This is a genomic window from Bacteroides sp. 3_1_13, assembly GCF_001185845.1.
Classification (GTDB): Bacteria; Bacteroidota; Bacteroidia; order Bacteroidales; family Bacteroidaceae; genus Bacteroides; species Bacteroides xylanisolvens.
In genome coordinates this window covers 173014-253793 of the sequence record NZ_KQ236957.1, presented here as the reverse complement: position 1 = coordinate 253793, position 80780 = coordinate 173014, and the positions used below count along the sequence as shown (strand labels likewise).

The window sequence follows — 80780 nt, the reverse complement described above, 5'->3', positions numbered from 1 at the left end:
CCTATGACCTCGTTTTTACCACAAAGATAGTCGCGGTCTTGACTTTCTTATTTACCGGGCGTAAAAAATCTGTTTTTTTATATACCTTTCCTCTAAAAAGAAAAATCTCCTGCTCTTATATTCGCATGTAACTTACTTGTATCTAATTAATTATACTTATAGTCCGTAAGTTTTCCCACAAAACGCCTAAGACGACAAGTATTTTGTCGTCTGAACTAGTAAAGTTTGTTACTTTCCTCTTCAGCCTAAAAGGACTACGCTGGTGTCCAATCCCTCTATAGATACAATAATTTTGTAAACGCGCTCATGTGGCAGCACAAAGGTAATTATGTTGTCGATAGAGGTATATCGGAAAGGTCTATCCGACCAATAACGATTCTAATGCTTGAATATCATTTTGCCATTCCGCCTGCTTTTCAAGCCGCTTGAGGTAAACATCTATAAAATCCTCGTCTTTTGTCAGCATATGCCATACTGCGACCAATAGTTTTCGGGCGATGGCTACTTGTATCTTCATCTTGTTCTTATGGCGTTGGGTGCATTGCACGTAGCTGAAATTTGAGAAAAAGCAGTTTCGGGTTCTTGATGCGACCCAGGATATTTCAATCAATATCTGACGCAGGAATCGGTTCCCATGCGTCGTCCTGTTGCTTTTGACTTTATTGTTGCTTATATCATTGCGTGGTTTCAATCCACACCATCCCACTAGGTTTGTTGCTTTTTCAAACGGTTTCATGTCAGCCCCGGTCTCCGCAATTATAGCCGAAGCGGCGCGTTCTTTAACACCGGGGATACTCTGTAGACGTTTGAATTGTTTCGGGAAGTGTTCCTGGCACATGGCAATGAGAGCATTCCTGCATTCTTCGATTTGTCGCTCGATTACCTCTATAAGCTCTGCGTATTGCTTTAACAAACAGATGTCTGCCTGGTGAAAGTCACCCGTTACGGCATCCTTTATGATGTTGCGTCCGTATTTCCGTAGAGTTTTTCCATGAATGAGTTTCACCAGCTCCTCAGGGTCTGTTATCCCGGTTATTATTGCACGGACGCACTTCTGATAGCTTTTTCCATTGACTCGGGATACATAGTTACTTAACCGAAAACCACATCGCTGTAAAGCAGCGTCCTGTTTATTGCTGTTATACGTCAGGTCTTCATTCAGGTCGAAGATGCGACGGTTATACTTGCGCATGTCCTGCACTCTCTTATCTGGCACAAAACTTCCACGAATCAGATTCTTCAACAAGCATTCCGCTATCCATTGGGCATCCTTCACATCACTCTTGCGACCGGGAAGCTGCTTTATAAAATAAGGATTTACCAATTTGAGAGACATGCTCTCGCACAAGGCATTCCACACAGGGACCCAATAGGTCGAAGTGCTTTCCATTGCTGCCTCTGTCACCCCATGAGAAACCATCTCGGAACACATAAGTTCTAAATCAGGAGTCAATGTACCATAAACTTTTGCAAAAATAACGGCCTCTGTATTATCCATCACACAGAGATAAATTGTATCTTTGTGGACATCAAGGCCGGCCACGATTCTGTCTTTGTCCATATTTGAGATTTTTTAGTTACACTCCTTAAATATAGGACATTCGTAACAATTAAACGAAGTATGAAGCAGAGTTTGAGGGTTGGCCTCGGTTTTTATTGTGCCGGTGTAGAAAAACTCGATTTTTCTATATAATTTTGTATAGTATTCGCACTAAAACAAAGTACATCATGGAAAATGAAAAGAAACTAACCCGTTCTTCCAACCGAATGATCGCAGGTGTATGCGCCGGAATAGCCGAATATTTCGGATGGGACCCTACCTTATTAAGAATAGTGTATATACTGGCTACATTCTTCACTGCTTTCGCCGGAGTAATCATATATATAATCCTGTGGATTGTCATGCCGGGAAAAAGACCTTCAGACGGATACGAAGACCGTATGAATCAACGTTTACATTAAATTAAAAGTATAGACCATATTTTCATACCAGTATCCGATATAGATAAAAGCCTTCGTTCCTGGAAGATGGTAATCCGATAGAAATAAGTACATTAGTATAGCTCCAGTCCGAACTCATCTTTCAGCTGCATCAACGCTTGATTCTTTTGAGCCATCATCTGGAATTTCTCGACACGTCCCACAGGACGTATTGTTTCCGTTGCCTCACTTACCCGCACTGTCATCACCACTTTGCTGTTTTTCAGCCTACCACGAAGATAACTCTGCAATTCAGGAATCAAAGCTGTAAAATCCTTTGCAGCAAACTCATTATCAACCACCACTTCAAAAGTCGTTGAGTTATTAAGCAATACCGGACGGAGCATCTGCATACGTTTAGTAAGAGCATCCTGTTCTTTCGGCAACTGACCGGCATATTCCTGCCAGTAATAATTCAAATCCCGGTCATTGAAAATAAAATCTTCTTCCGGTTGCTGTACTCTGGGAACATGAGTGGTAACTGTATTCTGCGTTGTCTGATCGCGCTGCGGATTCTTGATAGACACGCCCAAACTAGACATCTTCATCACCGGAATTCTCCGTTCTTCCTTGACAGTTGAGGCAACTCCCGCTCCTTGCGACGGAGCAGACGAAGCCGCACCAGAAGAAGCTGATGCTCCCGGTTGCGTTGCCGCAGATGCTTGCGGATGCCGGACAGTAGTGCCATTAACAGCCTGTGTTGTTACTGAAGACGGAGACGTATGAAGGGAAGCCTGCTGAACCTGGGTTGCAGAAGCGACCTGCGGCTGCTGAGCTGCGGCAGGCTGTGTGAATATGGGTTTTATGGTCTTCGTAGGGCCACGCCCACCACTCACGTCATCCCCCTCGGTGGTAAGCTGTGCAACCTGTATCAAGGTCAGTTCTACCAGCAAACGCTTATTTTTGCTGATGCGGTAATTCAAATCACACTCATTACAAAGCTTCATGGCCCGGTACAAGAAAGGTAACGGACATTTCTGCGCCTGTTCCTGATAGCGTTGGCGTATGCTCGCTCCCACCTCCAGTAGAGGCAATGTCACCGGGTCTTTCCCCACCAACAGGTCACGGAAATGAGACGATAATCCGGTAATAAAATGACTTCCGTCAAAGCCTTTATTCAATATATCATTGAAAAGCAACAAAGCATCACTTACCTTGTTTTCGAGGAAACAATCCGTCAGACGGAAATAATATTCATAATCAAGAACGTTCAGATTATCAATCACACTCTTATAGGTGATATTTCCTCCGGTGAAACTTACAACCTGATCGAAGATAGACAAAGCATCACGCATACCACCGTCTGCCTTCATAGCTATCACGTTCAGTGCTTCCGGCTCCGCCGTGATTCCTTCTTTCGAAGCAACATACGACAGATGATTCACCGTATCTTCCACGCTTATCCGGTTAAAGTCATAAATCTGACAACGGGAAAGAATGGTAGGGAGAATCTTATGCTTCTCCGTCGTAGCCAGGATAAAGATAGCATGACGGGGAGGTTCTTCCAGCGTTTTCAGGAACGCATTGAAAGCAGATGCCGAAAGCATGTGCACCTCGTCGATGATATATACCTTATACTTACCAATCTGCGGCGGGATGCGTACTTGCTCCACCAACTGGCGAATGTCATCTACCGAATTGTTGGAAGCAGCATCGAGTTCGTGAATATTGTATGATCGCTGTTCGTTGAAAGCTACACATGACTCACACTGATTGCAAGCCTCTCCGTCGGCCGTAGGCGTCATACAATTGATGGTTTTGGCAAAGATACGCGCACAAGTGGTCTTTCCTACCCCACGTGGTCCGCAAAACAAATAAGCATGAGCCAGCTTTTGGGTAGCAATTGCATTTTTCAGCGTAGTAGTCAACGCCCGCTGTCCTACCACCGATTCGAACGTGGACGGACGGTACTTACGGGCTGAAACAATATAGTTTTCCATATCCGGGATTCTCTCTGTTTTTTTGAATTTTCGCTTATTCTGCAAATGTACACAAAAAAAGTGAGATGTAATAAGGGATAAAGAGAGAAGTTTTGAAGCTAAAGCGATAAGTTTTTAAGTTATTAGTTTTATCTTTGCGGATATTAAAAGGAGAAATTATGGGTAAACTAATCAATATCTGGAGTTTCATACGCAGACGAAAGTATCTCATTACGGTCGTTGCGTTTGCTGTTATCATTGGCTTTCTGGACGAGAACAGCCTGGTTCGTCGTTTCGGATATGAACGGGAGATTAGCCAGTTGAAAGAAGAGATAGAAAAATATCGGGCAGATTACGAAGAGAACACCAAGCGTCTCAACGAAATAACGACCAATCCGGACGCCATCGAGCAGATCGCCCGTGAAAAGTATCTGATGAAGAAACCCAACGAAGATATTTACGTTTTTGAAGATTAAAGAATGAAACAATTAGTACCCGCCCTTTTTGTCGTAGGCGCCATCATGGCTCTCACCGGAGCTGCTGTATTTATCACCGGATGGATCTATGCTCCTTACATATATACTATCGGAGCCGGACTTTTCGCATTGGCACAAGTGAACACGCCTGTCAAAGGAAAAGGCAAAACACTGAAACGCCTACGCGTTCAGCAGATATTCGGAGCATTGGCGCTGATCCTGACTGGAGCCTTTATGTTTACCACCCGAGGCAATGAATGGATTGCCTGCCTCACGATTGCTGCTATCCTCGAACTTTACACTGCTTTCCGTATTCCGCAGGAAGAAGAAAAAGAAAGGGCATAAAAAAAGCCTGTTCATAGCTTTACAGTCTTGAACAGGCGGAAATCGAAAAAAATATTGAAAACGTTCCGTCCTTTTTATCAGGAAACGGAACGTTTATTTTTTATCCTTCACTATTATTTCTTCACAGGTGAATATCTTGCATTCAACCCGTCAACAATTTCTTTTGTGATATTAAAAGTGCTGTCAGCATAAAGCAGGTTATCAAAACCTGTGTTGCTGAAAATCAGGCTATATCCGTGAGTCTTATTATATTCTTTCAGGAAAGCGTTGATAGAATCGCGGAACTGCAAGCTATTCTTGTTGTTCTCTTCCATCAAACCATTCTGAAGTTTGTTACTCAACTCTTGCAAATCTTGTTCCAACTTCACCAGACGGTTGTATTCTTGCTGCGCTCTATCTTGTGACAGGAAAGCATTGTTTTCTACTTTCTTCTGGAAATCTTGTTTTTCCTTGTTCAAAGAGGTAGCCTTCTGATTCAATGTCATGCGAACGTTCTCGCTCTTCTTTACCATCGCCTCATTCAAGTCAATACAGAAATTGTATTTGGCAAGCAGCGTATCTATTTCAACATAGGCAATTTTCATTCCTGACAGTTCGGCATTAGCCTGTGCCGGAGTACTTGTAGTTTGATTGTCAGTTTTGCCAGCACATTGTGAAAATAAAACGATAAACGCAAGAGCAGCCAAACCGTTCATGAGGTAGTTCATTCTATTCATAATTAATAAGTATTGTTTTTAATAAATTTAATTCATACTATCGTTCAAGGCTTTTTCCAACTCATCAATAGAAAAACGCGGTTTCTTTTGTGCTTCGCGATCCTGCGACTGTGCGCATCCGATTCCTTTCTGACGCAACGTTTTATTCCCGCTCACATGACCATTCGGGAATTTTCCACCCTTCGTAAAGAATACTTTCACCCCTAATAATACCAGGGAAATAGCAACTATTAACAAAGTTATCAGTATAGTCTCAACCATTTCTATTAATTTTGTGAGTGCAAAGATAGGCTTTAATGAGATATGAGTTCAGATAAGTCAATCAAATTAACCATATTTAGCAATAGAAGAAGCGAAAACAGCCCTTCTATTCCTATTATAAAATAAAAACAGCATGGAAAAAAAAGACTTAAAGCCGGCTGGCGTATTCAAGTATTTCGAAGAAATCTGCCAAGTGCCACGCCCTTCGAAGAAGGAAGAGAAAATGATTGCTTACCTAAAGGCATTCGGAGCAAAACATAACCTGGAAACCAAGGTGGACGAAGCCGGCAACGTATTGATTAAAAAACCCGCTACTCCGGGAAAGGAAAATCTTCAAACCGTCGTATTGCAATCACATATCGACATGGTGTGCGAAAAGAACAATGACGTTCAACATGACTTCCTCACCGACCCCATCGAAACGGAAATTGACGGTGAATGGCTGAAAGCCAAAGGCACTACCCTCGGAGCCGACAACGGTATCGGTGTAGCTACCGAACTGGCTATTCTGGCTGACGACAGCATTGAACATGGTCCGTTGGAATGTCTGTTTACCGTAGACGAAGAAACGGGGCTTACCGGAGCTTTCGCCCTGCAGGAAGGCTTTATGAGCGGTGATATTCTTCTGAATCTCGATTCGGAAGATGAAGGGGAAATCTTTATCGGCTGTGCCGGAGGTATTGACTCCGTTGCAGAATTTACTTATAAGGAAGTGAAAGTTCCTGCTGGATATTTCTTCTTCAAGGTGGAAGTGAAAGGTTTGAAAGGCGGTCACTCCGGTGGTGATATTCATTTGGGACGGGGAAATGCCAACAAAATACTGAACCGTTTCCTTTCACGCATGGCTGGCAGGCATGATCTGTATCTTTGTGAAATCAACGGTGGTAACCTGCGTAACGCTATTCCCCGCGAGGCATACGCTATCTGTGCAGTTCCTGAAGATGCCAAACATGATGTCCGCACCGAACTGAATATCTTCACCAGCGAAATGGAAGACGAATTATCCGTTGTAGAGCCCGACTTAAAGTTGGTTCTCGAATCGGAAACTCCCCGCAAGACGGCTATCGACCAGGATACCACTACCCGTTTATTAAAAGCTCTGTATGCAGCTCCTCACGGTGTATACGCCATGAGCCAGGATATTCCCGGACTGGTGGAAACTTCTACCAATCTGGCATCTGTCAAGATGAAGCCGAATCATGTCATCCGCATTGAAACTAGTCAGCGGAGCTCGATACTATCCGCACGCAACGATATGGCGAACACGGTTCGTGCCGTATTCCAACTGGCGGGAGCCAATGTTACGTTTGGCGAGGGTTATCCGGGATGGAAACCGAATCCCCACTCGGCTATCCTCGAAGTGGCTGTTGAATCTTACAAGCGTCTGTTTGGTGTAGACGCGAAAGTTAAAGCCATCCATGCAGGATTGGAATGTGGCCTGTTCCTTGATAAATATCCAACGCTGGATATGATCTCTTTCGGACCGACACTGACAGGCGTTCACTCTCCTGACGAACGGATGCTTATTCCTACCGTTGAGAAATTCTGGAAACATCTATTGGATATCTTGGCACATGTTCCTGCCAAGAAATAACAGACAGATAAGTCAACATAAAGAAGAGTATGGTAACAGTGAAAAGAGAGTAGCTGTTGCCATGCTCTTTTTTGCAATGAATTTAATAGCCGTAAGTTTCTTTGCTCCTTCTTATGTTATCGCACAAGATTCTCACGAAGGACAAGGCTATCACGACACACAAGTCCCCTCTCAACAAGAAAGAATCCCTTTCCGCGTTGTAAGTTGGAACATAGAAAACCTGTTTGATACACACCACGACAGTTTAAAGAACGATCACGAATTTCTTCCCGACGCGATGCGTCATTGGAATTATAGCAGATATAAAAAAAAGCTGGTTGACGTTGCCCGTGTAATTACTGCTATTGGCGAATGGAGTCCGCCTGCATTGGTCGGACTATGTGAAGTAGAAAATGATACGGTGCTTCGTGACCTGACCCGCCGTTCTCCTTTAAAAGAGCTTAGTTATCGTTATGTAATGACCCACTCCCCTGATTTAAGAGGAATTGACGTAGCCTTGCTTTATCAACGGGATTTATTCAAACTATTATCTTCCCGTTCCATTTCTATCCCTCCGTTGAAGCAATACCGCCCGACAAGAGATTTGCTACACGTCAACGGACTTCTACTGACGGGAGATACGCTCGACGTATTTGTCTGCCACCTCCCCAGCCGTTCGGGTGGAGCCAAAGAATCGGAACCCTATCGCTTATATGCAGCTCACATTCTACGTATGGAAGTTGATAGCATTATGAACATTCGTTCTTTTCCGCAAGTCATTATTATGGGGGATTTCAACGATTACCCAACCAATCAATCTATTCAGAAAATACTGGAAGCCGAAGCGCCTCCTGTTATGCCCAATGACCTAGCCTCAACAACCAGCTCCGCCAACTTCTCAACAGTTGCCCCCTGCTCACTTAAACTATATCACCTACTCGCTCGGAAAGCAAAGTCAAAAGACTTCGGTTCTTACAAATATCGTGGTGAATGGGGATTACTCGACCACTTGATTGTATCCGGCACTCTATTAAATCAATCAAATCACTTTTTCACCAGCGAAGAAAAAGTAAATGTGTGCCTTCTCCCCTTTTTACTGAAAGATGACGAAAAATATGGTGATAAAGAACCTTTCCGCACTTATAAGGGTATGAAGTATCAAGGCGGTGTCAGCGACCATCTTCCCATCTATACAGACTTTGAACTGATTCTACATTAATTATAAGAAACGGTAGCAGCTAATAATATCCGGTTATTACAAAGAAAGAAAGTCAACCATTATCAGGGAAGTACAAACGTCGTTACAGTATGCTCTGACAAGGGAGTATTCTCACCATAATGAGAAAAGATTCTCATAGTAACGGGAATATATTCTCATTAGCATGAGTATTTTTTCTCATAGGGATAAGTATCGTTGAGAAATATAACGCCTCATCGTAGCTCCATTAATTAGTCCGAATACTGATAAACTTTCAAATCGAACTTCGGTACCATTGCCAACAAATGATCGAAGATATCCGACTGAATACGCTCGTATTCTTTCCATACCTTATTGCGGGAGAAGAAATAAACCTGAATAGGTACTCCGTACATCGTAGCTTCTTTCTGACTGATAATCAAATCCAACTCCTGATTGACTACGGGCAGGCTACACAAATAGCGTTCAATATATACCCTATACACTTGAGAATTGGTAGGAACCACTCCTTCTTCCGGATGATAATCCGCCATTAATGGAATCTCCTTCCGATAACGGTCCAGCATTTCCGGCGTACAGAATTGAAGTGTAGTCAAGTCCAATGTTATACTCTTCATCACCCGTCGTCCTCCCGACTGTGTCATTCCCCGCCAATTCTGAAAAGGACTGCTCACTAATGTATAAGGAGGAATGGTGGAAATGGTATTATCAAAATTCTGAATCTTGACTGTATTCAGCGTTATCTCCTGTACAATACCGTTTGCGTCACCGGAGGGAAGCGTCACCCAGTCCCCCGGACGAACCATATCGTTGGCAGAAAGCTGGATACCTGCCACAAAACCTAGTATGGAGTCTTTGAACACTAACATCAAAATAGCCGCCGAAGCGCCCAAGCCCGCAAACAAAGTGGCCGGAGACTTATTCACGATAATAGCGATGATTACAATCCCGCCTACAAAGAAAAGAAGCACCTGCAACACTTGGATAAATCCTTTCATCGGGCGGTCTTTCATCGACTCTCTTCCGTCATAGATATCCATTATCATCAACAGAATTCCATTGATAGCCAATAGTAAAGAGAAAATAATATAAATGACGCACGCTTTCTGGGAAATCAGTAACAATTCTTTTCCACGGATAAAAGCCATTGGCAACAACGAATAAACCAGAAAAGCCGGGATGGTATGAATCAAATGATGAAATACCTTGCGTTTCATTAACAACGTGTTCCATTGATGAGGTCTCCGCCTCGTATACTGTTTCATACCTCCGATAAGAATCGCCTGGCAGAGGTAATTCAGCACGATAGCAATCACTATCATCAGTAAAGCCATAATAGTCTCATCAAAACGATCGGCAACTGCCGGATCTATTCCCCAGTCAATAAGGGTTTTATTCATCCATTTTCCTAAATCTACTACTAACATAACTTCTGTCTTTTTTAATAAATAACAGTAAAATATTCATTTGGTTTAGAAAAAAAGAGACCGGTATCTGATTCATCAAGAATCAAGACGCCAGTCTCCACTGCTACTCTCTAAGCATATCTTTCAATGAGGACTCCATCAGGGAGTTACCATCACTCCTATTTCATTCATTTCTATTTTTGCGGTGGTTGCAGTTGGCGTAGTAGCTTCCAGTTTAATAAAACGTGCCTGTATTTTCTGTCCGAGAGTGACCGTCTGCGGCAACGGATTGTGCATAATATTACTAAACTCTCCATTAGTCGGAACTTCTTTCCACGTCCTACCATCCTCACTCACAAAGAATTTGTAACGGAATGCCATCGTCGGTTTTGCCTCTGCCTTTGCAGGAGCATACGTGAAGCTACCCAACGTCACTGTCTTACCTAAATCAATAGTCAACGGAGAGATAGCCACTTGTTTCCATCCGGAGCGCGGCAAGTTATTCCAGTCTTCTTTCTTTGTTTCTTCCTGCAAAGGTTCTGCATAGTAAGCGGCAACCTGACTAACGCAAGCAGTCAACCGACATTCGCCTATTTTCACCCGGAGCTTACTGGCGTTAACCGTGGGAAAACGCAACATACGTTTATATCCTATTGTCGTACCTTTTCCAACTTCTTTCCAGCCCTTATCAGTCAAGGCTTCCACAGTGAAAACCTCTACCCGCTGCCCTTTCGCTATATCTTCCTGCAACATAACCAAATTGATTTCCGATTTGGCCTTCAAGGTATAAACAATCTCACTACCCGAAGTAGCGCACCAGCATTTCCTTCCGTTTTTCACACGGTTGTCAGCAAACGTTTGCTGCCGATAGTCGGCAAACTCTTTTAACCGCTTGATATCAGCTTCATGAATCAGCCCTCTCCGGTCAGGCGGAATATTCAATAGAAGCACTGAATTATATCCTACCGACTGGAAATAAATATCCGATAAATGTTTCAAAGACTTCACTTTACCATCTTCCTCCGCATGATAGAACCATCCCGGACGGATAGATACATCTACTTCAGAAGGATACCAGAATAATTCCGTAGCTTTCTCCAAGATCTTACGACTTCCCAAATCCTCTGCTTTACCGAAAACACCCAAGCGTTTGTTATTCTCTTGCGAACGGGTGTATATACCGGGAGTAAGCACAGTTGCAGTCCATTCCGTTTCACGGCCTATCCCTTTCTCGTTTCCTACCCAGCGGACATCGTCGCCCATGATTGCCATCACAGCTTTCGGTTGAAGGCGTTGGATGGTTTTATAGAAAGCGTCCCAGTCATACACTTGTTTTTTTCCGTTCGGGCCTTCGCCATTCGCCCCGTCGAACCAGACTTCATGCACCTCACCATAATTGGTGAGCAATTCCGTCAATTGACGGACAAAAAATTCATTGTAACGGGGAGAGTCTCCATAACATTCCGCATTCCGATCCCAGGGAGAAAGGTAGACACCGAACTTCATATCATATTTATCGCAGGCTTTCCGAAGTTCTTTTACGACATCCCCCTGTCCGTTCTTCCAAGGAGAAGAGGCTACGGAATGTTTCGTTGTAGCTGTAGGCCACAGGCAGAAACCGTCGTGATGCTTTGCGGTCAGAATAACCATTTTGAAACCTGCATTTTTCAAACTCTTCACCCATTGATCAGCATCGAGTTCTGAAGGATTAAAGAGTGCGGGATCTTCTTTTCCGTCTCCCCATTCACGTCCGGTAAAAGTGTTGATGCCAAAATGAAGGAAAGCGGTCAGTTCCATTTGTTGCCAGGCATATTGTTGCGGAGTGGGTACCAGCCGCGCTGCCATATCGACTTTCTGTTCGAGCGTTGCATCTTGAGGAAATTCAACATGCTTCACGTAGTAGTTTTCTTTTTTCTGTGCCTGCACTCCACCGATGAGGGTAGAAGACAATAAGAGAGAGATTAGTAGTTTATTCATAGCCTATAAATTATTGCAGTTTTACAAAAGTAAAATAAAGGTACGGATTTCACGATTCTCATGGAATACTTTCTTACGATATCCCATTCAATCAGTGTAACCCCCACCTTTATATATAATCTAAATAACCTATTGATTTAGTATCTATTTCACCGGATAAAGGGTAAATTCAAAACTCTGTTTCTTTAATGGAACCAAGTATTGCGGTAACACTCCGGGACCACAAGTAGCCGTTCCCACGCCTGCCTGTTCGGCATCCAGATGCACTGTCAGCAAGCCATCACGTTCCAGTTCATTGATATGGCGGGCCTTCTCTAATAATACATCCGAGAAAGGAATCATACTAAACTGGAAAGCACGATTTGATTCTACAAAGAGGCCTTCGCCGGAAGTATTTGCCAACTTCGCCCAACGTACATCGGTGCGGTTGCCCGTAGATTGCGGAGCAACATAATAATGAAACATCCGTTCCGGTGTGGTCTGATATACACCGATTTTGCCGGACTGATTGCGGTCAATGTATGTTTCATTCTCTCCACGTCCGAGGTAAGAAACCTGATCGTAGGTGTTCGCCACACGGAATGTCAGTCCCAGACGTGCCATTGATTTCACGATGGTCGTGTCGGGCTGGAAAGTAGTAAGAACTTTCAGCGCACCGTTTTTATCCAATGAATAAACAAAGTCGGCAGTTCCTATCTTTTGCGCTTTCGCATTTAGAATTTCTACCCGGGCAGTGGTCGAAGTCTTGCCCTCTTTCAGTGAAACGACCTTTTGGGTCAGATTATCCAATCCTGCATTACGCCACAGACGTGCACCATTCTTATCCCGGTTGTCATTATCCGTTGCCGGGCGGAAAAGGCTCAATGTCAGCGGAGCAGCTAATAAATCTTTGCCGTCCAGGTTCAATGAAGTCAGCGCCCCTGTTTGCTTGTCAACGGTGAAAGTCGTTTCACCTGCTTTTTGCGGACGGTAGCCTGTGTAATTCTTATTACCGGCAAGCACGAACTGATCGTATGCCACTTCCCAGTCCTTATCGATCATTGAAGATGCTTCACGACGCATCCAACTGATATTCAGATAAGCCTCACGAATTGTATTCGGAAGTTTGACAACGCCTAAAATTACATCTACGATAGCGTGCGGTGCACAATCAATCGTTTTCGTACCTTCTGCCAAAATCTTGCCATTGTCTGCCGTCACATTCCAGTTCAGTACATACTCATTCAGATTAGAGAAGTCATACCAGTTCTTGACACGAATAGTCAGATTCTTCTGATCCGCCAAAGTCGCTTTTATATTCTGGTATACTTTCTTTACCTCAAGCAAATGCGGATGCGGTTCACGATTGGCGCCTACCAAACCGTTACAGCAGAAGTTACCAAAACTCGGGATTCCTTCCGGCCCGTAATCACCGCCATACGTCCAATACCATTTACCGTTTTTATCTATTTCGCGGAATGACTGGTCCACCCAGTCCCAAACGCAGCCACCTTGTGCCATCGGATTGTTTTCAAATACATCCCAGTATTCTTTCAGTCCGCCGCAACTGTTGCCCATCGCGTGCAGGTATTCACAAAGAATAAAAGGACGGTAGATGTCTTTCTTCGCAAGATATGCTTTGATGTCGTCCACACTGCGGTACATACGGCAGTAAATATCCGTATTATAGTTCAATTCAGCACGTTCGTATTGCACGGGACGAGTGTTTTCTACCGATTTCAGCCAGTCGTAGGTACGCTCGAAGTTGATTCCGTTGCCGGCTTCATTTCCCAACGACCAGATGACGATAGCGGGATGATTCTTGGAACGTTCGTACATCCGGTGGGTGCGGTCCATGTGTGCGGTCAGCCAGGTAGTGTCTTTGGCAAGAGAAGCAGCCCCATATCCCATGCCGTGGGATTCGATATTTGCTTCATCAATCATGTACAATCCGTAGCGGTCGCAAAGCTGATACCAGTAAGGGTGAGTCGGATAATGCGAGTTACGCACCATGTTGATATTGTGCTGTTTCATCAGTTTGATGTCCAGTTCCATCAGTTCTTTGCTCACGGTACGTCCCAGCTGGGAGTGTTCGTGGCGGTTGGTTCCTTTCACCAATACCGGAACACCGTTGATGCAGAAACGTCCGTCTTTGATTTCCGAGGTACGGAAGCCGACTTCGCAACCGGTCAGTTCGGTGACCTTGCCTTGTTCATCTTTCAGTTCGAGTATCAATGTGTAAAGATGAGGATGCTCTGCGCTCCAAGCCTTTACATCAGGTAGATTCTTTCTATCAAACGTGATAAGATTGCTCAATCCACGGGATTTTATCCGGATAGCATCCTGCAGGACAGCTTTGCCTTCGGCGTCTTTCAGGGTGTAAGCAATAGAAGTGGCTCCAAGTGTAATAGAAGGTCCCTCTACGGTCACTTCAAGTCCGAAAATTCCATCTTTGTATTTCTCTTTGTCCAAAGATGCATTCAGTTTGTAGTCGGCAATGTACTGTTTGGGAGTGCTGTAAAGATACACATCGCGTTCGATACCACTCAAACGCCACATATCCTGACATTCCAAGTAAGCACCCGCACTCCATCGGTACACTTCCAAAGCAACCACATTTTCGCCTTCATTGAGGACGTCAGTAATATCCCATTCGGCAGCTGTCTTTGACCCCTGATTGTATCCAAGCAATTTTCCATTCACCCATACATAATAGAAAGAGATGACCCCTTCACAACAAAGTACTACCCGGCGTCCTTTCCAGTCGGCAGGCACTTTGAAGGTACGGCGGTATGAGCCGACTTCATTCTCCGCATGCGGTACCAGCGGCGGATTCTTCTTGAAGTTGAACATTTTATCGTCAAATTCATACGTTTCGTTGACATAGATAGCTGTGCCATAACCCTGACGTTCCCAGTTGCCAGGCACATTGATGTCCGCCCATCCTCCTGTGTAATAAGAAGGTTGGTAAAAGTCCTTCGGACGGTTATCGGGATTCTTCACCCAATGGAATTTCCACTTTCCGTTCAGGCTCATATAAAAAGGAGACTGTTCATACCCTCCCGGCTTTTCAATGTCGGAAGCGTTGGCATAAGGCCATACGTATGTGTGAGGAGCGAGTTTGTTCAGTCCCACCGCATACTGGCTCTGCCATTCGGGTAACGGTTGTTGCTGCGCTAACGTGAAAGTAGTGGCAGCCAGTACTGCTGATAAGATTAAAGAAGTTCGTTTCTTAAAGCTAATGTTCATAAGCATGTCATCATAATTAGTTTATACAAGATTGTTTTACAAAGCACCTAATTGCTATTTTTAACTACTTGATTACTATTCTATAATCACTTCATCAAAATAGACTCTCGCTTCCTGACCGGGGCGGACATGCTCGTCGGGACATATCCCCGCACCTTCTGCCGTCACCCGGACATAACGAGCAGATACTCCGCCCATGTCTATCGAATAGTCATTTCTGAAAGTTCCTTCCTGATAGATTTCTTCCGGAGAAAAGTTCAATTCTCCTATGGCATGGTAGGTACGATTATCATCAGAAACTTCTACGCGAATCATTTTCGGTTTGTGCGCTCCCATTCCATAATTCGTAATGCAACCAATGGTTAATTTATTCAGTTTTTCCTGACTCTGCAAATCTATTGTGAAAGAGATAGAATCATTCCGGCTCCAGTTACACCATTCAAAATCAGTATATTTCAAGCTTCCCCGCAATCCATTGACTAATAACATTTCGTTCTTCTTATTGTCAAGCAAAGGTTTTGCCGTAGCTTTGTTCCATGTGAGTGGCAACTCTAAGGTTTCTCCCATTTGCTTGCCGTTCATAAAGGTAGCGGCTTTCACCATTTGCGTTTTCGTCACACAGATAGGTCCGTCGTAACGATGAGAAGACATTGCCGGATTACTCCCATTCAGTGTATAATAAATTTCCACATCCGGACGGATACATTCCAAACTCACTTCCAGATGTCCGTCCACTGGTGTCACCGTCTGTTGTATGTTATACATTGAGCGGGCATAAACAATTCCTTTTTCTGCAATATGCGAATTGTATACATCCATTCGTTTCAAAAATCCAGTCCAGTCCTTCGTTCCTGCAGCTGTCCAAGCCACTTCTGCCAAGGCAGCCAGACGAGGGAACAAAAGATAATCCACATCTTCCGGTTTATTACAGAATTCCGTCCACATACAGGCCTGTATACCCATTAGCAATGATTCGTATTCCGGTTTCCAGTCTTTCTGTACAGGTTCGTAATCAAAAACATCTTTTAGGGTATTGTTACCGAAATACGTTACCGGTTCAAACCATTGCGGTCCCTGATAGCGAATCAGGTACATGATACGCGCCGGAGTCATGATGAAACGATGTCCTTTTTCAGCAGCTTTCAGGGCAGCCGTTCCCATTCCCTGCCAACCGAGAATAATGGATTCTTCGGGAAGAAAAGAGCTGTTTGTCAATTCATCCCAGCCAATCACCTCGCGTCCTTTCTTACGCAGATAATCACTAATACGCTTCATGAAATAACCTTGCAAGTCTTCCTCATTGGCTAAATGCTGCTTTCTCATCCGTTTCTGACAAAGCGGACATTTTTCCCAGTTCGTCTTTCGCGCTTCATCTCCTCCGACATGAATATAGCGGGAAGGGAAAAGTGCCAGAATTTCGTCAAAGACATCCTGCAAGAATGTAAATACGCTATCATTTCCCGCACAGTAGATAATCTCGGAATTTCGTCCTCCCAAGCCGGGAAGTACACCGATAAAGTCTTTCACAACCGGACAAGCAAACTGGGGATAAGCAGCCAAAGCAGCGTTACTGTGTGCCGGTACATCTATTTCCGGAATGACTTCTATTTGTCTGTCGGCAGCATAAGCTACAATTTCCCGAATCTCCTCCTGTGTATAGAAACCACCTATTGGAGTAAGCTCTCCACGCTTCGGGTTACGGCGTGAGTGAAAAGGTACATCCGTACGGTCTACTCTCCACGCTCCTACTTCTGTCAAACGAGGATATTTCTTTATTTCAATCCGCCAGCCGTTATCGTCCGTCAGATGAAAATGAAGTTTGTTTATTTTCAACATCGCCATACAGTCGATGATTCGCAGTACGTTCTCTTTGGGAATAAAGCAGCGTACCGGGTCCAAAAGTAATCCTCTGAAACCAAAACGGGGCTCATCCCGAACTGTCATTGCAGGAACGCTCCAAGCGATATTCTGTACCGGTTGCTCTGATTCTATGGTAGCAGGCAGGAGTTGACGGACAGATTGCAGGGCATAGAAGAAGCCCTTTGTATCCGAAGCTTTAATAAGTATCTGTTGCGGTGTAATCTCCAACAGATATGCTTCGGGTTTAAAAGAAGAATCCGTCACGAAACGAATTTGTCCTTCTTTGCTGCCGACATTCAAAGCCGGAGTTATTCCGGCAGCACGGGTAAACAAGTCGATAAAATTGCGGGCAATCGCAGCCTGCTCCTGATTTTCTACCGCAAAGGCCGTTTTTGCAGAAAAGGTGAAGTTACCACTACCCGGCACAATCTGTGTCGGGCGTGGTACTATTGAAATTAAAGGGGATGTTAAGTTATCAGCCTGCAAGAACACTGTCAGTGGCGAAAGCAGTATGAGAATGATTAAGATGTATCTTTTCATGGTGTATATACGTTGGTGTTATTCCTTGTCTCTTTCCGGTGAGAAGCGGACAGGGTCATTGTATTGCTCCTGAAGTTTCAGCATTTCTTCTTTCAGTTCTTTCACTACCGGTTCGTATTCAGGTTGTCCGTAGAGGTTGTGCATTTCCGACGGGTCTGCCTGCAAGTCGTAGAGTTCCCACCAGTTGATATCATTATAGAAATGAATCAATTTATAGCGGTCTGTACGTACCCCGTAATGACGTTTCACCATGTGTTCAGCGGGATATTCATAGAAATGATAGTAGAGAGCTTTCCGCCAGTCTTTCGGATGTTCGCCTTTCAGTAAAGGAACGAGGGATATCCCTTGGATATCAGAAGGGATTTCTGCTCCTGCCAATTCGAGGAAGGTGGGTGCATAGTCGATGTTCTGTACCATTTCTGTGATATCACCCCTGCGGTCGAATCCTTTCGGCAAACGCATGATAAGCGGTGTACGCATGGATTCTTCGTACATGAAGCGTTTATCAAACCAACCGTGTTCACCCATGTAGAATCCTTGGTCGGAAGTATAGACGACAAGTGTGTTATCCAGCAAGCCTTTCTCTTTCAGATAGTCGAGTACACGACCAACATTGTCGTCCAGTGATTTTACGGTCTTCATATAGTCACGCATGTAACGCTGGAATTTCCAATTGGCAAGTTCCTTGCCTTGCAGGTTCTGCCTGTAGAAATCATCTATAACCGGCGTGTAGAATTTGTCCCATGCAGCACGTTGACCTTCGTCCATACGTCCGACATACTTCTCATATAAGGATTTCAGACGGGTGTTTTTATCAGGACGAAGCATTTTGAGGTCATAAATCATGTCCATGTCCTTCACAATGCTCATCTCTTGCGCGGCAGCGGCGGGACGTCCTTCGTAATCGTCAAAGAAATTATCCGGTAGCGGGAAGGTTTTATCTTCGTACAAAGCCAGGTTGCAAGTATCCGCCAACCAGTTACGGTGAATTGCTTTGTGGTGAATCAAAAGGCAGAAAGGTTTTTCCGGATTGCGTTTGTTTTCTATCCAGTCAATGGCGTCATCAGTAATAAGATTCGTGATGTATCCATGTTTTTGGATAGTGTCATTGTTCTGCGTGATGAAATCCGGGTTGTAGTAGTCTCCTTGTCCGGGAACAATCTGCCAGTAATCAAAGCCGGAAGGCAAACTTTCAAGATGCCATTTACCCACCAATGCTGTCTGATAACCGATTTTCTGCAACAGTTTCGGAAAAGTTTGTTGTGAACTGTCGAATACGCAAGTGGTATTATCATAGAATTTATTGGCACAACTATGTTTGCCCGTTATCATGCAGGCACGGCTGGGGCCGCTTAAAGAATTGGCAACAAAGCTTTGAGTAAAACGTACACCGTCAGCAGCAATGCGGTCGAGGTTGGGGGTTTCCATGTAGCGTGTGTCGTAACAGCTCATCATTTGAGCTGTGTGGTCGTCTGTCATAATGTAGACGATATTCAAAGGGAGTTGCTCCGCAGACTTTTGCTTGTTTGAGCAGGAAGCAAGGGAAGCTACGGCAGCTATTCCTGCTAAAGGAAAGAATAAGTTTGATTGCAGTTTTTCCATAAAACAACTTTATATTAGATTGTAGTGACAAAGGTAGAGACCTGTCAACAAAATCCATGTTCACAAATAACCAATTAATTTCCAATATTCTCCATTTTTGTCTGTTTCAGAAGGAAAAATGGCAAAAACACTATTTACAACTCATTTCCAATCCAGCAAATCCAAGAAAATATATACAATGATTTCTATTTATATAAAGAAAACCCGAATGAAAAGCAGAAACACTCCTCCTCTGCATTCGGGAAAAAACAACTTGTTATAACTACTATTTTTAATAGCCGAAGTTATTTTTTGTAATAGCTATATTAGTATTCATTTCATCACGCGGAATAGGGAACAACAAATTCTTTTTCAAGAAAGTCTCATCATTCAAATTTCCATTATTGTAAATACGTTCACCCCAGACTCCCGTTGCATTGGGATTATTCTCCTGCCACTTTTTAGTTATTGAGTGATTATTATTCACAGTAAGTGCTTTTTTCAAATATTCAGTTCCACGCAAGCGCATCATTTGATACATTTCAGTTTCACCGGCACCTTCAAAAAGTCTTTCAAAGAATATCTTTTCACGTACTTGATCTTTTGTTAATGTTGACTCCCATTTGGCTGGTTGTGTCGAAACCTTAGCTCCCGACTTACGTGCACGCGCCAACACGAGATCTACTGTATTAATTGCATCGTCTTTTCTATCCAATTCATTATAGACATCAGCCAACATCAATAATAAATCTGCATAACGATATAAAATTAGATTTTTATGACTGGCAATACCTGCCATATTCATATCAAAAGCTTTTGCAAAATGAGGCCATGCCGCTCTTTCTCCTGTCCTACCCGCCGCAGTACATACATTCAAAAAATCTTTCAATCCTTTACGATATTTCTCATCAAATTTGGTTTCATCATTCGTGATAGCCAAAATTTCATCCGCGCTCGGATTCTCTTTATTAGTCAATAACTCATAAGGAATTCTACCAACTAACAACTTGTTATTTTTCCAACCGGCAGGTTTTATACCGCTATCATAAGTGAAATAAGGATATTCATAGGTAGAGTCACGGGCAGACGGCACAGGCTCTACTTGAGCTACAGGTCCGATATTGTTTGTACATTTTCTCCATTTTGCCATAAATGTAGTCTCAATACGAGGATCTCCCCAATAGGTTCCCGCAAAGAAATCATAAAAAGCTTTCGTACACTTCACTCTATGGAAACTCTTACCATACGATGATGCAGCAGGATTAAAAACCCAAGATCCCCTATTAAAAGAAGACAACTCACCATTCACCTGAAATCCCAGTTGAAATATAGATTCTTTAGAACCTTTAATCTTATCAACAAATAAATTAGAAAATTTCGATTCCAAATCATATTTACCTTTCACTCCTTCAAAATAGGTCTTTGCTTTTTCCCAAGCTGTAGCATCACCCAAACAACCTAAAGTATGATACAACTTACCTAAATATGCTTCTGCAGTCCATTTCGTTGGAAATCCATCAGAATTCGTTTCCGGCAAATATTTTGAAGCAAATTCCAAGTCACTTCGTACAACATCCAACACCTCTAAACGCGAGGAACGAGGTACAGCTACGCCGTCATGAGAAGAAGGAGTTGTCTTCAAGGGTACATCTCCCCAACATATTGCAAGGTTATAATAAGACAAGGCACGCAAGAAATGAGCCTCTGCAGCCATTTCGTCTTTATCCTCCAAAGAAGTACTTTCTACGTTGGCTATAAATGCATTCGTTTCATTAATTACTTTATACATTACATACCATGCATTTGTCAACAGATCATCTGTATAGTCACATTGCAGCCATCCACACATATCATTTGTACCCCCATTAGTCTGTGCCCATCCGAAACCACTATATCGTACCGGAATTTCTTGCCAATGCTGACCATATCCTCCACTAGTCAATGCAAAATAACCATAGCATCCATATAATGCTGCACGTGCCTTTTCAGAAGTAGAAAACTGAATTTGTGTATTCAAAGTATATTGCGGGTCTTCATCTAACCACGATTCACAAGAAGCCAATAATAAGCAGCTTGCTAATAAAAATATATAGGTAAATTTCTTCATTTTCATAATCATTTATTGTAAATTAAAAGGTTACATTCAAGCCAAACACAAAAGAACGCATATTTGGAAAAGCATTCATATCAATACCCCGACGCAGGCCATCAAATGCAAAGCTATTTACCTCCGGATCATATCCACTATAATTGGTTATAACAAATGCATTCTTTACTGAAGCAAAAATACTGGTATTCTGGAACCCAATCTTAGTCATCCACGCTTTAGGCAAAATATAATTCAGCGTAATATCTGAACAACGCAAATAACTTCCATCTTCTACATAACGATCATAAACAACACCTTTTACATTTGAAGTAGACGACGGATATAAATTAGAACGATTCTCCGGAGTCCAGGCATTATAATAAGCATCTTTTCTCAAGTTTCCAGCCTGTCTGGAAGGAGTCTGTTCGTAACGGATATTTGTATTCAGAATATCATTACCATAAACACCTGTAAAAGAAGCAGAGAGAGAGAGATTCTTCCATTCCAAACGTGTCTGGAAACCATAGGTGAAATCAGGATTCGGATCACCTATCACAACCATGTCATTAGGATCTACTATACCATCTTCATTCACATCCACACATTTAATATTACCAGCTGCCATATCATTTCCAACAGATGAAGTGTAATATTTGGTAGAACCATCTGATGAGATATATCCTACTTTGCCATCAACAACATCTTCTTCCTGAATAATTCCCTGTGTCTTATAACCGAAAAATAGTCCCGGAGCCTCACCCTCAATAAAAACATTTGCAGGTCCAAAATGATCGCCAATCGTCTTACCTAAATAACCACGTACTCCTTTCAAGGAACCTATATCAGAAACTTCCAAACCTAAATTCTCAATCGTAGTCTTGTTGAAACCAATATTTCCGCCTACATTCCACTTCCACCCGTTACTGCGAATAATATCAGCATTTAAACTAAACTCAAAACCTTTATTCAACAACGAGCCTTCATTTATCATCACTGTTGCAAATCCACTGGAATATGGCAGAGCACGCTCAACCAACAAATCTTTTGTGTTTTTACGGTAATAATCAAATGCACCATTCAAGCGACCATTAAAGAAACCAAAGTCAAGACCAACATTCCACGAAGAAGTACGTTCCCACTTCAAACCCTCATTTTGCAGACTTTTGATTTGCATAGACGTCAGTTTATTCCCATCTCCATCAGCATAGTCCACCTTATTTTCATAAATAGATAGAGACTGATATGGATCAATACCCTGATTACCTGTCTCACCATAACCAACACGTACCTTCAACTGACTTAGCCAATCAATGCTCTTCATATAAGCTTCCTGTTCCATACGCCATGCTAATGAGAAAGACGGGAAATATGCCCAACGATTACCCTTTTTAAATTTACTGGATCCGTCAGCACGCAATGAAGCCGTCAACAAGTACTTATCATAAGCAGATAAATTAACACGTCCTAAATATGAAAGTAATTGATAATCTTTTTGTATAGGCTGTTTTACATCCACTTTTCCTGCATTAGACAATCCTTTAGTACGTAAGTCATAGATAGAAAAAGTATTGCCTGAAACATTCTCTGTCAGAAAATGATATTCATCATAAGTGATACCCGCTGTTGCCGACAGACGAAAATCCTTAGTCAAGTCCATATTAAAGTTTAACAGGTTTTCCACTGTATAATTAGACTTATTGACATTACTGATTGCCAGTAAACCCTTCACATTTTCTCCCGGAGGTAACTGAATCCCATACCAACGTTTACGGTCATTGACAATTATATTCCCCCCTGCACGCAGACTATACGAGAAATATTTATTAATGTTCCAATTCAGATTCAAGCTTCCATTAAATGTCTTATTATTAGTAATATCATCATAATCATTTACCCAACTAAATACATTCATTTTTGATTCCAAAGCACCCGGATCATCATCAGGAACAATATAAGGAGCTGTATCAAGAACCGTACGAGCCAAAGATCCGGCAACGCCTCCGGTTGTATTACCGCCCGTCATCATATCATTCTGCTTTAATGAACCGCTCAATATCAAATTTAAAGTTACTTTTTTAGATAATTCAGCAGTTAAATTAGCACGTAAGTCACCCTGTTTTATTCCTGTATTTTCTACGATACCATTAATATCCTTAAAGTTACCGGAGATATAATATTTCATACTGGCAGTTCCTCCACTGACAGAAGCCGAGTAGACCTGTGAGAAAGCTGATGTATATGCTTCTTTTTGCCAGTTGCGATAGGTAATAACCTTATATAATTCCGGATTATTCGGATCTGCCTGATAAGCGGATTCATTACCACTAAATACGTAACGCATTTCACCATTAGGTTGCAGATAATATCGCGGTTGGTCTAATTTAGAATTAGTGTAATCGGCATACTCTTCCAAATTTAACATATCGTGCAAGTTACGTGCATTAGCTATCGTAAAGTTCGCTGTGACATTTACTTTTGCCTTTCCGGCCTTTCCCTTTTTAGTTGTAATAAGAATTACGCCATTGGCACCACGAGAACCATAAATCGCAGTAGCAGAAGCATCTTTCAAGACGGTAATATCCTCAATATCATTAGGATTTATTGCACTCAACGGATCTTGAGCTATTTGGAAATCACCACCTCCCACAGCAGACTCGGCAAACTCACCAGTAGATGCTTGCGGCACATTATCAATCACATATAACGGCTGATTATCTCCACGTAATGAGTTAGCACCACGGATAGTGACAGAAGAAGCAGCACCCGGAGTAGACATTGAAGCTGTTACATTTAAACCTGCAATCTTACCTTGCAATAGCCCGTCAATAGATACAGCTTTTGAAGCATCATTCGCATCAGGACGAAGACTAGCTGTAGCACCTGTTAAATCGCTCTTTTTAGCCGTTCCATAACCAACAACAACTACTTCATCCAAATTTTGTGCATCCTCTTTTAATTGAACGTTAATTTTAGTCTGATTTCCAACCACTATTTCTTGTTTGGAATAACCGATAAAAGTAAAGACCAACACTGATTTTGAGTTTGGAACGGAAATGGAGAATTTTCCATCAATGTTGGTAATTGTCCCATTAGTAGTACCTTTTACTTGTACATTGACACCAGGCATACTTTCATTTAGAGCATCCACTACCTGACCGGTAATGTTTTTTCCTTGTCCCATAGATTGCGCTGCAAACGCAAACAATGTGATGAAACATAGCAGAAAAACTTTTGATAGGTTCTTCATAGAAGTCATTTTTATAAATTATTAAATTTAAAGATTAAAAAGCTTATTCCAGATTTTTTGCTGAAATCCATACGCAAATATAGACGTGGTTACTGAATATGCATGTTCTATTTTAGCTACTATTTTTCCAATTTTGTCTAAAATCATCCATTTCATCGATATATCTAACCATCATAGACATTGTTGGACATCTTACGAATCAAAACAAGAAAGCGGAAGTATCCATTCCTGAATATTCCCGCCTACTTTATATTTTATCCTAATATAACTACAACAATTTTCCTATGAAGATATATTATAGATTTTCTATATCAGAAGATTGAAGACCCGTGTATTTGATAATTATATCAATGGATATTCCGTCCTCTCTCATCTTCCGAGCAATTTCAATTTGCTTCTTTTGCTCTCCTTTCTCCAACCCTTTCTCCAACCCTTCCTTCATCCCTTCTTTCATCCCTTCTTTCATCCCTTCTTTTATTCCCTCTAGCCTTCCTTTTTTCACTCCTTTTTCCAACCCGGCCTTCATCCCTTCCTTTAACCCTTCTTCAGCCGCTTTTCTCCGCATCTCTTCGTTTTTACGCCGTTCATCCTCCTCTACAATTTGGTTGACCCTATACCGATCTAATGCCTTATCATAAGCGATACGGTTTTCTTCCGAAAGATCGGCAACTGCTGCCAATCTCGCCAGATGTTCAAACACTTGTTCTTTCAAAGCATCCGGCATTCTATTCCAATTGCTCATATTCTTCAGTGCATAAATTAATTTATCATATAATGTATGGCAGTCCGACAAATCCTTTGTAAAATAAGGAAATTGCAAATAAATCTGCCGGAGATGCGGATTAACAATCTTCCCTGTATCACGGTCGGAAAGAACCGTATCCGTACGGAATTTAGCCTCTAAATTTTCCTCTTTGAAATTCATCAGGAAAATTCCATATATAGTAGGTAGTCTATACTGCTTTCCATAAGAGACAAGTGGTTCTCTTGCAGTCATCGGATCTTCAGGGACAGGGACTTCTTTTGAAGAAGGAGATTCTATCTGCCGACTCACAGCACGACAAACATAATAAAGTGTACGATCTAAAAAATTACTGTGCCAACGATTCTGCATCTCCACGATAATATACTCACCACTTGCTGTACGGCAATAAAGATCATAAATGATACCTTTATCACTCACATTGTCCGCATGATCTTCCTTATCCAGAAAAGTAAGTTCTGTAATATGATGTTCACCTGCAAGTAGTTCGTTCAACAAAGTGATGAGCAAATTCTTACTGGCCGGTTGACCAAAAATAATTTTAAATCCTATATCAGTAAAAGGATTGACGTATTTGGACATGATATTCTATTTTTAGCAAAGGTAACTATTTAAATCCATAAACATAAAAAACAATCCCAAACTTTACGGATTTATAGCCTTTTATAGTAAGCTGTCTCCCTTTCAATTCTTCCAAACAAACAAGAAGATGTTCTATTTTTCAGATTAAGAAAGAAAACAAAACTATTGAAGATGGTAATCCGGAATTAAAAGCATCCATATTATCACATATATATGCATATTACCGCCACAATACAGCATATATTTTCAGATGATATGCGTTTTCTTTAAAGAAATAAATGATTTTCCTCGGTGAGCAATAAGCCATTCCTCGGTGAGGAACACATCCTTGCTCACCGAGAAAGCCTTCCATACTCACCGACCAAGTTATAAAAGCCCTCGGAAAAGCCCGTTTATAGGCTAGTTCATCATCACAAGCGCACAAAAGAAAAATGATAAAGCAAACTACATACGGGCAAACAGTAAGCATATAGATAGCAATACAGAGGAATTATTTATTTTTAGACAGGAATTATCCAGGACAACAAACAACCCTACATTCTTTCATCCAAAATGCAGAGCGTTTTTTCCTTCACCACAAACAAGTGACTGATATATTAAAAACAGAAAGAATAGAATATACCATTTTTCAGATCAGCACATTTTTAATCCCATCCTTTCAACAACCATACTCTTTCAGAGTCTGCATCAACTTCGCGCCATTGATCGGCTTCACCAGATAATCATCACAACCGGCTTTCAACGCAGCTACCCGGTCGGCATCAAAGGCATGAGCAGTCAGGGCGATAATTGGAATTTCAGCATTGAACTTCCGGATCTCCGAGGTTGCAGTACGCCCGTCCATAACAGGCATCTTCATATCCATCAGTACCAAATCCACCGGTTGGGTACGGACAATCTCAACTGCCTCCAGTCCATTCGGTGCGTGTAACAACTGGCATTTATTTTTCAAGATAGAAGATACCAAAAAGAAGTTACTTTGAATATCTTCAACGACCAGTACTCTTTTAGGTACTTTCTTTGTTTCTTCGGAGTCAAGAATGCTTTCATTATCTGCATCCTTCTCATTATTCCGACGTGAAGAAGTCGGCTCGCTGTCAACCGAATCGAACTGGCATGGCAAAACCGCCCAAAATAAAGACCCTTTATCAAATTCCGACTCAAAGCCTATCTCTCCCCTGCAAGCCTCAACGATGGCTTTACAAATAGACAGTCCCAGTCCGGTTCCCTGTGCAAATTCATCCAGTTTCTCAAAACGATGGAACACCTTGTCTTTTTTATCTTCCGGTATACCAATACCTGTATCGCGAACGTAAAGACGAATATCTCCGTCTATCTTTTCATACCCCATTTCAATAGTTCCTTTGGAGGTATATTTGATAGCATTAGTTACAAAGTTAGTGAGAATCTGCGCTAACCGGTTTTTATCCAAACGAACGGTACAGGTTTCATAAGGATTCACGGGAACTAACCGAACCTGCGGATTTACTACACGACGATGCATCGAAGCAGCTAATTCGTTGAAATAAACAGCCAAATCAAAATCTTCGTATTTCAGTTCTACCGAGCCGGCTTCTATTTTCGAAAGATCCAGTATGTCGTTAATCAGTTTCAAAAGCAACTCATTGTTGGCATTGATAATCTGAATAAATTCTTCTTTTTCTTCTTGATCTTCCGTCACCATCAATAAATCGGAAAAACCAACGATAGCATTTAACGGTGTACGGATTTCGTGGCTCATATTTGCCAGAAAGGCGGATTTCAACTTATCGGATTGTTCAGCACGGCTCCTTGCCGTTTCAAGTTCACCTATCATGTGCTGTCGCTCGGTAACATCATCTACGCGAATCACGACACCGTCAACATCTCCCTGTTCATTAAATATGGGAGTAGCAAAAACTTCTATGACATGCTTGTTATCCAAATTAAACAAGATAGACTCTACCTGACCGGATCTCCGGGCACGTTGCATCACACAATTCTCACAAGGAGTGGTGCGATTATGGGCTGTCAGATAGCAAGGCTCCCCTTTTTTGTAAGCCTCATAAGAAAGGCTTTTACTACAAAGCGAGATATTCTCCCATTGTACGATATAGTCGTTCGCAATATATGCCAATCCCGAATTAATATTGTTCAATACCAACTCATTCTGACGGATCAATTGGATCATTCTTTGTTCGCTCTCAAGAAGTTCTTTTTTTGAGCGCACCGCTTCTTCGTAAAGATTATCATATTTGTTTTGCCACAGAACACGTTCAGTGACATCCTGACTAATCACCATATAATTCGTAATTTCCGACTTTTCATTATGTACGAAAGAAACGGTAATCTCGAAGAATTTTATACCGGACAGATTAGTAGGAAAAAGATGACGCACGTCATCAAAATTATATTTTGCCATGAAACGCACTGTTTCTCCTTTTCTGACCTGTTCTTTGATTTCATCAGAGAAACTAGTGTAATTAAATAGATTATAGCCCAGAATATCCTTTTTGTCTTTTATCCCCATTGATCTCAACCGCGAATAATTGACATCTATCATGAGACCGTCCTTATCATACAACTCCAAGCCTACAGACAGGTCATTAAAGATGTTGTGCAATAAGTTGTCAGCTATCCCATTTTCCAAAGTCTGTTCCATGCAGCAAAATTTGTATAGTATTACAATATTGATTGTTTATCCAAGCAAAGTTACTTAAATATTTTGTTACATAGCAAGAAAGAGGCTTTTTAGCCTCTTTCAGTATCTTTATTTGGTATTTTGGTATAAAAAGTCTGTTGCTTTCGCTAATGTTTCCGGTTTGCCTATATCAATCAGATGTAACTTTTCTTTCAAATAACCACCATAGTTTACTTGCCGGCAAGTGGCAAGATAGAAATCCATAATAGAGAATTTACCCTCCCAACGGGGAGAGGTCATCCATTGAAAAATGGCGGGCGAAAGTACATGGATACCACTGAATGCATATTCCTGATAAAGAGAAGGATCATACTGAAAACCTTCCGGTTTCACTTGTTCCGTATCCTTGTTTATCCATCCGCAAAGTCTTTTGTCTGTATCAAAAAGAAGATAGCGGGAGGTTTTACGTTGGCTGGCCAGTAAAGTGGCAACAGCACCGCTTTGTAGATGATAGTCATATAGTTCTTTCAGGTTCACGTCTGAAAGAATATCTACATTGTGTATCAGGAAAGGTTCATCGGAATTTTCAAAGAAAGAACGGGCTTTCTTAACTCCCCCACCGGTGTCGAGCAACAAGTCGCGTTCGTCGGAAATATGTATGATGAGTCCAAAATTTTCATTGGCTTTCAGGAAGTCAAGTATCTGTTCGCCAAAATGGTGGATGTTAATCACTATTTCTGTGAATCCGGCAGCTTTCAGTTTTAAAATCACATGTTCCAACATCGGACGTCCGGCTATGGGAACTAAAGCCTTCGGCATGGTATCGGTGAGTGGCTTCAGCCGGCTACCCAAACCGGCTGCAAATATCATTGCTTTCATTCTTTCGGTTACTTTCTTCTTTACATTTACTCTTCTTAGATTGTTGCCTCAAACGTATGTTCGATATTCTGTTCCCGATGCACCAGTTCGACTTTCACACCAAATTTCTGATTCAGGTGCTCTGCCAGGTGCTGGGCTGAATAAACAGAACGATGCTGTCCGCCGGTGCAACCGAAGCAGACGGACAAATTGCTGAATCCGCGTTCCATATAACGTTTCACGGAGGCATCTACCAAAGCATAGACATGATCGAGGAAACGAAGTATTTCGCCATCTTCTTCCAAGAAAGTGATTACAGGTTCATCCAGTCCGGTGAAAGGTTTGTAACGCTCATACTTGCCGGGATTATTCACGGCACGGCAGTCGAATACATAACCTCCTCCATTGCCGGTAGAGTCATCAGGAATTCCTTTCTTATAGGCAAAGCTCATTACTTTGACGGTTAGCTGCCGCTTTTTCAGGTCGTCCGTAAATTGTTTCAGTCCAGTAAGCTCCCGCAAAACGTTACAGAGATACGGATATTCCGGATATTCTTCTTTCAACAGTTCACGCAGGTTTTCGATGGCATAAGGAACGCTTTGGATAAAATGCGGTTTCTTTTCAAAGTAACCACGGAAACCGTAGGCTCCCAGCACTTGCAGCGTACGGAAAAGGACAAAGTGGCGAAGTTGGCTATAAAAATAGGATTCATCAATCGGTTGGTATTTGCGAAGAGCTTCCATATATTCTTGCAGCAGTTCTTTACGGAGGCTATCGGGATATTTCGCTTTCGCTTGCCACAGGAAAGAGGCTATGTCATAATAGAACGGGCCTTTGCGTCCGCCCTGAAAGTCGATAAACCACGGTTCCCCATCTTTTATCATCACATTACGGCTTTGAAAATCACGATACATGAAAGTAGCGGAAGAACTGCGGAGCAAGACATCGCTCATTTTTTGGAAATCATCTTCCAGTTTGTCTTCCTGAAACTCCATGCCGGTAGCTTTCAGGAAGCAATATTTGAAGTAATTCAAATCCCACAGAATAGAGCGTTGGTTGAACTCCGGTTGAGGATAACAACGGGAAAAATCAAATCCATCCGCCCCGGCAAATTGAATAGCAGGAAGCAGACGGATCGTTTTGCGAAGCAACTCTTTTTCCTCTTCTGAAAAGACACTGGTAGCACGTCCTTTCTCTATGGCATGGAACAACAGAGTATCGCCCAAATCTTCCTGCAAATAATAGGTTTTATCTTCCGAGGCAATGCGCACTTCGGGAACAGGCAGTCCACATTTGCGGAAGTGTCCTGCCATATAAAGAAATGCCTCATTCTCATCAATAGAAGCCCCGTAGACTCCAATCAATATTTCTATACCCGTCAGCCGAAAATAACGGCGGTTGGAACCGGAAGACGGTAATTCTGTTATGTTTTCAGCGGGAACGCCCGTATATGACTGATAAAGTTTCTGTAGTTCTTCGGTAATCATAGTCGTATATTTTCGAGCAAAGATAAGCATAAAAACTAAAAAATAAGAGAGGGGATTTAACTAATATTCATCCGAATAGACTATCTTTGTTTCAGTTTAACTGACCTGATCTCATGAGAACAAAAACCTTTTTACTACTATGCATTGCATTTATCACACTGTTTATCGGCGTTTCCACTCTTCAAGCCGGTCATTATTACTATAAGCAAATCTCCCTAAAAGATGGTCTTCCCTCTACCGTGAGATGTATTTTAACGGACAAACAAGGATTTGTATGGATAGGAACCCGTTCCGGACTTGGGCGATATGACGGACATGAACTTAAAAAGTATATTCATCAGGCAAATAACCCTCATTCCATTCCTCACAATTTAATCTACCAGATGATAGAAGACGCACAAAACAATATCTGGATTCTGACAGACAAAGGAGTGGCACGTTATCAGAGGCAAAGCGATGACTTTTTTATACCGACTGATGAGACAGGAAATAATATCATCGCCTATTCCGCCTGCCTGACTGATGACGGAGTGTTATTCGGTTCAAAAAATAAAATCTTTTTCTATAATTATCAGGATACCTCTTTACGCCTCCTACAAACATTTGACTTAGAACCCAATTATAATGTAACTCTACTAAATCTATGGGATAAACACACATTACTCTGTTGCAGCCGGTGGCAAGGACTACTCCTGCTCGACCTGAATACCGGAAAATGCCGACGTCCTCCTTTCGATTGCGGAAAAGAAATTATGAATGTACTCATAGACTCACAAAAAAGAATCTGGGTAGCTCCCTACAATGGAGGGCTGAACTGTCTGACACGCGACGGTAAACTACTGGCTACATATACTACCCACAACTCCTCTTTAAGCAACAATGTCATACTAAGCCTCGCCGAACGGGAAGGAGAAATCTGGATTGGAACAGACGGAGGAGGCATTAATATTCTCGACCCGGAAACAAGACGTTTTTCGCTGTTGGAGCATATGCCCGGAAGTGACAACTACTCACTCCCCGCTAACTCTATTTTATGTCTGTACAACGACTGCAACAATAATATGTGGGCAGGTAGCATCCGTAACGGACTAATCAGCATCCGGGAAGTTTCCATGAAAACGTATACAGATGTACCTCCCGGCAACGACCGCGGACTAAGCAACAATACCGTTCTAAGTCTTTTCCAAGAATCCCAAGACCAAATTTGGGTCGGTACAGACGGAGGAGGCATCAACAGCTTTAACCCACTCACAGAGAAATTTATCCATTACCCTTCCACCTGGGAAGACAAAGTAGCCTCTATCTGCCAGTTTACTCCCGGCAAATTATTAATTTCTCTTTTCTCACAGGGAGTATTTATTTTCAACCCGGCAACAGGAGAAAAACAGCCTTTCACCATTGTTGACGCTAAAACGACAGCACTCTTGTGCAATCGAGGCAAGGCTGTAAATCTACTTCGGAACACTCATCACAATATTCTGTTCCTTGGAGAACATATCTATATATATGATTTGAATACACGTACTTTCAGTACCGTTATAGAACAAGAAGAGCAGGAAATTATCGGTGCTCTCTTACCGATCGACAATTATAAGAATATCACTTATCTAAATGATACGAAGCACATATATGAACTGGACAACCATACCAACCGACTGAAAGCCCTGTACAGATGTTGGAAAGATACAACGATCAACTCTGTTGCACGAGACGAAGAGGGAAATTTCTGGATTGGAAACAACTACGGATTGGTACACTACAATCCTGCCACCAAAATACAGACACCAATCCCGACCTCTCTATTTAGTGAAATCACATTGATTGTATGCGACCAGCAGGGAAAAGTATGGATAGGAGCCGACAGTATGCTTTTCGCCTGGCTCATCAAAGAGAAAAAATTCGTTCTATTCGGTGAATCAGACGGTGTAATCCAAAACGAATATCTTTCCAAACCTCGTCTATTAAGTATGCGGGGAGACGTCTACATGGGTGGAGTGAAAGGGTTACTGCATATTAACAGCAAAATACCATTAACCACTTCCGAACTTCCCCAACTCCAATTATCAGATGTCATCATTAATGGAGAGTCAGTAAATAACGAATTAACGAATCATCCGGCAGGGATTTCTGCTCCCTGGAATAGTAATATCACTATTCGAATCATGTCGAAAGAGAAAGATATTTTTCGACAGAAAGTGTACAGATACCAGATAGAGGGGCTGAATGACCAGCAAATCGAATCATACAATCCCGAACTGGCCATACGTTCACTTCCTCCGGGAAGTTATAAAATCATGGCGTCCTGTACCGCCAAGGATGGTAATTGGATTCCCAGTCAGGAAGTACTGGAATTGACCATTCTTCCTCCCTGGTATCGGACATGGTGGTTTATTCTTTGTTGCACCGTTTTTATTGCTGCCGCTATTATCGAAGCTTTCCGAAGAGCATGGAAACGCAAAGAAGAGAAGTTAAAGTGGGCCATGAAAGAACATGAGCAACAGGTCTATGAAGAAAAGGTACGTTTTCTTATTAATATCAGTCATGAGTTGCGTACACCTTTAACGTTAATATACGCACCACTTAACCGGATGTTGAAATCCCTTTCTACCGAAGATACACAGTATTTGCCAATAAAAGCGATCTACCGTCAAGCGCAGCGAATGAAAAACCTTATTAATATGGTACTTGATGTACGCAAGATGGAGGTTGGCGAAAGCAAATTACAGATACAACCGTATGCTCTCAATCAATGGATTGAACATGTATCCCAAGATTTCATCAGTGAAGGGGAAGCAAAGAACGTCCGTATCCGTTATCAGCTTGATCCACATATCGATACTGTAAGTTTTGATAAAGATAAGTGTGAGATTATTCTAAGCAATCTACTTATTAATGCCTTGAAACACAGTCCGCAGGATGCAGAAATAACAATTATGTCGGAGTTGCTTTCCGAAAGAAATAGCGTACGTATCTCCATCATTGACCGGGGAAACGGATTGAAACAAGTAAATACACAGAAACTCTTCACCCGTTTCTATCAGGGTACAGGAGAACAGAGCGGCACAGGGATCGGATTGTCTTATTCCAAGATTCTGGTAGAACTGCACGGAGGTTCCATTGGTGCGCAAGATAATCAGGATGCCGGTGCGACATTCTTCTTTGAACTGCCCTTGAGACAACAATCGGAAGAGATTATCTGCCAACCGAAAGCATATTTGAACGAATTGATGAGTGACGATAGTAAAGAACAACAACCGGAGGAAGATAATTTCGACACGAGCCCTTACAGTGTTTTAGTAGTGGATGATAATCCGGACTTGACGGACTTTCTGAAAAAGTCACTGGGAGAATATTTCAAAAGGGTAGTGATTGCTTCAGATGGTGTGGAAGCCCTTCAACTGACCAAAAGCCATGCCCCGGATATTATCATCAGTGACGTGATGATGCCGAGAATGAATGGATATGAATTATGCAAAAATATAAAGGAAGATATTACGATCAGTCACATTCCTATCGTTCTGCTGACAGCAAGAGATGATAAACAAAGTCAGTTGAGTGGTTACAAGAACGGGGCGGATGCTTATCTGACTAAACCTTTTGAGATAGAAATGCTGATGGAAATCATTCGCAACCGGTTGAAGAACCGCGAATCTATCAAGAAGAGATATTTGAATACAGGGTTAGTCCCTGCGCCGGAAGAAAGCACCTTCAGCCAGGCAGATGAAACATTCCTGTTGAAACTGAATAAAATTATCCTGGAGCATTTGGATAGCAGCTATCTGGATGTCACTTTTATCTGCAAAGAGATAGGTATGAGCAGAGCCTCCCTTTACAATAAGTTGAAAGCTCTAACCGATATGGGAGCCAATGATTACATTAATAAATTCCGGATGGAAAAAGCAATCACGTTAATCACCAGTACGGACCTGTCGTTCACGGAAATTGCCGAGAAGGTCGGTTTTACTACTTCACGCTATTTCAGTACGGCTTTCAAACAATATACTGGAGAAACGCCGACTCAATACAAAGAAAAGCAGAAACAGGAAAGGAAAAAAGAGCAATAAGAAGCTACCCGGAAAATAAATATTTTTTAGGCACGGATTACACAGGTTTCACGCTTTTTTATAGTTGTTTTATGATAACTACCATTTTTTAAACCGTGAAATCCGTGTAATTCGTGCCTAACACTTTAATATATTGCAAGTTTCATTGCTTACTCAACCATTGACTTTTTTATAGTCTTCCAGGAACTTCTTCAATCCCGAGTCAGTCAGCGGATGATTGAGCAATCCTTTAATAGCGCTCAGCGGGCAAGTAGCAACGTCGGCTCCTACTTCTACACATTCGATAATATGTTTCGTATTACGGATGGAAGCAGCCAATACCTGTGTTTTATAGTCATACGTACGATACATACGTACGATATCTCCCACAAGCCTTACTCCATCTTCACAAATGTCGTCCAGACGGCCGACAAAAGGTGAAACATACGTAGCTCCCGCTTTAGCTGCCAGCAATGCCTGCCCTACTGAAAAGACTAATGTACAGTTCGTGCGGATTCCCTTTTCCGTGAAATGCTTGATAGCTTTAATGCCATCGGCAATACAGGGAACTTTTACTACGATGTGCGGATTGAGCGCGGCAAGTTCTTCGCCTTCACGAATCATTCCTTCATAATCGGTTGCTATCACTTCGGCACTTACATCTCCGTTGACGATCTCGCATATTTTAATATAATGCTCACGCTGATTCTGCGTTCCTTTGATACCTTCTTTCGCCATCAGCGAAGGGTTGGTAGTCACTCCGTCAAGTACTCCGAGGTCATAAGCCTCCTGGATTTGCTCCAGATTAGCTGTGTCAATAAAAAACTTCATACTCTTAATTTTTAATGGTTAACGATCTAATAGTCAAAGATAAGAATTTATTTTTATTCATCCCTGATTAAGCAATCGTAATTGACGAATCAAGATATACATCCTGAATGGTATTCAATAATTCCACCCCTTCGTTCATTGGTTTCTGGAACGCTTTACGTCCGCTAATCAATCCCATACCACCGGCACGTTTGTTGACAACGGCTGTAATGACAGCATCACGCAAATCTGATTCTCCGTGAGATTCTCCACCGGAGTTAATCAAACCAACGCGTCCCATATAGCCATTGGCAACCTGGTAACGGCAAAGGTCAATCGGGTGTTCGGAAGCCAGTTCGGTATACATACGTTCGTCTACCTTGCCGAAGCCGATGGCTTTAAAACCACCATTGTTAGTAGGAAGTTTCTGTTTTACGATATCAGCTTTAATAGTCACTCCCAGACGGTCGGCCTGTCCTGTTAAATCGGCAGCCGCATGATAATCGACAGCACCTTTCTTGAAATCATTATTACGCAGGTAACACCAAAGAATGGTTGCCATCCCCAGTTCGTGAGCATATTCAAAAGCTTCGGCAATCTCCACGAGCTGACGGCGGCTCTGTTCCGAACCGAAATAGATGGTGGCCCCTACCGCTACCGCTCCCATATTCCAGGCCTCTTTGACTGTACCAAACAGTACTTGGTCGAAAGTGTTGGGATAAGAAAGTAGTTCATTGTGATTCAACTTGACGATGAAAGGTATTTTATGGGCATATTTACGTGCTACGGAACCAAGGATCCCAAAGGTAGAAGCGACTCCATTACAGCCTCCTTCAATAGCCAGTTTCACGATATTCTCCGGATCGAAATAGATCGGATTGGGAGCAAATGATGCTCCGGCAGTATGTTCGATGTCCTGATCGACAGGAAGTATGGACACATAACCGGTATTTGCCAGGCGGCCATGTCCCAACAGCGTTTGCAAACTGTTCAATACTCTGATGTTCCGGTCCGAATCAATCCATACTTTATCTATTGTATCGGGAGACGGAACGTGAATCAGTGATTTATCAATGGTTTCGCAAGTGTGGTCCAGGTAATAACAGGCCTTATCTCTTAATAATTCTACTACTTTACTCATAACTTCATTTTTTAATGTGTAACTTTTCTATTTTTTCTTTCCCTGATTGGCTACTGCTTCCATCAGTTTTTTGATCTCTTCCGGGTTTCCCAGGAAATAGTCGTTGGCCACGTTCAGGTTTTCATCAAACTCAAAAACGTAAGGCACAGCAGTAGGCAGATTCAGTTTTATGATATCTTCATCGGAGATATTTTTCAAATGTTTTATGATACCCCGCAGACTATTACCATGAGCCACAACCAATAAAGTATGGGCCGTTTTCAGGCTGGGGAATATATCACTTTCCCAGTAAGGCATGATACGTTCAATGGTATCTTTCAATGATTCGGTACGAGGTAACTCCGCGTCGGGCACTTCATGATAACGGTAATCAAAACGCGGGTTTCTCAAATCACTCTCCGAAAGCGGATTGGGAGCTATATCATAGCTACGACGCCACACAAGCACTTGTTCTTCTCCATATTTCTCGGCAGTCTCGGCTTTATTCAATCCCTGCAATTCACCATAATGCTTTTCATTCAGGCGCCAGTTTTTCTCTACAGGTATCCAGTCCAGATTCATCTTATCGAGAACACAGTTCAAGGTTTTCACCGCACGCTTCAAATAGGAAGTATAAGCCTTATCGAAATTGAAACCATATTCTTTCAATGTCTCTCCGGCTTTTTCAGCTTCGGCAACTCCCTTTTCTGTCAGATCGACATCTGTCCAGCCCGTGAAGCGGTTTTCTTTATTCCATGCACTCTCTCCGTGACGAAGTAATACTATCTTTTTCATTTCTAAAATTCTCCTTTCTTCTTTTTATATATACAACAGATTGTTTCTTCACAAAGTTCACTAGAAAACAAATAGTTGTCAATACCCAGAAATAATGATTCTTTCTGCAAAGAAGCGGGATGCAGTAATCAGGGACATAAAAAAATACCCTCCTCTAATTCTAAGCTTGCATTATGGATGATAATTCATCAAAGCAAGGTTATCGTTAGAGAAGAGTAAGTCTGTTAAAGTAAAAAAGAGAGAGTTTATATATACAAGAAAATCTGTTCTACTTTTCTGTTCTTTTTAAAAGTTCCACTGTTGAAGTCTACACATCAGCATCTTTTCCATAATAGGTTTCTTTCGTTTTTTTGATGTTCCGCAGCAAAGATGAATAGTGGCGATAGTTCATATCTCCTTCTTTACAAGTCGCCAACTGTTCCTTCACATGCTCTTCAATCTTGTCCAGATGTTTCTCCATAAAGAGTTGAATATCAGAACGGGTGACTGTCATATTCAAACTTGTATTATCTTTCTCATTAGGTTTAATCACACGCCCTACAAACGACAGATAAGTCCGGTGTGTTTGACGACGGAAATTGTTCTCCAACTCATTAGGATCGTTCAACGGTTTCCATACAGCGACAAATACGTCATTTAAATACTCGTCCAGTGAATACGGTTCGGGTACGCTGAAGGAAGTTGAATAGATATTGTGAAGCATTCCCGGCGCAAGCAACAAAGCTAACGCAGAACTCTGACGGTCGCTAATTTCATCTACCGCTTTCAGGCCTACACGACTTACCACTTCGTCCGGATAGAGCCAGAGGGGAGCTACGAACAAGTTACGTCCCAACCATTCAACAACCTCTTTTTGTATACTACGCGGCACATAATCACGTCCTTTGCTATCCGGCACATTTTTGGTATAACGACCTCCGAGGTTTTTCTGTACTTGCAGCGTATACTTCAGGTATTGGACGCGAACTGAATTATAGATAGTATTCAAGTCGTCATACTGACCGTCGGGTTGCGCCGTCCAAGTCAGAATATTCTCCATCACTCTTTTCAGATTCTTGATACCATATTCATTAGCCTTCATATTATTGTCGCCCAAATCTTCGCTTTGGCTGCGCGGGTCAGAGCCTTTTCCTTCATCACCGATAAACAATAAACGATGGTCTCCTTTCAGTTTCTTGGTAACTTCGGCACGTAATGCCGCTTTCTCTTTAAAGGGGTCTTTAAATTCCGGACGATATTGATATCCCCATTTTATAGCCCATTTATCATAATCGCCAATGCGAGGGAAAAGTCCTTTTTCTGAAATCCGGTCTTCAGGCTGTGCCACATAATTGAATCGTGCATAGTCCATGATTGATACCGTATGACCGTTGGCTTCCACCCAGGCTTTATCACGTAACTTCTCTACCGGAGTAGCTGAACTGGCAGCCATATTGTGACGCAAACCGAGTGTGTGTCCTACTTCATGCGAGGAGACAAACTGGATCAGAGTTCCCATTAATTTGTCATCAAAGGTCATTGACTGCGCACGTTTATCCAAAGGTCCGCACTGCACCATATACCATTTCTTAAGTAGGTTCATCACGTTATGATACCAACAGATATGACTTTCCATTATTTCTCCGCTACGCGGGTCTACAATACGCGGTCCGTAGGCATTCTCTGTTTCCGAAGGCAAATAACGCAATACGCTATAACGTGCATCATCCAAGCTCATTGTGGGATCGTCCGGCCACTCTTTGGCGATAATGGCATTTTTAAATCCGGCTGCTTCAAAAGCAACATTCCAATCGTTCACACCGGCTTTAAGATAAGGGATCCATTTCTTGGGTGTCGCCGGGTCTATATAGTATACAATAGGGCGTTTCGGTTCAGTGAGTTGTCCCCGACGATAACGTTCCGGGTCTTTCGGTTCCAACCGATAACGCTGAATGATAGCTCCACGCGATGTGACTTGCTGTTCATCAGAGAATTCTGTCACCGGATTCTGAAAAAAGCCGACCCGTTCATCTGCCAGTCTCGGCTGCATCGGCTCTTTAGGCAACATTACCATACTGGTATTCAGTTTCACAGTCACTGATCCTGTTGCCGCAGCCGGCAGTTTGCCGGAAGTTATGTTGTAAGTACGCAAAGTTACTACTTCCACATTAATAGGATAGGTCTTTATAGTATCCATAAATGTACGATCCTGAACTAAAGAACCAATACCAAGAATAGAACGGTCACTTGATGTAAAGCCACAGGTCTTGTTATCACTTAAAAGGAACTTGGAGACGTTGACAAGCTGTGCCCGGGTCTCCGGATTTCTACCGATAACATCAAACTTACCGATAACCGGATCTACAGTAGACTGCTTCAACGCCTCTGCTATCTTATCACCCGGGCGGGCAAACTGCGACTGTACATATTCACGTAAGAAGAGAGTTTTATCATTATGTTGTTCCCAGTAAACCACACTTCGGTTCACTTCTTCTCCACTAAGCATTTTAAATCCTTGCGGAACAGCTTTAAAGCGGGTAACAACCAATAACAATCGTCCCAATAAAGAATCCGGTACTTCAAAATACCAGTCATCTTTGATGTGACGGATCGTGAACATACCCTCACATTCACTTCCTCCATCTTTCAACAGTTTCTCGTAAGCGGTAGCCTTCTTGACAGTGTCTTTCTTGACCGTATCTTCATGAACTACCAGATTTTTGGTTCCATACTCCAGCGGAAGTTTACCACCGGCATACACTCCAACACATTGGAGTGTAAGGAGTATGTATGCCGCCATCATTAAAATTTTTCGCATCGCTTTTCTATCTATTTTATTCGTTAGTATTTAGTGTCAAATTGGGATTCTTCTCACGGGCAGCTACTGGGAACGGGATGATGTACAAACGTGAATCCGGTTTCAATGTATATATTTTCTGTTCTACGGTCGTAGTTACCAGCGGAAAAGTACGGGTAATCGTCTTTGCATAGTCGGCTTCCGTATTGAACCGTTTCAAATCCCAGAAACGGCTGAATCCGAAGAGCAACTCTTTACGACGCTCGTTAATGATTTCCTGCATCATCTCACGCTGTGTAGCCGGTTCCGGAAGCACAGCTTCACTTCCTTTGATTCGTTTTTCACGTAACTGATTCAACACTTCAACGGATCCGGACAAATCGTTTAAACGTGCCATCGCCTCTGCCAAAATCAAATAAACTTCGGCTGTACGCATACCTACAGCCATGTATTGAAACTTAGAATAGGTAAGGGCAGTGTTCCATAAAGCAGCTCCAGAACCCTCGTCAAAGTTATAGTCAAAATTACCAGTCGTTTTAAAAAACAAATTCATCCGTTCATCATTATCTCCGAAAAGTTGTACTAACTCCGGACTAATCATACCATAAGCAATAGACGGGTTTTCAGAATAACTACCCATATAAGCATAATTCAACACTTCCGGATTGCCACCTTTGGCATAAGTTGAAACCTTAGTCGGTCCCCCGACGGCATCCAAAGCTATATAATCTATCAAGGCATTGTTCCGTTTCAAAGATTCCTCCGCCGCATCCTTAGCCTTTTTCCAGTCACGGTGGAACAAGTAAACGCGTGCCGCCAATGCATAGCCGAATGCTTTCGACGGATGATATACATTCACCGGTTCTTCCTGCAGATAAGGTAACGCATCCTCGATATCCTTGATGATAAAGTCATAGACTTGGGCAACAGTAGCTTTGGTAGGAGTCGCTTCCAAGTCATATTCGCTGACAATAGCAATACCACCGTCAGTGGCTGCTGTCTCCGGATTGTAGGCTTTAGCGAATGTATTCACCAGAATAAAATGATCCCACGCACGCATAATTTTTGCTTCCGCTTTAGCCAGTTCCTTCACATCCTTGTCACCTGTACTATGATCTACCAATGAAATCACGATGTTAGAGCGTAAGATGTATTGATAACAGTTGGCATACAGATTATTATCACTTAATTCTTTACGATCGGCATCCTCATTAAAAGTCATATTGATTCCATCAGAGGAAAGATATTCCTTGCCGATAATATTCGATTCTTTTGACCAGACATTATCACTCAACAAAGCAAAAGACGACGGATAATAACTCCGGTTCGGCAAAGCCACCAATTCATAATAAGTCTCGGTAGAGTCTACAGTCTTCTTTCCTGTAGGGGTAATATCCACGTAATTCTCGCAAGCCGCAAATCCCAAGATAAGCAGAACTGGCAATATATAAAGTAATTTACGCATATCCTATATTCTTTTTAATAATTAGAAACTTGTTGATAATCCGATAGAATAAGTCTTGGGTGAAGCCATGCCGCGTGTGCCGCTGTTCAATCCGTAGCTTTCCGGGTCAATGTCGCTTCCTGCCTTACACCAGGTAAACAGGTTGTTCACTTGCAACTTCAAATTCAATGAATTAAGCCGAATTTGACGGCAGATACCGGACGGCAAACTATACCCCAAACTCAAGCTACGCAATTTCACATAACCAGCATCTTTCACATTGATATCACCATATTGCCACCAATCCTGGAAAGTACTTGCGTAAGTTTTAACCTTTGTAGGCATATCAATATACATACGTACATTTGCATCCGGCGCATCCGCACTCCAACGGTTGGTTATGTCTTTCAACGTCTGGATTCCCACCTGGTCACTCATACTTACCACACTATTACGCAGTTTGTTACCGCCTGCATACACAAAGAAAGCATTCAAGGCAATTCCCTTGTAGCTAAGTCTCAAGGACACTGCTCCATTGAATTTCGGAGTCAGCGAGCCAAAATTTACAAGATTCTCAGTACCTTTCAGTGACGATCCGGTAGTAATATTGGCAACCGTACCATCCTCGTTGAACGTCACCAGGTCATTCCCGTCCTTGTCTACCGCTACCGGATATCCATTTTCAATACGGTCTATGCGGTAAGCCCAAAGCGTATTATGACTGGTTCCTTCCATAAAGTAGTTCTGCGGGCTCACAATAAAACTTGTCGAAGTGTCCGAATCACTATGATCCACCTTTAACATCTTGTTCTTGTTATGGGCAAAGTTGAAATCAACGGCAAAGTTCCAGTCCATCTTCCTGATGAGATTGGCAGTAAGAGAAAATTCGATACCCCGATTACGCATCTCACCGTTGTTCACTACACGTGATTTAGCCCCCAATGTAGGATCCATGTAGCGGCGTACAAGCAAATCAGATGAGTGGCGGTTGTAATACTCCAAGCTACCATTGACTAAATTATTGAAAAGACGGAAATCCAGTCCCACATTATAAGTGGCTGTTTTCTCCCAACGGAGTTTCGGGTTCGGAAGATCATCATCATCATAAGTCAGGTAAGTCGTCTTGATCGGATTGCTCTGGGTCTTCTGCTTTACTACAAAATAGGTAGTCGAACTCTGATCCACATTACCGTTGATACCATAGGTCATACGTGCTTTCAGGAAGTCGAGCCAAACAATATCTTTCATAAATGACTCTTCCGACATAATCCAGGACGCACCGACAGACCACAGGGGATGACGCTGGTTACGGATATCAAGTCCGAACAAGTCCGCCTGATCCCAGCGGATACTTCCGGATACATTATAACGGGACAGATAAGAATAGCTTGCATTGGCATAAAAAGATGCATAACGATGGCGTGATTCTTGCAACGTAGGCGACAGGCCACTCAAAGTAATCGTATTGCCGGAAAGTGCACTGGTTCCTACACCGTCACGGTATGCCTGCCAATCTATAATGTCAGAAGTCAGTGTCTGAGGATCGTATCCATACATTAATTGCCGGGTAGGTTTCGGAATCTTATTTTCCCTGAATTCAAGTCCGGCAATGGCGGTTACTGCATGGTTCTTCCAACTTTTGTCAAAGTCTATCTGATTACGTACAGTATAACGGTTACTGCTCAACTCATTTTGAAAGAACCGTCCGCCTTTCGGCATTGCCGAATTTCCATTCGTATCAATCATAGAGTTGTACGTCATACGCATCAAATAGGAGTCCTCCGCATCAAACACTTCACTCTTGCTATGATTCCATTCATATTGATACATGAAGTTATATTTAAACATCTTCAGGAATCGTGCCTGCAAGCTGACAAACGGGCGGATGCTGACATTGCGTGATTTGGTACCGCCTTCACCCAATGCGTCAAGCACATTGAAACCAAATGTTTTATAAGGTGAAACACCTTCCGCCTTGCTCACGACACTGCCATTGTAAGCTCCACCCGAATATCCGCTTACATTCACATAAGGAGAATTATAACGGTTACCATCGGCATCCATTATTCTTTCATAACGTTGTTGCATAGTGTAACTGGTAAACAGGGTATTCGGTGTATCGCTACTTCCCAGACGGGCGTCCACCCCGGCATTCACATTCAGCCAACTAGTTATGGCATAGTTCGACTTATAATACAAGGAGAATTTATTCCTTTTATCATTTATCGTACGCCCCTTGTCATTTTCATAATTGAACGAAAGGAAGTGATTGTTTTTTCCGACTTTCTGCGATACGGACACATTATAACGCTGAGTTACAGCCGTGCGCCAAGCATTGTCACGATATTCTTTATAATAGTCATTATTACGCCACTGATTCAATGTAGCTTCGACTTCATTATTACTTAGTGTACCATTCTCCCGATCCAGATAAAGTTGGAACAACGGATTATAGTAGCCTGCCTTATAGCTGGACAAAAAACCGGATGCACTGCCTGATTCGGCTACATTCGCATCAAACACAGCTGTTTGATAATCAATAATGTCGCTTGTAGAAGCCAGGTTCAAACTGTTGAAATTCGGTTTGCTGGTGATGAACCAATCAGCATTGATATTCACATGCGCCCCCTCTTCTTTGGCCTGTTTGGTAACTACCACAATAATGCCGTTTGCAGCCAAAGCACCATAAATACTGGCTGCCGCCGCATCCTTCAAGACAGTAATACTCTCTACATTATAAGGATTTATCTCACTCAAAGTCAGGTCGGTCGGCATATCATCTACGACGATCAACGGCATTGTGCCTACCTTATCTGAGAACGTACCTCTACCGCGAAGGATAGGGCTCATATCCCCGTTATTCGGATTGATATCCATACGCAGACCGGCTATTTGCCCTTCCAAGGATGACGCCAGGTCACTGTGCATCTGTCTTGTCAGTTGTTCAGAATCTATAAAACCGAAAGAGGCAGTAGAGCGTTCACGGCTGATACGCTGATAACCCGTCACTACAACATCTCCCAATTGCTGTTTATCTTCATGCATAATCACATTGACATGAGTACGCCCTTTAATAGATACCTTTTCAGTTTGCATACCGACAAAAGAGACTTCCAATGTGTGGGTTTCCTCCATCACTTTACAAGTGAAATTTCCTTTGATATCGGAAATAGCTCCAAACGGGCTGCCGATTCCCCGGATATTCGCACCTGGCAACGGATCCCCTTTTTCATCCACTACCCGCCCTTCGATGTTCCTGACTTTACGAGTAGGCGATGCAGGCTTCACTTTACGGACAGTGATAAAATGTTGTTTCACCTCATATTCAAAAGGTTTCCCTTCCAGTATTTTCTGGAGTGCCGCCAAAGGTGCCAACTGATGTATGCTTACGCTTACCCGGTACGCTCTGACATCTTCACTAGGAAAATTCACCTTATAACCGGACACATTGCTAAACTGCTTCAAAGCCTCTCCCAATGGCGCTTCCTTTAGTTCCAAAGAAATCAATTTGCTGTCCGTATTTTGTGCCCGTCCATGCAGGGCAATTACAAACATCAGCAATAAGAAGGCGGCTTTCATCCATACGACCTTTCTCATTGCCTTTTTGCGAGACAATGTAATTTGTTGCTTTTTCATAAGAGTTGTATTTGTAAAGTTATATATGTTTAATCGTAATAGTTCCGTCCTGATATTCTACACGTACTTTTTCCAGTTTATTCAGCAGTTCCACCGCCTCGTCCAGATGAGCGTTACGGTTCGTCCAAAAGTTCAGGCGGATATTGTATAGTTCCACCTGTTCAAAGTCGACGTTCACATTGTACCATCTGCCCAGAGAACTCATAATTTCTTCCAGTGACGAATCTTCAAAATAGAACATTCCTTCTGTCCATGCCGTATAGGTAGCTATGTTGACACGCGATATTTTCTCTTCTCCGGTTTCCGTATAAGTCAAGTCCTGTCCGGGTTGAAGTACTACGGATGAAAGGCTGTTCGTGTTGGTCACTTGCACTTTTCCCTGCACCAATGTCACGTGGCGGTCTTCTGTTGTGTATGAACGTACATTGAATTTAGTACCCAGCACATGGGTATCCATGCCGTCGGCACTTACTATAAAGGGACATTTTTCATCCTTTGCCACTTCAAAGCAGGCTTCACCTTTCAACTCTACCCGTCGTTCCTTCCCGTTGAATGCGACAGGATAGCGCAGGCTACTTTCAGCATTTATCCACACTTTAGTCCCGTCGGACAGTACCAATAGAAAACTTTTTCCACGTGGTGTAGTCAACGTTTGGCAGCAGGTGGTATCCGGCGTCAATGTTTTCCATTCTTTGATGTCCATCACACTGTCTTCCAACAGTTGTTGTTCATGATGGCCGTCCATCTGCAGCATCACATGTTCTCCACTGACAGTTGCGACAAAGAATCGCACCGGTTCCTCTTTTTTTATAAAGAAAGAAGGAAGTAAAGAAGGTATAAGAAAGGCCAAAGCCAAAACTGCAGCCACAGCAGAAGCCGCTACCCAAATACGTGTTTTCATTTTTGCCTTGCGTCTCCTATCCAAGCTTTCACGCATCACAGCTTCCTTGCAAGCCATCAAGTCGAGAAATAGTTCCTTGTTTTCAGGTACGCTAATCCACTGGTTGAACTCTTCCGTCTCCCTTAGTCTCGGTTCCTGTATCGCACGCAATGCATAATCTGAATTCTGGTCTGGATTTTCCATCATAATAATCAACTGTTTATCTTAATACGTAGAGCCAACCGAAATTAATGACACCTATGAGAGATTTTTTTTCTTGATGGAAATTCAGAAGAACAAAAGATGAAGCCTGTATACCAATGACGATAACACACAAATGCACTATTCCAACGGTTCACAGGTTTCACCATTGAGATGAACAACTATAAATCAGACATATATGGTGAAGAGAAGCAGAAAAAAACAAAGCAAACAACCCTTCACATCCTTCACCTCTTTTTTCATATGCTATGAGCTAAAGTAAATATGCTATAAGCAAAAAAGAATATGCTATAAGCAAAAACAAATTAGCTTATAGCAAATGACCCGTTGGGTATTAACTTTTGAGTTATCAAGTATTAACTCTTGATCTATAAGGTATTAACTCTTGAATTATCAGATATTAATACCTTGTTTACAGGAGATATATGCCGTGCGTATTGGACATATAGATCCAATATGCTAGACATATAGATCCAACACGTCAGACATATATGCCCAACAAATCCATATAAGTGCGTGAAGGGTGTGAAGGGTTATTTACTTTGTTTTTCCTACTTCCATTCACCATAAATATCTGATTTATAACCATTAAGCTAAAGTGTGAAACAAGTGAAGAGCAGGATTCCACATTAAACTGTAATAAGTAAAAAGACACTCAATCGTTTACGGAGTATTTTCAAAGCCCGGGCAATGTGAGTTCTGACTGTATTATCACTGATATTTAATATTTCACTAATTTCCGCACATTTCTTTTCATTCAGAAAAAACTCTTCCACTACTATGCGCATTTGCGGCGCCATCTGGCGGATACTCTCCTGCATCCGGTCTATTTTATCTTCGTAGTCCCGATACTCTTTGGCAGTCCAACCGCTATAAAGTTCTTCCAAGTATCTTTCCGCATTCCGGTTCACTACATTCTGATGACGTATGTGGTCAATGCAACGGTTTTTCACCATGACATAAAATAAAGGCAGCAAATCAGTCTTCCCTTCAAACTGCTCGCTGTTTTCAAGTACTGAGCAAAACACATCACTCAATACATCCTTTGCGCTTTCTCCGTCATTCAGCAGATTATATGCATGAATATAGAGCTTTTGCCAATATTTCCTATACAATACAGCTATGGCATTTTGGCTACTATTCATATCTTTGTGGTTACTTTTTGCATTTAATTAAGCACAAAGACAACCAAATAACACAAAAAGCAATCAATTCATTAAAAAATATTAGAAATCATATTCTAATATATTAACGTATCATTTCTTTTCAAGAAGATGCGGTTTGTAATCGTATCCGGAAGTTCTGATTCATAATGTGTTACCATAATCATCGTCTTATCTTTACGTTTACAGAAAGCTTCGATCACCTTTTTGACCCGACGACGATTGTAAGTATCCAATCCATGAAGCGGTTCGTCCAAAATCAGTAATTCAGGATCTTTGACGAAAGCACGTGCCAACAGAGCCAGACGTTGCTCCCCACTGGAAAGCTGCAAGAAAGGTTTGTCTTTCAAATCGGCAATGCCGAATATATCCATCCACCACTCACATACAGCCATCTGCTCCGGTTGGGGGCGTTTGTACAGTCCGATACTGTCGTGCAGTCCGCTGGCTACGATTTCAATAGCCGGCAAGTTTTTGAGATAAGCACGATGCATCTCGGGACTTACATATCCGATGTGTTTCTTGATTTCCCAAATACTTTCTCCAGTTCCCCGTTTGCGTCCGAAAAGGCTGATGTCGCAAGCGTATGATTGTGGATTATCCGCACAAACCAAACTCAATAATGTAGACTTTCCTGCACCATTCTCCCCGCTCAACGCCCATTTCTCCCCACGATGCACTGTCCAGTCCAGTTCGTTCAGAATAGTGCGGTCGCCATAGCGGATACTTACCTTATTCAGTTTCACCACTTCGTCCGAGTCATAGTTGTTGCCGTCATAAGGCAAATCAATAATCCGTTTCTGCAATTCATCGAAAGAAGTAGTTGTGTCTCTGTTGCGGAAAGCAGTCAGGTAGGCTTCGCGTTCCATCTTGGAAAACACTTCCATTTTATCAACAGGGATAACGTGAGTGATAAAGGAAGGTATATCATCCATCATGGAAAGCACCAGAATAATCTGGACGGACGACATTTTTGTCAGACGTTCAAGCAAAGAGAATAACAATTCGCGGGTAGGCGCATCCAGTCCGATAAACGGATTATCCATTATCAGAACGCGGGGGGCTGTCAACAGTGTCTTTGTGAGCTGGAATTTACGCAGTTCACCACTTGAAAGAAGGATTATCTTTTTATCAAGAAGAGGTTCGATGCGGAAGAGCTCGAACAGTTCATTTTTCAGTTGTTCGTCTTTAATCTCTCCCAACATTTCGCGGACGTCCGGCGTTTCATCCTGGTCGTGCGCATTCCAACGCTGTTGGTAGTAATAATTGGCATCTGCCGCTCCATAAGTATCACGGAACGCGATATATTTCACATTATCATAAACAGTTTGAGTAGCGGAAGGGGAAAAGTCATACTGGAGTGTTCCTTCACGTAGCGGATATTTTCCGATTAATGTATCTACAAAAAGGCTCTTGCCACCCCCATTGGGACCTACAATGGCTATATGTTCGTTCGCTCCGATAGTTGCCGTGATAGGTTTGGCTAAACGCACAAGCGGGTTGCGTGCTACGCCCCCCGCCATGCAGAATGTATTTTGGATCATATTCTTATATTCTGTTTTATTTTTGACCGCAAAGGTAACAATTTTATCACAGAATAAGCACTTTTCTTGTCTATTTAGTAAATCCGTAAGGCGGACATTCAAAATTAGTGATATTCAGTTTGTATTCCATCATATCTTTCAATTCATGCACCGGACGTTCCAGTTCATAAGGTATCGGCTGCTTGCTGAATTGCTGGAAATAGAGCAAGCAGGCATCTTTCCACCACACTGCGTCACGTGTCTGAATCTTCAACCGGTGCTGTACGTCACGGAATCGTTCCGGGTCGATGTATTTCTTCATAGGCGCCCATAACTTCTGGAAGTTTCTGGTTTCTTGCACCCCACGGTCATAAGCATAGCACAACTCCACCCAAAGTGTACGCCCGCTCTTCATCCGATGATTCCAGGGAACATGGTGGAACCAAAGAAGCAGATTTTCGGGACAAGTATCTACATTATCCAGTTGTTCGCATAAAGGAGAGTGATATTGTGCGGTCGCATTGCTCCCTTTGCTGCTGCGGTCGAATCCGATACCGCCGTCATCTGCCCTATGGTAATAAGAAGGCATCCAGTCGGGACGGGCACCGGGAATATCACACCAAGGCTCGGGCCCGTAATGATGTCCCCATGCAAAGATGTGATGCAGTCCTAACGGCATCATATAATCTACTACTGCTTCCCTCGACTTTTGGAGAAGTTGAGAGTTGAGAAGGGAGAGTTGAGAGTGAAGTTGTTGTCTCTCTTTGGGAGATATTTCATTGACGGAATCGTTGTACGTCTGCAAGGCAACCGGAAGAAAAGTTTGCCTCAACCATTCTTCACCGATTTGCTCGGAAGAAAGTGAATGTTTCCATGCCAAACGACCGAAAGCATACCAGTTGGCTTGGGCAAAAGGATGTCCGCACCAATTGATGTCATCACCGATATTGGTGACACCGGCAATAGCCGTCAATGAATGGGAGAACAAGGAGCCATCCGTCACACGGGCGATGGTAGAGCCTGCGCCTTGTACGTAAGTGTCGCTGTCCAGACATTCTTTCCACATGGGAGCGAGAAAAACGAGGTGGTTGGAGAATCCCAGATATTCCTGTGTTATCTGAAATTCCGGCATCACGGGTGTTTTCTTCATGGCTCCGAATAACGGGCTGAACGGTTCGCGGGGCTGGAAATCAATCGGGCCGTTCTTTATCTGTACAATGACATTGTCGCGGAACTTTCCGTCTAAAGGTTCAAATTCAAGATAGGCTTGTTTGGCCCGGTCGCTGTCCGTGGGCGAGTAAACGAAAGCACGCCACATGACGATGCCGCGATAAGGCTTCAATACATCGGCAAGCATGTTCGCCCCTTCGGCATGAGTACGCCCGTAGTCACACGGTCCGGGTTGTCCTTCGGAGTTTGCTTTCACCAAAAAGCCTCCGAAATCGGGTATCAGCGAATAGATATCTTTGGCTTTTTTCTTCCACCAGGCAATCACCTCTTTATCCAACGGATCGGAGGTGGATAAACCACCTAAAGCTGCCGGGGAAGAAAAGTTAATTGAAAGATATATTTTCAAACCATAAGGACGGAAGATGTCTGCCAGAACTTTGACTTTCTGCAAATAATCATCAGATAGTATCTTAGGACTTGCATTGACATTGTTTATCACAGTAGCATTAATACCGATGGAAGCATTGGCGCGTGCATAAGCTTCATAACGGGGAGAAACAACCGACGGGAGTTCGTCCCATTTCCAAAGCGAATGTCCGGCATAGCCACGTTCGATTGTACCGTCCAGATTGTCCCAATGATTCAAGATACGAATCTGGTAATCCGGTTTTTCGGAGATATTTAAAGACTTCAATGTTGATTCGGATAATTGCCCGGTGGCTTGCAAACGAAGCAGATGATAAGTTCCGTAAAGTATTCCTTGCTCACCGGAAGAAGTGATTGTCAGATGGTTACCGTCTTTAGAAGCGCGGATGATGTACCCGTCATTTCCTAATGCACGCAGTTCCTTATTCTTCTGTATTTCCAGCGTTATGGGGATTCCTCCCTGCCAGAAGTTCCGCAATTCGGAAACGGCGATATTTAATGTGGGAGACTGTTTCTTATTCATTATTATTGCTTTTGCTCCCGTTGAATAACGAAGCCACAAAGCACTCCCATCTTCTGCATAAACAGAGAAAAGACTGAAAAACAGGACAAATGTCAATATAGATATAATCCTCATAAGTAATAGTTCAAAATTCGTTTCATAAATGGGAATTTAGCAGTTAGGCTGAAAGCCTTACAATTATATATTTATTGGGGTGCCCTGAAAGGGTTTAATTACATAGCGTAGGGCAACGCCCTACGAAAAAGACACACCAGCCACAAGCCCTGAAAGGGCGGAACCGTATACAAAATTATGCCCTTTCAGGGCGCAAATTCAGATTGTCGTTTTTACGTAGGGCGTTGCCCTACGTTATATAATTAAGCCCTTTCAGGGCACTCCGCAAAATTATCATTTGTCGACTATTCATCCAGTCCTTCAATCGTGATGATTTTTCCATCAGCATCGTATTGCAGTTCACAGACTTTTAAGCTACGAAGCCAGGTTTTCCCTTTGGAAGGTACACAGTCGTGATGGAACAGATACCATTTTCCTTTGAACTCAACAATAGCATGATGAGTAGTCCATCCCACTACCGGAGTCAGGATAACTCCCTGATAAGTAAATGGTCCGTATGGGTTGTCACCTATTGCGTAACAAAGTAGATGGGTATCGCCTGTAGAGTAAGAGAAATAATATTTCCCATTATACTTATGTACCCAGGAAGCTTCGAAGAAACGACGTTCTGTATCTCCTGCTGTCAGAGGTTTACCGTTTTCATCCAGAATGACTAACGGACGCGGTTCTTCCGCAAACTCCATCATATCATCACTCAAACGAACGACACGGGATGGCAAGGCCTCTTCCTTTCCTTCGGGTAAAATGGCTGATTCCAATGCTTTATTATTCCGGTAACGTTGAAGCTGTCCACCCCACAGTCCGCCAAAATACATATAATAATTACCATCTCCATCATTCCAGACAGCCGGATCAATGCTGTAACTTCCTTTCATCGGGTTTGCTTCCGGAACAAAAGGTCCGTATGGTTTATCGCTCACAGCTACTCCGATACGGAATATGTCATTTTGGTCTTTCAATGGAAAATACATATAGTATTTGCCGTCTTTAAAAGCAACATCACAGTCCCAAAGCTGACGGCCCGCCCAAGGAATATCTCCTGTAGAAAGTACAACCCCATGGTCAGTAATCTCTCCATTCATTACATCATCCATAGAATACACATGGTAATCTTTCATATTGAAATGATCTCCATTATCATTTTCGGCAATACCACTCTCCCAATCATGCGAGGGATAAATGTAAAGTTTGCCATCAAACACGTGTACGGCAGGATCAGCCATATAATCACCGGGAACTAAATATCTTTTTTCTGTTTTCATGGTTTTATTCTTATTGCAACAGTTCTAAATTAATTTTATAAATGGGAATTTCTATTTCACCACAGAGGACACGGAGGACACAGAGGTTTAATCTTTTTATTCACTATAGAATAACACAGAGTCTCACGTAATCGTATATTTATCGCTCTGTTTTACTTACGGAAAGAGAGAGAAGAGCTCTGTGTCCTCCGTGTCCTCTGTGGTGAAGTGAACTCCAAATGATCATTTCTGCATAGCCTCTTTTATAATCAAATCAACTACCGGTTTCGGCTGATGATTGCGGTCGAAAAGCAATGGATAATCCGTACGTCCTCTCATCGGCCAGTCGTTACGCCACGAATCCTGATCGGCTACTCCCCAAACAGTAACTCTTGTTATGATATCCTGATGTTTCAGGAACAGACGGAAGAAGTCATTCATTCTCTCTGTCCATGCTTTTGATACTTCTTCCGGTAATCCGTCCGAATAAGGATTCATCTCTTTTTTATATTCAAAAGATGCCGAGACTTCCGCACCAACCTTGGGGTCGGGTGATGGCAATACAGTCAGATCCAATTCTGTTATCATTACCTTCACTCCCGCTCCGGCAAAGGCAAGCATACTTTCTTCAAACTCGCTGATTTTCGGATAGTCCATGCCGATGTGTCCTTGCATCCCCACCGCATCAATACGGATACCACGTTTCTTCAAGTCTTTCACTATCTTCACAACTGCAGCTCTTCTGCCCGGTTGAGCCATTGAATAATCGTTATAATAAAGCTCTGCATCCGGATCGGCCTCGTGTGCATATTGAAAAGCCAATGGAATATATTCTTCACCTAGAATTTCATAAAACTTAGTCTTACGATATGCACCATTATCTTCAATCGCTTCATTCACTACATCCCAACCTTTAATACGGCCTTTGTAGCGCTTCACAATAGTGGTGATATGATCTTTCATCCGTTTCTTCAATACTTCCGGAGACACATTTTTGCCATTCTCATCCACGCAGAACCAGGGAGAAAGCTGCGAATGCCAAATCAACGTATGTCCTGTGATTGCCAAATGATTTTTCTCTCCAAAAGCAACAAATTCATCCGCCTGTGTGAAATTATAACGGTTCTCCTTCGGATGCATTTCCTGACTCTTCATACAATTCTCTGCTACAATAGCATTAAATTGTTCCTGAATTACGCGCACTCCTGCCTTATCCCGACCGGATGCTTGTCGTGTATTCACTGCTGTTCCTATCAAGAATTTATCCTTCAAAGCTTCTTTCAAAGTCTTTGTTTCTTGTGCAAAAGCTACCGAAGTACTAGTTATCAGGGCCACAGCAGCCAACAAAGAAACTACGGTTGTTCTTGTCGAAGTCTTCATATAGTCTATCTATTAGTTATAGTTATTAATCAATTGTTTTCCAGACGGCGTTTTGCCAAATCGTCCTGAATATGCTCATTCAACTTTTTAGAAATAGGATAAAAGAACAAAGCAATTACTCCTACAAAGAAAGTGATGGCAGGAATCACGCTGGATGTCAAACGGATACCGAAAATAGCGCTTTCTGTCTGTACTGTGTTAGATACAAAACCGAACGAATCGACAATCGCACCGCAAATAGCTCCTCCTATACCTAGTCCGGCTTTCAAGGCAAAGACTACACCTGCAAATACAAATCCTGTCGCACGACGATGGTTCACCCATTCTGAATGATCGGCAACATCTCCCATCATTGCCCAAAGCAATGGAATAGTAGGTGCGTATGCCAAACTCTTCAAACAGTTAATAATAAAGATCGTACTTATGCTTGTCGAATCTACCACAAAAAACAGGGCTGTAAAAAAGGCTGTCAGTGCCAGGCAGATCAAAAATACATTCCGCTTGCCAAAGATATTGGAAAGAAATCCGGAAAGCAATATTACACCCGCCAAAGTGATAACCTGCCCAATCATATTGAACAAACTGAAACCTACAGCAAACACATTACTATGATCGGGCTGCGCAATCAGTCCGAAAGCATCAAGGAAAGTGTGCCACATTCCATAAGTTTCTCCTTCTATCCGTACTAATCCAAAATTTTGCAAGAAATCAAAAAGGGCTGTTTTATCTACGAAATAATTAAAGTAGTAAGACATACTGCTGCCCCACATAGCCAATGTCGTAAACAAAAAGAGGGTTAGGATAAACATCGCTTTCCATGGACGGCTGCTTACGATATCTTTAAAATCCTGTTTCACGGAAGTTTTCTGACCTACAGGAGGCGTGATACGCTCTTTGGCAGAGAAGAATGTGATTACTAAAAGAACAACTCCGATAATGGCAAACAGGGTAATTGTCAGGAACCATCCACGTTGATCGTCTCCTTGCCCGAACTTGGAGACTAACGGCAAAGTAAGCCCCTGCACAACAAAAGTGGCGATTGTAGCTGTCACAAAACGGACGGACGAGATACTGGTACGTTCTTTGATGTCACTTGTCATCACACCGCCCAAAGAGGCATACGGGGTATTATTGAAGGAGTAAATAGACATTAATAAGGTATAAGTGATACCTGCATAAATAATCTTCCCACGCTCACTCAAATCGGGTGTCGTAAATGCCAGAATGAAGAATACGGCAAAAGGAATAGCTGTCCACAACAACCAGGGACGGTATTTACCCCAACGGGTATTGGTTCTGTCGGACAGGATACCTACCACCGGATCGACAAACGCATCGAAAATGCGTGCGACCAGCAATATCATACCTGCTGCTGTTGCTTTGATTCCAAACACATCTGTATAGAAGAAGAGTTGGAACATCATCATCATCTGAAAAATCAGGTTCGCCGAACCATCACCCAAGCTATAACCGATTTTCTCGGCCATCGACACTTTTTGAGTCTGTGTTTTCATGGTACTAATCTCTTTTTTAATTTATTTGACTCTTTGTTGAAAGACCGCCTGGGAAACACGTTGTCCCAACGTCTTTTTATCCAATGGATGAATATCATTCCATTCTCCTAAATCACCGTTTTTAATTAGAGTGACATTTTTATTTGTATTGGCTACTTCTGCCTGCACTTTCCGGAATTCTGCCCAGGCAGCACGCCCTCCTTTATCTTCGGGTGAGAGGAAATCCGCCAGTTCAATCACATAGAAAGGCATATCAGGTCGATTCCAATGCTGTCTCCAATCCGCAATCATCGCCGTCAACAGGTCTTTATACTCATTTCTGCGAGACACATTCGATTCACCCTGATACCAGATAACACCAGATACCGTATAATTCAGCAATGGGGCAATCATAGCATTATAAAGTCCTACGGGTTTATAATGGAAAGCAGTCTGTCCCGGAGCAGCAGGCATGGGAGCGCCGAGGCGATATTTCCAATTACCTTCGAGACTAATCTCCGATTCTCCTTTTTCCGGCTGGCCTTTTCCGAAAAGTATCTTATAGGGTTTCTCTTTTACAAAATGAGGGAAACCGCCATAACTGAAAAGACGTATGGTTATCGTGTTTTTTCCAGCTTTCAACAATCCGGCGGGAATGGTATAGATACGTGGTGGATATTGATAAGAAACAGTTCCCACAAACGTACCGTTTACATAGACAGAGTCTGCATCTACGATGCATCCCAGGCGAAGAGTTGCCTTCTCTCCCGCTTGCTGCCCGGACACTTGAAAATCTTTACGGAACCAATGGGAACCATTGATTGTATTCAATCCGTTAGTAGCCCAGCCGGAAGCAAATAAATCAGTCGGTGTCCAATCACTGTCATCATAGCCGGCAGCATACCAAGGGATGGTTTCATGCATTCCTTTATCTCCCTGATACAGTGTTACATTCCAGGCACTGCTTTTCTTGCTCTCTTCTTTTTTCATTGATTCTACCAAGTCATCTGATTCGTAGATACGTTTTTCGTTCAGATAATAAAGAAAAGGTTTCAAACCTTCCTCACTGATCCACGCTTCTACCGGTGAACCTCCGACACTGGAGTTTATGATTCCTACCGGAACCTTTGTTTTCTGAAAGTAATCTTTAGCAAAGAAATAAACCAAAGCAGAGAAAGACATCACATTTTCAGAAGTCATAGCCTTCCAGAAGATTCCCGGAATATCTGTCTGCGGGGCATGAAAGTTATACAATAGAGGAGTTTTTATATAACGTACCATCGGATAATCATTGTCCGCAGATATTTCATCCCGAAAACGGTCTGTAACCCGTGAAACAGGTAATTCCATATTCGACTGGCCAGAACATACCCAAACGTCACCCACAAGAATATCCTTCAACTCTATATCATTAATAATCATCGTGTAAGGTCCACCAGCTTTCAAGGCAGGCAAGATCACTTTCCAGTTGCCTTGCGCATCGGCAACGGTCTTATATTTCTTTCTTTGAAAAGTTATACTAACAGTTTCATCAGGATCAGCCGTCCCCCAAATATTGACAGGCTCCCCGCGTTGAAGCACCATTCCGTCGGAAACAAGAGTGGGAAGTTTAACCTTTGCTTCACCCAACAGAGCGAAGCAAAGGAACACAACTACTAACCCAACCTTATAAAACCAATACTTATTCATTATCTATCTTTTCTTTTATGTCTTTATTTCATAGTAATCCGGAAAGAGAAACAATCCGTTCTGAATTCCACTTTGCAAACTTAGGAAGTTTCTCTCCGCTGACCCAGAATTTTTGATTCAAATCATTACTCGCTTGTTACATCATCGTTTACGTATGTTACAAATACCTGTTGTAATGTTACATCCCAATTAAGATTGCCGATGAATAGGAGGAAAATGAAGGATTTAGAAAGAACGGATTACAGTAGTTATTGTTATTCATTCTATCTATTTAAAGATGATAGAAATGCCGGCAACCAACGTTGAGTTGTTATATATGCCATAAATAAAAAGTGCCGACTAACCAGCCGGCACATGATTTCATTTGTTCCATAAGACTGAAACAGGCAGCCAGTCTACTGCATGAAAAAACTTGAGTATCTCGGAATTGTAGTAAACAGAAAAAAACTACTTGTACATAATCAACGCAGACTGACCGGGAACAATCACCTCCGGTCCGGTTTGCGTACCCAATCCACGCACATCTATCACTCCATCTTTACATACTACCGTATATTTACCAACAGGAATTTCCAATCGTGCAGGAGTCGTACGGGAATTAAAGGCTACGATAATATCTTCCCAGCTATCTCCATTCGCATGCTCTTTGAGGCGAAACGCAATCAGGTTTTGCCCTTCAACCGGAAGGAACTCCAGATGCTTCCGGACCATTTCTGCATTTCCCATACGGAAAGCCGGATGAGACTTACGAAGATCAATGAGTCGTTTATAGTACGTGAAAATATCTCCGTTCGTCGTTTTGCGTCTCCAGTCAATGGCATTGACGGCATCCGGACTCTTATAACTATTGTCTATCCCTTGTTTATCACGCATCACTTCTTCACCTGCATAGATAAAAGGAATTCCCTGTGAAGTAAAGACTACCGTTTGTGCCAGCTTATCAAGTCGAACCAACTGTTCGGGAGTAACTCCCGGCATACTTGCCTTCAATCGGTCTACAAGACACAAACCATCATGACAGGAAACATAGCTAACCATCTGGGTAGGCTGTTCCGCCCACGGCTTCTGACTATAATTTACGGAATCACAGCGTACTTGCGGATGCTTAATAGCTCCAACAATTCCGAATTTTACGCTCATTTCTCCCCCCGGCACTCCGGCAAGAAAAGCTCCTTTGTCCTTCTCCCATACAGGTCCACAAAGTCCATCGCGCAATTCATCCGAGAATACCGCAATTCCAGGCATCTGGGAAATATTCCCTTTCATCGCCAATGAATCTGCCGGATATTGAGGAGCTTCAGCCGCCCAACCTTCTCCATAGATACAAATAGTAGGATCGACTTTGTTGACAGCCTTTCGAATCTCGTTCATTGTTTCAATATCATGCACCCCCATCAAGTCAAAGCGGAAGCCGTCAATATGATATTCTTTTATCCAATAAAGAACAGACTCTATCATGAACTTACGCATCATAGACCGTTCACTTGCTGTTTCATTGCCACACCCTGAACCATTTGCCAATGTGCCATCCTCTTTCTGACGGTAAAAATAGCCGGGAACGGTACGTTCAAAATTACTTTCAAGTGTATTAAAAGTGTGATTGTAAACCACATCCATTATCACGCGTATTCCAGCTCTATGCAACGCTTGTACCATCTGTTTGAACTCTTTCACGCGAACAGCAGGCTGATAAGGATCAGTTGAATAAGAACCATCCGGTACATTATAATTCGCCGGATCATATCCCCAGTTATAGTGATTTTCATCTAATTTTGTTTCGTCGATAGAAGCATAATCAGAAGAAGGAAGAAGATGCACGTGTGTCACTCCCAGCTCTACCAGATGGTCGATACCTGTTGGTTGATTGCCGGAATTCACCGTCCCATGTTCAGTCAGTGCAAGGTATTTACCCTTATTTTTTATTCCCGAAGTAGAGTCGACAGAGAAGTCACGATGATGCATTTCATAGATAATCATATCAGCAGGAGATTTCAGAGAAGGACGTCGGTCATTCTCCCACCCCTCCGGATTGGTTGTCTTCCAGTCGATGATAGCTGCACGCTTTCCGTTCACTCCTACAGCGTGAGCATTAATCCCCGGCGTGTCGCCCTGCCATTTATCGTTGATTTTTACATTGAAAGCATAGTATTTGCCAAGCAGGTCTTTATCTACGGATGTCGTCCAGGTTCCATTCTCACCGAGTTCCATCTTTACTGTTTCGTAAGCATGTCCGCCTTCTCCGGCATCATAGAGCATCAGGCGCACCTCTTCTGCTGTTGGTGACCAAAGGAAAAATTTGGTTGCCAACGGCGTATATTCCATCTCTGTAAGGCTTCCCATACGAACCGGATATAATTCAAAAGAAGTATATTCCTTCTTCGTTGGGGAACAACTCATCACTGTTGTCACTGTAGTCACACCCAATATCGCTAAATAATTATTTCCTATCTTCATTCTAAACCTCCCCCTATGCTACACACCATATCTATCCCCCCATAAAATTAAATGCTTTATTTCACCTTATCCGGATTCTTCGCTATAAAATCCTTCCAACTACTATACCCTTTTTCCATTGCCGGTCGCCCCATTTGCAGGAAATGACAATAAGCCGCTGCCAAACCATCTGTTGCATCCATAAAAGTAGGCATATCATCTTTTGAAAACCGTAGCATCCTTTGCAGCATATCCGCCACTTGTTCTTTTGATGCCTGCCCGTTTCCGGTGATAGCCATTTTTATCTTCAAAGGGGCATATTCGGTGATTGGAATATCCCGGCTCAACGCTACTGCCATTGCTACCCCTTGTGCACGACCTAACTTCAACATCGATTGCACATTTTTTCCGAAGAAAGGTGCTTCAATAGCCAACTCATCCGGTAGATAACTTTCAATAATACTCAATACCCGTTCATGGATATGACGAAGTTTCAGATAGTGATTGGCAAATTTACGTAAGTCGATAATCCCCATCGCAATCATTTCGGGCTTGGTTCCCCTCACCCTTAGAACCCCGTATCCCATGATTGTCGTACCGGGGTCAATCCCCAGGATTATCTTTTCTTTTACCGGTTGAATCACTCTATCACCTCCATCAAGGTCGGAAATCCGATCACTTTATCTTTAAATATTTTTACCAGTTCGTCATTCAGTCGCACCCCCTGTTCCAAATGCCAGCGATGTAATAACCCACTGCTTTCTACCTCCCATTGCAAAGAATACGCACTTCCTTCTTCCCGATGACTCAATATCCGGCAAATACGCGGTGCCTTCAACGCACCGTGTTTCTGTACTTCAGGGATATAACTCTCTTTTATCCAAATCATGAAATTGTCGTGAACGTCATCGTCCACTTGAAAAGTTGTATTATAAATCAGCATATCTTAATTTCATACTATTATTTACCGCAAACATAGCAATTATTTCAGAATAATGCATTATATTTGCGGCAACAAAAAAGGATTCGTTTACAAACGTTATCATATAAGACAAAAAAGGGGCGTTAGCTCATCTGGCTAGAGCGTAACACTGGCAGTGTTAAGGTGATCGGTTCGAGTCCGATACGCTCCACTTTTTTCTCTCCCAACTTTGAACTTTAATAGTGTACTGGACATGAACATCACAAAATTTGCCACTATTCTTCTAATCATCCCATGCTTAATTTCCTGCTACGGAAACAAGTCTTCAAAAACAACACAATCAAACAATGCAGACTATGATATACGCCTCAATGATAGCATAGCAGCAGTAAACGCAATGCTAGAAGAAGAGAACGCTGATGGAGAAAAAATAAATGCTTTTTTAGACGCATATATATCTAGACATCCTAATTGTTTCAACAATGACATCCAAAGAAAAAAAGCAGGAAAAGAATTGCGTTCTTTGTTAGAAAAGGAACTTGAGAATAACCCTGATTTCCTTTCTGATATAGCAGTCAAATTCGCTTCTATGGATAAAGTTAAAAGTACCGATAATAAAGGATATAAATATCTTATATCCTTTACCTGTAGCAGCCTTCAAAAAACCGGAAAGTATAATATTTCTTTCAGAATTATAACGGCTTTAGATGAGGAAGAAGCCTCCAATCTTATTGATAATCAGAAGTATTATATTCAAGGAAAATTCATAAGTCTTTCCGAAAAGGAATCGATAAATATTAGACTAGATGTATTTGATGACAAAACAATTGAGATAGGGAGTATTTTTATCAAAGAACCTATCGTTACTCCGGCAAACTAAAGAAAAAAAGAAAAGGACCTTTACTCAAGGTCCTTTTTTATCACTTCGTCCATTTCTTTTATACGTTTCTCGCGGTCTTTAATAGGACCGTCTTTCTTGTCATTCTTGAATACATCATCGGCACGGTCGGCAACCTCACCGCTCCATTCTTCAAACTGGTCCTTGGCCGGACGGCCATTCGGTTCGATATTTTCTTCGGCTATCGAATCATGCCTGTTAATCATATCATCCATAAGTTCTCGTTTTAAAAGTTTATGGCTATAAGACAATACAAACGAAGAAAAGTTTTCTGTTTTAATGATTTTTGAAGAAATCAATCATGTTATTATACTATCAAATGTACTCCAACATAATCAGGCTATTATAGAGTAAAGGTTGTTTCATCGGCGAGAAACTACAGTTCCATCGGTGAGAAACTATAGTTTCATCAGTAAGAAACTAATAGTTCTAAGCAAGAGAAACAAAAGTTTCAAGCCTACGAAACTATAGTTTCAAGCCGCAGAACAAATAGTTTCAAGGCTTGAAACTATCAGTCACAAGGCAGATCCCACCCCGTAAGTACAAGGGTAATAAATAGAATAGCCTATCTGCCTGTAGTTAATACTATTTAGGCAATGAAACTTCATCTGTGATTTTTACTTGATTCGGGTATGCACCTCTATCACACCTTTGTAGTGCGTTTATTTCTCCTTGGCTTTGCAGTGACAGCACTATTGCCGTCACAGTGCTGTCACCACGTTGCTGTCACGCCATTTACTTTTCATAATCAAACAGTTAAGTTGCAATCTGTGACAGATGACAGCAAATTTATTTTTTTATTTATTAGAGAGAGGCTGCCTAAGTTCAAGTTATAAATGCAATATCTCTTTTTTATTAATCGGACTTTGGATGCAAAGTTGCTTATTTATTCCGATAAAGTTGCGGACGGAAAGGAATATAAAGAGTATAATTACTATCCGCCGGCTTTCCTCCCGCCAATGCAGGGGACCATTTCGGCATCCCTTTAACAATGCGGAGAGCCTCCTCTGCAAATTCCGGATGAGTGGAACGTAGAATATGAGGACGAAGGATAACCCCTTCCTTATCAATAGTAAACTCACATAAAGCATAACCCGAAACATTCTTCTCTAAAAGTCCTGCCGGATAAACCATTTCATTGGCAATATATTCTTCCGGACTCATCGCAGAGAAATGAGCAGGTTCTTCCACCTGCCTTCCGGAAAGCGTCTTTGCACGGGGACCTACCGGATAAATTCCAACATACATCGGTTGTTTATAAGCATCCGGTTCTTCCTTACTACGCTGTTGCAATGCTTTCAATAGAGAAGCAGCCTCTTCCGCCAATGTCTGTTCCAAAATATTCTCTCCCCGGGATAACATATATGCCGACTGACAAACCAATACAAGACGTTCCATCAACGTTCCTTTTTCCGGCGACCATTTTCGTCCCATCCGTTCTTTGCCTTTTGCGTCCGTAGAAGAAAAGTAATAGACAATTCCATCTAAACCAGCCGTAGAACCATCCAGATCCTGCACCTGCTCTGTCACCAAACGAAAGATGGCCCCTAAAGACTGATACAGGGAAGCACTGATGACAACCGATTTAGTATCCACCGTCACTGTCCCCTTCTCCGCTTGCCAATAGGTACGGGATAGTGTATTCGAAATCAGCGTATAACGCCCGTTTTTCCTTTCTACCGACATTGCATACTCCGGCGAAAAGGAAGGAATAGCTGCGAAACGCGCGTATGGCTGTTTCTGGAAGCCTGTATTAAGTAAAGAAAACACACTACGGTAATATTCGCCTAACTCGCCTGTATAAGAAGAAAAAGTTTTCACCGGCTCCAAATAGTCAATCTGGGCCGCCAGGCGAAAAGAAAAGGTTAAAAGCAGAAGACAGAAAACAATCTTTTTCATAAGTTGCCGGATTTTCGGTACATATCGGCAACAAAGATACAAATTATTTCGATGGTTCGTGATAAAATTATATCTTTGCACGGTTTTTACTAAGAAACTGAATAACAATACATCGAAAATATGATAGCTAAGATTGAACAACTTCTGAAAGAGGTGGAAGCCTTACACGCCTCCAATGCCGAAGAACTCGAAGCTCTCCGCATCAAATACCTAAGTAAGAAGGGAGCCATTAACGACTTAATGGCAGATTTCCGTAATGTAGCTGCCGATCAGAAAAAAGAAGTCGGCATGAGACTGAATGAACTGAAAACAAAAGCGCAGGACAAAATCAACGCGCTGAAAGAATTGTTTGAAAGTCAGGACAATGATTGTGACGGATTGGATTTAACGCGTTCGGCTTATCCCGTGGAACTTGGTACACGCCACCCGCTCACCATTGTAAAGAACGAAATCATCGATATCTTTGCCCGCCTGGGATTCAGCATCGCCGAAGGTCCGGAAATTGAAGATGACTGGCATGTATTCTCGGCACTGAACTTTGCCGAAGATCATCCGGCACGCGATATGCAGGACACTTTCTTTATTGAAGCTCACCCGGACGTAGTATTGCGTACGCATACTTCTTCCGTACAGACCCGTGTGATGGAAACTTCACAACCTCCTATCCGCATCATCTGCCCGGGACGTGTGTATCGTAACGAAGCAATCAGCTATCGCGCACACTGTTTCTTCCATCAGGTAGAAGCGTTGTATGTAGACAAAAACGTATCGTTCACCGACTTGAAACAAGTATTGTTGCTTTTCGCTAAAGAAATGTTCGGCGCTGATACAAAGATTCGTCTGCGTCCATCTTACTTCCCGTTCACTGAACCTAGTGCGGAAATGGACATCAGCTGTAATATCTGCGGCGGTAAAGGTTGTCCGTTCTGTAAACACACCGGCTGGGTAGAAATTCTCGGTTGCGGTATGGTAGACCCGAACGTACTTGAATCTAACGGTATAGACAGCAAAATATACAGCGGTTATGCTCTCGGTATGGGTATCGAGCGTATCACAAACCTGAAATATCAGGTGAAAGACCTCCGTATGTTCTCTGAAAATGATACTCGCTTCCTGAAAGAATTCGAGAGCGCTTACTAAATTTAGATTTCACCACAGAGGACGCAGAGGACACAGAGTTTCTATTTCAGCCGTATCAACTACGACTCGTTTTTCATAGAAAGTCATTAGAAAGAAAAAACTCCGTGAGACTCTGCGTCCTCTGCGTCCTCTGTGGTGAAATAAATACATTCATTATGGCAAAGGATAGACTCATTACTCCCAGTTATTGTTTCATCTTGGCAGCCAACTTCCTGCTCTACTTCGGCTTTTGGTTGTTGATTCCTGTTTTGCCGTTCTATTTATCCGAATTCTTCCAAACTGGAAATTCCACTATTGGTATTGTACTTTCCTGCTATACGGTAGCCGCTCTCTGCATCCGTCCATTTTCCGGTTATCTGCTCGACACGTTTGCCCGCAAACCTCTTTATCTGTTTGCTTACTTCATCTTTATGATGATGTTCGGCGGATACCTGATAGCCGGCTCCCTTACCTTATTTATTATATTCCGAATCATTCATGGCATCTCTTTCGGAATGGTTACAGTAGGAGGAAACACGGTAGTGATAGACATTATGCCATCTTCCCGCCGTGGAGAAGGTTTAGGCTATTACGGGCTTACCAACAATACAGCTATGTCCATCGGGCCGATGTTCGGACTGTTTCTGCACGATGCAGGAGTCTCTTTTGCTACGATCTTCTGTTACGCATTCGGTTCCTGCATTTTAGGTTTCCTATGTGCCAGTCTGGTGAAAACGCCCTATAAACCTCCTGTGAAACGGGAACCGATTTCACTCGACCGTTTTATTTTGATGAAAGGACTGCCAGCCGGATTTAGCCTATTGTTACTTTCCATCCCTTACGGAATGACAACCAACTATGTCGCCATGTATGCCCGCCAAATAGGATTGAACACGCAAACCGGATTCTTCTTTACTTTTATGGCTGTCGGCATGGCAATCTCCCGCATCTTTTCGGGAAAACTGGTGGATCGCGGAAAGATAACACAAGTAATAATAGCCGGATTATACCTGGTTGTCTGCAGTTTCTTCCTGCTTTCAGCCTGTGTATATCTGATTCAATGGAATGATACCGTTTGCAATATCCTGTTTTTTGGTATTGCATTGTTGATGGGGGTCGGATTTGGAATCATGTTTCCAGCATTTAATACGTTGTTTGTCAACCTTGCCCCCAATAGCCAGCGGGGAACAGCCACTTCCACTTATCTTACCTCTTGGGACGTAGGAATTGGTATCGGTATGCTGACCGGTGGATATATCGCAGAAATTAGTACATTTGATAAGGCTTATCTTTTCGGAGCCTGCCTGACGGTAGTTTCCGCCCTCTATTTCAAACTAAAAGTGACGCCTCATTACCATAAAAACAAGCTACGATGAGAAAGAAAGAACGTTATGAGAAAGTAATCGCCTGGTTTCAGGACAATGTACCTGTAGCCGAGACCGAACTGCATTACAACAATCCGTATGAGTTGCTGATCGCTGTTATTCTTTCTGCACAATGTACGGACAAACGGGTGAATATGATCACTCCCCCTTTGTATAAAGATTTTCCGACTCCGGAAGCACTGGCAGCCACTACGCCGGAAGTTATTTTCGAATATATACGAAGCGTATCCTATCCGAACAACAAAGCCAAACATCTGGTCGGTATGGCAAAGATGCTGGTGAATGACTTCAATAGTCAGGTGCCCGACAATCTGGAAGACTTAGTAAAGCTACCCGGTGTAGGAAGAAAAACAGCCAATGTCATCCAGTCGGTTGTGTTTAATAAAGCTGCCATGGCAGTAGATACACACGTATTCCGTGTCAGCCACCGCATCGGACTGGTGCCGGATAGTTGCACTACCCCGTTCAGTGTGGAAAAAGAATTGGTGAAGAATATTCCGGAAAAACTAATACCGATTGCCCACCATTGGCTCATTCTGCATGGTCGTTATGTTTGTCAGGCACGCGCTCCCAAATGTGACACCTGTGGTTTGCAAATGATGTGCAAATATTTCTGTAACACCTATAAAGTTACAAAAGAGGAACCAAAAGCCAAGAATAAATAACGATTTAATAGCAAGGAACCGAAATAAATAGTAACTTTGCGGTCGTTCTAAAAGAAGAATTTTAAAAACACTTTTAAATAAAAATAGAGTATTATGCAGACAATTGACAAATTCAATTTTGCCGGTAAAAAGGCATTTGTTCGCGTGGACTTCAATGTACCCCTGGACGAAAACTTCAACATTACAGATGACACTCGTATGCGTGCAGCTCTTCCTACTTTGAAGAAGATCCTGGCAGACGGCGGAAGCATCATCATTGGCTCTCACCTGGGCCGTCCGAAAGGCGTTGCCGATAAATTCTCTTTGAAACATATCATCAAGCATCTGTCTGAATTACTGGGCGTTGAAGTTCAGTTCGCAAACGACTGCATGGGCGAAGAAGCTGCTGTAAAAGCTGCTGCTCTGCAACCGGGAGAAGTGCTGTTGCTCGAAAATCTTCGCTTCTACGCTGAAGAAGAAGGCAAACCAAGAGGTTTGGCTGAAGATGCAACTGACGAAGAAAAAGCTGCTGCCAAGAAAGCAGTAAAAGAAAGCCAGAAAGAATTTACTAAGAAATTGGCTTCTTACGCTGACTGCTACGTAAACGACGCATTTGGTACTGCTCACCGTGCACACGCTTCTACAGCATTGATCGCTAAATATTTCGATGTAAACAACAAGATGTTCGGTTACCTGATGGAAAAAGAAGTGAAAGCCGTTGACAAAGTATTGAACGACATCAAACGTCCGTTCACTGCTATCATGGGTGGTTCTAAAGTTTCTTCTAAAATCGAAATCATCGAAAACCTGTTGAGCAAGGTAGACAACTTAATCATCGCCGGTGGTATGACTTATACATTTACTAAGGCAATGGGTGGTAAAATCGGTATCTCTATCTGTGAGGACGACAAACTTGACCTGGCTTTGGATTTGATGAAGAAAGCAAAAGAAAAAGGTGTAAACCTGGTATTGGCTGTTGACGCTAAGATTGCTGACGCATTCTCTAACGACGCAAATACTAAATTCTGTGCTGTTGACGAAATTCCTGACGGATGGGAAGGTCTTGACATCGGTCCTAAGACTGAAGAAATCTTCGCTAACGTTATCAAAGAATCTAAGACTATTCTTTGGAACGGTCCTACAGGCGTATTCGAATTTGACAACTTCACTCACGGCTCACGTGCAGTAGGTGAAGCAATCGTTGAAGCAACCAAGAACGGCGCATTCTCACTTGTGGGTGGTGGCGACTCTGTAGCTTGTGTTAACAAGTTCGGTTTGGCTAGCGGTGTATCTTACGTTTCAACCGGTGGTGGCGCATTGCTCGAAGCAATCGAAGGAAAAGTTCTTCCGGGTATCGCTGCTATTCAAGAATAATAGAACTAGATAATTAGTTAATTTTTTAAATAGTTAATGATAAGAGGGCAGTTCTTTGTGAAAAGAGTTGCCCTTATTTATAAAAAACGGAGTTCCTCTTATTTACAAAAACGAGGTATGAAAAGACCGATACTACTCTTTTGGTTCATCCTTCTCTTCCTTTACTCCTGTCAGAGTAAAAAAGGAGACGGCTCTTTTTTACCTCTAACCGAACTGCAACCACTCACCCTGGGCATGATGCCTACACTGGACGGACTCCCTTTCCATATAGCTAAAACACAAGGTATCTACGATTCATTAGGGCTGAACCTGACTATTCTTTCATTCAACTCTGCCAACGACCGGGACGCTGCTTTCCAGACCGGGAAAATGGATGGCATGATTACCGACTATCCCAGCGCAGTAGTGCTGCAAGCTATCCATCATGCTGATCTAGGGCTCGTCTTGAAAAATGATGGTTATTTCTGCTTCATTGTCTCTAAAGAAAGTAATATCAACCAACTGGAACAACTTAAAGAAAAGAATATAGCTGTGTCACGCAACACAGTTATCGAATATGCTACCGACCAGTTATTAAGCAAAGCCGGAATCAGTCTTTCAGAAATGAATATGCCGGAAATCGGCCAGCTTCCTCTCCGGCTGCAAATGTTGCAGTACAATCAGATTGACGCCTCTTTCCTGCCCGACCCTGCCGCATCCATCGCCATGAACAGCCAACATCGTTCATTGGTAAGTACACAGGAATTGGGCATTGATTTTACGGCTACCGCTTTTTCACGAAAAGCGCTCAACCAAAAAAGAAAAGAAATCGAACTACTCATCACAGGTTATAATCTGGGAGTAGATTATATAAAAATGCATCCACAGAAAGAATGGGAGCAAGTGCTGATAGAAATAGGTGTACCGGAAAATCTGACAGGACTCGTCGCCCTCCCCAATTATCAAAAAGCAAAACGCCCTTCGGCTGAAGGGATAGATAAAGCTATACACTGGTTGAAAGAAAACCATCGAATCTCCGAAACCTACTCTGAAAAGAATCTGATTGACACAACGTATATCCCCACAGTATCAACCATAATACAGTATCAACCATAATCAAATAACAACTAACTCATGCGAAAAACACTACTCCAACTCTTAACCTTTGTATTATGCATTACAGGTATGCAAAATCCTCTCCTGGCACAGGAGCAGACACCACTAAATCAAGTTGTCAACACACTGAAAGAACGGATTAGTCTCTCCGGATATGCCCAATTGGGATATACTTATGACGATGCAGCGAACCCGGACAATACATTCGACATCAAGCGAATTATTTTCATGGCACACGGAAAGATCACCAAACGGTGGACTTGTGATTTTATGTATGACTTCTACAATGGGGGCATGTTACTCGAAGTGTATACCGATTATCAGTTTCTCCCCGGACTTACGGCACGTATCGGTGAATTCAAGGTTCCTTATACCATAGAAAATGAATTATCTCCTACCACAGTAGAACTCATCAATTGTTATTCACAGTCGGTTTGTTATCTGGCGGGAGTAAGCGGTAGCGATAAGTGTTACGGAATGACGTCCGGACGGGATATCGGTATGATGCTTCACGGAAAATTATTTCGCGACTTCCTGCAATACAAAGTGGCTGTAATGAACGGACAGGGATTGAACACCAAAGACAAAAACAGTCAAAAAGATGTAGTCGGTAACTTGATGGTTAATCCGCTGAAATGGTTATCCGTAGGTGGTTCGTTTATCCGCGGAACAGGACATGCCATAGCAGATTCGGAATATACCGGAATTAAAGCCGGAGAAAATTACGCCAAGAAACGCTGGAGTGCAGGAGGGGTTGTCACCACTTCCACCTTTAATCTGCGCACGGAATATCTTGCCGGAAAAGACCGGAGTGTGAAAAGCGAAGGTTTCTATGCAACAGGCAGTGTACGCTTCGCCCGGAATTTCGATTTCATCGCTTCGTTCGATTATTTCAACCCGAACAAAGCTGCTGATTTCAAACAGAACAACTATATTGCAGGCGTACAATACTGGTTCTATCCCAGATGCCGGTTACAAGCACAATATACCTTTTGCGACAAGAAAGGAGACGGACAAAAAGACTCCAATCTGATACAGGCACAGGTGCAGGTAAGGTTTTAAATTAAGTATCAATTAAGTATTAAGTATCAATTAAGTATTAAGTATCAAGTATTAAGTATTAGCATCCGGTATTAGGGCTGGAGTAGCAGTATTAAAACAGCGGAATCAAATAATTATAGAATATCAACCTTATAAATAACAGAAACGAAGAAATCATGGAACACAAAATCGCGGAAACCAACGCCCGAATAGACGTGGCCGACGTATTAAGAGGATTAGCAGTAATGGGAATTATTCTCTTACATAGTATTGAACATTTTAATTTCTACTCTTTCCCGGAAGAAGTACCTTTTGAATGGATGAAATTTACCGATCAGGCTATTTGGAGAGGATTATTCTTCACATTCAGTAACAAAGCATACGCTGTGTTTGCCCTGCTCTTCGGTTTCAGTTTCTACATTCAAGACAACAACCAACAACGAAGAGGGAAAGATTTCCGCTTGCGTTTTTTATGGAGATTATTCATTCTCTTCATGATAGGACAGTTCAATGCCGCTTTCTTTACCGGTGAAATATTGACTATGTATGCGATTTTAGGAATTATCCTTCCGATATTCTGCCGGATGAGTGACCGCACGGTTGTCATCTTCGCTACTTTATTAATTCTACAACCTATCGACTGGGTGAAATTGATTTATGCTTTGTGTAACCCTGACTATGTGGCAGGAAAAAGTTTGGCAGGTTATTATTTCAGCATTGCTTTCGACGTACAAAAGAACGGAACTTTCCTCGAAACAGTCCGCATGAATATGTGGGAAGGACAACTGGCCAATATGACCTGGGCACTGGAACATGGACGTATCTTACAGACACCGGGATTATTCTTATTCGGAATGCTTGTCGGTCGCCGCAAATATTTCCTGTACAGCGAACAGAACGAACGCTTGTGGTTAAAGGCATTGGCCGTTTCGCTTCTCTGCTTCTTCCCCATCTACGGATTGAACAATATGCTGCCGGAATTCATCGAACGAAGTGCCATCCTTGTTCCCTTGCAATTGATATTAAGTTCATTCAGCAACCTTAGCTTCATGGTATTGCTGGTAACGGGATTACTGCTGACTTTCTACCGTGTGAAAGACCGCAGTTTCTTTATGCGTTTCACATCTTATGGTAAAATGAGTTTAACGAACTACCTCGGGCAATCTATTTTCGGTTCTCTTTTGTTCTATCATTGGGGATTTGAACTTGGACGATATTTAGGAATCACTTACAGTTTCCTTTTTGGCATCCTTTTTGTTCTATTACAAATGGTATTTTGTTCGTGGTGGCTCCGACACCATAAGCACGGTCCTTTTGAGGGTCTCTGGAAACGTTTGACCTGGATTGGAAAAAATAAATAATTAAAGAATGATGAACGAAAAAACGATTAATGAACAATACGCATATATACGTACTTTACTTGAAGAGAAAAGACTCAAAGAAGCCTTAATGCAGTTGGAATCTTTGCTGTGGCAGTGTCCTGACTGGGATTTGCGCACTCGCCTGGAACAATTGCAGACTTCCTACAAATATATGCTAGAATACATGAAACAGGGAGCAAACGACCCTGACCGGTGGAATCTGTATCAAAAAATGGTAGCAGACACCTGGGGAATTGCCGACCAATCACGTTTGCTCATGTTGGACAACGCTTCATCAAGATATTATCATGAGGTACGCCGCACTCCCAGATCGGCGGACTTGTCGAACTATGGTATCAAAACAATATTACACATATTGGAGTCATTTAATGACGACTTGGCAGTCAGCGGACTACTGTCTGACGAAAAGATGGATGAAGTATTAAGACGGCATGAAGATACGCTCAAGTTTATGTTTATAAGAACATGGACAAACAGTGCATGGACTCCCGAGGACGAGGAAGACGCAAAAGCTATGCTTGCCTCGGAATTACTTCCGGGAGATGACTTATGCTTATTTGTCAGTGCCCTCACATTGAGCTTGATGGAATGTTTCGACTTACGAAAAATAATGTGGCTGCTCAATGCTTACGAACACCCTAACGTCAACGTCAGCCAACGGGCATTGGTAGGTACAATGATTATCTTCCACATCTACAGAAGCCGTCTTTCTTTTTATCCGGAACTTATCAAAAGGGTAGATCTCATGGAGGAAATACCTTCATTCAGAGAAGACGTCGCACGTATTTACCGCCAAATGCTATTGTGTCAGGAAACGGAAAAAATTGATAAGAAGATGAGGGAAGAGATTATTCCTGAAATGCTGAAGAATGTTTCCTCCATGAAAAATATGCGATTCGGTTTTGAAGAAAACGATGAAGAAAACAATGATATGAACCCGGATTGGGAAGATGCGTTCGAGAAGTCCGGCCTGGGAGATAAATTGCGTGAAATGAACGAATTGCAATTAGAGGGCGCAGATGTGTATATGAGCACTTTTGCCGCATTGAAAAATTATCCATTCTTCCGCGAGGTGCATAACTGGTTTTATCCATTCAGCAAGCAACAGTCCAATGTACTCAAAGCAATGAAACAAGCGGGAAATCAGGGAGGCAGTCTGCTGGATTTAATTCTTCAATCGGGCTTTTTCAGCAACAGCGATAAGTACTCGCTCTTTTTCACGATTCATCAATTGCCACAGTCGCAACAAGATATGATGTTGAGTCAGTTGAACGAACAGCAGGTGGCAGAATTGGCAGAGAAATCGAATGTTGAAACAATGAAGAGGTTCAATGAACGTCCGGGAACGGTCAGTAACCAATACCTGCACGACTTGTACCGTTTCTTCAAACTTAGTGTACGCAAGAGTGAGTTCAGAGATATTTTTAAAGAGAAGCTCGATCTTCATCACGTTCCTGCACTCGACAATATCTTGTATTGGGAAGATGTATTGTTCCCCATTGCCGATTTTTATCTGGCAAAGGAACGTTGGGACGAGGCTATTGAAATTTATGAAGAACTGGAGTCTATTGGAGGATTCGAAGGAGAAAGTGCAGAATATTATCAGAAGTTTGGCTATGCATTACAGAAAAGAAAGAAATATGCAGAAGCTATTCAGGCTTATCTGAAAGCAGACACGCTGAAGCCGGATAATATTTGGAACAATCGCCACCTGGCTATTTGTTACCGGTTAAACAGAAACTATCAGGCTGCACTCACTTATTATAAAAAGGTAGAAGAAGCTGCTCCGGAAGATACCAATGTGACTTTCTATATCGGTAGTTGCCTAGCTGAACTGGGACAATATGAGGAAGCTCTGAATTATTTCTTCAAGTTGGATTTCATCGAGAACAATTGTATAAAGGCGTGGCGCGGCATCGGTTGGTGCTCGTTCATCAGTCAGAAATATGAACAGGCGATGAAATATTATGAAAAGATTATTAAACAAAAGCCGCTGGCTATTGATTATATGAACGCAGGGCATGTGGCCTGGGTAATGGGAGATATTCAGAAAGCTGCCGTTTTCTACGGAAAAGCCATTACAGCTAGTGGGAACCGGGAAAGATTCCTGGAGATGTTCCACAAAGATGAAGAATCCCTTCTCACACAAGGGATTCGAGAAGAGGACATTCCTCTGATGTTGGATTTATTATAGTCTCCTGCATCCTTCAATTCGGGATATTCAGTAAATATCCCTGCTTAAGAATACAGAAAAAGGCTGCCTCATTTTCTATTTTGAGGCAGCCTTCTCATATTATTGGGGTAAGTAGAAATATTCAGATAGATTCAGGATCCTTACTATAACTTTTTCAACTCTCCATACAACTTCTGTATGGGAAGTCCCATAATATTATAGAAGCTACCTGAAATTGATTTCACACCGATATACCCGATCCATTCCTGGACACCATAGGCTCCTGCCTTATCCATCGGCTGATAGAGGTCGACATAATACTGGATTTCATCTTCTGACAAGACATCAAACAATACTTCGGAAGAAGCGGTAAAGCTTTTTTGCCATTCGGTAGTAGTCAAGCAAACACCTGTGAAAACTTGATGAGACTTTCCCGAAAGAGCACGAAGCATTTCAATGGCTCCTTCCCTACCTTCCGGTTTTCCAAGTACTTTTCCATCCATCCAGACAATGGTATCTGCTGTAATCAATAATTCTCCCGGCTGCATCATGGTACGGTAGGCACCTGCCTTTTCACGAGCAATATATTCGGGTATTTCAGCACCAACCAATGTATCCGGATATGACTCGTCTACATCCGGCAATGTTCTGACTACATAGTCCACTCCCAAGCCTGACATCAATTCTTTCCGACGGGGAGAATTGGAGGCTAGTATAATCTGATATTTCTTTAAATTATCAAGCATGATTTTATTTACAATTTGACGATTTACGATTTACGATTGAAAATACTATTTATTGATGATTGAAGAATGTTTCTGTTGATAATTAAGAGCGATTTCGTTGACGGTCAAGAGTACTTCTATTAACATCACCGGATTAATTTACAGAGATACTCCAATCGTAAATCGTAAATTGTCCAATCGTCTAATTCATTCACCAGCCGAAAGCATCTTCTGCCATCCACAGACCATGAGCTTTTAGAACTTGCTCCACCACATCACGTCCGCAGCCACGTCCGCCGTCTGCATAAGAGATATACTTTGCTACGGATTTCACTTCCGGCACGGCATCTTTCGGACAACATGGAAGTCCACATTCACGCATCACTTCAATATCCGGAACATCATCGCCCATATAGAGAATTTCATCATCGGTCAGTCCGTATTTATCACGAAAATCACGATAATCGTGTATCTTGACGGCAGATCCCATATACAGATCCTTCACACCCAGTCCTTCAAAACGGATACGCACTGCTTCTGTACGGCCACCGGTGATGATGGCTATGTGAAGTCCTTTTTTCACAGCCAACTGGATGGCGTACCCATCTTTGATATTCACGGTACGCATCGGCTCTCCGGAAGGATGCAAAGGTACGGTTGTCGAACTCAATACTCCGTCTACGTCAAAAGCTAAAGCCTTGATACGAGATAAATCATAGTTGATGGTGCTCATGGATACTTTTGCTCATTAGTTTATATATATCCTGCAATGCCGGAGAATCTACCAACATGGCAAGATGATTGTTCATCACATTCTCATCGTAACGAACAGCGGGTCCGGTCTGTGCATCACGTGGTGCCAGTTCGTGTACTTTACGTGCCGTTTCGTCTATCAGCGGAAGCATAACATCGAAAGGCAAATTATATTTTTCAAGCAAATCAGCAGCTAATGCATACATGTGATTTGTGAAGTTGCAGATAAAAACAGCAGCCAAATGAAGGCTTTTACGTTGCTCGGAAGAAGCTTCGTAAACTTTCTCTGAAAGAGTGGCGGCAACAGCTTTCAAGAACTCTACATCTTCCGGTCGTTTCGCTTCAACAAAGAAAGGCACTTCCTGAAAACTGACCTCACGTTGTTTGCTGAATGTCTGCATCGGATAAAATACTCCATACCGTTCTGCATGCCCTTCCCAAATACTCATCGGGATACTTCCCGCGGTATGCACCAACAAAGAATTCTGTTTCCCTTCTGTTATCTGCGACAACAAATCTACTAAAGCGGCATCTTTCAAAGATACAATATACAATTTGGCATCTTTGGAGATTTCCTGTAAATCTGTAGTATATTCAGCTTCAACTTTCTCGGCTAAAGTACGGGCAGATTCCATGGTCCGGCTATATACCTGCACAATACGGAAGCCTTTATGATAGAGAGCCTTCGCCAGATTAGTAGCCAGATTACCTGCGCCGATAAACACAATCGGTGTATCTTCTATACTTCTCTTCATTATTTCTTTACCGTTTTGCAAACCAGAATAAAATGATTCCGATAATGAGCAGAGTCAATGGCAGCAGATACCCGGATAACGAACCCAGCAATGACATAACCAAGCCGATATTCATCACTAGCCAAAGACCAAGTAACACAAAACCAATTGATTTGTCGCGTTTAAAAATAAGAAAACAGATCGAAGCATACAATAACATATTGTCCTTATTCATCACCCAAGGTAGCCCGAGGGTAGAGAAATGAATCAGTTTATCAATCAGATAAAGTGCTCCGATAACGATAAAGGTAACAGCGGTAGCCAAATAAGTATCTTTGCTGTTACTCGCTTTAGCAGCTCCCATATTTATTTTCCTCCGAATTTATTTATGTGAATTTTCTCCCATTGAAGATGTTCTTCGTTGAAAGGTTTACGTTCCATCCCTTTATGTCCGATAGCAATAACGGAAAGAATTTGAAGTTGCAGAGGAATACCCAGGATTCCATGAACAAATTCATCGGAAGGCATTCCAGTAGCAGTGAAACGTTCACGGACCTGCACCCAGCAGCTTCCCAAGCCGAGATCTTCGGCCTGCAACTGTATCATGATAGAAGCAATAGAAGCATCTTCAATCCAAACATCACTGGCCAACGGATCGGCCATTACCACAATTGCCAAAGCAGCCTCGGCAATGAATGAAGAAGCCTGTTCCTTACAATGAGACAAATCTTTCAATACCTCTTTATCATCAATCACTACAAACTGCCAACTATTACTACGTTTGGAAGAAGGAGACATCAAAGCTGCTTTCATCAACGTAACTACCTGATCTTGTGTCAACTCTTCATCGGTGAACTTCCGCATACTACGACGGTTCTTTATTAATTCACTGAAATTTTCCATATTATTTCCGGTTTCATTTGATTAATGTATGCAAAGATAATGCAAACCGAGCGTAATAGGAAATAAAAGTATCTTTTTCATTTCTATTGTCGGAAGGGAATCTATGACATGAAAAGAGTGCCAAATACTCCACTAAATGAAGAATATATTGTATCTTTGCACAGATAAATAATTTCATTATGAAAAAGCGAATTACACAAGACGATTACATTAAAGCGAATCGTAAAGCCAGCCGTGAGGCAGAAATTGAGATGTACGGGCACCCTATTTGTCACAAACGAGTGCACCAGTCAAAGAAAGTATATAACCGCAGAAAGATAAAGGCAGCCGATAAAAAGCTGCCTTATTTTTTTGCCTTCAAAATAGCGTCACTATCCTCCAGACATAGCGACACTATACAATAGGAATAGCGTCACTATCATGATAGGATAGCGTCACTATATTTAGGGGATTAAAAAAGAAGTTTATCTATTTACCTATCTATCTAATAATCTATACAATCCGAGTTAATTCCCCGGTCGTAGAATCAATAATAAACCCGTAGACTGTCACATCTGAAGGGATCAAAGGATGACGCACGATAAAATCTACCGTTCCTCTCACCGACTTTTCCGTATCTTCGAAGCCATCCAGCCACGAATGAAAGTCAACTCCGCAGAAACGCATCATGTCAATATAATCCGGATTGATCCCGCGTGCTTTCATTTTTTCGAGCATTACTTCACTGTGCATGTGGCAAGCTCCACAGTCAGAATGAGCAATCACCATTATTTCCTCTACCCCCAACTCAAAAATAGCTACAAGTAAACTACGTATCACGCTACCGAAAGGATGGGAAATAACGCCACCTGCATTTTTTATCATTTTCACATCGCCATTCTTAATTCCTAATGCGGCTGGAAGCAAAGCAGTCAGTCGGGTGTCCATACAGGAAAGAATAGCTATTTTCTTATCGGGATATTTATTAGTAATATACGATTCGTATCCCTTGTTCTCAACAAATTGCTTGTTGTAAGCTAAAATTTCTTCTAACATAGTTCCGCTTTTTAAAAGTTCTGTTCGATTACGCAAAGATAGAAAAAATATATAAAGGTGCATTTTTTACAACTATATATATCAAGCAGCTCCAACAAATTCTCCGTTTTGTTGTTGAATAAAGAATAAAAAGTGTAAATTTGTACCTAGATGCCACTTAAACTAACCACATATTATCATGGGAAGGACATTCCTGAATTGCCGGGAAAAAACGCCTTCCATTCCAAAGAGTTATTTCAGATTTATGAAGCGACTCCGGGCTATACTCCTTTATTAATAGTGGCAACAGAAGACGGCAGACCTGTGGCACGCCTGCTTGCCGCCATCCGCAAAGCGAAAAAGTGGCTTCCCTCCTCATTAGTGAAGCATTGCGTAGTATATAGCGAAGGTGAATTTCTGGATGAGTCGCTTTCGACCAACAAAGAAAAGGCAGAAGAAATCTTTGGCGATATGCTCGAACATCTCACACAAGAAGCATCGCGTAGCTGTGTCCTGATCGAATTCCGGAACCTCAATAATTCGATGTTCGGCTATCGGGTTTTCCGTGCCAATGATTATTTCCCTGTCAATTGGCTGCGGGTACGCAATTCGCTGCACAGTATGAAAAAGACGGAAGACCGATTCAGCCCGTCACGCATCCGTCAGATAAAAAAAGGACTCAAGAATGGAGCCAAAGTAGAGGAGGCACATACCGTGGAAGAAATACACGATTTCTCACGGATGCTGCACAAGGTTTATTCCTCCCGCATACGCAGATATTTCCCAGCCAACGACTTTTTCCGTCACATGAACGATATGCTAATCAAAGGACAACAGGCAAAAATATTCGTAGTAAAATACAAAGAGAAAATCATTGGCGGTTCCGTCTGTATCTATTCGGGAGATGACGCCTACCTTTGGTTCTCCGGAGGAATGAGAAAGACATACGCACTTCAGTATCCGGGAGTGCTGGCCGTTTGGAAGGCATTGGAAGACGCCCGCCAACGGGGATTCCGCCACATGGAATTTATGGATGTAGGACTTCCGTTCCGCAAACACGGTTATCGTGATTTCGTTCTCCGATTCGGAGGAAAGCAAAGCAGTACCCGCCGCTGGTTCCGTGTCAATTGGAATTGGCTAAACAAACTCTTAGTCAAATTTTATATCTAAATGTAATCTCAAGATTGCAAAACGACTCTCCATGCTCCTTCCCTACCATTTTTTCTGTTTAATAATCCAATAATTAAATGCAGAAATATTTCTTTATTAGGTAAGAAATGTCTTTCTTTGTGCTGTTTTATGCCATATAAGCACATGATTAAAACCAAATAAAAAAAGTATAGTTATGAAGATTTCACACATTGAACATCTGGGCATTGCTGTAAAAAGCATCGAAGAAGCCCTTCCTTACTACGAAAATGTATTAGGTCTGAAGTGTTACAACATTGAAACAGTGGAAGATCAGAAAGTAAGAACTGCTTTTTTAAAAGTAGGCGAAACCAAAATTGAACTGTTGGAGCCGACTTGCCCGGAGAGTACTATTGCCAAATTCATTGAAAACAAAGGTGCAGGTGTTCACCATGTAGCCTTTGCTGTAGAAGATGGCGTAGCCAATGCTTTGGCAGAAGCAGAAAGCAAAGAAATCCGCCTTATCGACAAAGCTCCCCGCAAGGGTGCTGAAGGTTTGAATATTGCTTTCCTTCACCCGAAATCAACTTTGGGCGTGTTGACAGAACTCTGCGAACATTAATCATAAACTCTAAAACCAACAAGAACTCATGAGTAATCAACTTGAAAAAATTAAAGAGCTTATTGAACGCCGTGCCGTAGCACGTATCGGAGGCGGCGAAAAAGCAATTGCGAAGCAACATGAAAAAGGGAAATACACAGCACGCGAGCGTCTGGCTATGCTGCTTGACGAGGGTAGCTTCGAAGAAATGGACATGTTCGTTGAGCACAGATGCACGAACTTCGGAATGGAGAAAAAACATTATCCGGGAGACGGTGTAGTAACCGGCTGCGGTACAATCGAAGGACGTCTGGTATATGTGTTCGCACAGGACTTCACTGTTTCTGCCGGTTCACTGTCAGAAACGATGTCATTGAAGATTTGTAAAATTATGGATCAGGCCATGAAGATGGGTGCTCCTTGTATCGGTATCAACGACTCGGGTGGTGCACGTATCCAGGAAGGTATCAACGCTTTGGCAGGTTATGCAGAAATCTTCCAACGCAACATCCTTGCTTCAGGTGTTATTCCGCAGATTTCCGGTATCTTCGGTCCTTGTGCCGGTGGTGCTGTTTATTCTCCGGCTCTGACCGACTTCACGCTGATGATGGAAGGCACTTCTTATATGTTCCTCACCGGACCGAAAGTGGTGAAGACCGTTACAGGTGAAGACGTTAGTCAGGAAAACCTCGGTGGCGCAAGCGTTCACTCCACTAAATCGGGTGTAACTCATTTCACCGCCCAAACAGAAGAAGAAGGTTTCGAACTGATTCGCAAACTGTTGAGCTATATTCCTCAAAACAACCTCGAAGAAGCTCCTTATGTAGATTGCACAGACCCAATCGACCGTCTGGAAGATTCTTTGAACGATATTATCCCCGACAGCCCTACTAAACCGTATGACATGTACGAAGTGATCGGCGCTATTGTGGACAACGGTGAATTCCTTGAAATCCAGAAAGATTATGCAAAGAATATCATCATCGGTTTCGCCCGCTTCAACGGACAATCGGTAGGTATCGTTGCTAATCAGCCTAAGTATCTGGCTGGTGTGCTCGACAGCAATGCATCTCGTAAAGGCGCACGTTTCGTTCGTTTCTGCGATGCATTCAATATTCCTATCGTATCGTTGGTAGACGTACCGGGATTCCTTCCGGGAACAGGTCAGGAATACAATGGCGTTATCCTTCATGGTGCTAAACTGTTGTATGCTTACGGTGAAGCTACTGTGCCTAAGGTTACTATCACATTGCGTAAATCTTACGGTGGTTCTCACATCGTAATGAGCTGTAAGCAACTTCGCGGTGACATGAACTACGCATGGCCTACTGCCGAAATCGCAGTAATGGGTGGTGCAGGAGCAGTAGAAGTATTGTACGCACGCGAAGCCAAAGATCAGGAAA

Annotated in this window: 59 protein-coding genes and 1 tRNA gene (1 of these 60 running past the window's edge); 20 read left to right on the top strand and 40 right to left on the bottom strand. The window is 42.4% G+C overall.

The genetic code is table 11. The features are described from left to right. Positions 1-358: 358 nt before the first annotated feature. Positions 359-1561 (bottom strand): IS110 family RNA-guided transposase, encoded by a 1203-nt coding sequence (locus HMPREF9009_RS23370; RefSeq protein ID WP_008021897.1) that lies wholly within the window; start codon positions 1559-1561, stop codon positions 359-361. A 167-nt stretch (positions 1562-1728) separates the two neighbouring features. Between HMPREF9009_RS23370 and HMPREF9009_RS23365 the strand changes: the two genes are divergently transcribed. Next, on the top strand, positions 1729-1962 hold the full coding sequence (locus HMPREF9009_RS23365; protein WP_004316218.1) for a PspC domain-containing protein: 234 nt from the start codon (positions 1729-1731) through the stop codon (positions 1960-1962). A 92-nt stretch (positions 1963-2054) separates the two neighbouring features. Here HMPREF9009_RS23365 and HMPREF9009_RS23360 read toward each other — a convergent pair whose 3' ends face one another. Continuing rightward, positions 2055-3920 (bottom strand): DNA polymerase III subunit gamma/tau, encoded by a 1866-nt coding sequence (locus HMPREF9009_RS23360; RefSeq protein WP_049703527.1) that lies wholly within the window; start codon positions 3918-3920, stop codon positions 2055-2057. Between the two features lie 158 nt (positions 3921-4078). Here HMPREF9009_RS23360 and HMPREF9009_RS23355 point away from each other — a divergent pair, with 158 nt between their 5' ends. Together HMPREF9009_RS23355 and HMPREF9009_RS23350 are read left to right on the top strand one after the other, a co-directional pair. Further along, complete coding sequence (locus HMPREF9009_RS23355; RefSeq protein WP_049703526.1) at positions 4079-4375, top strand: FtsB family cell division protein; 297 nt, start codon at positions 4079-4081, stop codon at positions 4373-4375. Between the two features lie 3 nt (positions 4376-4378). Further along, complete coding sequence (locus HMPREF9009_RS23350) at positions 4379-4720, top strand: hypothetical protein (RefSeq protein WP_004316221.1); 342 nt, start codon at positions 4379-4381, stop codon at positions 4718-4720. A gap of 113 nt (positions 4721-4833) precedes the next feature. Here HMPREF9009_RS23350 and HMPREF9009_RS23345 read toward each other — a convergent pair whose 3' ends face one another. After that, on the bottom strand, positions 4834-5436 hold the full coding sequence (locus tag HMPREF9009_RS23345; protein ID WP_032812121.1) for an OmpH/Skp family outer membrane protein: 603 nt from the start codon (positions 5434-5436) through the stop codon (positions 4834-4836). 27 nt (positions 5437-5463) lie between these two features. After that, on the bottom strand, positions 5464-5697 hold the full coding sequence (locus HMPREF9009_RS23340; protein ID WP_008026083.1) for a hypothetical protein: 234 nt from the start codon (positions 5695-5697) through the stop codon (positions 5464-5466). Between the two features lie 133 nt (positions 5698-5830). Between HMPREF9009_RS23340 and HMPREF9009_RS23335 the strand changes: the two genes are divergently transcribed. Next, positions 5831-7291, top strand: a complete 1461-nt coding sequence (locus HMPREF9009_RS23335; protein WP_049703525.1) for an aminoacyl-histidine dipeptidase — start codon at positions 5831-5833, stop codon at positions 7289-7291. Then, positions 7272-8489 (top strand): endonuclease/exonuclease/phosphatase family protein, encoded by a 1218-nt coding sequence (locus HMPREF9009_RS23330; RefSeq protein ID WP_049703524.1) that lies wholly within the window; start codon positions 7272-7274, stop codon positions 8487-8489. Before HMPREF9009_RS23335 ends, HMPREF9009_RS23330 begins: the two co-directional genes overlap by 20 nt. 230 nt (positions 8490-8719) lie before the next feature. Here the strand turns inward: HMPREF9009_RS23330 and HMPREF9009_RS23325 are convergent, their stop codons facing one another. From HMPREF9009_RS23325 to HMPREF9009_RS23270, 11 genes are all read right to left on the bottom strand, one after another. Further along, entirely contained in the window at positions 8720-9895 is a 1176-nt protein-coding gene (locus HMPREF9009_RS23325; protein WP_049703523.1) for a mechanosensitive ion channel family protein, read from the bottom strand. 138 nt (positions 9896-10033) lie between these two features. Then, on the bottom strand, positions 10034-11851 hold the full coding sequence (locus tag HMPREF9009_RS23320) for an alpha-L-fucosidase (protein WP_049703522.1): 1818 nt from the start codon (positions 11849-11851) through the stop codon (positions 10034-10036). Positions 11852-11995: 144 nt separating this feature from the next. Next, entirely contained in the window at positions 11996-15085 is a 3090-nt protein-coding gene (locus tag HMPREF9009_RS23315) for a glycoside hydrolase family 2 TIM barrel-domain containing protein (protein ID WP_083444246.1), read from the bottom strand. A 69-nt stretch (positions 15086-15154) separates the two neighbouring features. Beyond that, positions 15155-17479 carry a glycoside hydrolase family 20 protein gene (locus HMPREF9009_RS23310; RefSeq protein WP_049703521.1) on the bottom strand — a complete coding sequence of 775 codons (2325 nt, stop codon included), beginning with the start codon at positions 17477-17479 and terminating at the stop codon, positions 15155-15157. Positions 17480-17497: 18 nt separating this feature from the next. Then, positions 17498-19081 carry a sulfatase family protein gene (locus HMPREF9009_RS23305; protein WP_049703520.1) on the bottom strand — a complete coding sequence of 528 codons (1584 nt, stop codon included), beginning with the start codon at positions 19079-19081 and terminating at the stop codon, positions 17498-17500. Positions 19082-19352: 271 nt separating this feature from the next. Beyond that, positions 19353-21167 carry a RagB/SusD family nutrient uptake outer membrane protein gene (locus HMPREF9009_RS23300; RefSeq protein ID WP_008026069.1) on the bottom strand — a complete coding sequence of 605 codons (1815 nt, stop codon included), beginning with the start codon at positions 21165-21167 and terminating at the stop codon, positions 19353-19355. A 22-nt stretch (positions 21168-21189) separates the two neighbouring features. Continuing rightward, positions 21190-24396, bottom strand: coding sequence for a SusC/RagA family TonB-linked outer membrane protein (locus tag HMPREF9009_RS23295; RefSeq protein ID WP_049703519.1), 3207 nt, complete (start codon positions 24394-24396; stop codon positions 21190-21192). 295 nt (positions 24397-24691) lie between these two features. Beyond that, positions 24692-25741, bottom strand: a complete 1050-nt coding sequence (locus HMPREF9009_RS23290) for a PD-(D/E)XK nuclease family transposase (RefSeq protein ID WP_008026065.1) — start codon at positions 25739-25741, stop codon at positions 24692-24694. A 658-nt stretch (positions 25742-26399) separates the two neighbouring features. After that, positions 26400-28382 (bottom strand): hybrid sensor histidine kinase/response regulator, encoded by a 1983-nt coding sequence (locus HMPREF9009_RS23280; protein WP_049703517.1) that lies wholly within the window; start codon positions 28380-28382, stop codon positions 26400-26402. Between the two features lie 108 nt (positions 28383-28490). Next, positions 28491-29240, bottom strand: coding sequence for a nucleotidyltransferase family protein (locus HMPREF9009_RS23275; RefSeq protein WP_049703516.1), 750 nt, complete (start codon positions 29238-29240; stop codon positions 28491-28493). A 35-nt stretch (positions 29241-29275) separates the two neighbouring features. After that, complete coding sequence (locus tag HMPREF9009_RS23270; RefSeq protein WP_049703515.1) at positions 29276-30706, bottom strand: RapZ C-terminal domain-containing protein; 1431 nt, start codon at positions 30704-30706, stop codon at positions 29276-29278. 113 nt (positions 30707-30819) lie between these two features. Here HMPREF9009_RS23270 and HMPREF9009_RS23265 point away from each other — a divergent pair, with 113 nt between their 5' ends. Next, the gene (locus tag HMPREF9009_RS23265) at positions 30820-34770 is read left to right on the top strand and encodes a hybrid sensor histidine kinase/response regulator transcription factor (RefSeq protein ID WP_049703514.1); all 3951 of its coding nucleotides are present in this window, start codon (positions 30820-30822) and stop codon (positions 34768-34770) included. 153 nt (positions 34771-34923) lie between these two features. On the opposite strand, the gene fsa is transcribed toward HMPREF9009_RS23265, so the two are convergent. From fsa to HMPREF9009_RS23180, 17 genes are all read right to left on the bottom strand, one after another. After that, the gene (gene fsa, locus HMPREF9009_RS23260; protein WP_004312675.1) at positions 34924-35580 is read right to left on the bottom strand and encodes a fructose-6-phosphate aldolase; all 657 of its coding nucleotides are present in this window, start codon (positions 35578-35580) and stop codon (positions 34924-34926) included. 67 nt (positions 35581-35647) lie between these two features. Continuing rightward, positions 35648-36700 (bottom strand): class I fructose-bisphosphate aldolase, encoded by a 1053-nt coding sequence (locus tag HMPREF9009_RS23255; RefSeq protein ID WP_049703513.1) that lies wholly within the window; start codon positions 36698-36700, stop codon positions 35648-35650. Between the two features lie 27 nt (positions 36701-36727). After that, positions 36728-37474 (bottom strand): 2,3-diphosphoglycerate-dependent phosphoglycerate mutase, encoded by a 747-nt coding sequence (gpmA, locus tag HMPREF9009_RS23250; RefSeq protein ID WP_008026056.1) that lies wholly within the window; start codon positions 37472-37474, stop codon positions 36728-36730. Positions 37475-37781: 307 nt separating this feature from the next. Next, positions 37782-40271 (bottom strand): zinc-dependent metalloprotease, encoded by a 2490-nt coding sequence (locus HMPREF9009_RS23245; RefSeq protein WP_049703512.1) that lies wholly within the window; start codon positions 40269-40271, stop codon positions 37782-37784. Positions 40272-40287: 16 nt separating this feature from the next. Beyond that, on the bottom strand, positions 40288-41715 hold the full coding sequence (locus HMPREF9009_RS23240) for a RagB/SusD family nutrient uptake outer membrane protein (RefSeq protein ID WP_008645802.1): 1428 nt from the start codon (positions 41713-41715) through the stop codon (positions 40288-40290). A gap of 21 nt (positions 41716-41736) precedes the next feature. Next, the gene (locus HMPREF9009_RS23235; RefSeq protein ID WP_049703511.1) at positions 41737-45330 is read right to left on the bottom strand and encodes a SusC/RagA family TonB-linked outer membrane protein; all 3594 of its coding nucleotides are present in this window, start codon (positions 45328-45330) and stop codon (positions 41737-41739) included. 19 nt (positions 45331-45349) lie between these two features. Then, entirely contained in the window at positions 45350-46417 is a 1068-nt protein-coding gene (locus HMPREF9009_RS23230; RefSeq protein WP_049703510.1) for a FecR family protein, read from the bottom strand. Between the two features lie 644 nt (positions 46418-47061). Further along, positions 47062-47577, bottom strand: a complete 516-nt coding sequence (locus HMPREF9009_RS23225; protein ID WP_008026044.1) for an RNA polymerase sigma factor — start codon at positions 47575-47577, stop codon at positions 47062-47064. A 95-nt stretch (positions 47578-47672) separates the two neighbouring features. Then, on the bottom strand, positions 47673-49139 hold the full coding sequence (locus tag HMPREF9009_RS23220; RefSeq protein WP_049703509.1) for an ATP-binding cassette domain-containing protein: 1467 nt from the start codon (positions 49137-49139) through the stop codon (positions 47673-47675). A gap of 70 nt (positions 49140-49209) precedes the next feature. After that, positions 49210-51351, bottom strand: a complete 2142-nt coding sequence (locus HMPREF9009_RS23215; protein ID WP_049703508.1) for an alpha-glucuronidase family glycosyl hydrolase — start codon at positions 51349-51351, stop codon at positions 49210-49212. A 284-nt stretch (positions 51352-51635) separates the two neighbouring features. Further along, positions 51636-52613, bottom strand: a complete 978-nt coding sequence (locus HMPREF9009_RS23210) for a glycoside hydrolase family 43 protein (RefSeq protein WP_049703507.1) — start codon at positions 52611-52613, stop codon at positions 51636-51638. 222 nt (positions 52614-52835) lie between these two features. Beyond that, the gene (locus HMPREF9009_RS23205) at positions 52836-53972 is read right to left on the bottom strand and encodes an endo-1,4-beta-xylanase (protein ID WP_049703506.1); all 1137 of its coding nucleotides are present in this window, start codon (positions 53970-53972) and stop codon (positions 52836-52838) included. A gap of 29 nt (positions 53973-54001) precedes the next feature. Further along, entirely contained in the window at positions 54002-55486 is a 1485-nt protein-coding gene (locus tag HMPREF9009_RS23200; protein WP_049703505.1) for an MFS transporter, read from the bottom strand. A 21-nt stretch (positions 55487-55507) separates the two neighbouring features. Next, on the bottom strand, positions 55508-57154 hold the full coding sequence (locus tag HMPREF9009_RS23195; RefSeq protein WP_049703504.1) for a sialate O-acetylesterase: 1647 nt from the start codon (positions 57152-57154) through the stop codon (positions 55508-55510). Positions 57155-57601: 447 nt separating this feature from the next. Further along, positions 57602-59608 carry a type I pullulanase gene (pulA, locus tag HMPREF9009_RS23190; protein WP_049703503.1) on the bottom strand — a complete coding sequence of 669 codons (2007 nt, stop codon included), beginning with the start codon at positions 59606-59608 and terminating at the stop codon, positions 57602-57604. A gap of 56 nt (positions 59609-59664) precedes the next feature. Beyond that, positions 59665-60231, bottom strand: coding sequence for a crossover junction endodeoxyribonuclease RuvC (ruvC, locus tag HMPREF9009_RS23185; RefSeq protein ID WP_004312686.1), 567 nt, complete (start codon positions 60229-60231; stop codon positions 59665-59667). Then, entirely contained in the window at positions 60228-60530 is a 303-nt protein-coding gene (locus tag HMPREF9009_RS23180) for a DUF4286 family protein (protein ID WP_004312687.1), read from the bottom strand. Before HMPREF9009_RS23180 ends, ruvC begins: the two co-directional genes overlap by 4 nt. 116 nt (positions 60531-60646) lie before the next feature. Between HMPREF9009_RS23180 and HMPREF9009_RS23175 the strand changes: the two genes are divergently transcribed. Both HMPREF9009_RS23175 and HMPREF9009_RS23170 read left to right on the top strand, forming a co-directional pair. Next, positions 60647-60720, top strand: a tRNA-Ala gene (locus HMPREF9009_RS23175). A 42-nt stretch (positions 60721-60762) separates the two neighbouring features. Beyond that, complete coding sequence (locus HMPREF9009_RS23170; RefSeq protein WP_049703502.1) at positions 60763-61389, top strand: hypothetical protein; 627 nt, start codon at positions 60763-60765, stop codon at positions 61387-61389. 20 nt (positions 61390-61409) lie between these two features. Here HMPREF9009_RS23170 and HMPREF9009_RS23165 read toward each other — a convergent pair whose 3' ends face one another. Together HMPREF9009_RS23165 and HMPREF9009_RS23160 are read right to left on the bottom strand one after the other, a co-directional pair. Continuing rightward, on the bottom strand, positions 61410-61622 hold the full coding sequence (locus tag HMPREF9009_RS23165) for a hypothetical protein (RefSeq protein ID WP_004312688.1): 213 nt from the start codon (positions 61620-61622) through the stop codon (positions 61410-61412). Between the two features lie 667 nt (positions 61623-62289). Then, on the bottom strand, positions 62290-63306 hold the full coding sequence (locus HMPREF9009_RS23160; protein ID WP_049703501.1) for an energy transducer TonB: 1017 nt from the start codon (positions 63304-63306) through the stop codon (positions 62290-62292). 120 nt (positions 63307-63426) lie between these two features. Between HMPREF9009_RS23160 and pheS the strand changes: the two genes are divergently transcribed. The 8 genes from pheS (at position 63427) to HMPREF9009_RS23120 (ending at position 73540) form a co-directional block, all read left to right on the top strand. Continuing rightward, positions 63427-64446, top strand: coding sequence for a phenylalanine--tRNA ligase subunit alpha (gene pheS / locus HMPREF9009_RS23155; RefSeq protein WP_004314231.1), 1020 nt, complete (start codon positions 63427-63429; stop codon positions 64444-64446). 155 nt (positions 64447-64601) lie between these two features. Next, on the top strand, positions 64602-65801 hold the full coding sequence (locus tag HMPREF9009_RS23150; protein WP_049703500.1) for an MFS transporter: 1200 nt from the start codon (positions 64602-64604) through the stop codon (positions 65799-65801). Then, on the top strand, positions 65798-66475 hold the full coding sequence (gene nth / locus HMPREF9009_RS23145) for an endonuclease III (RefSeq protein ID WP_049703499.1): 678 nt from the start codon (positions 65798-65800) through the stop codon (positions 66473-66475). The genes HMPREF9009_RS23150 and nth overlap by 4 nt, the downstream gene beginning before the upstream one ends. Before the next feature lie 93 nt (positions 66476-66568). Next, positions 66569-67828 carry a phosphoglycerate kinase gene (locus tag HMPREF9009_RS23140; protein ID WP_004300866.1) on the top strand — a complete coding sequence of 420 codons (1260 nt, stop codon included), beginning with the start codon at positions 66569-66571 and terminating at the stop codon, positions 67826-67828. A gap of 117 nt (positions 67829-67945) precedes the next feature. Continuing rightward, positions 67946-68923 carry an ABC transporter substrate-binding protein gene (locus tag HMPREF9009_RS23135; RefSeq protein ID WP_049703498.1) on the top strand — a complete coding sequence of 326 codons (978 nt, stop codon included), beginning with the start codon at positions 67946-67948 and terminating at the stop codon, positions 68921-68923. An 18-nt stretch (positions 68924-68941) separates the two neighbouring features. Then, positions 68942-69985 carry a porin family protein gene (locus tag HMPREF9009_RS23130; protein WP_049703497.1) on the top strand — a complete coding sequence of 348 codons (1044 nt, stop codon included), beginning with the start codon at positions 68942-68944 and terminating at the stop codon, positions 69983-69985. Positions 69986-70140: 155 nt separating this feature from the next. Continuing rightward, the gene (locus tag HMPREF9009_RS23125) at positions 70141-71325 is read left to right on the top strand and encodes a DUF418 domain-containing protein (RefSeq protein WP_015533017.1); all 1185 of its coding nucleotides are present in this window, start codon (positions 70141-70143) and stop codon (positions 71323-71325) included. 7 nt (positions 71326-71332) lie between these two features. Further along, entirely contained in the window at positions 71333-73540 is a 2208-nt protein-coding gene (locus tag HMPREF9009_RS23120) for a tetratricopeptide repeat protein (RefSeq protein WP_083444245.1), read from the top strand. A gap of 143 nt (positions 73541-73683) precedes the next feature. On the opposite strand, the gene HMPREF9009_RS23115 is transcribed toward HMPREF9009_RS23120, so the two are convergent. The 5 genes from HMPREF9009_RS23115 to HMPREF9009_RS23095 form a co-directional block, all read right to left on the bottom strand. Next, on the bottom strand, positions 73684-74265 hold the full coding sequence (locus HMPREF9009_RS23115) for a Maf-like protein (protein WP_004314224.1): 582 nt from the start codon (positions 74263-74265) through the stop codon (positions 73684-73686). A 190-nt stretch (positions 74266-74455) separates the two neighbouring features. After that, a complete protein-coding gene (locus tag HMPREF9009_RS23110) occupies positions 74456-74977 on the bottom strand; it encodes a KdsC family phosphatase (protein WP_008026011.1) in 522 nt (173 codons plus the stop codon). Then, entirely contained in the window at positions 74958-75752 is a 795-nt protein-coding gene (locus HMPREF9009_RS23105; RefSeq protein ID WP_049703496.1) for a Rossmann-like and DUF2520 domain-containing protein, read from the bottom strand. Before HMPREF9009_RS23105 ends, HMPREF9009_RS23110 begins: the two co-directional genes overlap by 20 nt. 7 nt (positions 75753-75759) lie before the next feature. Next, positions 75760-76095 carry a hypothetical protein gene (locus tag HMPREF9009_RS23100; RefSeq protein ID WP_007756900.1) on the bottom strand — a complete coding sequence of 112 codons (336 nt, stop codon included), beginning with the start codon at positions 76093-76095 and terminating at the stop codon, positions 75760-75762. Between the two features lie 2 nt (positions 76096-76097). Continuing rightward, positions 76098-76634 carry a nitroreductase family protein gene (locus HMPREF9009_RS23095; RefSeq protein WP_049703495.1) on the bottom strand — a complete coding sequence of 179 codons (537 nt, stop codon included), beginning with the start codon at positions 76632-76634 and terminating at the stop codon, positions 76098-76100. Between the two features lie 179 nt (positions 76635-76813). On the opposite strand from HMPREF9009_RS23095, the gene HMPREF9009_RS23090 reads away from it, so the two are divergent. Then, the gene (locus HMPREF9009_RS23090; protein WP_008771321.1) at positions 76814-77038 is read left to right on the top strand and encodes a hypothetical protein; all 225 of its coding nucleotides are present in this window, start codon (positions 76814-76816) and stop codon (positions 77036-77038) included. Positions 77039-77126: 88 nt separating this feature from the next. Here HMPREF9009_RS23090 and HMPREF9009_RS23085 read toward each other — a convergent pair whose 3' ends face one another. After that, positions 77127-77669: a beta-class carbonic anhydrase gene (locus HMPREF9009_RS23085; protein ID WP_004300877.1), complete on the bottom strand. Its 543-nt coding sequence runs from the start codon at positions 77667-77669 to the stop codon at positions 77127-77129. A 150-nt stretch (positions 77670-77819) separates the two neighbouring features. Between HMPREF9009_RS23085 and HMPREF9009_RS23080 the strand changes: the two genes are divergently transcribed. The 3 genes from HMPREF9009_RS23080 to HMPREF9009_RS23070 form a co-directional block, all read left to right on the top strand. Continuing rightward, entirely contained in the window at positions 77820-78818 is a 999-nt protein-coding gene (locus tag HMPREF9009_RS23080) for a GNAT family N-acetyltransferase (protein WP_049703494.1), read from the top strand. A gap of 175 nt (positions 78819-78993) precedes the next feature. Further along, the gene (gene mce / locus HMPREF9009_RS23075; RefSeq protein WP_002561104.1) at positions 78994-79398 is read left to right on the top strand and encodes a methylmalonyl-CoA epimerase; all 405 of its coding nucleotides are present in this window, start codon (positions 78994-78996) and stop codon (positions 79396-79398) included. A 28-nt stretch (positions 79399-79426) separates the two neighbouring features. Next, positions 79427-80780, top strand: partial view of an acyl-CoA carboxylase subunit beta gene (locus HMPREF9009_RS23070; RefSeq protein WP_004300890.1) — the 5' portion only. Its footprint extends 200 nt past the window's final position; the window shows 1354 of its 1554 coding nt (coding positions 1-1354); its start codon is at positions 79427-79429; its stop codon lies beyond the right edge, outside the window.

Bases quoted from the DNA above. Each gene is read 5' to 3' on its own strand.
- HMPREF9009_RS23240 (WP_008645802.1), bottom strand. From the start codon at position 41,715: ATGCGTAAATTACTTTATATATTGCCAGTTCTGCTTATCTTGGGATTT.
- mce (WP_002561104.1), top strand. From the start codon at position 78,994: ATGAAGATTTCACACATTGAACATCTGGGCATTGCTGTAAAAAGCATC.
- HMPREF9009_RS23080 (WP_049703494.1), top strand. From the start codon at position 77,820: ATGCCACTTAAACTAACCACATATTATCATGGGAAGGACATTCCTGAA.
- HMPREF9009_RS23205 (WP_049703506.1), bottom strand. From the start codon at position 53,972: ATGAAGACTTCGACAAGAACAACCGTAGTTTCTTTGTTGGCTGCTGTG.
- HMPREF9009_RS23095 (WP_049703495.1), bottom strand. From the start codon at position 76,634: ATGGAAAATTTCAGTGAATTAATAAAGAACCGTCGTAGTATGCGGAAG.
- HMPREF9009_RS23135 (WP_049703498.1), top strand. From the start codon at position 67,946: ATGAAAAGACCGATACTACTCTTTTGGTTCATCCTTCTCTTCCTTTAC.
- HMPREF9009_RS23220 (WP_049703509.1), bottom strand. From the start codon at position 49,139: ATGATCCAAAATACATTCTGCATGGCGGGGGGCGTAGCACGCAACCCG.
- HMPREF9009_RS23195 (WP_049703504.1), bottom strand. From the start codon at position 57,154: ATGAATAAGTATTGGTTTTATAAGGTTGGGTTAGTAGTTGTGTTCCTT.
- HMPREF9009_RS23110 (WP_008026011.1), bottom strand. From the start codon at position 74,977: ATGAGCACCATCAACTATGATTTATCTCGTATCAAGGCTTTAGCTTTT.
- HMPREF9009_RS23300 (WP_008026069.1), bottom strand. From the start codon at position 21,167: ATGAAGAAATTTACCTATATATTTTTATTAGCAAGCTGCTTATTATTG.
- HMPREF9009_RS23270 (WP_049703515.1), bottom strand. From the start codon at position 30,706: ATGATTACCGAAGAACTACAGAAACTTTATCAGTCATATACGGGCGTT.
- HMPREF9009_RS23130 (WP_049703497.1), top strand. From the start codon at position 68,942: ATGCGAAAAACACTACTCCAACTCTTAACCTTTGTATTATGCATTACA.
- pheS (WP_004314231.1), top strand. From the start codon at position 63,427: ATGATAGCTAAGATTGAACAACTTCTGAAAGAGGTGGAAGCCTTACAC.
- HMPREF9009_RS23310 (WP_049703521.1), bottom strand. From the start codon at position 17,479: ATGAAAAGATACATCTTAATCATTCTCATACTGCTTTCGCCACTGACA.
- HMPREF9009_RS23275 (WP_049703516.1), bottom strand. From the start codon at position 29,240: ATGAAAGCAATGATATTTGCAGCCGGTTTGGGTAGCCGGCTGAAGCCA.
- HMPREF9009_RS23265 (WP_049703514.1), top strand. From the start codon at position 30,820: ATGAGAACAAAAACCTTTTTACTACTATGCATTGCATTTATCACACTG.
- HMPREF9009_RS23295 (WP_049703519.1), bottom strand. From the start codon at position 24,396: ATGAAGAACCTATCAAAAGTTTTTCTGCTATGTTTCATCACATTGTTT.
- HMPREF9009_RS23235 (WP_049703511.1), bottom strand. From the start codon at position 45,330: ATGAAAAAGCAACAAATTACATTGTCTCGCAAAAAGGCAATGAGAAAG.
- HMPREF9009_RS23370 (WP_008021897.1), bottom strand. From the start codon at position 1,561: ATGGACAAAGACAGAATCGTGGCCGGCCTTGATGTCCACAAAGATACA.
- HMPREF9009_RS23245 (WP_049703512.1), bottom strand. From the start codon at position 40,271: ATGCGAAAAATTTTAATGATGGCGGCATACATACTCCTTACACTCCAA.
- HMPREF9009_RS23160 (WP_049703501.1), bottom strand. From the start codon at position 63,306: ATGAAAAAGATTGTTTTCTGTCTTCTGCTTTTAACCTTTTCTTTTCGC.
- HMPREF9009_RS23335 (WP_049703525.1), top strand. From the start codon at position 5,831: ATGGAAAAAAAAGACTTAAAGCCGGCTGGCGTATTCAAGTATTTCGAA.
- HMPREF9009_RS23330 (WP_049703524.1), top strand. From the start codon at position 7,272: ATGTTCCTGCCAAGAAATAACAGACAGATAAGTCAACATAAAGAAGAG.
- HMPREF9009_RS23150 (WP_049703500.1), top strand. From the start codon at position 64,602: ATGGCAAAGGATAGACTCATTACTCCCAGTTATTGTTTCATCTTGGCA.
- HMPREF9009_RS23290 (WP_008026065.1), bottom strand. From the start codon at position 25,741: ATGTCCAAATACGTCAATCCTTTTACTGATATAGGATTTAAAATTATT.
- HMPREF9009_RS23140 (WP_004300866.1), top strand. From the start codon at position 66,569: ATGCAGACAATTGACAAATTCAATTTTGCCGGTAAAAAGGCATTTGTT.
- HMPREF9009_RS23225 (WP_008026044.1), bottom strand. From the start codon at position 47,577: ATGAATAGTAGCCAAAATGCCATAGCTGTATTGTATAGGAAATATTGG.
- HMPREF9009_RS23355 (WP_049703526.1), top strand. From the start codon at position 4,079: ATGGGTAAACTAATCAATATCTGGAGTTTCATACGCAGACGAAAGTAT.
- HMPREF9009_RS23115 (WP_004314224.1), bottom strand. From the start codon at position 74,265: ATGCTTGATAATTTAAAGAAATATCAGATTATACTAGCCTCCAATTCT.
- HMPREF9009_RS23325 (WP_049703523.1), bottom strand. From the start codon at position 9,895: ATGTTAGTAGTAGATTTAGGAAAATGGATGAATAAAACCCTTATTGAC.
- HMPREF9009_RS23210 (WP_049703507.1), bottom strand. From the start codon at position 52,613: ATGAAAACAGAAAAAAGATATTTAGTTCCCGGTGATTATATGGCTGAT.
- HMPREF9009_RS23230 (WP_049703510.1), bottom strand. From the start codon at position 46,417: ATGATGGAAAATCCAGACCAGAATTCAGATTATGCATTGCGTGCGATA.
- HMPREF9009_RS23200 (WP_049703505.1), bottom strand. From the start codon at position 55,486: ATGAAAACACAGACTCAAAAAGTGTCGATGGCCGAGAAAATCGGTTAT.
- HMPREF9009_RS23305 (WP_049703520.1), bottom strand. From the start codon at position 19,081: ATGGAAAAACTGCAATCAAACTTATTCTTTCCTTTAGCAGGAATAGCT.
- HMPREF9009_RS23100 (WP_007756900.1), bottom strand. From the start codon at position 76,095: ATGGGAGCTGCTAAAGCGAGTAACAGCAAAGATACTTATTTGGCTACC.
- HMPREF9009_RS23120 (WP_083444245.1), top strand. From the start codon at position 71,333: ATGATGAACGAAAAAACGATTAATGAACAATACGCATATATACGTACT.
- HMPREF9009_RS23320 (WP_049703522.1), bottom strand. From the start codon at position 11,851: ATGAATAAACTACTAATCTCTCTCTTATTGTCTTCTACCCTCATCGGT.
- HMPREF9009_RS23085 (WP_004300877.1), bottom strand. From the start codon at position 77,669: ATGTTAGAAGAAATTTTAGCTTACAACAAGCAATTTGTTGAGAACAAG.
- HMPREF9009_RS23280 (WP_049703517.1), bottom strand. From the start codon at position 28,382: ATGGAACAGACTTTGGAAAATGGGATAGCTGACAACTTATTGCACAAC.
- HMPREF9009_RS23215 (WP_049703508.1), bottom strand. From the start codon at position 51,351: ATGAGGATTATATCTATATTGACATTTGTCCTGTTTTTCAGTCTTTTC.
- nth (WP_049703499.1), top strand. From the start codon at position 65,798: ATGAGAAAGAAAGAACGTTATGAGAAAGTAATCGCCTGGTTTCAGGAC.
- gpmA (WP_008026056.1), bottom strand. From the start codon at position 37,474: ATGAAAAAGATAGTATTACTTCGTCACGGAGAGAGTGCATGGAATAAA.
- HMPREF9009_RS23315 (WP_083444246.1), bottom strand. From the start codon at position 15,085: ATGCTTATGAACATTAGCTTTAAGAAACGAACTTCTTTAATCTTATCA.
- HMPREF9009_RS23340 (WP_008026083.1), bottom strand. From the start codon at position 5,697: ATGGTTGAGACTATACTGATAACTTTGTTAATAGTTGCTATTTCCCTG.
- HMPREF9009_RS23170 (WP_049703502.1), top strand. From the start codon at position 60,763: ATGAACATCACAAAATTTGCCACTATTCTTCTAATCATCCCATGCTTA.
- fsa (WP_004312675.1), bottom strand. From the start codon at position 35,580: ATGAAGTTTTTTATTGACACAGCTAATCTGGAGCAAATCCAGGAGGCT.
- pulA (WP_049703503.1), bottom strand. From the start codon at position 59,608: ATGAAGATAGGAAATAATTATTTAGCGATATTGGGTGTGACTACAGTG.
- HMPREF9009_RS23365 (WP_004316218.1), top strand. From the start codon at position 1,729: ATGGAAAATGAAAAGAAACTAACCCGTTCTTCCAACCGAATGATCGCA.
- HMPREF9009_RS23180 (WP_004312687.1), bottom strand. From the start codon at position 60,530: ATGCTGATTTATAATACAACTTTTCAAGTGGACGATGACGTTCACGAC.
- HMPREF9009_RS23125 (WP_015533017.1), top strand. From the start codon at position 70,141: ATGGAACACAAAATCGCGGAAACCAACGCCCGAATAGACGTGGCCGAC.
- HMPREF9009_RS23090 (WP_008771321.1), top strand. From the start codon at position 76,814: ATGAAAAAGCGAATTACACAAGACGATTACATTAAAGCGAATCGTAAA.
- HMPREF9009_RS23345 (WP_032812121.1), bottom strand. From the start codon at position 5,436: ATGAATAGAATGAACTACCTCATGAACGGTTTGGCTGCTCTTGCGTTT.
- HMPREF9009_RS23255 (WP_049703513.1), bottom strand. From the start codon at position 36,700: ATGAGTAAAGTAGTAGAATTATTAAGAGATAAGGCCTGTTATTACCTG.
- HMPREF9009_RS23350 (WP_004316221.1), top strand. From the start codon at position 4,379: ATGAAACAATTAGTACCCGCCCTTTTTGTCGTAGGCGCCATCATGGCT.
- HMPREF9009_RS23165 (WP_004312688.1), bottom strand. From the start codon at position 61,622: ATGGATGATATGATTAACAGGCATGATTCGATAGCCGAAGAAAATATC.
- HMPREF9009_RS23105 (WP_049703496.1), bottom strand. From the start codon at position 75,752: ATGAAGAGAAGTATAGAAGATACACCGATTGTGTTTATCGGCGCAGGT.
- HMPREF9009_RS23360 (WP_049703527.1), bottom strand. From the start codon at position 3,920: ATGGAAAACTATATTGTTTCAGCCCGTAAGTACCGTCCGTCCACGTTC.